This is a genomic window from Cupriavidus basilensis, assembly GCF_000876015.1.
GTDB lineage: Bacteria > Pseudomonadota > Gammaproteobacteria > Burkholderiales > Burkholderiaceae > Cupriavidus > Cupriavidus basilensis_B.
Genome location: NZ_BBQM01000025.1, coordinates 53149 through 167831, shown reverse-complemented (window position 1 = coordinate 167831; position 114683 = coordinate 53149). Strand labels below are relative to the sequence as shown.

The following is a 114683-nucleotide window of genomic DNA, read 5'->3' as shown; positions in this document are numbered from 1 at the left end:
GCTCGCGCAAATACTTGATCTCCAGTTCGAGTTCAGTTTTCTGTGCCAATCCGTTGGAGAGTTGTTCCTTCGCGCTCTCCAAGGCCGCCATCAACGTGTTGACCTCATCAGAGGCTGCGCGATACCTCTCGATGAACGGGAGGATCTCGTCGCGAGAGAAGGATTCGTGGCGCTTCTTCGCATTGACCAGTAGCTGGACCTCCTCCTCCGAGATGTCGGATCGTTTCAGGATCGTGAGTTCGCCCAGGTTCAGAAACTCGATCGCCTCGTTGCTGTTCACGAATCGCTGGTACACCTGGAGATATTGAATCGCGGTGTGTTTGCTGATCTGCAGGCTTCGGGAGGCGTAATCGTTCAGCAGGCGACTCGCCTGCGCCCGCGCTTTGGTCGGGTTATCGAGGCGTTTGTTTATGGCGATGTAGAGCGTCTGGTGGATGTCGGCCAGGTGAGACCCGATAATCATGTACTCGGTACGGATTCGATCTCGCGCCTGGGAAATCTGCTCGGCAGCATGAACGATGCGGCCGATTGATGCGGAGTCCACCTCGGAACCAAGCAGAAGCCGCGTGAGTTCGAGGATCGAGATTTCTCGGCGAGGCTCCGACTGTGCGAGGATATGGCTGTTGCTCATCGGGATGCGCGGGAAACCCCGTCCTTCAGGACGGGGATGGATAGCGCGGCGTGCTTAGCACGCCCTTCTCCCGTCTCTCCTTGTGAATAGCTATCTTTAGTTTGATAGTGGTAGCCGTCACCACGTTGAATGATCCGGCAATACTTGTGGCTGATGCCTTGGACTACCGCGCCGTCGGTCTGGATGTTGAACGATCCGCTGGCGCGCACTGCAACCCGCCCGGTATGAACACCAGCCTTCTTCCCGGAAGGGACGTTGGCGCAGACCCGGTCGCCCGTTTGAAACCCTTTGACTTGTTTCCTGCGCATCAGGTAACCGCGAGGGAACCCGTGCGCAGTGAGCCGAGTACGTTGATAGCTTCCGCGGCCCATGGCCTTGATCTGCAAGGTCGGCCGCCGCCAACCCGACACGTCGCAAACGTCACCGACGCACATTGCGTCAAGCGCGTGCGTTTTCGGCACGCCGAGGGTCACGCGGTTATATTTCGTCCGCCCGCCGGAGGCAAGTTCGACAGCCAAGCCCGTCGACTTCAGAGCGTTAGCTAACGCCCAACGCGTCGCATTGACGGCGGCAGCATCCTTCAGTGGACGCGATGCGGCCGCAAGTATGCGGGCCAGACGTTTCGGGTCGTCGACGTACTCGCGTACGTCATTTGCACCCTTGTCCTGGTTGCAGGGGCCGCAAGCCAGTCCAAGGTTACCGATGCGGTTCGTGCCGCCTTTTGCTCTCGCAGTCAAGTGCTCGATCTGAAGCGGGCGGTCCGTCGCGTCGCAATAGATGCATGTGCGCCCCCATTTTTTGAGCAGGTATTCGCGCACCTCGTAACCGGCGAGCGTACCCTGTTGGTACTCGACGCCAGAAATTTCCGGATTTTCCATTGCCTGCATGTCAAAGCGCACCAGCTCAGACGAGACGCCGTTGACGGGAGCCCAACGGCGGATGCGCTGAACCCATGCCATCGTCGTGTCCACGCGATGCTGGAGCGATGGCGCGAGCCAGCCAGCAGGGCGCGTACGATTCAGGAAGCGCGGAGCCCGATAACGCAGGTTCGCGCCGCGGCGACGCCGGCGCATGGAACGGCGAGCCGTCAGGGACTCGCTGATTTGACGGCCACGATGCACGAGTTCGAACAGGTTCAACACTGCCGCACCACGTCGGATCTCCCCGGATACGGAGCAAGCCAGCTCCGTATCGCGCACTAGCGCCCCCCCGGTCATCTTGCTGCCTGGGTCCAACTTGATACGCAGGGGCTGAAACTCGCAGTCATCGACCGTGCGGTCAACCAGACGGATAACGGCCGGCACAACGCGATGCACGCGCGCCCGGCGACGCTCAAGCAGTAATCGAGCGCGCTTCTCGGTGCATGGCATGAGCGGCTTGCCATGCTTGTCCAGAACAAAAACCGACATGATCGGCTCCTATGTATGTGCCCTTACGGGCCTTGTAACGCCTTCCTCATGGAAGGTCTCCCCTCGGGCAAGTTGTGCAGCAGATTGGGATGACTCCCGGCGATAGCCCGTTTCGTGCCTACCCGTGGCTTGTCTGCTGCCATCGCTTCCAGAGCGCCGAACTGAGGAAGCATTCGGCGGTGGGTCTGCGCACTTCTGCACAACGTAGCGGGCTGGTTACCGCTTGCCCTGGTCAATCTCGGGCTCTCAGGATTGCTCCCTCAAGCCCCTCCCTTCGGGGAGGGGTTATTGACGCTTCTTGTTCCTATGTGTTGATGGTGAACTTCGCTTTCCCGTCCAATCGTTTAAGGCTACAGCCGGCCTTGCAAAGTCAAGGGCAAAGAAAGGGCTGGCGAATCGGTGTCATCCGCACCGAATGCGTCAATAAGGGGGCGAAGTGCTACAGGGTGGCCTGCAGTCGGTGTGTAGATCCGTGTTTCGGAACCCTTCGAGTCCAATGTCAAGGGCAGCGGCAATGGGCGAGAACTCGGCGCGCTGGCACGCCTCCGAGGGAGATTAGTCCCGGTCGCGATCGTCATTAGTTGTGAAAGCTCGCTAGTTCGACCTAGTTTTTGAAGGTGGCCGTCAAATGATCACCTCAAGGACCTAGTTATCGACGCGAAGGGAGCGTGGCTACAGACCTCCCATAGGAGGGATGTCATGTATATACAAGTCGCGATGTTGCTGGGACCCGCTGCTGGGCCGCGGAGCAGCGGCACCGTTCTCAGCCGCCAGCACCGTCCATTTCCCAATATCATGATCTTGGGTTGATCCCGGAAAGAGGCACTATTTATGCCGTCTTTCAGCGGCAAATATGAGGACCGCGGGGGTGAGGGGATGGCGTTGCGCGCGCATTAGAAGTGGTGTAGATTCTGATCTGCGTGCTCACGCATCGACCTCGGCGAATGTTTTAGTCTCTCTTCTCGCCCATTCAATTTCCCGATCACATAGCGTTCTTGCGCAATGCTCCGGCATGCCGCAAGCGCGTTGTCGTGCCCGCTTCGAAGGATTCCTTGCTCATCGAGCATCGAATAATCGCCTGGCAGTTCAGCCAGGAAATCCAACTGCTTCGTTTTCTAGAGAGAAAGCCATGGAATCCTTCGCCAACAACGCGATCAAGCGTCCGTTCAAGCTGTTCATGTTCTGCATGGTGCTGTACCTGGCCGCGCAATCAATCGTCGTCGGCGCCTTTCTGGCCATCGTCGGCACATCGTGGCTGTATCACCGCTTCATCGCGTTCGCGAGCAAGACTCCGGCAGCGCCGAAGGTGTCCACGCCCGAGCCCGCCAAGCGGGACAAGCCGCCGCAGGCCGTCGTCGAGTCGGCCGAAAAGCAGTACGAGCACTCGGCCGTCGTGATGTCGATTCGCAGAACGGGAACGGACCGCCGTTCTTGATTCCTCGCCGCCCCCTTCCTGGGGGCGGCAGTCCCACCTGTCGCGGGTATTCGATGCCCGCCGACAAGGCGGGTAGATCGGGTCCCGTATCGGAGACCTTCATGGATCAAACTCCGTCGGGATGGCAGTTGGACTTCTTCGGTGAAGCTACCGCCATCCTTGTTTCCCCTCCCAAGGTTGATCCCCTCCCGGATCCTTCGCTATGGAGCGAGGCTGTCCGAGAGCAAATGATCGACGCACTCATCAGCCTGGCGTGCGATAGCCGCAGAGGCGACAACACGCCGGAGTCACTAGTTGACTGTGCGGAGATGCTTCGAGATCGTATCAAGCGAAAGCCGCTCGACCTCGGGGATTACTCGATGACGCTCGGTTGGATCTTCGGATACTGGGATGGTGCGTTGCCCTATGCCTACGTCTGCGCAGTGAGCGGCGTGGATCCCGAGATGATGCAAGACGTCATCCTGAACAATGCCCTGCTCAGCCAAGACCTCAATGAGGTTCGCCGGATGTGCTGTGGCTCACTCCTTTGAAACATCATGGCCCTTCTGAACGCGATAAAGCGTCTGGGCGCTCAATTGCTTGGGGGCGCACCGGAAGGCCAGAGGCCGACCGATTCTGCAGTCGGGCAGGGCGCCCCGAACGAAACCCAGATCACGATAGCTGATCTCCCGCATCTGTTTCGTGATGAGGGAGACAGCATCGTGCATTTCGTTGCAACCTTCGAGCATCGTGTGACGGAGACCCGATTCGGACAAAAGCTCTTGCCAGAAGTGGTGCCGCGCTGGAATAAGCACGCGGTCCTCCACGGCTGTACGGTGGAGCAGGCGATAGCCAAGACGCTCTCTCAGGTGCGCTCCTTGTCTTCCGGCGCGACGCCTCCTGCTCCGGCATCACCGGCAACGCGGGTGAGAGAACGAGTCGCCCGGGTCGCTCATGACGACGATGCGAGGCAGCCAGGGAAGCCACAGTTTTCCGAGGCTACTGCAGCGCAGCCCGTGCTTGGCAGCAGGTCATCGACCGTTGGCCGGCTTGCGTTTTGGGGCGAGATGAAATTCCCCAAACGTGGCGTTACCCCACCCAAGTTCTACACCTCGTTCGCGATCCGGGTCGACACCGGTGTCGCGGCCGAAGTGACGCTTCAAGGCGAGGGTCTCAAGGACGCCATCGCGGAAGCGAAATGCGTGATTGGCGACCACGTGAGGGTGACCCGGCTCGAAAAGGTAAAGGTGCCGGCGTTCCACGAACGTACCGGCAAGCCCTTGCTCGACAACGAAGGCAATCAGAAGCTATGGGACAAATGGCTCTGGCGCATCGACAAAATTCATTAACCAGGAATCAACATGGCATCTATCAACAAAGTCATTCTCGTTGGGAACCTCGGAGCGGATCCCGAAACCCGTTACATGCCCAGCGGCGACGCCGTGACGAACATTCGCCTGGCGACCACCGACCGCTACAAGGACAAGCAGAGCGGCGAGACGAAGGAAGCCACCGAGTGGCACCGCATCGCCTTCTTCGGCAAGCTGGCGGAGATCGCGGGCCAGTATCTGAAGAAAGGCTCGTCGGTATATATCGAGGGCCGCATCCGGACACGCAAGTGGACGGACCAGTCGGGTGCAGAGAAGTACAGCACCGAAATCATCGCAGACCAAATGCAGATGCTCGGCTCGCGCCAGGGTATGGGCGGAGGCGATGGTGATGACAACGGCGGCAGTCGTCAATCGGGCGTTGGCGGCTACGGCTCGCGCAGTGGCCAGGGCAGCGGCCAGGGCAGCGGCCAGGGCAGAGGCCAGGGTGGCGGTGGCCAGCAGGACGGCGGCGCAGCGCGCCGTCCGCAGCCGGCACCGTCGAATGGCTTCGAGGACATGGACGACGATATTCCGTTCTAGCCCGGAACAGACTTAGGTCTTAACGATTCACTTCTTGATCACTGCTGCGCCGGGTTTCCCGGCGCAGCAGTGCATTCTTCTCGGCCGCTCGGCCAATCTCTCCTTCGCCTCCCACGCCATGCTGAAACGACCTTCTGGCCATCGCCGGGATGTGGTTTGAGCAAGCGTTTCCTCGCCTGTCTCAGGCATCGACCAACCTCTCCAATCGGAGTGCAGCCCATGAAGAAACTGAGTGACATCTTGAAGACTTGGACGCCCGCTCAATGGGACGCCCTGTTGCAGCAATACTTGCCAGCAGCCGTCCTGACGGACAGCTTCTGGCTAGGCCGTCCTGGTCCGTGCCCCATGTGCGGAGGCCACGATCGCTTCACGTTCGACAATAAGAACGGCCGGGGCGATTGGGTGTGCCGTAAGTGCAATAACGGATCTCCGATGGCTGGAGACGGGATTCAGCTCGTGTGCAATGTGAATCGCCTGACGTTCCAAGAGCTGGCTTCCCAGCTTCTTGGCAATGCCATGCCAATGCCTGCCCAGGCGCGTCCGGTGCTGGCTTCTCGCCAGAGGAGTGGCATGACACCGGAGGCGAAGCGCAAGCGGATTGATCGCCAGTGGACCAAAGCGAAGCCGCTCGCGCAAGGTGATCATGCGATGAAGTATCTCGCATCGCGGGTGCCGGGGCTGAGGGCGCCTCGCCCGATCGCTCTGCGGTTGTCAACGCAGGAATACTGGCACGAAGGAACACTGATTGGCCAGTTCCCAACGATCGTCGCGCAGTTCACGCTGCCTGATGGTCGAATGGCCACGGTGCACCGCACTGCGTTGGACTCAGTCACTCCGGCGAAGGCGACCGTGATGACGGCCGACGGCGAGATCCTGGACGCTAAGCGAAATGATGTGTCTGCGCTTCCCCTGGCGGGCGGCGCCGTGCGTCTGATGCCTCCGCGTGACGGTGTGCTCGGGGTGGCAGAAGGCCTCGAGACTGCATATGCCGCGCACATGCTCTTCGGCGTGCCGACATGGTATTGCTTGAACCGAGTTCTGCTGAGCCAGTTCGTCGTGCCGGAAGGTCTCGGCATACACACCGTGCACATCTTCGCGGACTTCGATCAGATCGATCCGAAGACGGGAAAGTCGCCGGGCATGGCCGACGCACTTGCGCTCGAGAAACGCTTGCGCGTGGGGGGCCTGAAGGTGGTCATTCATCGTCCCAAGCTCCGTGGCACGGACTTCTGCGACGAGTGGAAGACCAGCCGGCAACTGAGCACGATGGCGCCGGCAACCATGCCCGCCTGATTTTCGACCGCCCGATAGGGCGATGTCTCAACCGCTGCCCCGTGGGTCCATCCCACGGGGGCGGACACCTGCGGCAGGTTTCTCGAAGGAGAAATGCAATGCTGAAGGGATTTGTTGTGTTCGTCGGTCACATGGAGATTCGTGCGATGCGCAGCACGCCGGCCGGCATGGTGCAGGCGTGCCAGTCGGAAGCCGACTCCTACCAGGTGTTTCAGCGCCATGCTGATCGGGAAGCCGAACTGCGTCGCACCGAAGCGAATTTCGATACCGCTTTTTCCTATGCCGTTCGCCGTGCGATTTTGCACTGAGTGGTCAACCCGTAACGACAAAGCCCGGCAGATGCCGGGCTTTTTTTTCGTTTCGGAGACGAGCGACCTAGGGTTGGCGGCGAGACCGCAGGCCGCGGTAGATGACAAGGGCTGCCTCCCACACACACCAGCCGATAAGGGTAGTAAAGACGAAGACGTTGATGTCGTGGTTGGTGGACAAATATTCGAACATCGGTAGCTCCAAGATTCTTGTTTTCGATCAGTCTAGCATGCCATAAAGCGCCAACTCGTCAAGCCGCGACTAGACGAATCTGGCCATCGCGTCATTGAGTGCGCCGAGGTCCAGGGCATCAATTGACAATGCTGGCGACAAGTCAGCAGCGGCTTCGTCGACGCCAGACGGGGCGAGCGGTGGCGCTTGCTGCGACCCCGCCAGGTCATGCGCCGGCACTGCCTGCGCGGGTGGTGGCGCGCTAACCTGAAAGGCATCGCGCTCGCCGGCGGGGCTCGGTTCGGGTCTGGCCGACTGGCTGATCAAACGGGCAGTTGGCAAGAGCGTGACGGGGCTTGCCCCAGCCATGACCTCGAGTCCGCGCTGTGCCAAGAGCCTGAACACGAACGTACGCTCGCGCGCGCTAGTAAACTGTCTGAGATACTTGATCAGATCGGGGCAAGCGTCCGCTGAAAGCGTGACGGTGATCTGCAATTTCTCCGTCATGTGTTCACCTTACGCCGCGGATCGTGCAGACTGCCGAGCCGCACCGATGGTGTAAAAGCCCCGGACGTTTGCGAAGCAGGGGGCATCCATCACGTGGATGGTGTTGCGAGGGAATGCCGCCCGGATAGTCGGGGCATACAGGGACGCGCCACCACCCGTCAGAATAATCGCGCGGATGTCTTCCGAGCGACCGACACGAGTTTGAACTTCCTTGATGGGTTGCTGGGTTACAGCCATCGCCTCCGCGAGGTAGTCGCGGATATCCAGATCCTCGCCATAGAAGAGCAGCGGCTTGGCGTCACGGATCGCCTTATCGATCCGCTCGATGCTGTCCATCGATTCGCCCTTGGCTGCAGAGATCAGGCTGGCCACCTGTTGATAGACGCGAGCTGCCCCACACGGAAAACCACCGCTTCGTGTGTCGTCCATCGCGTAGCCGCGTGCGACGACCCAGTCCGTGGTGAAGTATCCGACGTCGATGACCAGATAGGCATTGTCGGGATCGTACTTATTGCCACTTTGTTGGATGAACGTCACGAGCGTCCCGAGTGGCTGAGGAAGAGGAAGGACGCTGGCAATCTGGATGGCGCCCCAGCCGAAATCGTGCGTTCCGGTGAAGCGGTCCTTGAGGAAGGCTGCGTACTTCTGAGTATTGTGCACGGGCAGGCCGAGGACAAGGCGCTCGATCTGCGAGGCCTTCGCGTAGTTCAGAGAGCCGGCCAGGAGCGCAGCATAGTTTGCCGTGGTGACGAAGTCCTCCGACAGCGCGCGGCCCGTGTTGCCGTAGGCCGCAGTGAGCGAGACCTCCGGGCCTACCTCGTAGGTGGCGCCGTCGACCTCCACCTTCACGACGTTACGCGCCCGGAGCACAGAACCTCCGTGCGGGGTGAGTGAAGACGTGGCGGACAGAGGTGCGAGAGAGGGAAACATGCTCGTGGCGACGTCCGAACCCAGCGGAAAAGCGGACTTCGTATTACCGTACCCGACATCGACAGCGACTGTTGCGACTTTCATTTCTTGCTCCAAGACATTTGAAAAGAGAAAAAAGACATGGCGGGTATGGAACTGTCTCGCCGGCCGTCAGCGACCGGGAATGCCCCACGTAGATCGTCGTCGTGGCACATGGGCGGCCATCATGGGACCTAGTGCCACGAAATCCGCTGCGTTGGATCGTGACTAGCCCTCTATGGCCTGCCAAGTGCCACGACGCCCACTCAAGTGCCACATCGTTGAATCCAATCTACCGGGGAAATGGCGAAGTCAAGGCCGCAAAAGCTCGCGATTTCGCAGGCTCAAGCGTTGCCATCGTCGAACGTTGTGCTTTATCCTGTGCGTACCCATCGCGTCCCCGACGCATCGATCCCGCCGCCATTGCGCGGCACACTCAGGCAAGCGAGGCCCTCAAGTTGGGCCGGCGACCGCCAGATGTTCACGCCGGAAACTGAACCGGCTTTTTTTTCAATCAAATCAAGTGGACCGTGTCGGATAGTGAGGACACCGGACACCGCGATACCAAGCCGATAGCGGTCTGTTTGTGAAAATAGACCGAAGTGCGGACGAATCCGAAGCCGGACACCGGACAGGTGTACCGAGAAACTTCCGCAAGTAGACAACGCTCTTTCAGCCGGGTGGCTGGGCGCGGATCACGAAGCCCGACACACTGCGGCGGGGATGATCCGGCTTTGGGGCGGGGAGCTGACTGCGCACCGGAAAGGTGAACGCGGGCTTCTGAGCAATATCGACCCGGGAGGCGCTACCGGTACCAGAACGGCGCAACAGGAATCACCCACCGCGGACGGGCGCATGCGCGAGGACAAGAATCCTCGTGGATGCGCCCGGCATCGCAGATGCAGCCGGGTGGATGGCCGCAGGGGCGTGCCAGGCGAGAGCCTGCGCGCATAGCGGACAGTCACGACGCATTGCTTCCATGCTCAGGGCTGATCGGTTTGGCATCGCTAAAGGACAGGAAGGTAGGGGCATCCGGCAGGTGGCCGGTTAGCTGGGCGTGGTGGCTCGGTACACCAAGATGGCGGACACGGTTCGGGGCCGTGATTCGCCAGACGAAAGAGAAACTCGCTGTCACGGCCATCAAGTCGGGTAAGGTCAATTTGGCATCGGGCTTTGATGAGAGGATCCCCATGAGCAAATCAATCAACCTGCTCCCACTGCTGGAGCAGTACAGTCTTCCCGAGCGCTTCAAAGCCGAATTCGCGGTATTGGCCACTTCGCACCTGCATCAACCGCATAGCGGGACGCGCGTGAGCGGTCGATCCCTGTCGCAGATGTCTCAGCGGCAGCGGGTGCAGGCCCTGTTGGCGATGTTCGTGGAGCTTCGCACGGCGGGGCGCATGGCCGTGACATCGCCATACAGCATCCGCCAGAAGCACATCGCCTGGCTCGTGCAACACTGGGTACTTGAGCGAAGTCTCAATGTCGGCACGGTCGAGCTTCGTCTGACGCATTTGCGCGCGTTCATGAGCTGGATGGGGAAGCCGAAGGTGGTTGGCCGCATCGATGAGTACGTCAAGCGGCCGGAGGGTTACGTGCGGAGGTACGTAGCGCAGGAGGACCGTTCCTGGGAGGGCAACGGCGTGGATGCGATCACTAAAGTCGCGCAGATCGAGGTTAGCGATCCGCACGTTGCGCTGCAACTGAAGCTCGAGGCGGCGTTCGGTCTGCGCGCGAAGGAGAGCTGGCGATTGAAACCTGCGTTCGATGTTCTGCCGTCAGGGCAGCTGCACGTGCATGACGGCACGAAGGGGGGTAGGCCGCGACGGGTCGCGATCGAGTTCGACTGGCAGTACGAGGTTCTGGCGGCGGCGGCGAAGCTCGCGGCAGCAACGAATCCAGAGCGCGGCACGCTAATCCCTGCTCGCTACACCCAGGCAAGATGGCGGCGGCGCTTCTATACCGTGCTCGAGAAGCACGGGATTACGAAGAATGGTGATGGGGTGACCGCGCACGGGCTGCGGCATCAGTTCCTGCAGCAGATGTACCACCGTGAGGCCGGTCAGCCTGCGGCCGTGAAGGGGGCGGGCAAGGTGCGCGATGTCGCTGCGCACCGGGAAGCCATGCGCAAGGTGGTTGAAGCGGCGGGGCATAGCCGGGCGACGAAGGCGAACGCGTACCTGTCGACATACTCCACGCAGATGTCGTCGAAGCGGCCGGACCCGACTCTGGCAGAAGTGAAGGCCGCCATTGTCGCCCGTGATGGCAACAGGTCCGCGGCCGCCCGAGACCTAGGTATCTCCCGCACCAAGCTCTACAGGCTGCTCGGGCAAGGGGAAAGCTGATGGGACTGATCGTCATGCCGGATCCGGACCTGTACCTTACGCCCAGAGTGTCGACGAATGCTACTGGATCGTTCGCGTGGGGACGCAAACACGAAGAAGCGCTCTCGATGGTGGACCTCCAGGCGATCCTGAGCTATTGCTGGGACGAGGGGTATCGGCATGGACGGATTTGCGCGGTACGCAGCCGAGCGGAGGATGACATTGCATGTGCAAACTTCTTTCACCGATCGCTGTTGGACGGGCTGCCGCATGCTGTGTTCGAGCGCAGCTTTCGGCGAGGTGCCAATGATCAGATTGCATGTGTGGGAATCCACGTGGAAGACGAGGCGTCAGGCTGGTGGGACGGGCAATAAACAGATGTCTCGCGAATGCTGGCCGTTTCTGCCAACTTTTTGACGCCATCCCGGGGCATATGCGTGGATATAGTGGGTTAGTCGCCGATTCCCGGCGCAAACGGAGAAATAAATGAACAAAGCGGAACTGGTTGACGCGATTGCGCGAGGCGTGGATGGCTTGTCGAAGGCAAAGGCTGAAGAAGCGCTCAACGCGACGTTGAACGCCATCATGGGCGCGGTGGCAGGCGGTGACACCGTGAGTCTGGTCGGCTTCGGGTCTCTCGGCAGGGGTGATCGGCTGGCGCGCGTCGCCCGAAATCCCCGGACCGGCGAAGAGATCGCCGTGCCGGCGGCGAAGACCGTCAAGTTCAAGGTCGGACAGCGGTTCAAGGACGCTGTGAACGGGGTGCCTCAGTGACCTCGGCCGGGGACCCGTCGTATTGCACAGTAGCCGAGCTGCTATCGGGCGCTGCCGCCATCCCATCCGAGATAGACCGGATCGAGCTCGAGTATGAAGGGGTAAGGTGCCACGTGTACGGCGTGCTCCATGGCCTGACGGGTGGTACGAATCTCGAGTACAAGGGCCACGTGGAGCGGGCCATCGCGAGTGCGCCCGGCCTTATCTTCGGCGAGATGCGGTTTATCCAGATGTACTGTGGTATTGAGGTCGATATGGACGACTGGACCGAGATTCCGCTTGCGGACGCATTCCGCATGCAGCTGAAGGCCACAATCTCGCCGCTTCGACTTTGGCGCGTGCAACGCACCAGGCGGGCCGAGAGAAAGACGGTGACGGACCGCTTCGGAGCCGATGGCGTGCGCCGGTTGCAGGATATCGGCGGCTCGATGGCGTTTCACGCGCTGCACCCCACCGAGCGGCGCCAGATCGCCGGTTTCCTGTCACCAGGAGACTACCTGGTGGAGAACTGCTTGCGGCGTAGAGGGCTCGGGCGCACCGAGCCACCGGCATTCCCCGATGGGGACTGGCACTGGATGCAGATGGTCGAGCCGCAACTGAACATTCCACTGCGTAGCGTCTTCATGCTCGAGTTCGCCGTGGAGCGGGCGAGGGCGATCGGCGTGGAGGAAATCTCTATCTTCGTCGGCGAGATCCACAATTCTGACATGCAGTGGCTTGCGACGTGGGATGCTGGCACTGCCGAGGATACCGTGCGGGTCACAGTTGATGGGGTCCGGCGTCGTGCGCGTGCCTTGGCTCGCACGACCAGGCGGCCATCGCGAATCGGCTTCGTCTTGGCCTCGTTGGCGGGTACCATGCCTGCCTTGCTGGCCTATGCAGTCGTGGGCGCTTGGATTTTGCGTTGACGCCTGGCGCTGACGTCGGTGGCGGCTCCGCTCTCCTCGTGATCTACGTCGAAAGGTGGTGTCCAGACAGCACCTTTCGCGTTTTCTGGACGGAACATGTTCCTTCGTGGGCTGAAGCTGTAGACCTGCTCCGTTTGCCGAGCCGGAGCCTGCTAACGCGCGTATGCAAGCGCGAGAGACAGCAGCGTGCCCGCGCTCTGCACCAGATGCGAGGCCGACTGCGCCTTTGCAGCTTCGGCCGATGTCAGCCACGCCAGCGTGACGCGGCGTGCCGGCTTCTCGCCAGGATGAGGTGTCGGTGGGGGCAGGTCGATTGCTGTTCCGCGCTGCCCAGGTGGCAGGGACGGGAACGGGTCGACGCCGGTGAGATGAGCGAGCTCCGCGATACTGGCCTCGCTGTACGCAGGGGTTTCGTCGTTGCGCACGATGTAGGCGGCGGCGCCCTTGCCAGGCACGTAGATCGCCTTCCAGACAAAATCCGGGATTCGGATGCGGCCGCGAAGCATGCCGGCGTTGCGTATGAACGCCGGGCCGGTCACCACATAGGCGGCGCCGATTTGCCGCACCAGCTTGCGCGTAGAGGTTTCGATGTGACTCCAGGTTCGGCGGTTGCTCGTGGGGTTCTGGGGGATGACGTTGGCCAAGCTGAAACTCTCGGCTTGAGATGCCTTGTCGGCAAAATCGCCGCTTGGCGCCATGTGGCCGCGATCATAGCCGGCACCACGGCCGTAGTCGGCCAGTCGGGCACGTGCCTCAGCGGGGAGGGCGTCCTCTTCGAAGAAATCGCTGTCGCGCGGAACATCCCTCGCGGCGTTGACAGCATCGCGAGTGAGGAACTCGGCAGACCAGAGAGGCGTCCGGGTCAGTTCGGAGGTCAGTGTAGCGTAGGCCCGGTAGCAGAGCAGGTGGGCCTTGCCAGCCGGCTTCGCGATGACAGGCCGCCCGAGGCCGAACGAGCCGGCACAGGCAGACTGAGTCGGCTCTTTGGCGCTGGCGGTGGCTGCGGCCAGCGCGAGAAGGGCGGCGAGGAGAAATTTGCGTCGCATGGAGAGTCCTTCGAGGGAGGTGAATCCAGCTTGCCCGATGCCAGCCGATGTCAAGGGGTGGGCGCAGCAGCCCGGGCGGTGTCGTCGCGGTCGGGCTGCTCTAGATGGCAGATCGGAGAGTGGGGAAGACCTGCAATGGTGTCAATGCCGCCCACGCGGTTCCCCATCCCCAGGCTACTCCCGCGCCAGATCGAGATATCCCTCGGTGGTGCGGAGCACCTCGCGCTGTGTGGCCATCTGGAATGCCTGCAGCGCGTCCGCATGGTCTCGAAGCGCACGGCCGATCTGCCAGAATTCATTTAGCCAATGGCCGTCTTCGCCCATCGGCCCGGCATACATGCCGGTCTTGATTGCACCGCGGATGGCGAGAACGGTCTCCGGATCGGGATATTCGTGTTCGTTGGAGGGGTTGGCTTTGTGGCTCATCATGAAGAATCTTGCGTCTAAAGTATGGGGTCAAACAAAGCACATCCCGCTGTCACAATGGGCGAAGAGCACACCGTTACGCTCATCCAGGTCCGCTTGGTCGAGCGGAACGCAATCGTGGTGCAGAAAGGCATGCGGGTCCCGGCGGTGTAGGTCGCGCTCAAACTCGATCGCGGCGTGCCAGTCGGCGGGCTTGTTGTCGCGTATATCACGCCACTCTTGTGCCGTGTGGTTCGGGCACATGTAGCACGAGCTGCGCGGGGGATCCGGCCATCCCATCCGCCTCACCAGGGTGATGCAGTCACCGCGGTTCATGCCGCGCTCGATCAGTGGATAGCGCGTGTGCCATTTTTGGCCCCGGTGCTTCTGCATCCGTCCGATTTCATCGACACTGATTCCTAGCCACGTGTCGACCAGGTCAACGCCGTTCCGGTTGGCCCAGCGCTTGATGACCTCCCGCTTCCAATACGATGAGCACCAGTTGGACAGCTTACCCACTTCCCCGCCGCGCGTGGAGAATGCCGGCAGCAGCAGGGTATTGTTGTCTGCGCCCCCGTATAGGTCCCGCCCCTCGAACTGGTTCTTATAGATGCGATGCAGCGTCACGCCGACAGCGGACAGCGCCGGCACGATAATGGCATCCATATACGACCACGTCGTGGACTGCTCGCGTCCTGTGTCTACGATGGCGGCAAGATCCGGCTTGATCTCACCCATGGCGATCAGTGCGGCTATCGCGGCGGACTGGACGCCGCCGCCGGATGCCCAGAGTTGCGTGCGGATCATCGGTGGCTGCCTGTAGAAGAAAGGGCGGCAGTCAGGGTGGGGTTCAGCTCAAAGCCTGGCGCTGTCCTAAAGAGCTCAGCCGCGCCCCGGATGTACTGGTGGATCCATTCCGTAACCAGCCAGCGTCTACCAAGGCGCTCAGCCGCTAGCCCAGTGCGGATCGTTCCGCCAAACGGGTCCACGACCAGGTCACCCGGCTCCGTCAGAAAGCGGATGAAGAAGTCTGGGATAGCCGTGGGTTGCATGGCGCCATGTACTGGTAGCCCCAACGCCTTTGCCTGTTGGCGATAATGCCGGGTGTCTGCGCAGGCGTGGCCCCGTTCCAGGACGTTCCGGGCGAGGCGCCCAGCCGTTTCGGCCCTGAATGATCCCGGCCGAATGCGATATGCGCCATCTCCATAAATGGCCGTGCGGGACTCGCCGCCGGCGCGAACCAGACTACGATGGCGCGCAGTGTGCTCCTGCAGGATCCGGCGGTTATCTGAGCGAATGCGATGAGGGTCGTTGGTGAACCACAGAATGGGCTCGTAGCCGGTAGCGAGTTGCACCCGGTTGACGCAGGCCCACCAGGTGGGCGCCGGCGGCTTGCTGTAGTTCACCCATGGAATACGGTCCATCAGTGCCAGACCGAATCGATCGTGGAGGGCCAGAACGAGGCGTTCGACATACAGGGAGCGCGCGGGGCTACGGTCTTCGAAGATGTCGTTCGACACATTGAGGACGATGCTTCCGCCTGGGACCAGCCCGGCCGCGATGGGCTCGATGACACCGCAGATGAAGTCGACGAACTCAGCAGCTGGCGGATTACCATACGCCCGCGCGTGTCGCAGCGGATAGGGGATCGATGTGAAGCAGAGCGCGATCGGTTCGCCCAGGCTTGGAAACACGTCCTGCGACTTGCTCCAGATTGCGACGCCGAGATCTGTGCTGAATGCTAGCAGCTTCACACCGGACGTCGCGCGGTCAAGCTCCTTTCCTGCTGGCTCCGAAAGTCGCCAGAGTCCGCGTTGGTCGGGAATCCGTTCGATGATGCCGAGGCGCTTCAGGGTTTGCTGATGCCAGCGGACGGCGCGTTTGAACGGGCTGTGCAGCGCGCCTGAGGCGCCGATCGGTTGGCGGCGCAATGTCTCCGCCGGTTCAATATCGGCCGCCTTCGCCACCGTGCCATATAGCTCGGCGTTTGAAACAGGGCGGTCGGCCGCATCGGCAAAGGCCGCAGCCACGTGGGCGAACAAGTCCAGTTGAGCGGTCATCGGCTAGCCTCGCTCGCGCGAGGTATTGCCCGTCCGCATGCGGCAGACCCTGTATCGAACGGATTGGGGTATGCATCGTGCAGGACACCATCGAGGAGCCGCCCCGCAGCTTTCGTGCCGACCCGGTGCATCACCGTCACCGGGAAGCGGCCGTCGTCGCGTGCCCGCACGAAATCTTCGCCAGTCTTGAGCTGCAGGCCACACCTGTCCACGCAGATGCCATCACGGACCCAGCTCGATGCCTTGCTTACCCAATGCTCGAATGTCTCGAATGTGCGGAAGACAGCTTCGCCGGCGGTCAATGTTCGCGCGGCGGTATGCCATTCGCCCCAATGGGTGAAGAGGTACGGGACGCCGGCGGTTGCGCATTGATCGCGAAGGCTACGGAAAAAGGCGGGCAAGGTGTAGCGAGCGTCCGGTCCCAACTCGCCGCCGGCAATGATCCAGTCGATCGCGCTTGGCGCGTACACGTTGCCAGAGGCATGCAGCAGGTCGCCCGTCATGGTAGAGAACACGTCGATGGGGCCGAGTAGCGGTTCCAACGAGAGGAAGCGGAGCTTCGCAGGTGTCCGAAGAAGCTTCGGGATGTCGCGGTCCGCCTCGGCCTGGTTGACGACAGGCACACCGAGCCAGATGTCCGCCGGCGGATTACCGGCGATCCAAGTGGCAAGCCAGGGCACCAGCGGATTTTCCGCACAGTCTTTCCGAAGCACCAGTCTGTTGAACGCCTCCCCCAGTCGTTTCGAGACGTTGCCGATCCGCTTCGTCAGGACGAGCTTGTCGAGGTTAGGTGTCTCGCGCCAGAGCTCGAGCACGTCGATGAACCATTCGAGCGGTACCTCGCTATCGAATATGTCGGTCGGGCCCCCAAAGAACACGCGTTGCCGGCGGCCGTGGACAGATGCGAACGCGGCGTGAGCGGCGTTCCAGCGAAGCGGATTGCGCCGGTTGGCGAACGGTGTCCGGCGCCGTCGCACCCCCGGGCCCCAGTTCGGAGCGGTCCCACCGCCGAAGCGCGCGTTACGGCGCGCTGCGTAGCAGTCGTCGCGGCCAAGGCTGACATTCTGGCAGCCCTCCCAGGGCGAGAACGTATGGTCGCACCATTCGATGTTGGAGTTTTCGTTCACGATTTTGTCTTGGTTGGTTGTTCCAATGCGTGTGCTAGGTGCCGAGCGTATGTCGACACGGCGCGCCAGTAGGTCGCCATCGGCCCCTTGCGGCGGCGCCACGCGTCTTCAGCCTGGGTGTTGGCCTGGTCGCGAAGCTGGCGGAAGATCCGGGCAATCGCGCGGCGATCCTGCTCGGGTAGGTTCAGCAGGTCGGAGGCGGCCGGCAGGCTCAGAAGGGGGTTGATGTAGCCCATCATGCGCGCTCCGTGGGTGATTTCCCGCCGCCGGGTGTCACGTTCTTTCTCTGCCGCACCTCTTCGAGAGAGCGCCCGCAGAACGCGCATCGGCCGAGTCCCCAAGCTCCGCCATTCCAACGGTGTCGTTGGCCAACCCGCAAGCCCGTCTTGGGGCTGCGCCCGCCAAGCGCGCTGCGGGGGATGAGGTAGAGCAGGGTCATGCGTGCACCTGTCCGAGCGGGTGCATCGTGCGGATGTTGTTCGCAGATGCGGGATCGTGGGACCGGATATCGGCGATCGGCTGGCCAGCAGCGGCCGCGGGGACGAGGTCGACAGCGAGGTGCGCGGAGCAGGTGAGTCCGTCCACGAGCACGTGACTGGCCTGTGCGGTAAGCGTGCCGGTCCGGTCCGGACCGAAGTCCACCGGCAAGACCAGCTTCGCCAGTCGGGAAGCATCGGGTTCCGCTGGGGCCGCGCGGCAGACAACGGCATGACCCGCCGCGGGAGACGCGGGAGAAGTCTGGCGTTTATTCATGGGATCGGCGAAGTGAAAGTAGGTACAGGCCCAGCCTACCGATTCGCGATGGAAGTCAAGTTTCGCCGGTGAGTTCGGATTAGGCGGCGCGGCGGTGTGGGTCTTCCACGTCGAACTGCTCGGGGACGGTGAGGCCTGCAGCGATGGCGCTCGCACGGAGGCGAGCCGGATCGATGGAGTCGGTCTGCAGCGCGGTCAGCACGGCACCGGCGAAGGTGCGCAGGGCCCCAAGCTCATCGGCCAACTGCTCGGGCAGGTAGAGGAATAGGCCGCTGGCGAGTAGGGTGACCGCCGGTGTCTCCCGCGCGACCTGCACCAGGAGCGCTTCAGCGCGAGGACGGTCCACGCCCAGGCGGCGTTCGAGCAGCGCGACAGACGCAGCGCGATGGGCGTGGATCAATGCGAGCGCGGCATCGAACAGGGGATCGCGTTTCTCGGTCACAGGTCGAGCTCGGAGCGGCCATTGGCCGGAGGCAAGCGGAGGAGCCGCAGGTAATCGACGCGTGCATCCCACTCGATGTAGGGAGTGACCTCGTTCGCGTAGTGTCGGCGCTTCTCCTCCAACCGGGCATCGTAATTCGGATCCCCGGTCATACCGAGGACCTCGATCATCGTCTCGGGGTTGGTGTCGGTGAGCACGAAGTCGGGGTGCACCGCGGCGCGGCCGAGGTGCCGCACCGGTTTGCGGAAGGCACGCTGCATGGTGACCAGGTAGTCTGCCATGGCGATTTCGTGACTCGAATCGCAGGGAAGGAACTGCCGATTGGTGAGCATGGCCGCCGCGTCGACCACCGTGAGGTAGTTGGACTTCGATCGCTCGACCGCGAGGATTGCGACGCAGCGCCGATCCGGTTTGCCGATGCCGGCGAGGGGAAGAGCGTAGGATCGCTGGATGCGTTCGTATAGCCCGGGGGACGCGAAATATGCTTGCTTGCTTTGGCGCAGAATCAGCATGCCGCCGTACTGGGTCGGCTTGTGAGTTTCGATCTCTCCGATGACCAGGCCGCGCTGGTTGGCGTCACCCATGGGTTTGAGGCGTTCCCGGAACGCCTCGAGTTCTGCGAGGATCGCGGTCTTGCGAGACGGGTCCCACCGTTCCATGACGTGTAGCAAGGCGTCACCGGGCTTCCCGTTGATCCTGCACTCGGCAAGCTCGGTTGTCAGTTGCGACCAGCAAATATTCCAGCCGCGCCCGCCGTGGCCAGGCCAGACATTGAGGCCCGCCGCCTCCCACGCATATTCGAGGAACGCGAGCAGGCCGGCTGTGCGTCGTTGAGGCCGAGCCCCCGCCGAAGGTGTCTTGGCCGTCGACGACTTTGTCGGCGATCGTGTGCTCACTGACAAGGAGAGATCGAGCCGAACGTCATGATGCCCGTCGCGCTGGCGAAAAGCGTCGAGCTCGGTTCCCTTGCTCTCCGATCCTGCCGTCCGTTGATGGAACCGACAGAACGGGGAATGCAAATGAGCCTGTTCCGGCCAGCGGGCGAGCAGGAACGCGCCGCTGTAGCGTCGAATCACCAGCTTCGGCCGAGGGCTGTGCATGCTGCAACCACACTCCGCATAGCCCTGGATCGTCTTGGCTCGCTCCAGGACGCGGGCATACCTTGCCGGGTTTTCCTGAACGTCCTCGAGCGGGTATTCGGTGGCGCCGATGCGCACGGTGGTCATGGTTGAGTCCTCCTATACGCCGGCATCCCGGAACATGGTGTAGAGGTCGGTGCGGATCTCGGAAATGTCAAGCTCGCACTTTGCGCGGGTCATTGCGACGTAGAGCAGGCGCATTTCCTCGGGCACCATCGTCTTGTCGCCGTTGTCGTCCGTCTTGAACCTGAAGTCGCCGGCGAGCCTGACGCCATCCCATTCGAGGCCTTTGGCCCGGTGGACCGTTGAGACCACGTAGTCGGCCTCGGCCTCGGGAGACACGCGACTCAGGATCAGGCGCAGGTAATCCACTCCCTCGTTGTCGATCAGCTTGACCAGCGGCAGCAGGTCGCGGCCGGCGAACGACTCCGCATACTCCTGAACGTCTTCCCAGGTCTCGAAAAGTGCGAGGGTAGCTGGGAAGCCGATGCGTTCGCCACGCATCAATTGCTCGGCGCCGTTCGCGAATGCCTTGAGCTCCTCGATGTTCGCCCGGACCGCAACGCGTTCGCCGCGGCTGATGCCTTGCGCGAGGTGGGACAGTACCGTCGCGTTCTTGCGGCAGAGGACGGCGTTGACGCGGCGCTGGCTTGGTTCCGACTCGTGTAGCACACGTGAGGTGAGGTTGTCCTGGCCTCGCACCGGCGTCTCCTCGTCCATCAGGCGCAAGACCCGACTGGCCAATTGCGCAATGGCAGGCCCGAAGCGGAACGATTCCGTCAGTGCGCGCTCGGGCGCCTTGATGTGGTCCATGGCATTGACCGCGCCACGCCACTCGTAGATCTGTTGGTACGGGTCGCCAACATAGACAACTTGCGAACGCTGCCCACGCAAGACGGACAACATGAGTCCATCGGCATCCTGCGCTTCGTCGAACAGAATAAAGTCGGCGCCGATGGACGGGCGGCTGCGCTCCCAGAGCTTCAGGTACACATCATGAGAGATGGCCGAATGGGCCGCCGGATCGATACTTTCGGCCCACAGTCGGTTCACATAGGGCAGCAATTGCGTCTGTAGCGCGGCGGCCGCGGCCTCTGTAATGACCGGTTCAACAGGGATGTGCCATGCCTGCGGTTCGGCCTGGGCTGATCGGCAGAACCGTGCCACCCCGTCCTTGACTATGCGGGCCACCTTACTCGCCGATAGCTCCAGATCCTTGCCGATCGTCGTGGGCAGGCGCATTGCAGCCAGGCCATATCGCGTCGCAAGTTGAAACGGTGGTTCCACGGGGTTGCGAAGCTTCCGCGTGATCTCTTCCCGGGTTGCTCCGAAAGCCAGCGAGTGCACGGTGCGGCATCGCGTGTTCGACGGGAACTTCCGTGCGGCGTCCTGGGCAATCTCCTTGTTGAATGCGAGATACAGTCCGCGCGCCCGGCCACGTGCTTCGGCAGCCAAGCGCAGGGTGGAGGTCTTGCCCGCGCCGGCATAGGCCTTGACCTTCACGGGGGTGCCGGTCCTGACTGCCTCGACAACAGCATCTTGTTCGGCGGTGGGGCGCATCAAACCACCTCCAGCTCGATCTGTTCACCAATTGCGGCGCGAACCCGACGGCGGATTTCGGCAGTTTGCCTGGCGGCCTCGGCGCGGCGTCGCGCCTGCTCGCCGCTCAGCTCGTCGACCACCCACGCGAAGTAGGTGCATGTCGTCGGGCCGGTCCAGGTAGCCCACTTCGTCCGAATCTCGGCCTTGATTTCTTCGGGCTGTGCGAAAAATGCGGCCCGGGACTTGCGCCAGACCCGGGCGGAAAGGTCGCGCATGCGCTGCTCGTAGCGGTCGGACTGGCGCTGGCGTCGGGCGGCCTCCTCGCTCGGCGAATGCTGTTCCTGGGCTACCTGGTCCGGGAACAAGGGATAGCGATCGCGTTCTCGCTGCTGTTTGCGTGCAAAAGCGTTCCGCCTGCGCTCGTTGAAAATAAGCGGCTCGTAGCGTTCGGTTCGGGTGAATCTCATGATGGCGGCAATGTCGAGTGGTCTGAGACCACGATACCGGCTTCGCCAAGAAGTCAAGGCTGCCGGCGCGGAGATGGCCGGAAACCATTTTGAAGGGAAGGGCGGAGGTACGTTCTGTCGAAAGCTATATGATTTCGACCCTCTTTCGACGGGTTGGTGGCGCAGCCGATAGAACTGGTCTGTCTTGAGGAGGGGACATCCCCGCCCGGTGGCACCGTTTGTGATAGAGAGACGTCGCGTCGGCAGGCTGAGTTCTGGAGCAATAGAGTGCGCGCCTACCGGATCCAGTCAAAACGAAGCGCAGCGTCGGGACGGGACACGCCCGCCCGCGGCGGCGGCGGGTTGACCGTCAAGGCCGTGCTCGATGTCTTGATTGTTCACGTCGCATCGTTTTCGTTGCCGCGGGGCCTCGCATTTGCAGATCGCCCGGGCAGCGTTTGGGTGCCTGCTTGGTTTTCCAGGGTGCGGATGCGGCCGACCAAGGCAAGTAAGACTGCCGGTCGCACCGCCACTCGTCCGCCAGCTTGCTGACGCTGCAGGGCGACGCGCTCAATATGGTCAAGATCGATCTCAAGCTGCATTTTCAACTCCGGTGCTGAGGAGAGGTCACGATACTGAATCGAGTAGGAAGTCAAGATTTCCGATGGGAATTCGCTCGACACGCATTTCTCCGCGGAACTCGGTGTGCCGCACGGCGGGCAGCGGCAGAGGGCCGATCGCGCGCTTGTCGATGGCTGTGGCTTCGCGGTATTATCCTTTCCGCTTTCCCGCGCTATTGCGCATCGACTCCGCCGGCGTTCCGGCCATCTGCTTTTCCTACCCATTGGGGCTATGCTCCCGATGGGACATGGCTCCAATTTCTTGTGAGCCATCATGGAGCATTCCCACGCATCTGCCATTGCCGCTCTGGCCATGGTCACCAACCTCTTTGCTGCGCTGTTCTTCACCGTCACTACGGTGAACTTCGAACTTCTCTGCATTCAATTGGCAACCTGCGCAGCGATCGGCGGTCTGATCGTGATCGCTTGGCTCGCCATCGCGGTCTCTCGACCGCGCGTCGCGCCGGTGTCGCGCTGACTGTCTTGGTAGTTTCCGCGGCAAACCGACCGACCAGCCTTTTCTTGGTAGTAACCAATCCTCTTTCACCCCCACGGGAAACGTTCCCGTGGGGCGTTTCCCGCATTTGTCAGGAGACGTCATGTTCCACAAATTCATCTCTGTCGAGGTCGGTCCGGCACCCTTCGAGGAGAAATGCGCGCAAGTCGGAGACCCGGACTATAAGGTGCGCTCGCGCCGCGAGTCTGCTGCGTACATCCGGCAGTTGCTTCGCGTCTTCGGATCCCACGCACCGGCGGTCCTGTCGTTCATTCGTCGGGGCTTTGCTCACGACCTTGGCCGCTATCACGAAGTGGTGGCGTATATGAACCGCGAGGGCGAGCAGATATTCAGTGAGGATCGCTTGCCACCGATGTGGGATCACATCGCTCGCGCCGAGCTCATGTGGTGCGAGATCGCCGACAGCTATCGGCGACGCTACTGCGCCGGCGAGCTGGATCTTATGGCCATCCCTAGCTTCTTCCGCGGTCCGGTGCCGGCCTTTCCTGATCATCCCGTCGCATGGTGGATGGCAGTTGGTCTGGCCGCATTCCCAACGCGGGGCCGTTTGATCTTCCGCTAACGTACCCAGTTCTTCTTTCCCGGCGGGAGCCATCCCGCCGCGGGTGTCTCCCCGGATTTTATTGAGACACTCAACATGTATGACGATGTCCTGGCCTTGCCAGATGTGGCTGATTTGCAGTCGGTGGCGTACCCGTTTCTGCGTCGGGGGTGGGCATGAGTAAAGCCGCCAAGCGCCATCTGTATCAAGACGCGAGCGATCCACACAAGGAACTGCTCCGCATGTTCAACGTCGTCGGGCGCCGCCACGCCATGCACGAAGTGTTCTCCGATTTCGTCGAAATGTCGGCGTTGTCGATTAGCAATGCTGTCGACCGTCACCACTTCGACACCCGGGAGGAGCGGTATCTTGCGATTGTGAAGAAATACAGTCGTGACGAACTCACTCTCTTTTCCGAGATGCTTGGCGCACTGACGCTAGTGTTCGAGGAGCGGGTCCAGAAGCTGGTACCAGGCGGAGACGGCTTGGCGGACATCCTTGGTCAGACCTTCATGATGCTGGAACTGGGCAACAGCAGCACCGGGCAGTTTTTCACACCGTACTCGGTGTCTCGAGCGATGGCGTGCATGACGATCGGTGATGGGAGACCGCATATTGAACGTGACGGCTTCGTGACCGTCCTAGAGCCAGCGTGCGGTGCAGGTGGCATGGTCATCGCATGTGCTGACGCACTACACGACGCCGGGTGGAACTATCAGCATGCGATGCATGCGACATGCATCGATATCGATCCGCGGTGTGTACACATGACCTACCTGCAGATGGCACTGCTGCATATTCCGGGCATCGTCGTGCACGGAAACGGTTTGACTGGAGAGTCTTGGAGTAGCTGGTTCACACCTGCGCATGTTCTGAGCGGTTGGGGAAGAAAGCTGCGGCGACACCGCGACGATGGCGAAGACGTGAAGGATGTGGCGCCGGCACTGGATGTCGATGCAGAGCCCTGCCCGATGATCTCCGCTCCCTCGACCGTCATGAAGGTGTTCGTGCCGGACGATCAACTTGCGCTCTTCTGAGCGCTGGTGTTGAAAGCTGCTCGAAATCGGTCAGCTTTCAGCGCGCTATCGCGGGGCCGGCTGCACTACGATAGATCTCGGTAGCTTCCCCGCTACCGGGTCTCTCTCTCTCGATGATTCAGGCCCTCTAGCGAGGGCCATTTTTTTTGGAGAACCGATGGGCATGTGGTTCAAGAAAAACAAGCGTGTGGTGCACGTGTCGAGCTGCAGCGCCTTTCTAGGTGGCCCGGTTGCCGTCGGCGTGAGCTATGGCGGGAGGTGCCTTGGGTTGACCGACACCGTCGCTTTCGTGACGGGGTGCGCCGTAGGCCTGGCGGTCATGGTGCTGATGAACGTCATGGTCGTCCGGCAGTATCGAAAACGCGGCTACGAAGAGGCATAACGGGCATCAACTGCTGATGCCCTGGCCCGTCAACTCAACCTTTCGCGTGGAGACATCGGTGATGTACAGGATCTGGCTGGTTGAGGCGAACGGGGTCCGCACCCTTGTTCGCGGCGATGTTGCAGACATCGGATTGGCGCGTGCGCTGATCAAGGCGGGGAATCACGGCGCGGCAATCCGCCACATGCCGCACCACTACGAACTGTCCACCGACACGGTGGAAAGATACGGACGGGAGGTTCCTGAAGCGCCAATGCGCGCTCGGCCTGTGACCGCCGATACCGGCACAAAGGCCTGAAAAATGTCAGACGCCCGAAACCCCGCCGCAGATGCGGCCACCGCGCTGGCTCGCCGGTTTAATCTCTGCGGTCGAGGAAGTCTCGCGGTCATGGCAGCGTTCACCCGCGCCGACGTCGAATATTCTACGGCGCCTGCCGAGCTTCTGGCCACGCAGATGACGGACTGGTTGATCCACGAGCGCCTGTTGCCGCCCGCCGTTGCCGCGTTCGATTTTCGGGAGGCGGTTCGACTGCTCATGATCGATCAGCGGAAAGCCAGCGCGATCTAGCCGCCTGGCCTTGCCTTCCATGGCAGGGGCTTGCGATATAGCCGCATGATCAGCTTGGCACGTGGCGCGCGTTGGGTTAATCTACGCGCTCTTACCGCGTCTTAGACGCATCGACCCCGCACCTTCGGTGCCAGACTTTGCAGTACCACACCGCCAGCGTCGTTGAGCGGTGATGTCCTATCTTCATCCCATCGGGACCTGTTCCCGGTGCGGCAACGGGTTCCTCATTTTCTGGAGAACCCACCAAATGCAACAACCAACGGTAAAGCTCAGCAGGATCCGTCGCGGCAACAACCCAAGGAAGTTTTTCGATCCGGTGCAACTCGCGGAGAGAACTGCCTCCATTGCGGTTCATGGCGTCCTTCAGCCGGTTCTTGTGCGTCCCGTGGAAGGCGATCCCAACGCCGATTATGAACTCGTCGCAGGGGAGTATCGCTACCGCGGTGCCTGGGACGCTCACGGGCCTGAGTACGACATGCCGGTCACTATCAGGGTGCTGACCGACGAAGAGGCGGCAAATCTCGCTCTCATCGAGAACATCCAGCGTGCCGAGATGGCGCCTTCCGAGGAAGCCATCGCCGCTGCGACGGCTGTCGGAAAGCTCAAGGGCGACCGTGACGAAGCTGCTCGGATCTTGGGCTGGAGTCGCGCCACCCTGGACAAGCGCCTGGCCCTCATGAACTGCAGTACCGCAGTTCTGGAGGCACTGACTCCCAAGACGATCAATCTTGGGCACGCAGAGCTTCTGGCGACCTTGCCCAAGGACAAACAGGACCTGCTCTTGCCCGTGATCATCAGCGAAAAGAAGTCCGTCGCTGAGCTCAAAAAGACGATCGAGGCGGCTGCCTGCAACCTTGCCGCGGCGATATTCGACAAGGCCGATTGCGCGACGTGCTCCCACAATTCCTCGCTTCAATCGGAGATGTTCGCAGAGGCCATTGCAACCGGCAGTTGCACGAACCGCGGATGCTTCAACGAGAAGACGGAGAAACGACTTGATACTTTGGCCTATGGCCTCAAAGACGAGTATCCGGTGATCCGCATCATCCGTGCCGGCGACAACCACACCCGCGTCCAGTTGGTGGCGGACGGTCCGACGGGCGTTGGGGAGGCGCAGGCCAAGGCCTGCCATGCGTGCGAGAGCTTCGGCGTCGCTGTAAGCGGCCTGCCCGATAGCATCGGCAAGATATTCCGCGGCCAGTGCTTTGACCCTTCGTGCAACCAGAAGATGGTCGCCGCTCGGCTCAAGGCCGAGCGTGACGCGAAGTCGCCGGGGGGCAAATCCTCAGCGGGTGCCGGAACAACGCCAACGAGCAAGGGTGAGGGTAAGCCGGCCCACAAGGAGCCCGAAGCGACCAGGATCAGCGAGTCGGAGAGGGTGAAAGTCTATCGACACTCGCTCTGGCGTAAGGCCTTGCGGCGTGAGGTCGGTTCTAATCCCGAGGTAGCAAATCATTACCTGATCGCTGCTGCGATGACCGGTCTGGCCCGCAACATCACGGCTGACCACTTCGGGAAAATCTTCGAGAAGGTGCTGGATGAGAAGCCGGCGTCGGAATTGTCGAAGAACCTGGGTGCCGTAGCAGACGTTGCGCTGGATAAGCGCCAAATGCTCACCGTCGGCCTCGCGGTTGCGGCCATCGACGGCATGGAGACCGACAATCTCACGTGCCTGTGTAAGTTCCATCAGTTGGACCTCCGGCAGTACTGGAATCTGCAGAAATCAAAAGATTTCCTGGAGATGCTCACGAAGTCGGAAATGAAGGTGCTGGCAGATGAGCTGGGCATCCGAAAGGCGCTCGGTGACGGGTTTGCAAAGCTCTTCAACAAGTCCAAACCGGAAGTCATCGACGGCCTGCTGGCGGTCGAGGGTTTTGACTACCACGGCAAGATCCCCAAGGTCCTCTGCTTCTGATCCAACCGGGGCGCGTTCTGCACCCCGGCATTCCCTTTCTCATTTCCCCAAAAGGATTCACCTATGTTCCAAGAACTGGTTCCGCTCGTTCGCGCGTGCGACAAGTTGGTTCTCACGCTGACGATGGTTGGTGACGAGATGTCGGTCATCGTGGCACCTGTTGCAAAGAAGGCGCTAGACGGCGCACTTACCACGCCACTGGCGTTGAAGGCGACCCCAGCGGATCTCGACGAAGGCTTCGCAGCAGCCGTTCAGGCGGTGACCGAGTCGCACCGGTCGTTGGCTGAGCAAGCCGAGGCCACCAGCCTGATTCTCGATGCCGCCAAGGCCTCGCAGTCCTCCAAGGCGACCAAGTCGCTCTCAAGGCCCAAAGCATCCGCCAATGCTGACAAGTCGTCGGCGGCTGGTGACAGCGACGCCGGCGATGATGATTCGGATGCGGCCGAAGACCGTGACAGCGATGCTGCGGTGATGCCGGCCGGGGCCGAACCCCGCTCGTCAGGCACCGACCTGGCCAGTCTGCTGTAGGAGGTATGCCATGGCAATCGAAGTCAAGAAGCTCACGCGCGAGTTCGTCTACAACGGGGTGAAGCTGCCCGATCCCGGCGCGGATTTTAGTCCTGACCAGGTGCGCGACATGTACACGGCTCAGTACCCCGAGCTCAACACTGCCGCTGTCGAGGGCGTGGTCGTCGAAGGCGATGTCGGCCGTTACGAGTTCGTCCGCGCCGCCGGCGCAAAGGGGTGAGCATGCGTCACCGTGATCTGATGAAGGCATTGGCGGGTCCCGCCGATTCCATCATCAGCAATGAGCCGCCCGAAAGGGCGGTTTTTTCTTCCGACAAGGAGATGGAAGTATGCTGTTCGATCCTCGACCAGTTGATTCGGAATTCGCGACTCAAGGGGCAGGGTGGTCGTCACGCCGAACCTCTGTTCATGCCGAACGCCGCGCTGCCCATGCTGTTCTGACCCTGCCTTCGCTAGAAGGGTCAGTTCCATCTGCAGGAACCGTCTTATTTCCGGACGATGCTGACTACTCTGCGCTCGCGCGCCTGCATTTCGAGTCTGGCCCACTACGTGCGGCTGACGTCAAATGCGCGGGCAATGCAGGGGAAGCTCTTGCGCAGGCGCTCTTCGCATGGTTCAACCGACGCAAGCCGGCCTGCCGGCGAGTGACTTTCAACATCGATTTGTTCGATCGCAACAGCGCTAGCGACGCCCTTTCGTATCGGGATCAAGCGGACGATTTCACCGAAGCACTCTATCTCGCGATCGAGTTGCCGGAGGAGAACCATTTTGAGATCGGGAGGGAGCGATCTGAGGTCCTGCGCGCAGTGCACAAGGATCTCCTGCCGACCGCAATGTCAGCCATTGCAGAGGCTTCTGGGAAAACGCTCTATCTGCGCACGCCGGACGATCTCCTCGACATGTACGCACGTTGGTGGTGGGAGTATGACCCCACTGCCGACGATGAGACGGCGCGCGAGTACCTGGCATCCCACTATGGAGGAGATGATGGGGACACGATCGCTCGGCGCCTGCCGTCAGCGGTTAGAGCGAGCATGGCGCCGGATGAGGTGTTGCCACGCTGGCTTCGTCAGAAGCCGTCCAAGCGCTGGCGACCTCTGAGCGACGCGATGCTTCAATCCCTGGCTGCGACGTCCAAGGGCGAAGCGAAAAAGCTTTGCAATGCGATCGTCGCTCTCCGGGCGCAGATGCGCGGAACCCCGAAGGGCTGCTTGTTCGGTCCGGGCATCTGGGCGGATCCCGTCTATAGCGCCGCGACCATTGTCTACACCGGTGACGACGACTACGTGGGTGAGCTTCTGGACGACCACTTCGAGATGGCAGGTCAATCCGGAGAGGTCACCACCTACCAGGCCTATGTGCCTATCGCTACTACTGCGAAGGCGATCGATGCGCAGTACAGGCGTTGGTCGCAAGCGCTGGAGATCGTCGGAAAGCTGGACTGTTTGCTAACCCTGATATCTGATTAGGAGCGCTATCTTGAGCACCTTTGTTTCTGCATCACGAACCCACGAAGTGGCTCCGAAAGGAGCCATCGTGCTTTATGGGCCCCAGCAGGGGACCTTCACCTATGCGACGGCGCACGCCGTCAAGACGGATCCTGCAACGGGCCGGCCGATGCTGGATGTCGCGGTACCGCTCAACCGTCGTGCTTTGCTTCACGCCTTGAAGCAGGTTGCCGAAAACGCGTTGCCGAAGGGGGAGTTCCTGCCGCCGACAATTCTTTCCGTCAGCCAGGACGCTATCACCTGGTGGTGCGCGCCGGCGAACCGGCGGGTGTTCATGGATTGCGCGGAGTTGGGCAGGCGGACCGCGGTTGTCCCACATCCCGGGCTCGTTTTCCGCGCGGCGTCGAATGGCTTCTCCGTGTTCTCGGTGCTCGAGGAGACCCGGCCCAAACCGGAGACAGCGCTGTATGAGCCTCCGTATTTCAACACGTGGGACAACGGGAAGATCTGCATCGGAACTGCCCATGTACCGAAGCAGATCGATGTCGCGTCTGTCGAGGGATGGGAAGAGGCTTTTTTCAGATCAGCATTCACCCATCCCAACCACGGCCGCCAGCGCGTCACGTATGAGAACGGTGTCTATGCCTTCTGGCGGGACATGCTCGACGGCCGATTCCTGGCCTACCCGAAGGAAGTCCTCGTTTCAATGAACTGCACGCTGGGGCAACTGCTCACAGGTGCGACTGGAGATTGACATATGCATCCGATGGATCGCACCTTGCAGCAATCGCTGCCGACGGTAATGGCGCCGCGCTTTGGCAAGCTGGCACCACTGGAAACCAACGGTGAGCGGCTGATTGCCGCAACCAACGGCATGTTCCTGGAAGCACGTAGGCCGTGGATCCGGATTGTGCGGCGCATTGCGGAGTTTCGCGTGGCCACAGCGATCCCGTATGGCGCCGTCGCGGAGACGACAGACCTGCTTTGTGGGCGTATCCCGCCCGACCTGATAGGGGCATTCGCGAAGCTCGCTGCCCATTCAATGCGAATGAAGTGGGAGCATGGATCGTCTGGGACTGCGACAGCGCACAGTTTAGCCTGGCCCCGGTGAAGATACTGAGCCATGGTCCTGGGCACCTCGACTACGAACGGCCGAAGCTTGCTGTCACGGAATCGCTCGTGATGGACCTGCACTCGCACGGGCGTCTTCCGGCATTCTTCTCGGCCACGGACAATGCAGACGATCGGTTCGATGTGAAGTTCGCGCTCGTCGTCGGCAACTGCGGTGCAGCGACACCCTCGATGGTGCTGCGGCTGTGCGCCAAAGGCATTCTTGAGGACGTGGAACGGGTTCCGAGTGATTGGTATTGTGCGGTCCGCCGCGAGGAGTCACCAGTATGACGGTCACGCATACGATTCCGGAGGAGATGACGGTGCGCGCATGGAAGGTCGCCGTGGTCGGCGCGGGCGGGACGGGGAGTGCATTGCTGCCCAATCTCGCTCGGCTGCACCACGCGATGCTCGCGCTTGGCCATCCTGGGGGAATCGACTGCACGGTTTTCGATGATGATACGGTCAGCGAGACCAACATCGGTCGGCAAGCCTTCTATCCGTGCGATGTCGGGCAGTACAAGGCGACACTGCTGGTGAGCAGGCTCAACATGCTCATGGGAACGCGCTGGGAAGCGCAAACCTGTCGGGTCGATAGTCGCACCAGGTTCCAACACGATCTGGTGATCGGGTGCGTCGATACCCGTCGGGCGCGCAAAGCAATTCTCAGCGGCCTCGTGAACGGACGGAACGGCTATTTCCTCGACTGCGGGAATGAGACGGACCGCGGCCAGGTGCTGCTAGGGCAGGTTGGCAAGAAGATCGCCTTCCGGTTGCCGCACGTCGGCGATCTGTTTCCCGAACTGATCGACCCGGCCGGGGACAAAGCCGACACGGCACCATCCTGTTCGATGGCTGAGGCATTGGAGAAGCAATCGTTGGTGATCAATCAAGCGATCGCTGTTCAAGCCTACAACCTTCTTTGGACGCTCTTCCGCACGGGTACTCTCAGCTACTCTGGCGTGTTTGTGAACCTTCAGGCAGGTCGCACGAGTCCGCTCCCTATTGACCCTGCGGCATGGGCCCGATTTGGATATTTCCCGACAGGGCCTAAGAAGTCCAAAAAACAAGCCAAATCCGCATGAGCTTTCGGAAAGCGCCGTCCCCCATCAAGCGGGGGCGGCGCTATTTTTTGGGGAGGGGCAACCAGGTTCTTGGCACAGCTTGAAGCAGTGATATGTGCATTGCTAGAATGCGGGTACTTCTCGCGTCTACGACGCATCGACCACTGCGGCATCCCGCCGCGCAGCTTTTTTCACCCGTTGGGGCAATTCGCCCCGTCGGGTCGTTGCTCCAACTTTTCAATTTGGAGCATGGAATGCAGATTTCCTCTCTCATCGATCATACTGAATCAACCTACCGTCGCGTCAACGTGACAGGCGATTGGCTTCCGCAGGAGCTCGTCTTTGGGGCGTATTGGGATGGCAGCCGGTGGAACGGCTTTCCAGTCCCCATGTTCGCTCTCGAAGATGGGAAAGCGCTTTGTGCGGAGATGCCGGGTCTGACGTTTGTTGAGCACATGCAGGCGTTCTGCATCCAGGAGGGTGACGACGAAGTGTGGTGTCACTCGGTGCAGAGCATCGTCAATGGTCGTCCAATGGATTTGTATCTGATCGGCGATAGCTGGTGCTGGGAGCTTGCAGAGGAGTGCGAGATCTTGCCTGGTCAGGGCGGTCCGGACGTCGATGCGCTTGAACTGCGCCTCAGACCAGCAGCACTCATTTGGCTGCGGCGATCTGCGCGTGCTGCGGGTGTCCCGCTTGCGACGTTCGTGGAGTCCCTTGTCATGCGCCAGATCGAAGAGCGAATGGCGGGGCGAAGCTATCTGGATCTATCTGGGTTTGATGCGTTGCTTTGCATCGCAAAAAGCGCAGCTAGACACCCTCCCGGCAGCGGCATTGCGATCCTGCCAAAGGAATGGTTGCGGATCGTCGATGCGTTGCTCTTGGCGGGACAGGACGATACGCCGTTCCATCAACTGCATCAGCAGATCAAGAGGGAAATGTTCGTCGAGGTCTTGCTTGACCGCTTGGCTTGTGAACGCGGTCTAGTCTGACGTCGATTCTGTTTTCTTGAAAGGATCTGTGTCGAACTTCACACGATGGCTCCACAAATTGGACGCCGGATGCTAAGATTGCTGCATCTTCCGCGTCTTCGACGCATCGACCTCGCCGGTTTTTATCGGCACAGCTTTTCTCTCCCACCACGGGCCTTCCTGCCCGTGGGCATGTTGGCCCATTTTCATTTCGAGGCCATCATGTTCAAGCGTTTTTTCCTGATTTCCCTCTGCTTCTTTGTCTTTACCGGCTGCGCCGCTCAGCAGACGTCTCCGAATGTCTATCGCGGTAGTGAAGCGTTGCGCACTGGCTCCGCAGAGTCGGTCACTGTGCTCCGCGTTCGCAGCGTGACTATCACTGGCAATGACGGCTTCATGTCGGCAAGCTCCGGTCTTCCGGGGGCCGTCGGTGGGCTGATCGGGGCTGTGCTCGGCGCCGGCGCCATCGGTAGCGGCAACGGTCGCTATGTGGCCAGCGCCTTGTCCGGAACGGCCTCGGCCGCGATCGTGCAGGTGATCGCCGATCGCATGTCCCGTCGTGCGGGCGTGGAGGTCATTGTCCGCACGGACAGTGGTCGCCAGGTCGTCGTCACGCAAGATGCGGATCAGCAGTTCGTCCCTGGCGAGCAGTTGTTCCTCGTGTCTGGCAGCGGCGGCTATCGTCTCACGCGTTGATTGGGCCAGTCGGCCCCAATTCCCTTCACCTTTCCCCGCGCGGGTCCTCCGCGCGGGGGCTAGCGCCGGATGGAGTCCAACCATGGTTCTCGCCGTCGAGCGCTTGCCGATCTTAAGTCCCATCGAAACCGATACGCTGTCCATTGCCGACGTGTCCGACCAGATCAACGGCCGGCTGCGCGGCACCGAACTCGAGCCTGAGTACCTGGAGCCAGAGAACGGTCTGAATAACCCGAACGAGGCATATCTTGGCCCGATGAGCACCAGGGCATGGCCGACCGTCGGTACACGTGAGCGTCTGGCGGTGTCGGTGCACCGCGGCTGGTCGGAGGGCTGGCATGTCTACGTCGACTGGATCCATCACGTCGGCGAGGTGCGTAATTTCACCACCTGCGTCCAGAAGCTGCTGAGAGCCAAGACGCTCTCATCCAACCAGGCGTGGGAACTCGCTCGCGCAATCACAAAAATCCTCGATATCGCCTGATGCAAGGCCAACGCATGCAAGCCCAAGAGGGTTTGCCCAACCCCCGAGGGTTCGGCAAACGCTTTTGATCGCGTCCTAGACGCATCGAAATCCGGCTGGTCCGTATCAGCCACAACCCATCGCGGGACACTCGTCCCGTTGGGAAGGGGCGTCCCGATTCCCTCAGGACTTCCCATGAAACTTCCCAAATCCTTTATCCATCCGCTTCTTCCTACCAACCCTGCAGCCTGCCTGGCCCTGCGCAAGGATGCCTGTCGTATGCTGCGCCGTGTCGCCGGCGACCTGTCGTTGCGCCAGCGTGACTACACCATCCGAGCGCGCCGGCGGCCCCGCCATCAGGCGGAGGTCTTCACGCTCCATTCCGATTCGCTGTGCGTCCAGATCGAGCACTCCACCGCACGATCGACGGCGCTACTGTCGTTTCGCACCTGCCGCGGTCGCCAGGATCACGCTGGCGGTCGGGACAATGCCGTCAGCCTGGAAAGCATCACGTCGAAGGAGGGCTACTCGAGCTTGCTCGGGGCGCTCCGAGTCGTCGCCGGTCGTCGGAGTTGAGTGATGACGACCCTCATCAAAGTGGTTTTCAAGACAACCGGCGGTGAAGAAACAACCGCATTGGCGGCTCTGCTCAGGGACGGTGTTGTGGAGCTTCCGACGTCCCTGATGCAACGCATCCAGGTCGCCCTGGACGCTGGCGATGGCTACGCCCTTGCTGCACATCGGCGAGGCTATGCGTTCCCCTTGGCCCATCTGGACGGGGCACGATGCACCCTCGATGCTGAGCATGTGGCAAGCGAAAAGTGGTCGCGCCAGTTGGTGGATGCCTTTGTCCAGCCGAGCAAAGACCAGTTGCTTGCATCCGGCCGGTACTGTCACACACTATCGGCGGCGTGCACGGTTGGCCTGGTTGGGTACGTCGGTGGCCGCCCGGAATGGTCGATTACCAGTATCACGAACTGCGTGTGCCTTCTGATGGGTGCTGCGGTATTATTTGCCATCGGCGCCATCTATTCCAAAGGGGAAAAATGATGTTTGGGCCACTCGTATTAGTGCTTTCGTTGGGAATTGCAGGCTTTTCGCTGTGGGTTTTGCGCAACGCTGACCGCCAGCGTGCTTTGGAAGAGTGGGATCGTCTTTCCGTGACGAAGGGTCATAAATAAACAGCCACTTGGCCGCCCCTTCCTAAGGGAGAGCGGCTACGGTTGGATGCGTTGTTCTCATCGGTTCGCGTGTTCTTCCCGCCTACGTTCTGTGGATCAATGAACGCGGCCGGAACTATCACAAGGACTGACCATTCCTGATTCACCGCCGGCGTGCCTGCGCCGGCAGCATCCATGAACGCACCCCTCGGGGTGCGTTTTTTCGTTTCGACTTCCCATTCGGGCGCCGTCCCGATGGGGCGGCTCCCACCCAACAGGAGTTTCCCCATGAACATGATGGTCTACGGCGCTGGCCTGGCCAGCTACCCTGCCGGCGTGCATATGCACGTCGGCCTCTATCACTCGAACCTGCGCGCGGCGATCAACCTCACATGTGCGGACGATGGCATGCCCTACGGCTCGCTCACCGTGAACCTGCCGTCTGTGGACCTGGCTGATGACGAGATCCTGGTGACGGCCGACTGGAATCTGGCGCCGGACCTGAAACAGGCTTTCCTCAACACTGGCAAATTCGTCGAAACCGGCCGCTGGACGGAGGCCTGTCACGGCCGCGGTGCCCTGTGGCGCATCGCATGTCCGGATCTGCTGGCGTCGCTGTCTACCGCACGGTCGTTTGTGCCTCGGCGTCGCCAGCAACGTCAACCGGCCCACGCCTGATCTTTCTCCACCACCCATCCGGGGCACGTCCCCCGGTGGGGCGTGCTCCTATTTTGGAGCACCTGAATGTACCTCATCCATATCGGCGCTGAACGCGCCGACCCGTGCGCGACGCTCGCCGGCGTGCTCGAGTACCTCAACCGCGACCGCACACCGCGCGCGCCCATCAAACTTGACCAGGTCGCCGTGCGTCACATCGAGCGCGGCGATATCCCCGTGGTGCAGATCAACGGGGGACGGTTCGGTGTCCGGCCACCGGGCACCGCGAGATCGATTCTGAGCAAGATCATTGACGAGGTTGACCAGTTCATCATCCGCGTGAACGGCGGGATCCGCCGTCCTCACGAGATGAGCCGCGCATCATGGGGCGCCGTCGTCGCGGCCGGCCGTCTTGCCTACTTTCCCGAAGATGCAATCGACATGTCGCTGGGCGAGGCCGGCCCGCTGTTTCAGGCCGCCGATCTCTTCGAGGATCAGGCGCCGTTCGATATCAGTGCGTACGTGCAGGGCGAGTTTCGCAAGCGATTCGGCTATGGCACCAACGGGCCGGCATACTGCCGGAACCAAGCGCCAAATGCCAGACACGAGGTGCACGTCGCCTACGCGCTGTTGCGCGGTGACACCGTGCGAGAGTGCGTCATCAACATCTATCGCGATGACTCGTCCTTCAGCCGCTTCGGTTTGCAATGGATGCGAGCGCTTATCGATGTGCCCACCCTTCGAGGGGCGCTCCCCGAAGGCAAATTGAGGGAGCTCTGCAACGCGATGCACCGCGAGAAGTTGGCGATCACGGCAGCCAACGCCGGTCAGCTGGTCGGAATCATCCGGCGACTGCCGGACGACTGTACGTATGTCCACATCGACGATGCTCTGTTCGAGGCGAAGATCCTGCCACCACGCATGCCACCGCCGTTGCGCCTCCCGCAAGGCGAGTTTGCCAAGCCGGCGACCGGCCTGGCAGCACACATCCACCATACGACGACGCAGCACCGGTTCGAGGCCAGAATGTCGAAGGCGAGGGCGGAGCGTGAAGCGTTCAAGATCACGCAGCGTGAGTTCGACTATCAGGCGCGGGTAGCCGTCGTCGAGCGCGCAAGCGCTGGCTACGAATGGCCGAACCGGGTCGCACTGGCGGTTCTGCAGCGCAACGTCGCGGCCCTTCTCGAAATCCTCGATGGACCCAAGGACATGAACACCCTATCGAAGCGAGCGATTCGCGATGTGACGGGGGTTGACCTGCTGCATTGCGCGGCGACCATCCGCCGGCGCCGTATCTTCGCAATGTGCGACTTCTCCGAAGCGGAGCAGGCGCGGTGGGAAGATGAGGCGACCGCGGCCCGCGCGCAACGCCGCGCTGCGAGCGACTTCGACAGAGTTTGTGAGCGGGCCGAGGCTTCCCAGTGGCGGCTTGACGGCGGTCGGACCATGAACGGCCGAGAATACGTGGAGCTTTGCATCGCGGAGGGGTTCTCCGAGATCGTCGATCTTGCACGGGGAAGTGCCCGTGAATATCGATTCCACAACCCCGGCAAGCGCATCTCTCGCCGACTGCGTGCGAAGGACGGTACGCTGGCCTACGCTCGCGCACGGCTCGAGCAACTGGCGCAGACTGAATGCGTCGCAGCATGATCCTTGCCCCCCCAGCTCTACGGCTGGGGGTATTTCTTCGATACCCACACCGAAAACGCAAGCTTTCGCCGTGCATCAGCGCTCGCCAGGCGTTACGCTTCCTCTCTGAGATGTGTTTGCACTGAGCTGCCTCAATCCAAACACATTTTTACCCGCGTCCTCGACGCATCGACCTCGTGCCGGCACCCGTCGGCCATTTCTACATCCTCCCGCCAGGGTCTATCCCTGGTAGGGACGGCCTTCGTGGGCAAGCCATTCTCGTCCATGACCAACTTGTTCACCTAGTTCCCCCATCTCCCTTGTAGCTGGTCCTCCAGTGCTGCGGCATTGCGTCGCAGCACCTATCCGCAGACGTTCGCTCTGCGGCTGACATCCACACCAAGAGCTTTTCTTGCCCGCGACACCGGAGACGATCCGCGCCGCGCCTCTATTTTTCCCGAAGGAGAATCCTATGCATCTCGTTGAATCAATGGCTTACGTAAATGCCACCCCTTGGCACGGCCTCGGCCAACGCCTGGAGCCCAACCAACCGCTCGAAGTCTGGGCGGAGCATGCCGGTATGAACTGGCGCATCGAGGAGTCGAAGGTGCGCTTCCGTTCCGATATCGATGAACTCGATGCGCTGAAAGCGTTCGATCAGCAGAAGGTGCTGTATCGCTCCGATACGAAGGCGCCGCTGTCCGTGGTGTCCAAGCGCTACCAGGTGGTGCAGCCCGCCGAGATCCTGGAGTTCTACCGTGACCTCACTGAAGTGGGCGGTTATCAGCTCGAAACCGCGGGCGTGTTGAAGGAGGGGCGAAAACTCTGGGCGCTCGCGCGCACCGGCCAAAGTGCCGCACTCGCCGGCGGTGACGAGGTCAAGGGCTATCTGCTGCTCGCTACTGCGTGCGATGGGACGCTGGCCACGACTGCGCAATTCACGTCCGTTCGCGTGGTCTGCAACAACACCTTGCAGATTGCACTGGGCAACGGCCGCGGGGCGGTGAAGGTTCCTCACCGTAGCCAGTTCGACGCGCGCGCGGTGAAAAACCAGCTCGGCATTGCCACTTCCTCATGGGAGGCCTTCAAGGTTCGCATGGAAGCGCTGGCCGGCCGCAGGGTCAACAGTGCGGAAGTGGAGCGGTTCTTCCAGCGCGTCCTCAGCAATCCGACGCAGCAGTCGGCGGCCCACCGGCCGCCCGCGACCAACGATCGGGCCATGAAATCTGTTCTGGAGCTCTTCAACGGCGGTGGCAAGGGTTCGGCCATGCGCTCGGCGCAAGGCACCGCGTGGGGTTTGCTGAACAGCGTTACCGAGTACGTCGACCACCAACGCCGCGCTCGAACGCCAGGGCACCGGCTCGACGCCGCCTGGTTCGGCGTTGGCGCCTCACTGAAACAGTTGGCGTGGAACACCGCCATGGAGCTCGTGGACGCATGAACTAGTGCTCACCGTCAACTTCTTGGGCCTCTGAGCCCTTAAGTCTGATCGCCTCTCCGCCGTTTGCATAGGTGTGTTGAGGCGATCCGTATCTATCCCCGGCTAAGTCCGGGGTTTTTTTTTCCCGTTGCTATGACGACTAATCCCACTTTCATCGGCTGCCCAGCGTGGCTCTTTCATCAACTGCAGGTGCGCTTTCGCACGTCGCTGGAATACCGGAAGGCCAATGGGGATTTGGGGCATCTCGCCAGGCAGCGGGGAGCGGAGCGACTTATGTCCGATCGACCGATTGACCTGTATGGGTTTGCGAAGAACCGGTATTCCATGCTCTACTTGGCATGGCAGTCCGAGTTTCACTCCCATCCCGATGGGGCAATACCCCCAGCTTTCGACACTTGGATGGACTCCCGATTTCTTATCGGCCACCGAAGCTCAGAGATATTTCGTAATGGTGCCGCGGTCTTCGAGTTGCGCCACGGCTCGACCTACGAGATTCGCGATGCCGACGGCAAGCTGCGTGTATTCCGCTGCCAGCTCGATAACGGCTTCCCGCATATCTCCTTCATGGACCCGGACGCCGGGCAGGTATTCCCGTGGATCACGATGCCCGGCGTGTTCAGTCAAGCCGAGCTATTCTCTCTACGAGAGCTACCCTGAAAAAAAGCCCGACGTTCTGTCGGGCTTTTTTTATTCAAGCGCTCAAAGCTTGACCAGCTTCGGAGCGATTGCGGGGAGCGTGATAAGTCGCTCGACCGGTCACAGGGGCACCATCCATCCACGAAAGGCGATACCGAAATGCGAGTTTTCCGGGAGCAACCCGATATCGTGATATTGAGCTTCCGACCTTCTTCTATGTCTCGGTGGGTGCCGGTGTGGCCCCCGTGTACGCGACCGAAGGGACCCGGGAGATCGTTGCGCCTTCCAAGTCGGCCTCGAGCCCAAGGCGAATGGTGCCGCCATAGAAAATGCGCGCCATCGCACGTCCGTTTACCAGCAGCGATGTGCGAGCTTTGACGTCTCCCTCGACGACGCCATCGATAACGACGTGCTCTCCCTCGACGCTGCCGCGAACCACTGCGCCCCGAGCAATGTGAACAAGGCCACTCGAAGACGAAACGGCGCCATCGACGATACCCGCGCAGGTGATACCGTGGTCGCTCACGAGATCCCCGTGAATGCACATCCCGGCCTGGACCAGGCTGAAACTTGGTGTGTTGTTCATGAGGATATTCAGAATAGTCTGATGTCGGCCGGGTGCGTTCCGACCTTTTCCGGGGGCGAGGTGGGCTTGGCCGGACTGGACGGCGCGGGTGCCTTACCCTTTGTGGGCGTCATTGCAGACGGCTTGCCACCGGCGCCGACTTCGCTACCTGCCAGCGACGATGGGGACGCATGCGCTGTGTCGACCGACACCGCGGCCGGCTGGCTAGCTGCCGGCTCGGACCGCGCGGCTGGCCATTGCTCCGACGTAGCCAGCGCGGCTGCAGGTGTCTCCACTGCGGACGCACTCTGGGACGTCGCCGGCGCCGCGGCCGCGACAGATGCCGCGGTCGGCTTGGTGGCCATGGCGACCAAGCGACCACCGAGGAGGGCGATCCCGGCGCCGACTGCGAGAATCGCGGCCACGCGAACGGATTGCTCGAGTCTGCCCCTGGGGGGGCGCTCCTGATCGGCTTGGCGAGTGCCGTCGGGAACTGACCAAAGGCCTGCCGGTCCCTCAGCCGTGACATCGATCGTGATGGCAGGTCGCGCGTATTGCTGGTGCATTCGTTCAATATCGGTGAGGGTCATTCGGTCTTTTCCGTGGATCCGGGAATGGGCGAAGCCGGAAGGCGAGAGCCATCCGGCGCGTACTTGTCGTTATCGGGCATGCACAGGCGGTGAATTTGGGAGATCCGTCGAGCGGCCGCATTGAGAATTTGCTCACGCTCGCTGCCGGACACGGATCTGGCCGCGCTGCAAAAAAGAGAAACAGAGAACAATCTGTCGTATTGTCGAACCAATCGGAGAAGGCGCCCGGCGAGCGGATGTGTGATTTGCACCTGGATCTCGCGCGACGCGACGGCGAACTGGATTTGATTGCGTGCCTCCCAATCGGCGAGGCTTGCTTCGAACCAATCCTCTGCCTCCCGGAACGCGATGTCCAGTGCTTTCACCTTTCCGCCGCGGCCGACGCTGAACTTGGCCGAACAGAAGTAGAAGTTCGCGTCGAGGAAATCGCGCGCGAACGTCGAATAGTACGTCGCAATGGCACCAGTCGCGGTGTCGGGAACGATTCTCGCAATCCGATCATCGCTATTGAATCGTTCGATGGTTCGAAGGCCACCATCCTTTGGTGAACCGGCGCTCGCGCCCTGGCCTGATTCTCCTTCATCGACGTCGCGATTCCTCTCGGATTCCGATCTAACCGCTATTGGGTCTTCAAGCATGTTCAGGTTTCCGCGTTCTCTCTCGCGAGCAATTGTCGGACAAGAACGGACAGCATTTGCTAGCGAAAGCTATACGAAATTCGTGAGCTTTCGGCGATCCGCAGTGCGGATCGTGTGACAGAATTCACTCACACCCTGCGTCACCGACGCATCGACTCTGACTCCTGGCGAGTCCATCCCTTTGTACAAAGTCGTGCCTTGCGCATGCTCCGACCAGCTGGCTACTGGTGTGGAATTTTCTCTTGCTAAGTGTTTTCGCCAAGCATTTCCCATCGTCAGCTTGTAAAACGCGTCTGCGTCTGTGCCTCTTATGAGCGCACGCGGGACACCGTTCGAGCCTGGGACCATGTGGCGTCTCTCTCAAGGCCCCTCCTAGGCAGAACGGCCGTCGTTGGCTGATCCGTGAACCTGCGGCCGAACCTGTGGGTTCGCAAATGGGTTGTTGTGCAGCGTGAACATGCTGCACGGGGCGACTTTACGTCCCAAGCATGAGCAGTGCGCATTCGCGCGCCGCTCCCTGTAAGCCATGCCCCCGGAAGGGGCGTGGCTGCAGGTTTCTCGAACAAAGCTCGCTACCGGCATTTCCGGAGCGAGCTTTTTTTGTTTGTGAGAAACCTCGATTCGGGAGATGCCATGCAGGAACACGCCGAAATCTCCGCTGCGATCGCAGCAACGCTGATCCGCCGCCGGCCCGACTATGTCGAGATGCCCGTGGCGTGGCGAGATCTATGTGAGGCGGCACACGTCGCCAGTCTTCCGGAAGCCGCTCGCGCGGCGTTCCTTTCTCAAGTAACGACCCAGCGCGGGGCCGATGTAGCCCTGCGCCTTCGGGAGCAGGCTGCGTCGATCCGTGCGAACGTCATTCGATACCTCGACAGGAGAGCAGCATGCAAGCCCCTATCACCTACAACGACTTCGGCAGTGCCAGAAGCATCCTAGACGAGCGGCCCGCGCGGCCGCCGATCATCGGCAAGATCCGCCCTGGCATCAAGGTCCTGACACGCAAGGCCCGCGAAAACGCCAAGGCAGTTGCAATCCATGATGCGCTGCTCGCTCAGGGCAAGTCATTCGAGGCGATCGGGATCGAGATCGAACGGGTGACTTCGATCAAGAACCCCTTGGTCCCGAAGAACACGCCGTACTTCACGTGCCGTGGCTCGGATTTCTCCAACCCTGACGTCGCCGACGAGATCCTCAAGCTGTACGGCGAGGATAAAGGCGACGGGCGGCGGCTCTGGCGCTTTCCCGTCATCTTCGCGTTCGACGACTGGCTCCAGAACATGCCGAACCAGTTGGTCGCGTGGGGCGCGGCGGGTCGGAAGTACTTTTCCGAATACGGCTCCGATGGCGTTCGCTACTGCAAGACGTATGCGCCCGCGCAGAAGAGCGAGCGAGCCAGCCGCGCGAAGCGAAACTGGGGCGGGCGTCAGATCATCTTGCGGCAGGACAACGAGATCCAGGACGGCCGCTGCGATCCGCACGAGTGCCCGCAGTATCAGGCAGGTGCGTGCAGCCTTTCAGCGTCCTTCTTTTTTGCGGTCCTGAAGATCAAGGGCCTCGGCCTGATCGAGCTGCCCACGACCTCCATTTACGTGCTCCAGAAAGCCTACGCTGCCATGCAGACGGTCTCGCTCGCGCGCGGCCGTCTCGTCGGTGTGACGTTCTGGGTCTCGAAGATGGAAGTCGAGGTGAGCCGCATCGGCGAAGACGGCCAGCCCATGCGTCAAAAGCAGTGGTTGATCACGCTCGATGCCGATATCGATCTCGGCGCGTTGCTTGACGGCACCGACCGGCCCCAGATCTCGCACGTGGAGAAAGCGGACGAAGCTGTTGCCATGCTGGAAGCCACGGGTCCCGATCGAGCGGTCGAGACAACCATCGCTGACTCGCCCGCTGACCTGCACGACCGAGTCTCGGTGCACACCGACGTTGGGGCAGGCGAAGCCGACCACGTCGATGACCTCGAAAGTCAGTTCGATGATCTTCTCACGCGTGTTGGGTTGAATAACCCGGAAGGGCGCGAGCAGATGAAGCGCTTCGCCAACGCAAGCTTTGGCCACGGTTGGCCGAGGCGACCGAACGACATTCGCCGACTCCTCGACGACATGCGCGTTGCGCTGGCCAATCCGCTCGCTTTCCGCGAGCAGGTTGCCGCAGTCTCTCGCGAACTCGCTCATTGACCGCCGGCCACGTGCCGGAATTCGTGAAAGGAAGCCTTCGGGCTTCCTTTTTCTTTTCTCTCTCCGGCTCGCCCGGTATCCATGATGGAGGCTTTCATGAAGTTTCAGGAACGCGATCAGCTTCGCGTCGGACACTTCTCCGACTTGCATTACTCGCCCGGCAACCTGGTTGAAGCCGATCGTTGCTTTGGCTTTGCTGTCGACGACGCGATCGCTGCGGGCTGCGATGCCTATGTGATCTCGGGGGACTCGACGGACCACCGGCTCGATGCGCACTCGCCGGCGTTCTCCGGCCTGGCGCGTCGTGTGCACCGGCTGGCTTGCGCTGCGCCCGTGCTCATGCTGCAAGGCACCTTCAGCCACGAGCCGCCGGGCACGCTGGATGTGTTTCGCTTCGTTGGGGGAGAGGCCTGCCCTGTGTACGTGGCGGACCGCATCCACCAGGTCGCGCTAAGCCGGGGCGAGTTCATCGCCTCTCACGGTTCCGTGTTCACGATCGAAGAGCTCGAGGAGATCGCGGAAACCCATGGCGATCCCAAGGTGGTTTTCACCTGCGTGCCGACCGTGAACAAGGCGACACTTGCGGCCGCCGTAGGCGTGTCCAATGCAGCCACGGCTGTTGGTGATCATCTGGCGGCCTATCTCGCGGCGGCTGGGGCAATCAACCGGCTGCTACGTGAGCAGGGTATTCGTACCATTGGCGTGTCCCACGGCACGGTCAACGGCTGCCAGACAGAGCACGGTGTGCCGATGGCGGGGTTCGATCATGAGTTCACGATCGGCTCGCTGTTTGACGCCGATTGCGACGCGTTCATGCTTGGCCACATCCACCGCGCCCAGCAATGGGAGCGCGAGGGTAGGGTGGTGGCGTATCCCGGCTCCATCGGGCGCTTCCATTACGGTGAGATCGGAGCGAAGGGCTATCTGCGCTGGAATATCGAGCTGGGTCAAGTCACCGCCACGCAGATGGAGACGCCCGCGCGCGAGACAGTCTGCGTGGACTTCGACGGCCCGCCGGACATGGCTCGACTTGCCGAAGTTGCCGCCGGCGCTGCAGATAAGTTCGTTCGCATTCGCTGGTCGATCAACGAGGAGCACCGGCAGCTGGTCGACCGTGATGCCATTCAGGCCCTGTTCCGCAACAGCGCCGAGGTGAAAATCGAAGCGCGTATCTTGCCTGCGGTGCGTAGCCGCGCGGAAGGCATCAGCCGGGCCGCCAGTCTGCCTGAGAAGCTCGGGCGCTGGGGCGAGCTTGCCGGTGTCGATACTGGTCCGTTGGTCGATCGGCTGTCGCAGTTGCAGAACCTGGATGCACAGTCCATTGCCGACGGTGTGCTGGCCAACCTGGCCGATCTCGACATTCCACAACCGGTGCCGTCAGCAGCTGCGATGCAGTCGGCCCTGCCTGCCTCTGTTCCACCGGTCGCACCGGTGCAGAAGTCGGCTGCGTTGGATTGGCTGAACGATGACCTGTTCGCGGCCGAAGCCGCCTAACCCTAGAACGTGCGAAAGCCATGTTCCGACAGCCTTCGGGTTGTCGAAAATTGGTTTTACCCCGCGTCCCCGACGCATCGATCCGCAGTATCCATTTCTTTTCTTCTACCCTGACGGGTGCTTCCCGTCCGGGGTGCACTCTGTCGTTCTCAGGAGTGCATCATGATTCTGTATCACGCTGGCCCCGCGTGGGCTCGTACGTTTGAAGTCGAGATGCCCCAATCGGATCTCGCAAACCGCCTTTGTTCCGACCACGGCTTCTTGCGTGGCATGCTGTTTCAGCCGTTCGGCATGCACCGCGGTGCGGTGATCGCCACGCGCGAGCACATGCTGGTCATGGCGCTCGGCACTGACACGGGCGCGACCTGGTTCTCCGTGGCGCCCGCCAAAGAGATCCAGGATTTGCTTTGGTCGTTCTCGAACGGCTACGCCAGCCAGTGGAGTGCCCGGGAACTGAAGGCGCTCTCGGGCTGCGAAGACTGGCAGGCCCTGCAGTTGGCAGTCCGCGGGCAGTTTGTCGCGGCGGTCCGATCGGTTGAGCGGGCAATCGCCGGCAAGCCGGAGCACGATCCCGAGCCGATCAGCGAGATGCCGGACGACGATGTTTTCGAACTCCCGTCGGACTACCTGCAGGCCATGCCGATGGAGGATGCACCATGCGTCCACTGAAACTCACGCTCACAGGGTTCCGTGGCGTGCGGGACGGCATGCATCGCGACAGCGTCACCATCGATCTGACGGGCTTGCCCACGGGACTGATTGCCCTCGTCGGCCCTTGCGGCGCCGGCAAGACCACGATCATGGACAACGTGCAACCGTATGCGCTCATGCCGAGCCACGCGACCAAGATGACCCCGGACGGCTTCTCGTACTGGGACCATCTCTGTGCCCCGCGCGCGGAGAAGGATCTCGAATGGGAGCACGGTGGCAAGGTCTATCGGTCCGCATTCACTTTCCGCAATGCGGGCAAGAGCCGCAAGGCAGAGTACTACTTGTTCGAGATGGGTCGTGATGGCGCCTGGGAGCCTGCCGAACTGCCTGATGGTACGATCTCTGACGGCAAGGCGGAGACCTATGGCCGATGCGTGGAACCGATTCTTGGGTCTCCCGAAGTGTTCTTCACCAGCGTGTTCTCCGCACAGAACCGGCGGCCGCTTGCCAGCTATCAGGCGGGCGAGATCAAGAAGCTGCTCGCAGAGCTGCTCGGGATCGATCACCTGCGCGAGGTGTCCTCGAAGGCGAATGACGTGGCCAGGCTGTTGGGCCGCGCACTCGATGCCATGCAACGCGACGTGCTGATCCTCACCGGCAAGCGCGACGCGACGCAGGCGATGGCCAAGGAGATCGGTGAGATCGACGAGGCATTGACGGGCAAGCGCCGCGCGCGAACTGGGGCGCTTGAGGATGGAGCGAAGCTTCAACAAGAGCGTGCCACGCTCGCAGCGAAGCATGCCGCATCTGCTGCGACTGAGGCGCGGCTGCGCGAGCTGAAGCAACGTGAAGGCGAGCTGGTGGCGCAAGCTACCCGGTTGGTCGGTGATGAGAAGCTTGCGAAAGCCCGTGCCGATGCGCGCCTGAAGGAACTGGACAAGGCGACTGCTTCTGCGAACGCTACGCTCGATCAGTCGGCGGTGATTCTTGCCGCGGACGGGGAGCGTGATACCTTGCAGATGGCTATCGGCCAGAAGCAGGCGGCGTGGGAAGCCGGCCAGGTCGAGCTTGCAAAGCTGGAGGCCGTCCAGGTTCGCCGCGCCACACTCACGGCGGAGCTTCATGGCCTTGAGCAGCGTGGGTCGGTTGCCGCACAGCTCGCCAAGTCGTTGAAATCGCAGGCTGACGTGATCGAGACGGTTCCCTGTCACGACCATGCCATGCATGCGACGTGCCCGTTGCTTGCGCAAGCGCGCGACGCCCGGCTCAAACTCGGCGAGCAGACCGTGCAAGTGAGCGGCCTGCGGACTAGCTACCGGGAGAAGCAGGAGGCTCTCAAGGCAACGGACGCTACGGTTGTCGGTCTTCCGGCGGCCCGTGCAGCCCAAGCCACGCTGCAACAGAGCATTGCCCGTGATCAGCAGCAGATCCAACGGCTGACGGCCCTGGCCGCGAGGAAGCCATTGCTCGCGGCAGCGAACGACACCCTTGCCAATGCGAAGCGCGACATGGTGGCACTAGGCACCGAGGGTTCGGAGCGCCTAGCCCGCTATCAGCGCGATGTTGCGGACGTTGAGGTGCAGGTCACGGCGGTTCGCCGCGAGCTATCGGCGTTGGCGACAGAGGATGTCACTGGCATGCTTGCTGATCTCGACCGGCGCATCACTGCCGGCCGGGAGACTACTGTGGCGCTCGACGGTGCGATCGAAGCACTAATCCGCCGGCAGAGCACGTTGGCTGCGGACCGTGGTCGCATCGAGGCGGAGCTGGCCGGGCTGGCGGCATTGGAGGGTAGGGCTTCGGCCTTGTCCGACGAGATCGCGCAGTGGAAGCTGCTCGCCAAGGGCTTGGGCAACGATGGCGTGATCGCGTTGTCGATCGACGATGCTGGACCCGCGATCGCAAAGATCGTTAATGACCTGCTGCTTGCCTGCTACGGGCAGCGATTCACTATCGCGATCCAGACGCAGACCGAGCTGGCCAACGGGGAGAAGCGCGAAGGCTTTGAGATTCTCGTGTTCGATGCAGATAGCGGCACGGATAAGAACTTCGCGTTCATGTCCGGCGGTGAAAAGATCTGGGTCAACGAGTGTTTGACTCGCGGTATTGCGCTCTACCGGGCGCAGGATTCGGGGCAGTTGTTTCACACCGTGTTCACCGACGAGTCGGATGGTGCGCTTGACCCCGAGCGCAAACGGGCTTTCATGCGTATGAAGCGCGAAGTGCTCCGCCGCGGCGGGTATCAGCGTGAGTTCTTCATTTCGCACACCCCAGATTCAATCGACGAAGCCGATGCAGTAATTGACGTTGGAGCCCTGTCGGCCCGAGTGAGCCCTCCCGAACTGGCGTCTTGACTAACCCGATGGGGCATGCCCCATCGGGGCTGCTCCGTCTTCCTTCTTCGTGCCATGAAACTTCCTCTTATCCTGGTGCTCTTGCTACTCGTCCTGCTTGGAGCGGCGGAGCTTTACCCTTCGCCGAAACCGCAACCGAACAAGGTGCCTAAAGCGGCCCAGACGCGGCTGATCGTCGAATACCGCGCCAGCGCGCTGCCGAATACGGGCACGCTATAGCGCCCTCATCCTTAACCGTACGGCGCTCCCTAGGGAGCGCCGTTTTTCTTGCTATTCCGATGACCTGTCACCTAGTACAAACCGGCCCTGCACCGCGGTGCCGACGGCCTCTCCTCGCGGCGGTAACGTTGCCGGTTCTCGTGGCTGCGGCCGGGATGGATGACCTCGACGAAGCCCTGCGATTGCTCATGGGCGTTGCCGACATCGCTGCTGGCGACGTGGCCGGGGTTTTCTTCTCCGGCGAGCCGGATGGGCAGTGGCTTTCTTCGAGCCTAGCCAGCCGGATCGGCTGGCTCGTGCAGTGGCTCCTGGCTGAGGCTCGGGCGGCGAGCAGGTAACGTTCTCAAAGCCTGTCCGTCAGTGGCGTACGTCCTTTCGTTACTTCATCTCTTCAATTCCCCCGAGGGCGGTGTGGCCCACGGGGGCTGGCCGCCCATTCATTTTCAGGAAGCCAGCATGAGCCAGAACATTGAATTGTTTTCACAGGGCGCGTTCGAGCCTGTGGAGAAAAAGATCGCGCGCGCTGTAGGTGTCGTAGTTGATCTGTTCCGCGAGGGGCCCCGATGTTCCTCGCCTTCATCGGTGGCAACGAAAGCAGCGTCGTTGCGGCAAGCAGCCTTCACCTAATGCAGCTTTACGCCCATCTACAGTAGCGCCATCGTGCACAGCAGGAGCCAGGGCAACAGGGTAAGGGTCATCTCCTTTCCGCCCAAGGAATCAGGCAGTCCACTCGCACTGAACGAGCAGGTTAGGCCCGCCGGGAAGATCGCCATGTCGTTGATGTCTTGAGCGCGAGTCTTCTCAGCCGCAGTGTGGGTATAGGTCAGCAGCGTTGAGCTTCCAATGTGGAGGAAGTTCCAGCCGGTGCCGAGCAAGACCAGCGCCGTGGCGAAGAGCCGGAACCCGTGCCCGCCTTTGCATTGACAACAGCGCCGACTCGGCGGGCCAGCGGAGGCCTTCGCGCTAGAATCGTCTAAGAATCGTTGTAATTCGTCTAAACGAATTTATATTATCCGATTAATATGCAGAATGATTTTTTAATGCACGATCCGTGTCAAGCAGCTGAAAGTCAGGGCGTCTGCGAGAGCTAGGCATTGCGCCCTTTGAGCAAGAAGGACACCATGCCCGGAAATAGCAGGCACAACCGACATATCCCGAAGTCATGCGCCCATGCCGACGAGGCGGGAAAGGCCCAACGCGCCACTCGTTCTGGGACCTCCTGCGCCGCGGCCGGAGACGCAACATGACGCTGATCCTAGCTGCCGCGCTGGCGTTCGCGATTGCTGCCGTGACCGCTCCTGTGGGGGTGTCCGGCGCGGTGTTTCTGATGCCAGTGCAGCTCAGCGTGTTGCATACTCCGAGTCCGTCTGTCACGCCAACGAACCTGCTCTATAACCTGATGGCCCTTCCCGGCGGGCTGCTGCGCTACAAGCGGCGCGGCAAGATCCAGTGGTCCCTGACCCGCCTGCTGATCGTAGGCACGATCCCCGGCGCGATCGCGGGGGCCATCATCCGGGTCACCTGGCTGTCCGGGCCGCAGGCCTTCCTGCTGGTGGTCGCCGCCGTGCTGATTCCGCTGGGCGTCTGGCTGCTGTTCGGTAGAAGCACCCGTCAGCGCGACGGCACCGAGGTCCACGGCCACCACCGCACCCTGATCATCGCCCTGGCCTTGGCCGTGGGCGTCATCGGGGGAATCTACGGCATCGGCGGCGGATCGCTGTTGGCCCCGATCCTCGTCGGCATGGGCTTCGCCATCGGTCACGTCGCGTCCGCGGCGCTGGCTTCCACGTTCGTTACGTCGGTGGCTGGCCTGGTCACCTATGTCGTGCTCGGCTTGAAGTATGGGAGCGGCATTGCCCCGGACTGGGCGCTGGGCATCGCCCTGGGCATCGGTGGCTTCGCGGGCACCTACGCCGGCGCCGCCTTGCAGCCCTGGCTGCCGGAAAAGCTGCTGCGCCGCGTCCTCGGCGGAATCGGCATTCTTGTCGGCGCCCACTACGTCTGGCCTGTTCTCGCCTGATTCCGCAACCGGGCGCTGGACATCCCGGATGTCCAGATAACGATATGCGCACTCGATCTGCACGGCGAACTATTCTTGCAATCCAGATTCCATGAATCGGGTGAATGATCGCTAGTGAAGGAAGGTACATGGTACAGCTAGGACCAGGACAGGCCATCTACGAGAATCTAGCGGAGATCGCGCAGGCGATCGACCACGTTCATCGCATCGAGCTGCGGGAACTCCTCGCCCAGGGCGAGCACAGTGTCGAAGCCCTGGCCGAAGCCTGCAAGCTCACCTTCGGCAACACGTCGCGCCATCTCCAGATTTTGCAGTGGGCGCAACTGGTGACCGCCGAGCGCCAGGGTAAGCACATGCTTTACAGCCTTGCGGGACCGGAAGTGGTCGTCTGCCTGCTCAAGTCGCTGGGCTGCGTGGGCGAGCGCAACCGCGCTGAGGTGCGCCAGATCATGTCGGACTACTTCTCGGCGCGCGATGCGCTGGCGCCCGTGACCAGGGACGAACTGGTCGAGCGGCTGCGCGACGGACGGGTGACGCTGCTCGACGTCCGCCCGGAGCATGAATTCAGCCTGGGCCACCAGCCGGGCGCGTTGAACATCCCGCTGGAAGAACTGGAAACCCGGCTCGCCCGTCTGCCAAAGAGGTGGCAGATCGTCGCGTACTGCCGCGGGCCGTACTGCGTGCTGTTGTTCGAGGCGGTGGCCTTGCTGCGCGCGAAGGGGTATCGCGTGCGACGCCTGGAAGACGGCTTTCCGCAATGGCAGGCGGCAGGTCTGGAAGTGGAGACCGCCGAAGCCTGACAACGTCCCAAACCACACAGAACATCGTTCGCAACCATGAAGCCATCGACCTACACCGCCTCGCACTGGGGCATCTATGAAATACAACGCGACGCGCAGGGGGTGCCTTCCCTGGCGCCTTGGGCGCGGGACACCGACCCCTCGCCGATCGGCCTGCACGCGCTCGCGGCCAACAATGCGCCGCAGCGCATCCTGCGCCCGGCCATCCGAGCCGGCTGGCTGGATCGCCAGGGCGCCAGCCGCGAGGGGCGCGGCAAGGAGCCCTTCGTCGAGGTGCCTTGGGACGAGGCGCTGGACCTGCTTTCTGGCGAGCTGCGGCGCGTGATCGACACTCACGGCAATGCCGCCATCTACGGCGGCTCCTACGGCTGGGGCAGCGCCGGCCGCTTCCACGGCGCTGCGGCCCATCTTCATCGTTTTCTCAACGTGCAGGGCGGCTACGTGCGCAGCGTGGATTCGTACAGCCTCGGCGCGGGCAGCGTGGTGACGCCCCACGTCGTGGCATCCGTCGATGCCGTGCTGGCCGACAGCGACGACTGGGAGACGCTGGCGCAGCACACGCGGCTGCTGGTCTGCTTCGGCGGACTGCCGGCCAAGACGGCGCAAACCGACTTCGGCGGCGCGGGCCGCCACCGCCTGCGCGACGGACTGCGCCGCCTGGCCGCCAGCGGCGTGCGCATCGTCAACGTCGGACCGAGCCGCGAGGACATCGAGCCCGGCATCCCGGCCCAGTGGCTGCCGATCCGGCCCAACACCGACACGGCGCTGATGCTCGCGCTGGCCCACGGCGTGCTGGCCGAGGGCCGGCATGACCGCGCCTTTCTCGCGAGCCACAGCGTCGGCTGGGAGCGCTTCGAGGCCTATCTTCTGGGACACGCCGATGGCGTCGCCAAGGACGCCGCCTGGGCCGCCGGCATCACCGGGGCGCCGCGCGAGCAGATCGCGGAGTTGGCCGGCGCGCTGGGCCGCGAACGCACGCTGTTGACGGCGATGTGGTCCTTGCAGCGCGCCCACCATGGCGAGCAGCCGTTCTGGGCGCTGGTGGCCCTGGCCGCGGTGCTGGGGCAGATCGGCCTGCCCGGCGGCGGTTTCGCGTTCGGCTACGGCGCGGCGAACTCGGTCGGCCATCGCAGCGCGCGCTTTGCCGGCCCCACCTTCCCGCAGGGGCGCAATGCGGTGGATGCTTTCATTCCCGTGGCGCGCATTGCCGACATGCTGGCCCAGCCGGGCGGGAGTTTTGACTACAACGGCCGCACGCACCGCTATCCGGACATCCGGTTGGTCTACTGGGCCGGGGGCAACCCCTTCCACCACCACCAGGACCTGAACCGGCTTGCGGCGCTTTGGCGAGGGCCGGAGACCGTCGTCGCGCACGAGCAGTTCTGGAACGCGCACGCCAAGATGGCGGACATCGTGTTGCCGGCCACGACCTCTCTGGAACGTGACGACATCGGGTTCTCGGGGCGCGAGGCACACCTCGTGGCGATGCGGCAGGTGCTCGCTCCGGCGGGCGAGGCGCGCGACGACTTCGAGATTTTCCGGGGATTGGCGCAGCGGCTCGGCGTCTTGGCCGAGTACGCCGAGGGCCGCGATGCCGGCCAATGGCTGCGGGCGCTGTATGAGGAGGCGCTGCCGCGTGCCCATGCGGTCGGTGTGGAACTGCCCGCGTTCGACGTGTTCTGGGAGCAAGGGATCGTCGATTTCGAGGGGACGGCGCCACCCAGGAGCTTTCTGCAGCGTTTTCGTGAAGACCCTGCTGCGCATCCGCTGAAGACCCCTTCCGGGAAGATCGAGATCTGGTCCGAGGCCATTGCCTCGTTCGGCTACGACGACTGCCCTGGCCACCCGAGCTGGTTGGAGCCGGCCGAATGGCTCGGCGCCACCGATGCGCAGCAGTTGCACCTGGTGTCGGACCAGCCGGCGACGAAGTTGCACAGCCAGCTCGACCATTCGGCGCTCAGCCGGGGGGCGCGCGTCGACGAGCGTGAACCGCTGACGATCCACCCGGAGGATGCGCGTGAGCGGGGCATCCAGGACGGCCAGGCCGTGCGTGTCTGGAACACCCGGGGCGCGTGTGTGGCGGCGGCCCGACTGAGCGATGGTGTGCTGCGCGGGGTCGTCAGGCTTGCCACCGGCGCCTGGTTCGATCCGTCCGCGGAGGTGCCCGGACTCGACAAGCACGGCAATCCCAATGCGGTGACAAGTGACCTGCCGGCTTCGCGCTTGTCGCAGGGCTGCGCAGCGCAGACCTGTCTGGTGCAAGTCGAGCCATGGAGCGGGCCGCTTCCGGCTGTCTCTGCGTTCGAGTTGCCGCGCTTCGTCGCGCGCGGTGGCTAAGAACTCATTTCAAAATGAAGATTCGTCCCGCTGGAGGGTACGCCAGCAAATGAGGCAGCAGGCCAGCTTGAGTAAGCCTTCATGAATGTCCGCACGACGCTCGAAGCGGGTGCGCAGACGCCGGAATGCGTGCAACCAAGCGTTGAGTTCGCTCTACCACCCAGCGAACCTTACCCAGGCCGCTGCCGTGAGGTTCGCCGCGCCGGGCGATGGAGGTGGGGATGCCGGCAGCGTGAAGCGGCCTTCGATATTTGTCGTGGTCGTACGCGCGATCAGCGTAGATGCGCCCAGGCTTGCGCAAAGGCCGGCCTCGGCATCCTCGGATAGCCGGAATCGCTTCGATCAGAGGCAGAAGTTGGGTGATGTCGTTACGGTTTGCGCCGGTCAGGATGACCGCGATCGGCGTGCCGTTCGCATCGGTGGCGACGCGGTGCTTGGAACCTGGTCGCGCGCGATCGGTGGGGTTCGGTCCTGTTTTTGGCCCGCCTCAATCGCTCGAACTGAAGAGGAATCGATGACGACACGTGAGAAATCGATGCGGTCGACCGCGCGTAGCTTCGCCAGCAGGACTTCGTGCAACCGATCCCATACGCCGGCGCTTTGCCAATCGCGTAGCCGACGCCAGCAACTGACCCCGGAGCCGCAACCTATCTCGGCGGGTAGTTCGTTCCACCGAATGCCGCTCCTCAACACAAACAGGATGCCGGTCAGTGCTCCCCGATTTGACGCCGGCATGCGACCCGGATATCGGAATCGTCGCCGCTTGGCCGCGGGAAGAAGCGGTTCGATCAGTGCCCACAGTTCATCGTCAATGATTGGCTTGCCCATCCCCTCTGTCCTGTTGTCACAACGGATGAGGTTAACAGGATCGCCCTGAAGTACCCAGCAGCTCTTTTTGAAACAGGTTCTTAGGCGGTGTTGCTAGCGCCTGCGGGCGGAAGTGGACTCGAACTCGACCGGCCCCTGCACGCGGCCGCGAGCCCATCGCGGGCAATCATCGGCGCCGGCGAAGTGGAGGGATCGAGCATGTGTGTGCTGCTCTGGTGTGTGTGATTGCCGAGAGGTGAGGGCCAAAGTGATTCGCCTGCATGGCACCTCAGCTCGAGCCAGACACATTCAACGCTTATTCTGTTGGCAATGTGGCGGCAATTCGATCGGCCGTGCGGGTGCTGGCCAGCCCGAGCAGTTCGCTTACCTCGACGCGATCGCGCCCTGCAAGCAACTGCCGGCGACAGAAGGTATTGCGGAGGATTCGCGGACTCATGTCGTCTGCCTCAAAGTCGATGGCCACCAGTGCCGAACGGACGATCCGGCCTAGACCCATGTCCGCAATTGGCTTGCCGAGGTTCGTGAGCGAAAAAAGTAGGTCACTGGCAATTGGCAGCGTAGCCCGGCGGGCCGACCAGGCTGTAAGGACGGGCAGGGCAAACGGGGGGACCTGAACCGTCCTTGCGTCTCGCGCTCCATGGCCACGGACGTGCAAGTACGGCGGGCTTGCCGCGGTCTGGAGGTCCACTTGGGTGGCGCTGCGGCCCTCGGCCGCTGTGATGCCGGTGCCAAGAAACAATCCAACGATTGCTCGTGCCCGCAGATGGGCAAGATCGTCGTTAGGAGAGGGCTGTATCCAAGCCTGGAGGGATTCGTCTGCTTCCTGAGGCAAGTAGATGGGGGAGGGGTCTTCATCAGGCCATTGCGCCTGCCGTACGAGCTCCTCCGCCGGATTGCCGTCACGCACAGCAATGGATACTAGATGTCGACACAGCCGGTCCAGCAGTTTCAGATAGCGCATCCGTGTCGCAGCGCTGTATGTGGCTCCGGCCTTCGTTTGCCAGAGGGAGTGGATATGGTCGGCGCCGAAACTGGCCACGGTCACGCCGCAGTCGTGCAGATGTCGCTGAAAGTGCTCAAACATCGCTCGATGCTGAACCACGGACCGGGCCGAGAAGGGACGGCGGTCAGCACCAACGGCTTCGTGCGTTTGCCATTCACCGAACGCAGCGGTCGGTGCGGTGAGCCAAAGAGACCGTTCAGTCATCGGGATGCGCGGGAAACCCCGTCCTTCAGGACGGGGATGGATAGCGCGGCGTGCGCAGCACGCCCTTCTCCCGCTTCTCCTTTGTAGAGGCTATCTTTGGATCGAAAATGGTAGCCATATCCATCGGCTCGCTGCACCAGCGAGCAATGGCGATGGCTGATACCCTGTACGACACCGTTCGGCGTTTGGATGTTGAATGAACCTGATGCCCGTACTGCAACGCGGCCCGCATAGGTGCCGGCCTTCTTTCCGCTTGGCACGACAGCGTGCACCCGGTCGCCCGTCTGGAATCCCTTAACCTGCTTCCGGCGCATCAAGTAACCGCGCGGGAACCCCGAGGCAGTCAGCCGCGTGCGCTGATAGCTGCCACGCCCCGTCGCTTTCACTTCAAGAGTGGGTCGCTGCCAGCCGGTGATAGCGTTGACGTCGCCGACGCACGCCGCATCCAGTGCATGGGTCTTTGGAATGGTGTGCGCGGCCCGGTTGAACTTGGTTCGGCCTCCCGAGGCGAGTTCAAGTGGCAGGCCCGTGGCCCGCAAAGCGTTCGCCAATGCCCAGCGCGTCGCGTTGATGGCAGCGGCGTCCTTCAGCGGACGAGCTGCGGTTGTGAGGATGCGCGCGAGACGCGTCGGGTCCTTGACGAACTCTCGGACGTCGCGTGAGCCCTTCTTCTGGTTACAGCATTCGCAAGCCAACCCGAGATTGCCGACGCGGTTTGTCCCGCCCCTTGCCCTCGATGTCAAGTGCTCGACTTGAAGGGGGACGCCCTCGGCATCGCAGTAGATGCAGGCGCGGCCCCACCTTTCGAGCAGGTATTCGCGCACCTCGTAACCGGCGAGCGTACCCTGTTGGTACTCGACGCCAGAAATTTCCGGATTTTCCATTGCCTGCATGTCAAAGCGCACCAGCTCAGACGAGACGCCATTGACGGGAGCCCAACGGCGGATGCGCTGGACCCATGCCATCGTCGTGTCCACGCGATGCTGGAGCGATGGCGCGAGCCAGCCTGCCGGGCGCGTACGATTCAGGAAGCGCGGCGCCCGATAGCGCAGGTTCGCGCCGCGGCGACGCCGGCGCATGGAACGGCGAGCCGTCAGCCGTTCGCTGATCTGGCCGCCACGATGCACGAGTTCGAACAGGCTCAACACTGCCGCACCACGTTGGATCTCCCCGGATACGGAGCAAGCCAGCTCCGTATCGCGCACTAGCGCCCCCCCGGTCATCTTGCTGCCTGGGTCCAACTTGATACGCAGGGGCTGAAACTCGCAGTCATCGACCGTGCGGTCAACCAGACGGATAACGGCCGGCACAACGCGATGCACGCGCGCCCGGCGACGCTCAAGCAGTAATCGAGCGCGCTTCTCGGTGCATGGCATGAGCGGCTTGCCATGCTTGTCCAGAACAAAAACCGACATGATCGGCTCCTATGTATGTGCCCTTACGGGCCTTGTAACGCCTTCCTCACGGAAGGTCTCCCCTCGGGCAAGTTGTGCAGCAGCTTGGGATGACTCCCGGCGATAGCCCGTTTCGTGCCTGCCCGTGGCTTGTCTGCTGCCATCGCTTCCAGAGCGCCGAACTGAGGAAGCATTCGGCGGTGGGTCTGCGCACTTCTGCACAACGTAGCGGCCTGGTTACCGCTTGCCCTGGTCAATCTCGGGCTCTCGGGATTGCTCCCTCAAGCCCCTCCCTTCAGGGAGGGGTTATTGACTGGCACGTACCTCATCAAATAGAGTTATATACTGAATTTATCATCCCACATACCCATGCGCCGCTTCGCGGCGAAATAGCGACAGATAACTCGAGGTCAAGCGGGCTAGAGGTGGCGAAGACAGACCCAACGGCCGACAACTGTGATTCCACCACCCCGCGTCGGCTCCTCAACATCGGCTTCGGCTGTCAGGCCGCGGGGACCAGCGAAGATTCGGCGGATGGTTGCCGATTTATCCGGGACTCCGCGCAGATGCGAGTAGCTGAGCCGAACTCGGTCGCCAACAACGAACCTCCCGGCCCGCCGGTAGCAGGGTGTACCGTTGGGCAGCACCCCGATCCGCTCCGATGGCTCGAGGGCGATATACCTCAGGAACTTGCCGAGCTGGGAGCGTTGCTCGCCGATGCCGCCGCGGGTTTCAATGAGGCCCGCGGGCTGTTGCGCGCAGTTGCGGTTGGTGACTGCCGCTCGCATCACGCGGCGATATTGCTCGCCGCCCGCCAGGAAGACTTCCCCAAAGCGGGCCGGCCAGGTCGCGCCGGCCATCACGACGTGGAGGTCCTCCAGCAAGCGCGACCATGCGTCATTCTGAGGTCATAGGGTGCAATGTGGGCGTCCGCGTCGATAAAGCCATGCAGCGCAGACAAGATAATGACGTGCAACTGCGAGTCCGGGCGGCGGTGGGCCCGGAAAGTCTCGTACATCACGCCGCGATACAACTCGATCGCGGGAGCGGCCTGATCGAGCTTTGTCGCGGAACAAGCCAGCAACAGCAACGGGGGAGGGGAGGCCGGCACGTCCGGCTCGAGGAGGGGTAGTCGTCCTTTTCGTGCAAAATCTGGCGGCTTCGTTCGATTTGTCCTTTTAGATCAACAGTTTGGAGATTCATGAATTTCGTGAGCGCTCTCCTTTTTGTGCAAAACCTGGCGGTTTTTCTGGTCGACCCCGAGTCGTGTATCAATAGGACTTGCTGGCCTTCAAGGAGTGCGGTCAGCTTGGGCAGCCGGTTAGCCTTGTGCTGCGGTTTAGGTCGTAAATGCCTGCCCGAACTGCCGCGCGCGCTTGACGTCGTCGGTGTGCAAGTAGATCGACGTGGTTGAGATTGACGCGTGGCGCAGGTTATCGCGCACCGCGCTCAGCTCGACGCCCTTGGCGAGTGCATGGGTGGCGTGGGTGTGTCGCATCCAGTGGGGAGTCGCACGGCGGAGTTTTTCGGCCAGGTCCGGATGGTCGTCCCCAATGACGTGGACTGCGAGCCTGAAGAACCGGCGCATGATTTCCCATAGGCGCAGCGCTGTGATGCCGCCATCTGCGCCGTCCAGGCTACCGATCACAGGCGTGGCCGGCTCCCAGCGTGCACGGCTGACAAGAAGTCCGCGCGCCTGCAGGTAGCGATCCAGCGCGACACGCGCCAGCGGTGTCAGGGTGACCCTTCCCGGCTTGCCGCCCTTGCCCACCACATGCAGCCAGTGGTCCCCGGCGGCATCGATTTCAATGTTGCCCAACGTGGCGCTAGTCAACTCGCTGATCCGCAGGCCGGTCGCGTAGCCGAAATCCAGCAGGAAGCGCAGCCGCTGTGCCGCCAAAGGCTGCCAGCCGTAAGACCATTCAAGTCCGTTGGCGATAGCACGGGTCAGCAGCAACTCCCCTTCCGTGAAGGCGTGGGTGGTCTCCTCCGCCATGGCGCGTTGACTGCCGCGCACCTTAATGCCCGCAAAGGGATTTGCGACGACATAGCGCTGCTCGATCAGCCAGCGGAACATGGCGTTGAGGACAGCGAGCGCATGGGCGACTGAGCGTGGCGACAGGTTATCGACGAACGGCCGCCAGTCCGGGGATGTGCGCGAGCGCGGTGGACCAACCCATCGCTCGCGTGGCGTCGGTTTGCGCAGGAATGTCCGATAATCCGTGGCATCCTTGGTCGTGAGCGATGACAACGCCTTGCCACGCGCGGCAATGGCCCACAGGATCAGGCGCTCAGCTTCCTTGCGGTAAGCACGCAGGGTGGCCGGCGATTCGTGTAGCGCGAGCCAGGCCTGGATAGCCTCATAGTCGTTTTCCACGCCCAGAATGCAGCTCGACGCGAGTGCCCGAAAAGCCCCGGCCGAGCCGTCGACATCGTGAGGCAACCGCAACTGTTCCCAGGGCGTCACAATCGACGTTCGCTCCGCGGCGATCAGGGCGCGAGCGCGTTCAGTCAGCGCCGGGTGCGCGGCAAAGAAGGCTTCGATTTTGCGGGCGCTGGCAGGCCCAAGTCCCGGAATGGCCGTCCACCACTGTCGCCGGCGCGGGATCCGCACGGTGAGATCGGACAAGGTCTCGATTCCCGTGGCGTGTAAGGCATCGACTGCACGTGCCGGCAGCCAGCGCGCGATTTCGTCGCTAATCTGTGGCGTGGGGAGCTGCAGCATGCGCAGTTGCTCGAGCGCCTGCGTAGCTGCCTTCGCATGCCGTTGACGTTGATCGGCCGGGCATTCGAACACGCTCGCCAAGTCCAGACGATGGCGTTGGCGAGCGTACTGGACGAGCTGCCGACGGATTTGCCCGATGAGCCCGCGTGCGGACCTACCGGGCTCAAGGCACTCGGCAAGGAAATGCGCGACCGCCTGGCGAGAACTCGCGCCTTCGTACCAGGCGCGCAGCGCGGCCAGCGCAGCGGTCTCGGGGAAGCCATCTGGGCTGGGCAGGTGTCGGGGCATTTCAGTGAGAGCGTGTTTTGTACCAACTTGATAGCACAAGGATAATAACTCTTATCTCTATAGATCTATGGGACCACGAGGAATCGGGTGCGGCGGGCCCGCTATCCCGGGCGCAAACCGCTGGACGATTGGGCCATGCAGGGCTTCCCAGGCGGCTGTGTGCCAAAACGATGCACGAGCGAGCTGATCGCCAAGATTTTTGCAACAACGCTGGTGGCTCAATGGGGCGAAATGTCTAAGTCAACATTTGTGATTGCAGCGAAGGCATCGAGCGGTCGGGAAACCTCGACGACCGGAGATAAACTAGAGCGCCACAGATTCCAGCGAATCTCTGATCGTCAAGGCGTCTCGGCGGGCGCCCTCCGATCGATAGATGGAGTATGAAATGCCAATATCTTCCTGGACCAGGCTAGCCGCGTCGCTCGTGACCGTAGCGTTCTCTGTCACTGCGGCTGAGACCACGCAGTCTGACCAGCATCCCGAATCTTCAGTCGTCAAAGAAGACAAGCCTACCCAGAAGTACGAGGGGCGGAAGCGGGAGCGGCGAAAGGAGCGGGAGGAAGCAAGATCTCACGATGAGCGAGAGCGGCCGGCCGGTGCATCAGAACCAAAGGCTAAATGACTGTCGCCTACCGGCCGCTTGGTGTCGCGGTGCCGCTGTGGCGCAACCCGTTACGGCGGACCAAGTCCGTTGTTGAGGTTGCTGGACGGAACCTCCTTTGAAGACGGGAAACGCTCAATTGCCAGCGCACAATCCTGGATATTGACGTAGACGCGATCGCCGGGAACGATCTGGAGCGAGTCTGGCACCGGAACTATCGCATACCGCGGTGGGGTAGCCCCCGCGTGGGGATGTTTGCGTGCGGTCTGTCGGAAGTCAACCTGAATCTCCGCGAACCGGTGGTCGCGATTGCCGCCGTCTGGCATGTTCCGGCGGCAGTCGATGCCGGCGAACGCCAACTCTGCAGCCGATCCAACCTTTAGAACTTCGCCGATGCGCCAGCCTTGTCCGAACGCGTACCTCTCGTCAAAGAAGGAACATCCGCTAGCGAGTGCAAACCACGCCAGCAATACTGGCTGCAAAATTCTCCATAGCTGATGCTCTCGTAGCATAGCGCGCGGCAGCACCCGCTTATCAGCCGTTTGCCACATCCTTGCCTGCCTCTTTCCACCAATCGCCGCCTAGCGCTTGGATCAGCGCCACCGTATCCGCGTAGCGGTTCGCGCGCGCCTGCACCAGCGTGATTGACGCCTGCCGGTACGTCTGTTCGGCCAGCAGTACGGCTGGGTAGCCGATCTGTCCGGCCTTCCACTGCTGCTGCGCGATGTCAAAGCTTCGGTACGCGGCGCGCTCGGCATCGTATGCCATCCGCAGGCCTCTGGCATCGGCTTCGATCGCATGCAGCGAGTCCGCCACGTTCTGGTACGCCGTCAGTACGGTGCTGCGGTACTGAGCGGAGGCCTGCTTGTAGGCCTGCTCCGCGGCGCGCTGCTGATGCAGCAGCATGCCGCCCTTGAAGATCGGCTGCATCAGGCCCGCCGAAATCCCCCAGAAACCAGTGCCGGACGTAAAGAGATCGCTCAGCGATTGCGACGAACTGCCCAAGCTCGCGGTCAGCGTGATGTTGGGCAGGCGGGCCGCTGTGGCCACGCCGATCTGCGCGCTGGCCACATGCATCTGTGCCTCGGCCGCGCGAATGTCAGGGCGTTGGCCGACCAGCCGCGACGGCAGGCTCAGCGGCAGCGTCCCGGGCAGCGTGAGCGATTCGAACTCGAACTGCTGGGGAACGGCATCGCTCGGTAGTCGCCCTGTCAGCACCGCCAGCAGGTTGCGTTGCTGGGCGAGCTGCTTCTCAAGCGGCGGCAATGTAGCTTCGGCCTGGGCCAGCGTGGCCTCCTGCGCGGCCACTTCGGCGGCACCAACCTGGCCCGTGCGCTGTTGCTTGCGCACCGCCTCGAGCTGACGAGTGGACAGCGCGATGACGTCGTGCGTGGCGCGGATCTGGGAACGCAGCGACGCTTCCTGGATCGCCGCGTTCACGACATTCGACGTCAGCGTCAGATACGCCGCCTGCCACTGGAACCGCGCAACATCGGCCTGCGCCACGCCTGCCTCTACCTGCCTGCGCGTACCGCCAAACACATCGGGCACGTACGAGACACTGAGCTGCGCGGTGTGCAGCGTGAAGAGATCACTGTTATCGGAGAGTGGACTCGCAACGATCGTCGCGATCTTCTGGCGCGACGGCGTGTACTCCGCGTCGACGCTGGGGAAGAACGCGCCGCGCTGCGCCGCCAGGTTCTCGCGCGTCACGCGCAGCGCTGCCTCCATGGCCTGCAGATCCGGATTGGCTTGCAGCGCGGCTTCCACCAGCGAGTTCAGCTCGCTGGAGCCAAACATCGTCCACCATTGCGCCGGAACCTCCTGCCCCGGAGCGAACTGCTGCGCCTGCCCGCCGTCGGTGGCCGCCGACGCGGTCTCGGCCGGCATGGCGGTTGAGGTATAGCGGCCGGTGTCCGGCGCGAGTGGCCTCTGGAAGTCCGGGCCGACCGCGCACCCGGCGGTGCCGAACGCCAGTAGAGCAGCCAGGTAAACTGAAGTGATTCTTGCCATTACAGTTTCCCTTTACTGGCAGGGACATATCCGACGGGTTCTTCTGCCCGCGCCCGCTGCGCTGCGCGCGCTTCGATCAAGTAGTACAGCGCCGGCAACAGCACCAGTGTCAGCACAGTCGCCGTGATCAGTCCGCCCACCACCACCGTGGCCAGCGGGCGTTGCACATCGCTGCCGAGGCCGTGCGCAAGCGCGGCCGGAATCAGGCCGAGTGCCGCCACGGTTGCCGTCATCAGCACCGGCCGCATCCGTTCACCCGCGCCGCGGATGACGGCATCTTTCAGGCTCAACCCGGGCATATCGCGCCAGCGGTTCAGGTTGGCGATCATGATGATCGCGTTCAGTACCGCCACGCCGAATAGCGCGATAAAGCCCACGGCCGACGACACGTTGAGCGTCATGCCGCGCAGATGCAGCGCAACCAGACCGCCGAGCGTCGCCAGCGGCACCGCCATCAGGATTAGCGCGGGCTGGCGCAGGTTCTTGAATTCGCCGAACAGCAGCACAAACATCAGGGTCAGCACCATCGGCAGAATCACGGCAAGTCGTGCCTGCGCGCGCTGCTGATTTTCGAACTGACCGCCCCAGGCCACTCGGATATGGGTGCGGTCATACGGAACCTGCGTGTCGATGCGCTCCCTGGCGTCATCAAGGAACGAGGCGAGATCCCGTCCGCGCAAATTCAGACGCACGGTCAGGTGGCGCTTACTCATTTCGCGCGTGATGGTGGTTTCGCCTTCGGCAAGGCGGATGTGTGCCACCTGCGCCAGCGCCACGTGTGCGCCGCTTGCGGCAGTCAACGTCAAGTTGCCGATCGCTTCCGGATTGTTGCGCGCGCTGGTAACGAAGCGCGCCACCACGTCATAGCTGCGGTCCTCCACAAACACTTGCGTCACCGGGCTCCCGCCGATACCGCTCTGGATCAGTGCCATCACGTCGGCGATATTGATGCCGAGCCGCGCCGCGGCAGCCCGATCGACGTCGATGCGAACCTGCGGCAACGGCGGTTCCTGGTCGATGATCACGTCCTGTGCGCCTGGTACCTCCTTCAATACGCGGGTAATCGCGTCAGCAACCTGCCGGGTCTCGACGAAGTCATTGCCGTACACCTTCACGACGAGGTCGCTGTGCGCGCCGGCGAGCTTGTCCAGCACGCCGTCGATCATTGGCTGCGAGAAGCCGACCTGCGTGCCAGGCAATTCTTGGAGTCGTCGCGCCATGGCCTCGATGAGTTGCTGCTTGTCGCGGCCGGTGGTCCATGTGCTGTAGGGATGCAAGGTCACGGCCGTCTCGATGTGTGAGGGCGTGAATGGGTCCGTGCCCTCGTCGTTGCGGCCGACCTGTGTAACCACATGATCTACCTCGGCAAACTCCATGGTCGCTGCACGCAGGTTGTTCGCCATCTGGCCGGCCTTGTCGAGCGAGATTCCCGGCGGCAGCGTCACCTGCAGCCAGATTGAGCCTTCATCGAGATACGGCAGGAAATCGCGACCGATGGTCGCGCCCAAGACCATTACGCCTACCAGCGTGGCCGCGGCAATGCCAAGCGCCATCCGCGAACGCCCTACCAGGCGGTCAAGCACGGCCTCGTAGCGGGGTGCGAGCCAGGCCAGCACGGGGTTGTGAAAGACCTTGCGCGGCTTGCGATAGGCCCAGTAGGCCAATCCCGGTATCAGGAGCAGCGCCACCAGCAGTGCGCCGAACAGCGCAAAGCCTACGGCGAACGCCATCGGCGAGAACAGCTTGTACTCGATACGCTGGAAGGCGAACAGTGGCAGGTAAGCCGTGATGATCACGACCATGCCGAAGAAGATCGGACGTGCCACCTGCAACACCGAATGCATAATGTCACGGCCGTGCAGCTCGCTCTCCGCGTCTTCCTCGCGTCGGCGCAGGATGTTCTCCATCACCACGATCGCGCCGTCCACAATGATGCCGAAGTCGATCGCGCCAAGCGAGAGCAGATTGGCCGGAATTTTGAAGTGGTGCATCAAGATGAACGCCATCAGCAGCGACAGGGGAATTGTCACGGCCACGATGATCGCCGCACGCGGGCTGCCCAGGAACAGCAGCAGCACCAGCGACACCAGCAACATGCCTTCCAGCAGCGTCTTGCCCACCGTGTGCACCGTGGCATCGACGAGATTGCTGCGGTCGATATACGCCACCACCTTGACGTCCTTCGGCAGGATGTTCTCGTTCAGGTCGCGCACGGCCTCATGAACGCCTTCCATCACGACCGATGGATTTTCGTTCTTGAGCAGCAGCGTGATGCCCTGGATCGTGTCCGGGTTTTTGTCCATGCCCAGGATGCCGTGCCGTTCCGGATTGCCCAGCACAACGCGGCCGAGATCCTTGACCAGCACAGGCACCCCGTTCTTCTGCGTGACGACGATGTTGCCGAGGTCGTCCAGATTGCGGATCAGACCCACGCCGCGGACCACCATGCCCTGTTCGCCACGGTTGAGGATGCTCCCGCCGGCATTGGCGTTGTTCTGCGAGATCGCCTGCGTGATCTGGTTCAGCGAGATGTTGTACTTCGACAGCATCACCGGATCGAACTCGAGCATGAACTGCGTGGTCAGGCCGCCGAAGTTGGCTACATCCACCACGCCTGCTACCTGCTTCAGCCGGGGAATGACCTTCCAGAACTGGAGTTCCGACAGCTCGCGCAGATCGCGCGTCTTCGAGACCAGCGTATAGCGGTAGATCTCACCGATCGGTGAAGTCAGCGGATCGAGCGACGGCTGTGCGCCGTAGGGCAGCGACACGCCGCTGATGCGCTCCTGCAAGCGCTGGCGCGACCAGTAGTCTTCCGCGCCGTCCTTGAACACCACTGTGATCAGGGACAGGCCGAAGGTGCTCTTGGAGCGCATCACGTGCATGCCGGGCACGCCCATGATCTCGCGTTCGAGCGGGATCGTGATCTGCTGCTCCACCTCCTCGGCGGCCAGGCCGTTGACCTGCGTGACCACCTGCGACGTGGTATCGGCAATGTCCGGATACGCTTCCAGTGGCAGTTGCTTCCACGCATACAAGCCGTACAGCGCGACCATCGCGAACACCAGCACGACGATACCGCGCCGGTTGAAACAGAGGGTGACAAGACGCTCAATCATTCAGCAGCACCCCTTCCTTCACCACCACGCGATCACCCGCGGCCAGGCCAGACTTCACCTCCATGCGGCCGCCGACCTGCGCGCCAAGCTTGATCACGCGCGGCTCGAACTGCCATGGCGCCACTTCGACAAACGCGCGCGTGTAGAACCCGCTCTGGACGATGGCCGACATCGGCACCACGATGCCTTCGTGCGACTGCGCCAGGAACGTGGCCTGCGCGAACATGCCGGGCTTGAGCCTGGCGTCAGGGTTGTCGAACACCATGCGCACCTTGGTCGTGCGGGTATCGGCGTCGAGGATATCGCCTACGTAGCGCACCTTGCCTGGCTGCAGCTCGCCGTAGGCATCGAACCTGACAGTGGCCGACTGGCCGACGTACACGTGGCCAAGGTCCTTTTCCTGCGCATTCGCCGTCACGAAGACATGGGAAAGATCCGCCACGGTCATCAGTGATGCGGTGGCATCGTTCCAGTAACCGCCGGTGGCGGCGTTCAGTTCGACGACGCGGCCACTGATCGGCGAACGCACGGTCAGGATATGGCCGCCACCGGACACCTGCGCCGTGGCACCACCCTTGGCGCCGAGCTGGGCCAGGCGCGCGTTGGCCCGCTCGGATTCGCTCGCAGCCTGATCGTAGTCGCTCTGGGCCTGTTCAAAATCGCGCTTCGCGGCGATCTCCGATTTGTCGAGTTCGCGCTGGCGGTCCAGATTGCGCCGCGCCATCGTCAGCGCGGCGCGCGCCTTGGCGGCGTCGCTGTTCGCCTGCGCCAGGTCGGCCGAATCGATCGAAAACAGCACGTCACCGGCCTTCACCGAGTCGCCAAGCTGCTTGTTCAACGTGACGATACGTCCCGCCAGCGGCGGCAGTACCTTGACCAGCTTGGCCGGGTCCGCCTCGACGATGGCCGGCAGGTCGAATGGCGCTGCCACAGTTTCGCGGGTGACGGCAGCCACCACTAGAGTGCGGCGCAGCGGCGAGTCGGCGGGCACGACCAGGCGCTCACCTTCATGGCGCACGGCAACGGGAGGTTCAGCGCGCTTCTGTTCTTCCTTGACGCGTTGCGCCCAGATGCCTGCACCACCGAGACCCAGTACGATCAGTGCGGCAAGCCAGTAGGCAGCGCGCCCGGGAAGGGCTGGCCTGTTTTTCATTATTTACTCCGAAGCCGATGTGTAGAAAGATATGAAACCAACACATGCGGGAATTTTCCGCCATGGTACGCATGCCACTGGCGAGGTATCCTGAATTCTTCTTCAGGGAGAGCGGCACGCCCTTGCGGCCAACAGGTGCACTGCTAGAATCTGTCCCGACCTTGAAAGGCAGGCCCATGAGGATCCTATTAGTGGAAGACGACCAGAAGGCAGCACGCCTGCTGGCCCGCGGTCTGCAGGAAGAAGGCTACGTCGTCGAGATTGCGCATTCGGCCGAAGCTGCTGGCGCCTGCGACAGCGCGGCCTTCAACCTGGTGATCCTCGACTGGATGCTGCCGGGCAAGAGCGGCGTGGCGTATTGCCAGGAACTGCGCGAGCAGGGCGTGCGGACACCAATCCTGATGCTAACTGCGCGCGACGCGCTCACCGACCGCATCGCCGGCCTGGACACCGGCGCCGACGACTACCTGACCAAGCCCTTTGTATTCGAAGAGTTGCTCGCGCACGTGCGCGCATTGCTGCGCCGCATGAAACTGGCACAACCGGCGCTATTGTCGCAGGACGACCTTGTCATCGATCCACAGCGGCGGATTGTCACGCGCGCTGGCGTGCGGCTCGTGCTGACACCCAAGGAGTACGCAATCCTGGTGCTACTGATCGAACGCGCGGGCGCAGTCGTGAGCCGTGCCCAGCTCGCGGAGCACATCTGGCATGCGGACCTGATCGCTATCGATAACCTGATTGACGTACACATGAAGAATCTACGCCGTAAGCTCGACCCACCCGACATGCCGATGCTGATCCAGACGGTGCGGGGCCAGGGATTTCGGCTTGTGCCGGCGGGAGCCCCCTGACGTGCTGAACTTCCGGCAGCGGCTGGTCCTGACGCATTGGGCCGTCATCGTCGTGATCGTTGCTTGCGCGGCTTTCGCCGGGTGGTGGCAGCTTTCCCGTCTGGTACACGGACAACTCGATGCTGCGCTGCTGGCTCTGGCAGAAACCGAGGCCGGAATGCAGGCCGAAAGCAACCAAGGGGTGGTCCGGTTGCATGAGCGCCCGCGAGGGGAGACACCGCCATCGCTGATGCGCCTGGATCGTCTGGTGCAAATCGTCAACGTAAGGGGCGAGGTACTGGCGCGCAGCACCAACCTCGGCGATGCCAGCCTGCCCGTGCCACCCATCTTGCTAACAGAACTCGCATCAGGGGGACATGAGATATTCCAGACGCTGCCAAGCTTCGGTGAAGAGCCGATGCGTATGGTGTCTTTTCCCTCGGTGGCGAATGGCAAGCCCATCATTATCCAGGTGGCGGGCTCGCTGGATGACGTTCACAACGTGCTCGAATCGTCAGCAATCCTGTTCGGCATCATGGCGGCAGCACTACTGGCCGCCGTCGGAGCGGCCGGTGTTGTGCTGACGCGGCGCACGTTCAGCGGTATCAACGACGTTGTGAAGAAGGCCCGGCTTATTAGCGACACAAACCTAGGCGAGCGTCTGCCTCATCCGGGCACGACAGACGAGATCGGGCAGCTTGTCAACACACTGAACGCGATGCTTGATCGCCTGGAACACGCGTTCGACCAGCAACGGCGCTTCACCGCCGATGCGTCGCACGAGTTGCGCTCGCCGTTGTCACGGTTACGTACCGAGATCGAAGTGGCGCTGCGGCGCCGGCGCGAAAGCCAGGAGTACGTAGACACTCTACGTTCCTGCCTGGACGAAGTCGGTCGCCTGACACGTCTGATTGAGGAATTGCTGATGCTCGCGCGCTTCGACGCGGGCCAGGATCGCCCGACTGGCGAGGCGCTGGCGCTAGACGCGTTGATTGCGGAGACGCTGCTGCGTGCAGGCCCGGCCGCTCGCGAGCGGCAGGTCCATTTTGTGGTGCACATCGATGCAGCGGCCAGCACTAAGGTGGCACATGCATCGGTCAGCCTGGCCCTGGCCAACCTGGTGGACAACGCGCTGAAGTTCGCTCCGCCAGGCAGCAAGATCACGGTCGGCTGCACTGCCGACGCACAGGGCGCCCTGCTAGAGGTCGTTGACGAAGGGCCCGGCATTCCGCAAGACGAATTGCCGTACCTGTTCGACCGGTTTTTCCGTGGCGCAGGCGCGCGGGCATCGGAAAGCGAGGGGGTTGGCCTTGGCTTGGCCCTGTCGCAGTCCATCATTCACGCGCAGGGCGGGCATATCGAGGCGGCCAACGCACCTAGCGGCGGCGCGGTCTTCACGGTCAGGATCCCACTCGCGCATCAGGAGATCAAATCTTGATGAACCTGACGGAGAACTCAGTGTACTCGGCGGAACCAGCTTGGTAAGCTCCGTCCGTCACAGCGAACTTGGGGAGACCCTCAAATAGACAGTTGTTCTAGTGGATCTTCGAAGCAAAGTTAAGCAAGCCACCCGTATCCCTTTTGCCGCTGGCTTGCCGTCGAACCATCGCACATGCTGGGCAGATTCGCCTGCCGCGGGTGCCCGTGGACGGGGCCGCCGCGCGGTCGTGACCTTGCTGTTTCCGAAGTAGCGTGCCTCGCGACTAACCGCTCCTAACGGCCGTTCAGGATGGCAATGCGGCCTTCTCGGGTATCGGCCTGAGTGGCAAATACTGGCTGTGGATTCGGCCGGTCTCGGCCTACCGGATGACAGCAGTCTTGGCCTGACGGCTCTGACCGACCATTCTGCGACATTGAGGGCTGTAGTCATGAATGTCCGCTGCCGATGTGTATTCGGCCGATGGGCAAGTAACACTATGTAGGATGACTAAGGGATGTGACTCGCACCCGCAACGGTTCCTGCTGTTCGCTCGCACATGGGAGTTCATCCAGCTCGCTTGCGGCATAAGCAATAGACGAACTCCTGAGAACTGCCCCATGGCGTCAGATGGTGCTCGGACTTATGTTCCATAAGCTCGAAAGCATCGCCGAATTGGCTGTGCAGAGATTCTGCGGTGTAGCGTTGGACTGGCAATCCACTGCACTGTGTCGGGCCATTCGCACCAAAGGACCCGACAATCGCCCAGCCACCTTCCTTTAGCGCATGCATGACCTGCTCTACATACCTCGCACGTTGCGATGGCTCGGTGAGAAAATGGAATACAGCTCGGTCATGCCAGACGTCGAATTGGTTGACGGGCAGATCCATTTCCAGCACATCGCCTTCCAGCCAATGCACGCGGGATGCGCGCGAGCCCAATCGCTCTCGACAGACCGCGAGTGCTTTCTCAGAAATGTCATTGACGGCGATGCTGGCGTAGCCGCTGTCGAGCAAATCATCAACCAAAGTTGATTCACCGCCGCCGATGTCGAGGATGCTCGAAGTGGGAGAACTGCTCGCGGCCTGGATGTAGGCGAGGGACGTCTGAAGGTGTGGCGCATACCAACTAACCTGGTCTGCCGTTTTGTGCTGATAGACGTCTTCCCAATGCGATCTATTGGTCATGGTGTCCTCTTCGAAATGCTTGTCGTGTGGCGACGTCCTTGCTCAGACTGACTGCGTGCCCTGCCAGTTTTGCTCCTTGCGTCGCTGCGCCGAGAGCCAAAACAGTGCAAGCGCCGCCGCACCGAGCCATGGCAACAGTAGCAGATTCATCGTCTGCCAGCCGAATAACTTCAGTAGTCCACCCGCGCCAAACGAACACGAGAGTCCCACGGCAAAAATCGTCATGTCGTTGGTAGCCTGCGCCCGGCTCTTCTCGGTAACCGAATAGGTTTCAGTCAGCAGGCTCGTGCCACCGATGAACAGGAAATTCCATCCGACACCCAGCAATACGAGCGCGCTTGCGAACGACGCGAATCCCGTGCCGGACGAGGTGGCCAACACATGCGTCGCCAGCAGGCACACACCGCACAGCATGACGCGAATGGCACCAAACCGGCCGATTAACGTCCCGGTGAAAAAGGATGGCAGGAACATTCCTAGCACGTGAAACTGGATGACGGTTGCGGCGTCTGCGATGGCGTGATGGTGATGGACCATGGCGAGCGGTGTCGCCGTCATGGCCAGGATCATGACACCGTAGCCAGTCGTTGCACCAAACAGTGCCACCAAATAGGAAGGCTGGCACACAATGCGCAACCACGGACGTCCGCTGTCGGCCCCGGTCGCTCGCGTGGCCGCTTCGCGGGGAATGTGCAAGAAGCTCAGTACGCCAATGGCCAAGGTGGAAACAAGGGATAGCAGCAGGAATGAGCCGGCATACATCGCCGGCAGCATCGCACTACCGAATCTGGCGAGGGCCGGGCCCAGCAAGGCTGCGATCACGCCGCCTGCCATTACCAGCGAGATCGCCCGAGGGCGGAAGGCCTCGGTCGCTACCTCGCTCGCCGCGAAACGATAGAACTGCGCAAAGGCTTGGTAGACCCCGACCAAAAACGTGCCGAACGCCAACATTGCAAGCGATCCCGACATCACGCCATAGGCGGCCGCCATGCCGCCAGCCAAGCCGCTCGTAGCGCCTGCGACGAAGCCGGTGCGGCGCCCGGCCCGTGCCATCCATGCCGATGCCGGAAACATCATGGTGGCCGTACCGAGGAACATCGTCGCGATTGGCAGCGTCGCCAACGCAGGGACTGACGTCATCTGGCTACCCGCCAGCGCGCCGACAGTCATGACGAGGACCGACGCGGTCTGGAATAGGGCTTGCGCAATGGCCAGCAGGAAGACTTGTTGCCGCATAGAGCAGAAAATCCGGATCGGAATGCTGAGGCTGGCAGTATGCAGAGCATACGTTTATTATTCAAACGAATAAATTTACGAGGGAATCTCAAATTTTCTAATGGACCGCATCCCGATCGATATCCGTCACCTGCAGACGCTGGTTGCGCTGCGCGACAGCGGCAGTGTGTCGAAAGCGGCAACATGGCTGCGGCTTACGCAGGGTGCGTTATCGCATCACATCAAGAATCTGGAGGACTTTTACGGCGTGCCGCTGTTTGTGCGCAAGTCCACACCGGTGACCTTCACGCCCGCTGGACGGCGACTGCTGGAAACCGCGGACAAGGTCATTCCAATCTTGCACCAGACGACCCGCGATCTCGTCCGGCTGGCCAAGGGCACTACCGGCACGATGCGCATTGCCATTGAGTGCCATACCTGCTTTGACTGGCTGATGCCGGCAGTAGACGCTTTTCGCGCACGCTGGCCCGAAGTCGAGGTGGACCTGGTATCCGGCTATCAGTCTGACCCCGTCGGACTGCTGCATCGTGGCGATGCGGATCTGGCGATCGTATCGTGCAACGATGCCGAGGCAGGCGTCGACTATCGTCCGCTGTTCCGCTACCGGATGGTGGGACTGGTGGCCAACGATCATCCCCTGGCGGCCAAGGAATTCCTGGAGGCCGAGGATTTCAGGCACGAGACGCTGATTACATACCCTGTGGAAGAAGATGCACTGGACGTGGTGCATCAACTGCTGCGCCCTGCAGGGATTACGCCGACACGCCGCACCACCGAACTGACGGTCGCCATCCTGATGCTTGTGGCCACCCGACGCGGTATCGCTGTCTTGCCGCGATGGGCCGTACAGAACTACCTGCAGCGGCAGTACGTCACGGCTAAACCGCTGACCCGTGACGGACTGATGTCGGAAATCTGGGCGGCAACGTTACCGGCGGACGACAGCCGTCCTTACATTGCGGAATTTGTATCGCTGATTCGCGAGACAGGCGCGGCCGCATTGCCAGATATCGAACTGACGGGCTGATAACCCGTCGAGCTAGAGGACCTGCTTACCGCTCTATTTTGCGCGGCGCATCTTCACGCGTTCAACAATTTCGCGTGCGAGCGCTTCGATGTCTGGCTGCGAAAGGCCCTTGGCTGCGACGACAAACCTGTCTGGCCACGCGTGAAAATGCCTGCCCTGCGAGCGTGCGTAGGACGGGTCATAGTGGCGGGAAGTCAGTTGGGCGAATAGTTCCGGCAGCTTGCCCGCGCGAATCAGATCGTGCCAGACGGCGACGGTCGCCTTTCCGTGCAGTGGGGTGAGTCGTCCGACTTGTTCGGCAAGCCAGTCGGGCCGTTCGCCCAAATAGGCGTAGTCCTTTAGCAGGAACGCAATGCGAGCCGGTAGAGGCGCGTCAATTTCCAAACAAGAGCTCTCACGCATACGGGTAACCAACGGCACCGGGAGGTTGATCTGCCCGATACGCGGACTTTCACCTTCCACGTAGAGCGGACGGGACGTGTCGACACGTTCAAGAGCGTCAGCCAGCATGGTTTCGAAACCGGTCTGTGAAGGCTGCCGGATATCGGGAAGTGCCCCCAGAAGCGAACCCTTATGACGTGCCAGTGCCTCAAGGTCCAGTACCTGTTCGCCTAGCGCTGCGAGTGCCTGCAGCACACGTGTCTTGCCGCTGCCGGTGGCCCCGCAAATCACGACGAGCGGCAATGTAGGCGCTTGCAAGTCGATCGTGTCGATGACATGCCGGCGCCAGGCCTTGTAGCCGCCGGCAAGTTGCTGGGCGTCCCAGCCCACCATCCGCAGCCAGGTCGTCATGGAGCCGCTGCGCAACCCTCCGCGCCAGCAATACACCAGAGGACGCCAGCCCTCGGGACGATCGGCGAAGTGCGTGTGCAAATGCCGCGCCAAGTTCGCTGCCACCATGGCGCCGCCTACGCGCCTGGCTTCGAATGCGCCCACCTGCTTGTAGAGCGTGCCGACAATGTGTCGCTCCTCATTGTCGAGTACCGGGCAGTTGATCGCACCAGGGATATGGTCGAGCTCAAATTCCGCCGGCGAGCGTGCATCGATCAATGTATCGAACGTCCGGCGTTCGGGAATCCGTGCGACGGCTTTCATACGATTATCGTCAGGCCCGTAGGTCCGGCGCGCATCTGGCCCACGACGGCTGCTTCGGCAAAACTGTGTTCGCGAAAGACGGACAAGACCTTGTCCACCGCGGTCGGCGCGCAACTGACGAGCAGCCCGCCGCTCGTTTGTGGGTCGGTGAGCACCGCCTGGGCAATGCCGGGCAAGTCCGAAGGCAATTCGACTTCCGCGCCGTAGCCCTCCCAATTGCGGCGGGAGGCGCCGGTGATGCAGCCCTGTTCTACCAATGTCTGCACGCCAGGTAGCAACGGCAGGTTGGACCAGTCCAGCACTGCTCGCAATCCTGCCCCACGGGCGAGCTCGAGCGTGTGACCGGCAATGCCGAACCCGGTCACATCGGTCATCGCATGGACCCCGTCTATTTCCGCCAATGCGATGCCGGGCGTGTTCAGGCGCGTTGTTGTGTCGATCAGCCGTGCGTACCCATCCTGGTCCAGGTTGCCCTTCTTCAATGCCGCAGACATGACGCCGACACCCAGCGGCTTGCCGAGGATCAGGACATCGTCCGCACGTGCATCGCGATTGCGTCGGATACGGGAGGGGTGCGCCAACCCGATTGCCACCAGCCCGTAGATCGGCTCCACCGAATCGATGGTATGACCACCGGCGATCGGGATACCGGCGGCGCGGCAAATGGCCTGGCCGCCTTCAATAACCTTGCCGATGACTTCGAGCGGTAATTGGTTGATCGGCATGGCGACAAGCGCCAGCGCCATGATCGGACGACCGCCCATGGCATAGACATCGCTGATCGCGTTCGTGGCGGCGATCCGGCCGAAGTCGAATGGGTCATCGACGATCGGCATGAAGAAATCCGTGGTGGCAATGAGCGCTTGATCCGCATTCAGTTGGTACACCGCCGCGTCGTCGGCGGTCTCGATGCCAACCAGCAATTCCTTGGGTACAGGTAACGCGGCGCTGCCGCGCAGAATTTCGGAGAGTACGCCGGGGGCAATCTTGCAGCCGCAACCGCCGCCGTGTGAAAAGCTGGTCAGGCGCACGGAAGGCGTCTTAAGCGCGTCGGAATTGTTAATGGTCATTAGAAAACGATCCCCGGCGAGGCCGGAAAAAGCCGTACTTTACAGGAACCACTTTGGTTGCCCCCGCGATTGCTACACCTCCACGATTGTCGGCCTTGACCCTGTAGTGGCTACAGGTTTTATCGTCCTGGCATGCTATCGATGGCAAAGGCGAACCGCCCGTATTGTCGGAAGAGTGGCCGGTCGACGAAGCGCAAGACATCAAGCGGATGCTTCTGGCACGGTTGCCCTTGATTGCGCAGACAAAAGAGAGGGAGATTTTCTAGCTCTATCCGAGGGTATGCCTTCGCAAAGCCGTAGGAAGAGGTGTGGGATCACAACGGAGATTTGCGATGACAGGCCTCGACCACTGGTTGAGTGATGCACGAAAAGTGACGCTAAATGCATCTAAAGGACTTGATGCTCGCGGCATCAAGGATCGCATTGCTGCGGAGCCGACACAAGCCGCGCTGGTCGCGCGGCACGACGTTTGGCGTGCGCTTTGCTGTAGCGCCACCGCGGCGCTCATAGCATTTATCGCGCTAAACCAGGTCGGGTTGCGCGTGCTGGACAAACCGGGGCCCACCTGGGTCGCGACACCGTCGGCTGCGTCACCCTTTGCCCTCCTGATCGGGAAGTGATGAATTCTCGCACTCGACGGCTTTCCGTCTCAACGCTGATTGGAGCGCTTCTCGGTGTCGCCATTGCGGCGACATGGCTCTATATCTCGCACCGACACGACGCCGGGCACACCGACCTACATGAAATCCTGCATGAGGCGGTGCCGCTCGACGCCAATGAACGCGAGATTCTGCAGCTCAAGGAGGATGCTTTCGCACAGCGCAGGCGCGACATCGAGACGCGCTTGCGTGCGGCCAACGGCAAGCTAGCCGATGCCATTGCAAGGAACCCGAGCTGGACTCCTGAAGTGGAAGCGGCCACACAGGACGTGGAGCGTGCCGCTGGGGATTTGCAGCGGGCGACGCTTGTCCACGTCTTTGAGATGCGGGCCGGACTCAAGCCAGAGCACCGGCCCGCCTACGACCGGGCTCTGGTCGATGCGCTTCGCCGCGGGTCCCAGTGAGTCCAGCAGATGTCGACGGCATCCTTGTCGGACAGGCCGCGTCTGGCAACCAGCGTGCCTTTGGCGAGCTTGTCGAACGACATGGCGTGGCGCTGGCCCAGGCCGCCCGCAGCTTCGGTATTCCCGAGACGGATGTCGATGACGTTGTTCAGGACACATTCCTGGCGGCATGGCGCGCCTTGGACGATTACGACAGCGAGCGTCCGTTCCGCACCTGGCTGTTTCGAATCGGGCTGAACAAGATGCGCGACCTCTATCGTTTCCGGCGCGTCAGGCAGTTCCTCTTCGGTGCCGAGGATATCGGCGCGATCGAAGCCACTGGGGGAATGTCGGACGGTGAGCCTGGGCCGGAACGTCGGCTAGCGGCGCGTCGGGATCTTGCTCGCGTTGTGGAAATCCTGGGAAAGCTGGACGCCGCGTCGCGCGAAGCCATTGTCCTGACTTCCATCGTGGGCATGTCGCAACCGGAGGCCGCCGCCGTGCTTGGATTGAGTCCAAAGGCAGTGGAAAGTCGCATCGCTCGTGCCCGAATAAAGCTCTCGGCCCTGCTTGAGCGCGACGCAGGAAAATAGTTCGCCGGTTTGCGAGGGAATCTCCGGTCGCGCCGCGTATTGATAAAAGTAGCAGAGCTTACGACTCATCCAGATGACCCAGGTAACCTTGTTCACGCCGGCCAAAGTGCGCTACATCGGCGCCGTCTTGTGGCTCTTGGCTTCGCCGCGAGGGACCGCGGCGGAAGCTCCGCCTTATACCGTCCTGTTGCAGCAATCAATGGCAAGCGCCCCGGCGATGATGGCGCAGGCCGCCACCGTTCGCGCTGCCGATGCCGATGCCAATCAAGCACGCGCCTGGCTTAACCCACGGATCGATACGGTCCTGGAAAACCTCGGCGCACCGTCAAGCGACGGCACGAACCAGCGTCAGAACACCTACTCGATTACCCAGCCATTTGAGGTTGGTGGCAAGCGGGGCGCACGTATCGAAGCTGGGGACCGCAACTATGCCGCAGCGCAAGCGCGTGAGCGCCTGGCCCAAGTTGCTTACGCGGCGGAATTGGCGGTTGCCTACGCGGCTGCGGAGGCCATGGCCGGCCGGATGGCGCTGGCCACCGAAAACCTGGCACGTGCGAACGAGGAGTTCACCGCTGCGCGCGCGCTTGTGCAGGCCGGAAAGGAAGCAGCGCTGCGCAGCGCGCAAGCGCAGGCCAGTGTGGCGGCCGCTCAGGCGGCGCAGGCCGCCGCCGACAACGACGCCACGCAGGCGCTGGCGCGGCTGTCGGCCATGACTGGAGCTGCCGAACCGTACACCTCGGTGTCCAGTTCCCTGCTATTGACACAAGGCACCGTGCCGACCGCGGCACTCCCTGGACAGGAGGCCCCGACCGTCGCTGCGGCAGAGGCCGAGCGCAATGCGCTGGATGCGCAGGTCGGCGTGGAAAGAAAGCGCTGGATTCCGGATGTGGGTGTGAGTGCCGGCGTGCGTCGCTATGGATGGACGAATGCGAGTGGCTATGTCGTCGGGGTGACGGCATCGATTCCCCTGTTCGATCAAAACCGCAATGGCATCAATGCAGCCGTGGAACGCGTTGCGGCCGCGCAGGCCAGGCTCGACAACGTGCGACTGGAAGCCGCAGCGGCGCGACGATCCGCCATCTCGCAGGTCAGCGCAACGGATCGCCAGATCACCGCGGCCGAGGAGGGTGAAAGGGCGGCAGCGGAGGCCTATCGAATGGGCCGCATTGGTTATGACGCTGGCAAAACACCGCTGATGGAATTGCTTTCCGTCCGGCGCGCCTTGCTGGAGGCAAGGCAACTCACAATTGACGCGCGCCTGGCGCGCGTGCGCGCACTGGCGGCGCTTGCCCAGGCGGACGGTCGCCTGGCATTCGAGGACACCAAATGATGAAGAACAAGCGTCAGTCTGCAAACTGGCCGGTAATTGCAGGCGTGGCTGCGGTCGCAGCGTTGATGGGGTTCGGCGCCGCACGCGTGCTGCTGCCGGGGCATGGGCCCGGTCCCGACAAGGCTTCCGATGCGCAAGCCGCATCAGAAGCGGCGGCAGCCAAACCGGCAAGTCCGCGAGAGGTTCGGATTCCGATCCCCTATCTGGCGGCGGCAAACATCGTCGTGGAGCCGGTCGCCAGTGTGGCGGTGGGCTCGGAGATTCTGGCGCCCGCCTGGGTCGCGGCGGTACCGGGAGGCGAGGCTGTGATTGTGTCCCGCGCGGCAGGCACGGTGCTGCGGGTCCAACGTCGCCTTGGCGAGGGCGTGCGCGCCGGTGATGTGCTGGCCACCGTCGAAAGTCCGGAGGCTGCCGCGATGGCTTCGGAACGCCGGGTGGCACAGGCTAAGGCGGATCTCTCCCGCCGGACCTATGAGCGTGAAGCCAGTCTGTTTCATCAAGGCGTGACGCCGCGCCAGGAAATGGAATCCGCCAAAGCGGCACTGGAGGTCGCGCAGGCCGAGGCGCAGCGTGCCACAACGGTGGCCGAGGCTGCGCACCTGACAAGCGATGGCCGGGCGGTCGCGGTGGTCAGCCCCATCGCCGGCAAGATTACTGCCCAATCGGTGACGCTGGGCGCGTATGTTGCGCAGCAGACCGAGCTGTTCCGCGTGGCTGGTCTGGGCGCCGTGCAGGTCGAGGCCGCCGTCACTGCAGGGGATCTGGACCGTATTTCACCGGGTGGCCAAGCCGCGATCCTGCTTTCCAACGGATCGCCATTGGCGGCAAAGATCCAGGCCGTCACGCCAACCGTGTCGGGCAGTGCACGCGCGGCCACGGTCGTCGTGATTCCGGAGCAGCCTTCGGACCGCCTGGTGGTAGGCGAAGGTGTCCAGGTTCGCTTGCGCGCCAAGGCAAGCAACAATGGCGAGTTGTCCGTTCCCGACGATGCTGTACAGAACATTGATGGCGCCGATGCGCTATTCGTGCGCACGGAAAATGGATTCCGTGCGCAGCCCGTTCTGGTCGGTACGCGTAGTGGCGGCATGGCGCAGATTCTTTCCGGTGTGCGCGCCGGGGAGCAGGTGGCAACGCGCAATGCCTTCCTGGTGAAGGCGGAGATGAACAAGTCGAGCGGGGAAGACGAATGATTGGCAGCATCCTCAGCGGATCGGTTCGCTACCGATGGCTTGTCCTGTTCCTGACGATCGTCATCGCCGTGATCGGTGCCTGGCAGCTCAAACTGCTGCCGATCGATGTGACCCCCGATATCACGAACAAGCAGGTGCAGATCAACACGGTAGTGCCAACGCTGAGCCCCGTCGAGGTTGAGAAACGCGTGACCTATCCGATCGAGACCGCTATTGCGGGGTTGAACGGCGTCGAAAGCACACGGTCAATGTCCCGCAACGGGTTTAGCCAGGTCACTGTCATCTTCAAGGAAAGCGCGAACCTCTACTTCATGCGCCAGCAGGTATCGGAGCGACTGGTGCAGGCACGCCCCGGCCTGCCTGTAGGCGCCGAGCCGCAGATGGGTCCGGTTTCGACGGGTCTGGGCGAGGTATTCCACTACAGCGTGGAGTATCAATACCCTGACGGCCAGGGCGCACCGATCAATGACGGGGAGCCGGGCTGGCAAAGCGATGGAAATTTCTTGACCGAGCGCGGGGAACGGCTTGAAGACCGCGTGTCGAAGCTCGCATACCTGCGCACCGTGCAGGACTGGATCATTCGGCCGCAGTTGCGGACAACCGCTGGTGTGGCCGACGTGGATTCTTTGGGTGGCTATGTGAAGCAGTTCGTGGTGGAGCCTGACGCCGCAAAAATGGCCGCATATGGCATCTCATACGGCGATCTCGCCCAGGCGTTGGAGGACGCCAATCTTTCGGTGGGTGCGAACTTCATCCAGCGATCGGGTGAATCGTACCTGGTGCGTGCCGATGCGCGCATCAAGTCGGCGGACGAGATCTCGCGCGCCGTGATCGCCCATCGCCAGAACGTGCCGATCACAGTTGGGCAGGTGGCGTCCGTCAAAATTGGCGGAGAACTCCGCTCCGGTGCGGCCAGCCGCAATGGTCGGGAAACAGTGATAGGCAGCGCACTGATGCTGGTCGGCGCGAACAGCCGTACGGTGGCGCAGGATGTTGGCGACAAGCTGGAAAAAATCTCGAAGACGCTGCCACCTGGCGTAGTCATCGTTCCCACGCTTAACCGATCGCAATTGGTGACCGCCACGATCGAGACCGTCGCAAAGAATCTGGCGGAAGGCGCGTTGCTCGTGGTCTTGATCCTGTTCCTGTTGCTGGGCAACTGGCGTGCTGCCGTTATTGCTGCACTGGTGATCCCATTGTCGATGCTGGTCAGTGCTATCGGTATGAATCAGCTCGGCATCTCCGGCAACCTGATGAGCCTGGGCGCACTGGACTTCGGCTTGATTATCGATGGCGCCGTGATCGTGGTCGAGAACACGCTGCGACGCCTGGCGCAACGCCAGCATGAGGAGGGGCGACTGCTAACGCTAAGGGAGCGTTTGAACGAAGTCTTGCTGTCGTCACGGGAAATGCTCCGACCGACGATCTACGGGCAACTCGTGATTTTCCTGGTGTTCCTGCCATGCCTGACATTCCAGGGGGTGGAAGGAAAGATGTTCTCGCCGATGGTGTTGACGCTGATGCTGGCGCTGGCGTCCGCATTCGTGCTGTCACTGACGTTTGTGCCTGCCATGCTGGCCGTGCTGCTGTGCAAGGAAGTTTCCGAAAAGGAAGTGAGGGTGATCGTCGCCACCAAGCGGTGGTACCGCCCCTGGCTGGAGCGGGCGGTGGTGCGACCGATTCCGTTCGTCGGCGCTGGCTTGCTGGTGCTGGCACTGGCGGCGGTTGCGTTCGCCTTCGTCGGTCGCGAGTTCATGCCAACGCTTGACGAGCAGAACCTTAACCTGTCCTCCGTTCGCATTCCATCGACATCGATCGATCAGTCTGTGGCGATCGATCTGCCACTGGAGCGCGCCGTACTCTCGCTGCCTGAAGTCAAGACCGTGTACTCCAAGGCGGGTACCGCCAGCCTGGCAGCCGACCCCATGCCGCCCAACGCATCCGACAACTACATCATCCTCAAGCCGAAGAATGAATGGCCGGATGGGGTGACGACCAAGGAACAGGTGATCGAACGTATTCGGGAGAAGACGGCACCGATGGTGGGCAACAATTACGACGTCACCCAGCCCATTGAGATGCGCTTCAATGAACTGATCGGTGGCGTGCGCAGCGATGTCGCCGTGAAAATCTATGGCGAGAATCTCGACGACCTCGCTGCCACCGGTCAGCGCATCGCCGCCGTCTTGCGCAAGACACCGGGAGTCTCGGACGTACGCGTACCGCTGACCAGCGGGTTTCCCACCTTCGACATCGTCTTCGATCGCGCCGCCATTGCACGCTATGGGCTGACGGTGAAGGAAGTGGCCGATACCGTATCGGCAGCGATGGCGGGCAGGCCAGCAGGCCAGATATTTGATGGCGATCGGCGCTACGACATTGTCATCCGCCTGCCAGGCAACCAGCGGGAGAACCTCGATGTGCTTGGAGCGCTTCCCGTGATGCTGCCGGCTGTCACGGACCAAGCGCACGCTTCCGTACCGTTGCGGCAGCTTGTCGAGTTTCGATTTACGCAGGGCCTGAACGAAGTGAGCCGCGACAACGGAAAGCGTCGCGTGTATGTGGAAGCCAATGTGGCGGGGCGTGACCTTGGCAGCTTTGTCGATGACGCGGCTGCGCGGATCGCGCGCGACGTCAAGTTGCCGCCTGGCATGTACATCGAATGGGGTGGCCAGTTCCAGAACCTGCAAGCCGCAACCAAGCGACTAGCCATGATCGTGCCCGCGTGCTTCTTGCTGATTGCCGTGGCACTGTATATGGCGATTGGCAGCGCGATGTTGACCGCGACCGTTCTGACCGCCGTGCCGCTGGCATTGGCTGGAGGCGTGTTCGCGTTAATGCTGCGCGGTATCCCATTCTCCATTTCCGCAGCGGTGGGTTTCATCGCTGTATCCGGCGTCGCCGTCCTGAACGGTCTCGTCCTGATCTCTGCCATTCGCAAACGGCTGGAAGATCAGGCGACGCCCGACGCGGCCGTGATCGACGGCGCGATGGAGCGGGTACGACCGGTGCTCATGACTGCATTGGTGGCATCGCTGGGCTTTGTGCCCATGGCTATCGCGACGGGAACGGGTGCGGAGGTGCAGAAGCCACTGGCAACGGTCGTGATCGGTGGCTTGATCACGGCCACCGTGCTTACGCTCTTCGTCTTGCCCGCGATCTGCGGCATGGTACTGCGCCGACAGGGAGTGGCGAGTGCGGGGCGCGACGAACTAGCCGAAGCTTAGGAGGTTGCATGCTGGATGTATTGCGGAACCGAACCTATCGGCACCTGTTCGGTGCGCAGGTGATCGCGCTGATTGGCACCGGACTTGCGACGGTCGCGCTGGGTCTGCTCGCCTATGACCTGGCCGGTGCGAACGCGGGTAGCGTTCTGGGAACCGCGCTGGCGATCAAGATGGTTGCCTATGTGGGTATTGCCCCGGTAGTGGGTGCGTTCGCCAACCGGCTTCCGCGTCGCGCATTCCTCGTTGCGATGGACCTCGTGCGGGCGCTGGTGGCGATTTCTCTGCCGTTCGTGACGCAGATCTGGCAGATCTACGTCCTGATTTCTCTGTTGCAGTCTGCCTCGGCGGCATTCACGCCCACCTTTCAGGCGACCATCCCGGACGTCCTTCCTGAAGAGACTGCCTATACGAATGCCTTATCCCTGTCCCGCCTGGCGTATGACATGGAAAGTCTGGTGAGTCCGATGCTGGCCGCCGCGTTGCTCTCGGTCATCAGCTTCCACTGGCTGTTTGGCGGCACCGTCGTGGGGTTTTTGGTGTCGGCCTTGCTCGTCGTTTCTGTGCGGTTGCCGCAATCCAAGGCGATAGAACGCACGGGGAGTGTGTATACGAAGACATTCCGGGGCATGTCGATCTACCTTCGGACGCCTCGCTTGCGTGGGCTCCTGGCCTTGAACCTGGCCGCGGCCGCCGCCAGCGCGATGGTCATCGTGAACACTGTCGTCTATGTGCAAAGCAAGCTGCAGCGTCCGGCATCGGATGTCCCGTTCGCTCTGGCGGCATTTGGCTGCGGATCTATGCTTGTGGCCTTGCTGTTGCCGAGGATGCTGGCGGATCGACCTGATCGTCCAACCATGCTTGGCGGCGCCATACTCATGTCAGCCGGTCTTGCATTCGGCATCGCGCTGACCACGTTCGGACGATTCATCGAATGGCCAATGTTTCTGCTGACATGGTTTGCCATCGGCATTGGGTACTCGATGACGTTGACGCCGAGCGGTCGTCTGCTGAAGCGATCGGCTACTTCAGCCGATCGACCTGCAGTGTTCGCTGCGCAATTCTCCCTCTCGCATGCATGCTGGCTGATTGCCTATCCGCTCGCAGGGCAGATCGGGGCAAGATACGGGATGCGTGCTGCGTTTGTGGTGCTTGCGTGCGTTTCGGTTGTCGGATTTCTCGCCGCCTGGCGCGTGTGGCCTGCCGAAGACCGCGAAGCACTGGATCACGAACATCCAGAGGGCGCGCGCTTTGACGAACACCTGAGAGAGGGAGAGGCCACGGGGCCACGTCGTCATCGTCACGCATTTACCATTGACGACTATCATCCCGAATGGCCGGGCCGTTGAGGCCAACTCCCATACACGTTGCGACCAAGAAGAAGTGCAAACACTACGCGAGCGCCTGGAAGCCCACCAGGTGGTCATCTATTTTGTGACCGTCGTCATGGCGGCTGTCATGGCATCCGCCATCACCGGTCTGGAGAGCTTGGACGCAGCGATCAATCCCGCGCTGGCCTTCATGCTGTTCGTAACCTTCTTGCAGGTCCCGCTGGCTGATCTCGGGCGCGCATTCACACGCTTGCGGTTTCTCGGAGCGCTGTTGACGGCCAACTTCCTGGCAATTCCCTTGCTGGCCGCTGCCCTGCTGCAATGCCTGCCGGCGGGCCCCCTGATCCGGTTCGGCTTTCTGTTGGTCTTGCTGACTCCATGTATTGACTATGTGGTGACGTTTTCTCAGATCGGCCGCGCCGACTCTCGCTTGCTGCTGGCCGCAACGCCGGTGTTACTCATCTTCCAGATGTTGCTGCTGCCGGTGTACTTGAGCGTCTTTCTTGGATCCCATGCCCAAGCGTTGATCGATATTGGCCCATTTGTGCACGCTTTTGTCTGGCTGATCGCCGTACCTCTTGTACTTGCCGGCGTCATGCAGATAACAGCCAGATATACGCAAGCGGGGCAGCGGATAGCCGATGGGCTTGGCCTTTGTCCAGTTCCGGCCACCGCTCTGGTCCTGTTCATTGTCGTGGGTGCAGTTGTGCCACAACTCCACGCTGCTATCGGCGCGGCAGCTCGAGTTCTCCCACTCTATATCGTGTTCGCTTGCGTTGCGCCGCTGCTCGGATGGCTAGTCAGCGGCTGGTTTGGCTTGGAAGCATCTGCGAGACGCGCGGTGGCGTTCAGTACCAGCACGCGCAACTCGTTGGTCGTGTTGCCGCTCGGTCTCGCGGTACCGGGCGCGATTCCGATACTGCCAGCCATTATTGCGACCCAGACCCTGGTCGAACTCCTGAGCGAGCTCGTCTACATGCGTGTCATGCCGAAACTCTGCGGGCAGGAGAATAAGGTGTGAGACTACGATGTACGCAATCCGTCTGGTTCGATGCGAGGGGCAGGGCCGTGTGATGACCTTGCTCCCCCCAAACTGTCGTAGTGAGCGGTCTAGTCGTCGACATAGCAGATCGTCGGTCCCTTGCCACGACGTCGAGGCCGTTATCTCGCAGTGCCTCAGAATTCGGTGCAATTCAACAAACTGACGTCTTAGTGCAACAGCGCCTGTCCAATTCCGACAAGCGCGCACACGGCAACGATGACAAGCGGAGGGATCTTCCAGCGTACTAGCAGCAAGAAGCAGATCGTCGCAATCGCGAAATCCAGTTGAGACAATATGGCACTGGTCCAAACTGGTGAATAAAGGGCCGCCGCGAGCAGACCGACCACCGCTGCATTGACGCCGCTCAGCAATGCAACCATCGAGGGGCGCGCCCGAATTGCCTGCCAATACGGTAGCGCTGCAATGACGAGTAGTAGTCCTGGCAAAAAGATCCCTAGCGTTGCCAATACCGCACCCTCCCAATGATTGGGCCCCATCGTCAGCATCCAGCCAAGGAAGGCGGCGAACGTAAAGAGAGGCCCGGGAACGGCTTGAGCAGCGCCATACCCGGCAAGAAAGTCATTCGGAGAAACCCAGCCGGTCGCGACCGTTTGCTGTTGCAGCAGCGGCAGGACTACATGGCCACCTCCGAACACCAGTGCACCGGAACGATAGAACGCATCAAAGACTTGAACCGCGCCACCTTCCTTTCCGGCTAGCGCTGGCAACCCGATCAGAAGGATGCAAAATAGGACCATCGCCACTGCGCCTGTGGCACGCGAGATGCGGAACTCTCTGCCGTGCGCCTGCGGGCGGAGTGCCTCGCCTATCCCGTTGGGTTGGCACAGCAAAAGCCCGAGTATTGCTCCCAGCACGATGACGAGAAGTTGGGCATAGACAGTCGTCAAGAGACTAAGCATCGCGAGCGACACGAGCGCGATAGCGGCGCGCCGGTAGTCTGGGCATAGCCGTCTCGCCATATCCCACACAGCTTGTGCTACGACAGCAACAGCGACTAGCTTTAGACCATGTATCAGACCGGTACCCACCGGGCCGCCAAGGCTCGGCGCCATGACTGCAAAGGCGAGCAGCAACAGGATGGAGGGCAGGGTGAATCCACACCAGGCAGCAACGCCGCCGAGCCACCCGGCCCGGAGTAGCCCAATGGAGAAACCAACCTGGCTGCTTGCCGGCCCTGGCAGAAACTGGCAAAGACCGACCAGATCCGAGAAGGCCGCGTCATCAAGCCAGCGGCGGCGTTCAACGAACTCGCGCCGGAAGTATCCAATGTGTGCAATTGGGCCGCCGAATGATGTCAGCCCCAGCTTAAGAAAGACGGCAAGCACTTCACCGGCCGCACCAGGGGATACGCTGGTTGTTGTCACTTTCGATTCCATGGGAGGGGACTTTGATGTGAGTGGGCATCCGCCCATATTCCAGTTCGTTGTCCTCGAACAGCTCGCCGATTCAACAGCTATCGCGATGGTTCACGTCGGGTGCGGTGCGCATGTCACCATGCAATAGGAAAAGCGTCAAGATCGAGGCGATTCCAAGGGACGACGATATCCAGAGCGCTGTTGAGCCCAGAGAATCAAGCAGCATGCCCGCGATTGCTTGGGCAACGCGAGCAGGGACCATCAGTATGCCCTGACGATGGCCGTATCCGCCCGGTCCAAAGATGACCAGCGGCAGCGTGCCCTTGGCAATGGTGAGAATGCCGTTTCCCGCACCGTGCAGGACGCCAAACAAGACTGCCGCAGGTGCGCCTATTAGGCCAAATGCCAGCGCGCCAGTGGGGTGCAGCGTGGCGGCGATACGCGCGGACAGCAGGGGGTGAACCTTGCGCAGCAGACCGAACTCAAGCATCCGGGCGCCGACTTGCGCCGGGCCGAGCAGCGCTCCGACCATCACGGCCGTGGCCAGCGACGCGCCCCCCGCCTGCAGCAGGCGGGGCAGGTGAGCTGTCATGGCCGTGCTGATGAACCATGTCGCCGCGAAAACGAAAGCCAGTGCATAAGATGCCCTTCGTTGCGAATGCTCATCGGCTGGGTGCGTCAGATCGGCTCCCGTGAGCGACGTAGCCTTGCTGGATGCAGTTGCCTTGGCAGCCACCTGTGGCATGCTCAGGTTCAGGGCCAGCCCTAGTGTGAGATGCAGCGCCGCCCAGGACAGGCAGGCGCCACGCCACCCGATGTGCGCCTCCATGAAGGTGGAGAGGGGCCAGCCGACCGTGCTGGCAAAACCGGCGATCAAGGTGATCCCGGTGATCGCGCCACGCGAACGGTTGCCGTACAGCGCGACCAGCGTGGCGAACGCGGCTTCGTAGAGCCCCGCGCCCATGCCGATGCCGAGAATCACCCAGGCCGCGAAGAGGCCCACGGCTCCCTGCGCCAGGCCAAGCCCGGCGAGTCCGATGGCGAACACCAGGCTCGTGGCCACGAGCACCGATCGGCCGCCGGTCCGGTCGAGGCCGCCGGTCCGGTCGATCAGCCGGCCAGCCGTGGGGCCCAGCAATGCCGACACCACCAGGGCAACGCTGAATGCGGCAAAGATCGTTGGCGTCGACACGCCGAGATCCTTTGCCATCGGTGTTGCCAGCATGGCCGGCAGATAGTACGTCGAACCCCACGCCACCGTCTGGGCGACTCCCAGCCTGGCGATCACGCTGTTGCTTGGCTCCATGGCCGGTCCGTTCCCTGTTATTCCACTTCGCCGCTATCGGTGTCGCTGGTCTGCGCGTCGTTCTCGTGATGCATGGCTGCCGCCGCGAGCGTCGTCGCGTGGGCGGGCGCGGCTTCCTTGCGCTCGCTGTAGCGGTCGGTCAGGTAGTCGCTGCGGTCGCGCACCAGCAGGGTGAACTTGTAGAGTTCTTCCATGACGTCGACGACGCGATCGTAGTAGGACGACGGCTTCATGCGGCCGTTGGCATCGAACTCCTGATATGCCTTGGCCACTGACGACTGGTTCGGAATGGTGACCATGCGCATCCAGCGCCCCAGCACGCGCAGCGCGTTGACGGCGTTGAACGACTGCGAGCCGCCGCACACCTGCATCACAGCCAGCGTGCGACCCTGCGTCGGGCGAATGCCGCCCATCTCCAGCGGCAGCCAGTCGATCTGGTTCTTGAAGACGGCTGTCAGCGTGCCGTGACGCTCGGGGCTGCACCAGACCTGGCCTTCCGACCACTCGGAGAGCTTGCGCAACTCGACCACCTTCGGATAATCCGCAGGGACGCTGTCCGCCATCGGCAGGTCGCGCGGATCGAACACGCGGGTCTCCGCGCCGAAGTGCTGCAGAATCCGTTCGGCTTCCTGCGCCAGCAACCGGCTGTAGGAGATCTCGCGCAGTGAGCCGTACAGCAGCAGGATGCGTGGCGGGTGGGTGCTGACGCGAGCGGGCTCGAGCTTGTAGAGGTCGGGCGTATCGAGCACCACGGGGACGATGTTGGGCAGATCCGTGGTCACGGGATCCTCCGGCCTTGCGCGTCGATCACGGCCTCGCCGTCTTCCTTGGTGAACGCGCCTTGCTGCGGCGCCGGCAGGATATCCAGGACGACTTCCGACGGCCTGCACAACCGCACGCCCAACTTGGTGACGACGAAGGGGCGGTTGATCAGGATCGGGTGGGTCAGCATTGCGTCCAGCAACTGGTCATCGGTCAGTGCTGGATCGCCCAGGCCAAGCTCGGCGTAGGGCGTGTCCTTCTCCCGAATCGCTTCCCGCACGGTGAGCCTGGCGTCGCGGATCATTGCCTGCAAGGTCTGCCGGTCGGGTGGCGTGTTCAGGTACTCGACAACGGTCGGCTCGATCCCCGCATTGCGAATTATGGCCAGCGTGTTGCGCGACGTGCCGCAAGCGGGGTTGTGATAGATGGTGACGGTCATGGGGGTGCCTCAGTGCGATTCGTACCAGTGCTGCGAACGGTTGACCACGCCAACGACGAACAGCATCACGGGGACTTCGATCAGCACGCCGACGACGGTGGCCAATGCCGCGCCGGACTGAAAGCCGAACAGGCTGATGGCGGTGGCCACGGCCAGTTCGAAGAAGTTGCTCGCGCCAATGAGCGCCGAGGGCCCGGCCACGCAGTGGGCGACGCCGAGCTTGCGGTTGAGCAGGTAGGCCAGGCCGGAGTTCAGCAGGACCTGGATCAGGATCGGCACGGCCAAGAGCAGGATGATCAGCGGCTGCTGCACGATGGCGTTGCCCTGGAAGCCGAACAGCAGCACGAGCGTTGCAAGCAATGCGGTGATCGAGTAGGGGCCGAGGGCATCGACGACGCGTTTGTAGGTGGCTTCGCCGCGTGCCAGCAATGCCCTGCGGATACCCTGCGCGATCAGCACGGGCACGATGATGTAGAGCGCGACTGACGTGATGAGCGTGTCCCATGGAACGGTGATCGACGACAGGCCCAGCAGCAGCGCGACGACCGGCGCAAAGGCCACGATCATGATGGCGTCGTTGAGCGCCACCTGCGACAGCGTGAAATACGGATCGCCTTTGCAGAGCTGCGACCAGACGAAGACCATCGCCGTACAAGGCGCCGCCGCCAGCAGGATCAGGCCGGCGATATAGCTATCGAGTTGATCTGCTGGCAGCCACCCCGCGAACAGATGGCGCACGAAGATCCAGCCCAGCAGCGCCATCGAGAACGGTTTGACCAGCCAGTTCACGAAGAGCGTGACGCCGATGCCGCGCCAGTGTCCCGCGACTTGGCCCATGGAGCCGAAATCGATCTTGATCAGCATCGGAATGATCATGACCCAGATCAGCACGCCGACGGGCAGGTTCACCTGCGCGAATTCCATCGCACCAATGGCATGAAAGACCGGTGGCAGCCATTGGCCGAGCAGGATGCCGGCCACGATGCACAGCGTCACCCAGACAGTCAGATAGCGCTCGAAGAAGCCAATGGCGCTGGGCTGTGCCGCTGCGGCGGACTGTTGCGCCGTGCTCACTGCCCGGCCTCCAAAGGCTGTTCGCCGATGGCGCGCATCTCCTTCTGAATGGCATTGCGGTCCAGGATGTGCGGCGGCAGGTTCACGAACTGGCTCACGCGATTCAGGATCTGACGGAAGACCTGGTCGAACACCTTGCGCTTCTCATCGTCGGATCCCTGGATGGCGGCCGGGTCCATGAAGCCCCAGTGTGCCGTGATGGGCGTGCCTGGCCAGATCGGGCAGACCTCGCCTGCGGCCTGGTCGCAGACCGTAATGACGAAGTCCATGTTGGGCGCTCCGGGCAGGGCGAACTCGTCCCAGCTCTTGCTGCGCAGGCCTGAGGTGTCGTAGCCAATCGACTGGCAGCGCTCGATGGCGAAGGGGTTCACCGTACCGGACGGATGGCTGCCGGCGCTGTAGGCGTGGAAGCGTCTCTTGCCGAGTACATTGAACAACGCCTCGGCCATCACGCTGCGGGCGGAGTTACCAGTGCACAGCACCAGCACATTGAAAGTCTTGTCGGACATGATCGTAGGGGCGAACGAGTGCCTCCTCGTGCGAGGATTCGTAGAGGAGGCGTCTTAGGGAAAGTTCAGCAGCAGCCGGAGTCCGGCGTGCAGCGGGCGGTCTTGGCAGGTTGCGTCGGCGCGGCGTTCAATTGGACAGGCACGCAGCACGCAGCGGCTTCAGCGCGACGATCGCGCGATTCGCCATAGGTTGGCGCGTTGCCAAGCGTGTGGAACGATTCCCAGGCGATACCCGTCGGATCCACAGACCAATGCTTGTTCGAGGTCGCGTAGCAGCAGTTCGTCGCGGACTGGGACTGCATCGGCAAGTCGGCGTTGGCCAGTCGAGCCTGAATCTCGGCAAGCTCCCCATCCGTCTCCGCCTGGATGCCCAGATGGTCGACGCCCAGCTTCTCCGTGCGATTGGAGATGGCGAAGTTCACGCGCGGATCGTCCAGCGACCACTTGGCATAATCGTCCCGGACGACGGTCGGCTCTGCAGCGAAGAGGGCCGAGTAGTAGCGGATGCTGGCCGACAGGTCGGCCACGCTGACGTGGACGTGGACGTGGACGTGGAAGCGCTTCATGATCACGACTCCGTGGTGACGGAACAGCGGGAAACCGGCGAGCACGGATTGCCGCCGCAGCAGTTCTCCGTGAGATAGCCCAGCAGGTCATTCATGGTCTGGAAGCGGGCCATGTAGATAATCGACCGGCCTTCCTGGCAGCTGGCCAGCAGGCCGGCGCGATGCAGTTCCTTGAGGTGGAACGACAGTGAGGACGCCGGCATCTCCATCAGTTCGGCAATGCGGCCAGCCGGCAGGCCTTCGAGGCCGGCCTGCACGAGCAGGCGGAAGACGGCCAGGCGGACGGCGTGGGCCAGCGCGGCAAGCGCTTCGAGGGCGTTATCTGTTTCCATGATTCGAATATAGTCGAAATATGGAATTTGCGCAACGGGCCCTGGAAAATTTATATCCGACACCGTTCGTGGTCGGGTCGAACGACTGGAGTCAGAAGCTAATCGGCCATTGGACCAAGGGGGAAAGACCGGCAGCTAATGGCCGGCAAGCGCCTGATCGACACGGAGCTCCGCTACGCTTCGCCAACGGGCAGGAGCCGCCTGCCGCCTATTGCGGCGTGGCGGTACCGAAACCAAGTTTCGCTGACCAATATCGGGCTAATTGTCATGCGCCACTCTCACGCTGCTGGGGCACCGCCTCCAGTAGCGAATCCTGGTACAGATGGATTGGGAAACTCAAGATACCTCGGAAGTTCACGTGTGCGAAGTGTGCTGGCCCCATGCGACGCAGCCAGTCATCGTCGACGCGTTGCCCCTTGCGGCGCCAGGTGTTGACCGCGGCTTGCATGCGCTGGGTATTCCAGGCAATCACCAGATTTGTCAGCAGCGTCAGTGATCCGGAAATTGCGATCATTTCATCTTGCCGGCGCCCGCGATCATGCGCCACCTTACCGGAATAGATGGCTCGCTGGAGTTGATGGACCGACTCACCTCGGTTGAGCAGTGTGCGCAGCTCCCGCCGAAACACGGCATTGCTGAAGAAGTCGCACAAGAATAGCGTGCGCAGCATCTTGCCCAAATGATCGCCGGCCCGATGGATGGGGTCGCCGTGGGCAGCGCTGCCGAACCGCTGCAGCGCGACGACGGCACTAACCCGGCCCGAATAGATCGAAGCCACCAGGCGGAGAAGCCCATCCCAGCCATCACGAATCGCCTTGAGCGAGATCTCGTGAGACACGGCGGCCGACAGTCCATCAGCCACCTTCAGGCCGCGTGATAAATACAGCTTGCGCTCTGACAGGTTGCGCAGCCAGGGGCATAGGTCAAAGCCCAGCAGCTTGGCCACTGTCATTCCCACATTTGTATATCCGTGGGTGTCGACCGCGAGCCTGAGCAACCCGCCGTCGGCGCGGGTTTCGTTATGGCGTATGACGCCTTCGATCGCCACTCCGGTCTGGCGCTCGTTGAGCACCATGGGCTGACTGTAGGCTATGCCGTGCTGTCCAATACGTGTGTATAGATTCCGACGGCATGGGTGCGCCGACGAGGATCGGCACGCACATAGAACAGGTGCGGGGAGGTATCCAGGCTCATTGAATCGCTTGACGCCTGTCGACCTGTTCCCCACAGCTCAGTGATCGGGTGCGCGCGCTGGAATTCCACCACACGTTCATTTGCTCTACGCAGCCGCCCAGGCATCTCAAGCGCGCGCATTGCCGTTGAGACATGGGCCGCGTCGAGTTGCGGAATCATGGCCGCGATACCCTTGGCATCCAGTTCGGTGCCGTGGGCAATCAGCGCGGCATAGAGCGAAATCAGCTCGTGCGCGTCCCTGGCCTTGCGCGCCAGCAGCACTTCACTGAAATTGGTAAGGGCATCCATCTCAAGAATCATGTCGGCAAACTGTGCGTTTCCAATGTCCTTGAATAGCAGATCTCGGGGATGTGTAGGTCTGCCGTCGGTCTCCGTTGCTTCGAGCGGCGACAGATGTAGAACACCATTTGTGTCGATCATGAAATGACCGGCCTCACGAGCCTCATCCAATGCCGCGAGGCCTGCCTTCAGATGATCCGTGAGACGGTTGAGGGAGATGTCAGCCTGGGTCGGCAAGTCGAGCGAAGACAAATATCGGTCCCGCTCGGATTCCCACTGTGTCGGCGGGATCAGCAGTTGATCGCGCTCCCGAAACGACAGGCTGTGGCTGATCCACACCGTGCCGCGGCGCAGGCCTTTGCGCAAGCCCGTAATCGCGCAGGCTTCCATTGCGCGCAACGCGCGCTTGCGGTCTTTGCCGTCGACCAGGTCGCGCCAACTCGCGCTCACCGGCACATTGCAATCGGGCGGCAGTTCCATTGCGCCTTGGTCGTGCAGGCTGCTGATGAGCTCAAGCTGCCTGATGGCCGGATTGTTGCTCGTGCTGGCAATCTCCAATTCCAGCAGCGGCGCCAAGAGGTTGCGGATACGGTGGTGGTCATCCGTAAGCGCTTCGCGCACGCCGGCAGCATGGCTCGCCGGGGGCTTGGGCGGCAAGTCTACTAGCAGGTTGCCGATGTCTGCCAGTCGCTCCTCGGCCGTGCGACTGGTATCGTCAACCAGTCCCTTGATCTCAACCAGTTGCTGCCGGTATTCGACCGCCGAACGGGCTTGTTTCGTTGTGGTCTTGTTATAAGCCTGCCGGACAAAATCGGACACGCGTCGCCCGGTCTGGTAGAGCATCGCGTCCGTCAGTTCAAGCAGAGTGAAGCGTAGAAAGAAGACCAGCTCGATCGTGCGCGTGGGTGTCTTCAGTTCGCGGACTTTTGCGGGACGGCGAGCCTGGATACGCTGACCATAGGCACGTTGTTTCTCGATCGGAATAGCATCGAACGCCCAGGTATGCGCTCCGAGATCCTTCAGGAAGCGGATCTTGGCCAGCGTCTCGCTCATGGTCGATGGGCTGTGTCGCGCCGGCGGGGTCTTAAGCCACTCCAGTGCGTACACTCCCGATGTCGCATGCGGGGCGAACACGGCAGATTCGGCTCGTGCTAACTGCGCCATTGGGACGACCCTCTCAATCGTGGCCAGCAAGTCACGCTCGATGCCAGCCCAGATTGAACGCGCTAGGCCCTGCAGCGCCCGCATTGACGGGATCAGAATCCGTCGCTCGTACAGCCAGAAATGGGCGTGCTGAAGCAACTCGTCAAGCGACAGGGATTCGGCGGCATCCTGTCGCATCCAGGCGGCGAGGCCACTCCACTGATCCTCATCGAGTCGCGTCAGCCCCAGATATCCACATGCCCAGACTTGATGCTCGTGGAGCGTCTTGTAGCGGTGATAGATCGTGCGCAGCGAAGCAATGGTTGGGGTCGCCACACCGAGCTTCTCGCCGACGTGGCGCAGCAACTGTCGGGGAATTGTGTTGAGCTGGTCGAGGGTGTGGCCACTTGCACGCAGAAAGACCAGTTGGATGGCGGCGCCGGCGCGCCCGTCAGGTCAAAATTTCTGGTTGATCGCAGCGAGGTCACTGGCGGTCAGCGCAAAATAGTGCTCGACGTCAAACTCCGACAAGCGTGTGGGCAAGCTGCTCTTTCCCACATAGCGAAATTCCAAGCCCGGCATCTTCCGCCCCCATGCAGGTGACGCGATCCGAAATCGCGGGCGAACATGGTACTCCCAAAGTCACCCGAGGGCAGCAGACAATTGTCGCGAGCGACCGGGGCACCTTATAAACAAAGGCCTTGCGCGGAAACCGCCAGATTTTGCACAGAAAGTACGATTACCCCGAGGAGGGAGGGCTGCGGAACTCGCATGGGCGGGCACTGGAGATGGAAGGTGAGCTTCCAATCTACAGACCTCGCCCGCGAGTCAAGGGCGCAGGGCGGCCGCCCGGCGCCAGTCAGTCCTTGTTTGCCTATTTTTTCCCGCGGGCCCGAGTCGGGGCGGTGGCATCGGCCGTTTCCTCGCTTCGGCCCGATTCGCCGACCGCGGGATCTTTCCGTGGTTTGACTGCTTCACGGAGCGCTTTCAGCTCTGCTTGGGCTGCAGCCGCGCTACCCACAGCGGAGGTCAGTTGTTCCCGAGTGGCCTGGTGCGCCGTGTGCGCGGCCACCAAATCCGAATGGGCCTGCTCTTCCCGCTTTTCAACGGTGGCCAGCCTGGCCTCAGCCTGGGTCTGCGCCGCAACCGCGGCCGCGCGCTGGGCCTCCGCGACCGCAGCCGCCTGCAGCGCGTCCGCAACGGCAGTCGCGGCCGTCTTGTCCGCCTCCACGCGCGCGGTTTGTTCGGCTGCCAGCAAGGCGCGAACCTCCAAGATCTCGGCTTCGAGACGAGGCACTGCCTCAACGCGAAGTTCGGCCTGCACGAGGTGCCGTCGGACGGATGCGAGCTCATTCCGCTCCCGCTCAAGCTCTTGGTTCAGCCGCGCCATCTCCGCCAACTGCTCCTCGCCCTTGCCAGCGAGGACATCGCGCTCTTTGGCCACCTGCAACAGTTGCTCAGCCAGGGCGTCGCGCTCGGCTTCCAAGGCCTCGCCGTTGGCGCTGAAGACCGCCAACTCCTTCATGGCCTGAGCCAGGTTCGCTTCTGCCTCGCTCGCAGCTTCTTCCGCGGCTTTCGATAGCTCTGTACCCAAAGCCTGCAGCAACCTGGTATTCGGTTCGTTGATTTTTCGGGGTGCCGGCTTGTGCTGACCGCTCCAAAGCGTCCAGTGCCGATGGATGGTGTTCATGCTGCCGGTGTTGCCCAGCCGCTCTCGCACCGCACTCAAGGTTGGCTTCTGCCCTTCAGCGACGAGAGCATCTGCGGCCACCGCCACACTCTCATAGGAAACACCCGTTCTGGCCATGTTGGCTCCAATCGTATCGTATGATAATACTACGATACGGTAACCCTAACCGCAAGACTTCCGAGCGGTTAAACACATCTCCCACCGGGAAAGAGAAGAGAACTGTGCCTTGCGTCTTTCGAATATCCATAGATATGAACACATCACATATCAGTTGTAAATAAAACGATACATTAACGATATAGGGATCCGTACACTCTAGTCGGTCGGCGAAACAAAGGAGGGCACGGGTGAGACTATGGAGTGAGCCATGCGAGCTCATCGATCGACCAAATGCAACCAACAGATCGCCGCACTAGTGAGCCTTTCCGCTGTATTTTGACGCTCGTACGAGACCCCTCGACGAAGGGCCTCTTCCTCACCCTGCTCTTGATGTTGTTTCACGCTCGCCTGGTACAGGTGGAACTTTATGCTTGGACGACCCAGGTGCCGACATAAGCGGACCATTTTCTTCTGAACAAGCGCTGTGTGATGTTCGTGTGACGTTTTTTCTGCCCCATACATAGGGAATTTTAAACTCAGATCTGGTCCCGATGGTTTCTTCAGCAGTCCTTGCATAATGCAAAGTACTTGGTAGCAACCATCATACGCTAAATATGGTTTAGCGAGCCCTATATGCACGGGTCCGTCACTTTAGATGATGAATAATATGAGGAAAGAAATTGAAACGAATAAAGGAATGGGCCGGTTGGTGCAATCGAGGCACTCCCAATTTGTTTCCGGAGACAACGAATTTAGCTCTTTCCAGGTTGTTCATCCGTTTCTTGGCGATAGCATCTATACTGACTCCGCTAGCAGTGCTCGCTGAGATTCCAGTTACATCATATCGCGTTACCACCTATGACGTTTGGCAACCCAGCCAGGATCTCGCATGCCTAGCCTATTTAGCGCGAGCAGATCGTGGCCAAGGCATGTACCATTTCGTCGGCGCTACCCCTACTTGTCAATATGAGTATGGACCAAATCCTCGGTTTGTACACTCCGATACTTACGTCGTAGGGACCAATTGTATTGACGGGTCTACACCGAATCTTGCCAAGCCACTTGGTCAGCAGTGTGGAGGAGCTGAATACTGGTCGACCGGTATAGCGCGTGACCAAATTATCGAGAAATCTTGTCCGGTCGGGAATCCTATCTATCCGGGCACGAGCATAAAAGCGCAAATTGAGGTGGATTTCCAAGGGGCAGGTCTCAATGCTCTCACGCTCAGCCGGGTCTATCGATCAAGCTACTTTTCTGGCCCCTATGACGGTTTCTCGCAGCTCTGGATGCATCAATGGCAAAGACGACTAGTTGTCCCGTTTGATAAGGGTAATGGGGCTCGCCTTTTTGTCATTAGAGCAGATGGCGCATTCAAGCAGTTTATTGCCACGGGCGGAAACACGTGGACTGCGGCAGATGGAAATCATGATGCACTTAAGGTCGCGCTCGATAACACAAACTTAATTTCCGGGTGGACATATGTGGAGGCTGCTACCGATACCATCGAGTCATATGACAGTACGGGCAAACTCTTGACTGTCCGTGAGCGAAATGGCTGGACGACAACGCTAACTTACAGCGACACCAACACGCCGGCTGGGGTAACTCCGCGGACCGGCCTGCTTATTAATGTCAAGAACCAATTTAACCAGATCCTGAGTTTTGGCTACGATGCGCAAGCCCGCATTACGTCGGTTACAACGCCTGATGGCAAAGTCATCCAATATAGCTACGATTCAGCCGGAGTTCTAGCTAGCGTCACTTGGCCGGATGGAAATTCTCGCCATTATCACTATGAGGATACACGCTTCACCACAGCGCTAACGGGTATCACCGATGAAGCCGGAGCACGTTTTGCTTCCTACGCATACGATGAGCAGGGACGCGCAATCAGTTCGGAGCATGCTGGCGGTGCCGATAAAGTCCAGGTGCAATACTTGAGTCAGAGTCAAAGCGTCGTGACATCCGCGGACGGCAGCAACCGGACCTATACATTCGATCTGCAAAACAATGTATTGCGGCCGACGAACGTGTCGGCACCGTGTGTCGAGTGTGGTGACGTTGCGAAAACCAGCACTTATGACACAAGCGGCAACCTGTCGAGCACGGTCGATTTTGCCGACAAGGAAATCCGTTACACCTATGATGCGCTCGGGCGTGAGACTCAACGCATCGAAGGTTACGGAACGGCTGGCGCGAAGACAACGACCACCGAGTGGCATCCGACCTACAACTTACCGCTAAGGGTTGCGTCTCCAAATCGGGTAGATGGATTTACTTACGATGCAAAGGGGCAGACTACGAGCTATGTCACCTATGCAACGAGCGATCAGAACGGATCGCTGGGCTTCGGAGCGATCCAACTCGGTCAAAGCACCGGTCTGCGATGGGAGTACGATGCAAATGGCCTTGTCATCGCGGCGATGGATACCATTGACAATATAGAGAGTGCAAGATGGACCTACTCCTACGATACGTCAGGCAATCTTGCCATCTTGACGAATCCTCAGGGGCAAATCGGCCGAGCGCTGACCTATGATAGCGCGGGAAGACTTCTTACCGCCATCGACACGTCTGGTAGGCAAATTGAGATCCGGTACAACAATCGGGGTAACATGACGCTGTACCAGCGCGGAACAGACACCGTCGTATACGGGTACAACCAAGCGGGTTTTCTCACAACGGTGTCCGGACCGGGTTCATTCCGATATGAATTGGAATACGACAATGCACACCGATTGGTCGCATATTGGTTGCCTGCAGAGCTGACTACGCAGAGCTTGACTTCATTATCCGAAAATCCTTTTGGTCAAGCGGCCAGATCCGCCATCAGCGTTCCGCCAACAAGCGAAAACGCTAGTTGGCTAACGTCGATGTGGAATACGATCAAAGGTTGGTTCGGATGGTTGTTCACAAATGCTCATGCGCAGGCTAGCCCGACACAACTGATACGAATTCCGGTAAATCCCAGGAATGGACAATCAGGACCTGGGATGGCTCCAATGCCGGTGCCAGCTGACGTGCTAGAGCCGGGCAATGGGGAGAAGCATAGTCCGGATACATTACTGACGCGCCTAGGTGCAGAACTGGGCTCTGCAGGCATCCGCATGGTCAGACATGTCAGTGGAACAGTCATTGGTGCGGCTCGCTTGCTTTCTTGTGACATGAGTGGAGGCGATGATGATGATTGTGAACGCCAACGAGACCAAGATGAGGGAAATTGCCAATCCACTGTGAAAGCTCGCTACGGCTCAGCCGGCGCGGCAATTTGCATGAGATCGGCAATGACCCGATATGCCGAATGCCTCCGTTTTGGAACAGGTGGGATTCGTACACCACTATCTGGCTTTGAGACACCACTATGAACTCCAAAGGTATCCAGTTCGAATATGACGCCGAGAAAGAATGCTTGCTCGTGAAATATCCTGACAAGCCAATGCTGCGTCCCTACGAGATCAAGAATCTGACGTTGAAGAACATGACGTTCGCAGAAGCCGCAGCGTTCATCGGCGAAAAAGTCCTGCTAATGCATCCCGTCTACAAAGAAATGTTCAAGGATTATTTGTGGTCAGACGATGGGACTGTTCCGCCGGCGAAACCATAAGTGAATCATGGGACGGATCCGGACCGGGAAATATAGCGTGCCCCGGATCCAGCCGATTGATCAAGCGCAGGCGTTTCGTGTTCTGAGCGAGGTGCGCCTGGCGCGGCGGCTCGCGCAATAGCGTGCGTGCGAGGTAGATCTGGTGCTGATCATCCCACAATGCCTGGACCTTTGCCGCAATGGTCGGCACATGCTCCGGCCGCTTGTGCTCCACGAGCATGCCCTAATCGATCTCGGCCAGCCGATCATAGGTAGTGTAGGGGAGAGCGATACCATATCAGGCGGTGCAGATTACGTGGGTGGGTAGCTTTTAGGGCTTGGGAAAGTCCACCGCGGACAAGGCGGGTTGCATCTTTGGTTCCGGATAGAGCAGACGCGAGATATCTACTCTCGTTGACCCCAAATTTGCAAAGCAGGAATTCTTCGTTGGGAACAGGGGGCACCACACATATGATCGACTGCTTCGATCGGGATGATGATCCTGCTTCTCGGAAGGCTGCTGCTGCAAGGTGCTGTCACGTTGCTCCTCGTCACGTTGCTGATCTTTGCCGGCACTGAAGTCTTGCCGAGAGACGTAGCGATTGCCACGCCAGGCCAATCCGCCCTCAGCGAAACGCTCGCCGCCGCGCACGAATCACTAGGCCTCGAGAAGCCGGCGGCCGTCCGTTACTGGCAATGGCTGCGCGGCATGGCCACCGGCAATCCCAGGCAATCGCTGGCCAATCGCATCGATATCGGCCCGGAGATCGCGAGCCGGCTCATCAACACGCTGTGGCTGGCGGGATCGGCGTTGATCGACACTCGTGGAAAACAAGGTTAGCGGCATTGTGGAAAGCGAGGGCCACAGCCTTTCGCGACGAAGCACAATTTTTCTCTTACGTATGCGAGCGGCGCGATTAATCGCCTTCTCGCCATGCACCGGAAGAGGCCTTATCCGGACAAAGGCGGGTTGGCAATAATGGCAGAAGAATCGGAACGCTTTCCAGCCGATGCGTCGGCTACCCTTGACCTGATCTTGCTGCGCGCATTTGTTGAGGTGGAGCGCCAGGGGACTTTCCACGCCGCCGCCTCCGCACTCCACTGCACGCAATCAGCGATTTCGCAGCGCATGCAGAAGCTCGAACAACTGATTGGGCAACCGCTGTTCCTGCGTACGGGCCGTAGCAAGGTGTTGACGGATACGGGCCGACATCTGCTCCGATACGGGCAGGAAATGCTCGCGCTCCACGACGATGCGATGGCCTTCCTGCAGGCGCGAAGTCCGCGCGGCTCGCTGCGCCTCGGTTCATCGCATGATGCGGCGGAAGCCTTGCTGCCAATGATACTCGCCCAGCTCTCCCGGCTCATGCCCCACCTCAGCTACGAGGTGACGATCGGCCGCAGTCCGGAATTGCTCAAGAATCTGCATGATGCGGGGCTAGATCTGGCGCTCGCGACCCGGCGCGACGATGCGCTGGAATCGTTCGTCGTCCGCAGTGCGCCCGTTCTCTGGCTTTGTTCCGCCAATTTCAAGTTCGCGCGCGGCGAACCTTTGCCGCTGGTGCTTGGCGACGAGCCCAGCGTGTTTCGTCGCTTTGCGCTGGAGGCCTTGGCACGACATGGCCAGCCGTGGCGCCAGATCTATACGTCGTCGAGTCCGGTCGGCGTGCGCGCCGCGGTGCGGGCGGGGCTAGGCATCACGCCGCGCACCGTCGAGATGCTGACGCCGGATATGCGCATCCTTGGCGATCGCGAAGGGTTGCCGCAAATGCCGGACGTGAGCTACTACCTCTACTGTCGACAGAATTCGGTGAACCCGGTGGTGTCCCAGGCGTTCCAGATGCTCCGGTTGTTCTTTCGTCATCAGGATGCCGGTGCTATTGCGTGAGCGGCGAGCCCGTCTGAAACATCAGCAACAGCACCGAAATGATCACCGCTACTGATCGCGGGCGTGATGATGGCGGCTGCAAGCGCCGTTGGATATCCGCCAAAACCCTTCTGAATCAGGTGCTTAGCCACCCTTGGAAATCTGTGGCGGCTCAGTTGCGACAAGCAATATATAAGCAAAGTCGCGATGGGCATTTTGAATACACCACGGCGCCCCAGACAATGACCTGACCCCACGGGATGCCGCTACTTGCGGCGGCCACTCAGTGGACGTGGAAATTGTTCTGGAGTGTGTGATGTTTGTTTCTTTCCGCCCATCGACCTCGCTCATGCCGCGACGCATAGTGAGCCTGCTGTCGATGGCATCTCTGGCGTTGGCCGGTGTTTTCGTTACCCCTGCGGCACAGGCGCAGTGGCCCGAGCAATCCATTCGTCTGGTGGTGCCGTTTCCGCCGGGCGGCCTTGCCGATCTGGTAGCCCGACCACTGGCGGAGAAGCTGAGCATCGCGTTAAAGCAGCCCGTGGTCGTCGAGAACCGTGGCGGCGCCTCGGGTACTTTGGGAACTGCACACGTCGCGGCGTCCAAGCCTGACGGCTACACGCTCCTGTTCGCCACCGCCAACGAGATCGCGGTCAGTCCAATCTTGTATCCGAACCTGCGCTACACGCCGTTCGACTCCTTCACGCCCATTGCCTCTGTCGTGGACTTTCCGTCCGTGCTCGTGACCGCGCCCAACAAGCCGGCGACCTATCAAGCCCTAGTCGCCGACGTCAAAGCGCATCCTGGCTGCGTGTCGTTTGCGTCTTCCGGTGCGGGCACGACCAATCATCTGATGGCCGAGCTCTTTCGCGAGGCCGAGAACACCCAGGTCCTGCATGTGCACTACAAGGGCGGCGGCCCCGCGATGGCAGATGTGGCGGCCGGCCATGTCGATGCCATGTTCGCGACCCTGCCATCCGCACTGGGCCAGATCCGCGGCGGCAGCTTCCAGGCGATCGCGGTCAGCAGCCCCAAGCGCTCCGCGGCGCTCCCCGATGTTCCCAGCCTGGTGGAACTGGGCCGTCCCGAGCTGGCCGTCACCATTTGGGCCGGCGTCCTGGCGCCGGCAGACCTACCCTCCGAGATTACGCGGCGCCTGAACAAGGAGATCGGCCGCATTGCGCAGGACCCACAGTTCAAGCGGTTTCTCGAACAGCACGGCGCCACGTTGCGCTTCAGTTCTCCGGAGGGCTTGAAGCAGAGCATTGCCGAGCACTACCAGCGTTGGTCTAAGACCATCCAGTCGGCTGGCATCGCCTTGAACTGATGCACATCGACCATCCTCCATTGCTGCTGCCCCGCATCGCCGGCGACGCACAGCGCAAATTCGACCAGTTGCTGGGCGCCGACGGCTTGCCGCCCGAGGTGCTGCACGCCGCCCGAAACTCGTTGCTGGACTGGCTTGGCGTATGTCTGGGCGCGCGACGGGATCCGCAGGCCGTCGTCATCACGAATACCGCACGCCTGTGGTCCAGCCACGGAGCCGCATGGTGGCTGTCCGGCGGGCGCTCGGCGGCGCCGGTGGCCGCCTGGGTCAACGGCTCGTTGTCCCATGTGCTGGACTATGACGACACTCATGTCGACGCCATTCTCCATGGCAGCGGGCCCCTTTGGGCGACGTTGCTCGCGCTTGGCCAACAATACCGGCTGCCGGAGAACCGCCTCATCGCTGCCTTCGCCGTGGGGCTGCAGACAGGCGCCAGGCTGGGCATGCAGGGGCGTGGTGAAAGGCTGACGGCGCATGGTTGGCACGTGACGCCCGTGCTCGGGCGCATCGCGGCAGCGCTGGCCGGCGCGCTCGCGCTGCGGCTGGATGCGTCGAAGGCCAGCCACGCCGTCGCATTGGCCGCGACTCAGGCCGGTGGTCTCGCGGCGTCCTTTGGTACGCCGGCGAAGCCACTGCACGCGGGCTATGCGGCGCTCGATGCCGTCATGTCCGTCGAGCTGGCCAGCCAGGGCTGCGAAGGCGCACCCGGCGTGCTGGACGGCCCGCGTGGCTTGCTGCAAAGCCTGCTCCAGGACGAAGCGCTGGCCATCGACGTCGACCTGGATGGCGCCTGGGAGATCTCACGCATCAGCTTCAAGCCTTATGCCTCGTGCCAGTTGACCCATGCAGCCATCGACGCCGCGCGGGCATTGCATGCGTCGCTGGACACGGACGGTGTCGAGCAGGTGATCGCGTATGTGCACCCGCTGGCCATTCGCATCGCGGGTAGCGCCGACGCCCATACAGCCACGCAGGCGAAATTCAGCCTTCCCTATTGCATCGCGCTTGGGCTGGCCGGCCATACGGGCAGGGCCAGCGACTTCGAACGGACGCGACTTGGCGATCCTACCGTGCAGGCGCTGAGCCAACGCGTGGCGCTCGTCCCGGACCCGGCGGCGACACGTTCCTCGGCTCGCCTTGAACTGCATGCGGCCAGTGGGCGGACGCTGGAACATGCCGTCACCGCTGGCTATGGCAGCGTGGCGTGGCCAATGCGGTGGAACGATCTTCGCGCCAAGTTCCTCGACCTGGCCGAGCCGGTGCTGGGAGCGCATGCGGCATCGCTGGCCGATGCGGTAGCCGGTTTTGGCCGGGCTAGCAGCCTGGATGCCATCACTAGCTTGATCGGACAGGGAGACATGGCGTGACGCAAGCAGAGATCGGGCAGCCGGTGCCACGCATCGATGTCGAGGCACTCATCGCGCGGCTTTGCGACCCGCGGACGGAACTGGCGCTGCTCGACGTGCGCGAGGAGGGACAGTTCGGCATGGGACATATGCTGTGGGCAGTGAATGCACCCTATAGCCGGCTGGAGGCGGTGGTGCCATCGCTGGTGCCCCGGCACGCAAGCATGATCGTCCTGGTGGATGCCGGTGACAATGTCGCGCAGCGCGCGGCATCGCGCTTGCGATCGCTCGGCTACCTGCAGGTGTTCGCGCTGGACGGCGGCATCCACGCATGGGAGGCTGCGGGGCATCCGGTATTCCAGGGCGTTTATGTCCCAGGCAAAGTATTGGGCGAATGGGCCGAAGAACACCTGGAGACACCGTCCATTGATGCCGTTACGCTCGACCGACTTCAGGCGGAAGGAGCACCGCTCGTCGTGCTCGACCCGCGTAGCGAGGCCGAACATGCCGCACGCCATATCCCTGGCGCGCTGTCCTGTCCGAATGGCGAGATCCTGCTGCGTTTCGAGGCCCTGGCGCCGTCGTACGACACGCTGATCGTGGTGGCTTGTGGCGGACGCACGCGGGGCATCGTGGGCGCACAGACCTTGATTGATGCCGGCGTCGGCCACCGTGTCGTTGCCCTGGCAGATGGCAACCACGGCTGGCAACTGGCCGGACTGAATCTGGAGACGGGCCTGAGGCACAAGGCGCCCGCTCCGGACTTTGCCCAGGAAGAGAAGGCGCGCAAGCGCAGCCTTGGCATCGCCCAAGCTCAGGACGTGCCCGCCATCGATGCAGCCCAGTTGGCTCGCTGGCGCACCGAGGACCACCGGACGACCTACGTGCTCGACGTCCGCACGCCCGCGGAATTCGCCCAGGGCCATCTGGAGGGCGCACACAACGCGCCTGGCGGCCAACTGGTCCAGGCCAGCGACCGCTGGCTTGGGACGTTGCACGCGCGGGTCGTGCTGGTGGATGACGACGGCGTCAGGGCCATCCAGTCGGCGCTCTGGTTGCGCCGGCTGGGTTGGGATGCCTACGCCCTGGCACTCCATGGCAGCAGGGCGCCGCGGGCTGAACCGGTGGCGCGCGCGGGCAAGGAGGGCGTGTCGGCGGACCAGGCGGCACGTATCGATCCCCCCTGGAGCGACGTTCTCAGGCTTGCCCCTGAATTGGACGTCGACCAAGCCCGAGCGCGGATTGGGCAGGGCGGTTCCGCGTGGTGCGTGGGCAGCAGCGAGGCTTACCTGCTGGCGCACCCGCCCGGCGCGGCGTGGGCAACCAGGGCGCGCCTGGACGGCCCCATCGCGGCAGCGGCATCTGGGCAGGACGTCATCCTGTTCTCCGAGGACGACCGCCTGGCGCATCTTGCCGCGGCAGACCTGTTGGATTCCGTCCAGCATGCCAGTGTCTTCGTGGTACGCGGCGGGCAAGCGAGCTGGGAAGCCGCCGGCGAGCCGGTCGAGGCTCCCCCGGCGGATGCGTTGACGCGTGAGCAACGCATCGATTTCCTGTTCTGGGCTCACGACCGCCGAAGCGGTAATGCCGCATCGATGCGTGCCTATCTCGACTGGGAAAAACAGCTGACCGCGCAAGCACAGCGCGAGCCAGCGGGATTTCCGCTGGCTCGCGTGCATCGGTCCCTCGAATCCACCCAACCACAATGACAATGCCTGCTCGAACCCTCTCCATCCCCGTCGACGATGGCGCCATTCGCGCCTGGTTCGTCGAACCCATCATCCAACCCGACACGCCGCTGCCGGCTGTGATTCTTCTGCCGGAGATCTACAACATCAACAGCTGGATTCGCGAGGTTGCCGAACGTTACGCCGCGCTGGGCTATGTCGCCCTCGTGCCCGACCTGTTCTGGCGCCAGGAGCCTGGTGTCGACCTTGAATACAACCCGCAGGATCAACAGCGCGGGCGTGCGCTCAGCGCAGGCCTGGACAGGACGCTGGCCGTCCAGGACCTGGCAGCGACCGCCGCGTGGCTGCGCTCGCGCCATGGTGCCGGCGCGGTGGCATCCGTGGGTTTCTGCCTTGGCGGCGAATTGGCCTACCTGGGTGCGGCGCAGGGCGTGCTTGATGCCGCCGTGGCATATTACCCGACGCGCATGGGCGATCATGGGGGCGCTGGAAAGACCATAGACGTGCCCACCCTGGTCCATATCGGGCATCTCGACTTCCGCACGCCTCCCGAACTTGTCGACGGCCTGCGCAAGGATCTCGCAGGGAAGCCACACGCCGAGGTTCATGTCTATGCCGAGGCCGATCACGGCTTCGGACGCTTCGGCCATCCGCCCTTTCATCCGGCATCGGCTGCCTTGGCGGAGCAGCGCACGCATGCGCTGCTCGGGCGCTTGGTTAACGGGACATTGACATCCGGCGATATCGCCGTTCATCAACGTAGCACAGGAGAACCCGCATGAGTCATTCCCCCGCCTGGAAGCCCCTCGTGGCCGCGGCCGTCAAGCGGATCAAGCGCATCCATGCGGAAAGCGCGGAGCACAAGCTGGAGCGCACGGCGCAGGTGCTAGAGGAACTTGCCGCCCGCCGCGAGTGGTTCTCTTTCGCCAACTTTCCGCTGCCGGCGCCCGGTGGGTCTGGATCACAGCGTTACGTACTGCACGCTGATCCGGATCAAGGCTTTGCACTCTACGTCAACGCGCTGCACCCTGGGAAGACCAGCGTGCCGCACAACCATGGCACCTGGGCCATCATCGTGGGGATCGAGGGGGAAGAGACCAACCGGGTCTATCGGATCACTGCCGACGACGGGCCGGCCGCCGTGGTGGTCGACAGGGAGTTCAAGGTCGAGCCTGGTCACCCTGCGCTCTACCAGCCCGATGATGTGCATAGTATCCATGTGCTGAACGGCCAGCCGGCGCTGCTTTTTCACCTGTATGGCAAGGCGCTGGAAACACTGACGGACAGAGTGGCTTTCGACCTGGAGTCCGGAAAACGCTATCCCTACAACGAAAAGCATTTTCGTCCGAGCGTCTCGACCATTTGACGGGCGAAAACGACCAGCAATGCTCACCGCGCAACTCCGGATCGTGATAATTAGCGAAGCCAGAATGCTTGAGCGCGGACATTGCGCTAATTTGTTGCGGGCTCGAGCGCGAGCCGAACGTCATAAGGCTCAACCTCGAGATCCGGGCCAATAAATCCGTGCAGGGCGGAGAGGATCATCACTTTCGGCACCGCGCCTGCGAGCGTGACCGCACGATAGGTCTGGTTTATGACACCTCGGTAAAGCTGCAACGCCGGTGCGCGCTGCTCGTCCTTTGGACCAGAGCAAGCCATCAGCACCAATCGAAAAGTGGGTGGGGGCAGGGAGCTGTCTATGGGTGCTCGAGGGATGCAGGCCCGAATTGCAGCGCATCTGTTTTGAAGGACATGTCGCGATACCGAGGGGGACATAGGCCCCAAGGTACACCGCGCAATCCATTGTCAATGCTTGGGAAGGCTCTTGTCGTCGTCGCATCAACCACCCTCGGATGCTGGCGGCGGCGGGGGCACCATGCCAAACGTTGCATGCCCTAGACCAAGAGCTATTGCGAGAGGTGTTCAACGCGTTAACGGTCTCGTCGTTCAGAGAGTTCCAACAAGCCACACTTAAGAGGATCCTGGGGGAGGCAAGCAGCGTGCTAACTCAGGCTCTTGTGGCCCGACGGCCGGCTAAATAGTCCGCGGAGGCCAGCGCGAGGCGGTGGTGATTTTTCCCCGTCGCCATAGGCGCTCTCTGCACGCTAACGCGCCGTGCTTCGGCGGGAACGCGTCGCATTTCACGAGACAGGGAAGCGAATGGCGGGAAGACTAGCGCGATTGCGAGGTAGACTGCCGAAAAACTAGGTTGGCGTGGATCGGCCTTTAGCGAAAGCTGTACGGATTCAATCTGCACCATGGCCCGCACGATTAAAGCCCGTCAATACACTTGCCGCGTGGTTAGGGTGATGGTGTCCGGTGTCATGGCAGCCTCCAGCAGACTGGAAACCGCTCAGGTTACGCCCGACAAACTCGGACATTTGAACTTGGCTATAGCGGACATTACAACTTAGCCCTGACAAAGCTTAAATTCATAATGATAATTATGTCAAATTATGAAGAAATATCCGGGGACTACAAACGCCGCAGCGAGGTTGTAGAACCGCGATTGATTTGAAAAATCTTCCCAATTGAATTGAAACGAGGGAATGCGAGCCGGCGGCACAGCGCCGGCCCTGGTTAATCGGTCAGAACTGGGACTGCGCGGCCCCGATGAAGCCCAAGACTGCCTCGCCTGCCTTGGCGATCTCGGCAACCGCAGGAAGACCCTTCAGAAGCGCGCCAACGATGGCACGGGACGGTTTGGGGCTTTCACATTGTGCGGTCACACCTTCCACAATCTCCAGGGCGTCGCGCCGACCGTCTGCGGTAAGGCCAGCACGCTCAATCGCGGAAACGAGGTGCTGCAACGCGGCCTGAAGCGTGGGATCGATGCCGGCGACGTTGGTTGAGTTATCCACGGACTGGACATTGACTCGGGAATTCGCCCCGTGAAAGTTGTAGGTCGTGTTCCCCGGCGCTCCCGGTTTGGGCAGCACTCCCAGCTTCTGCACGCTCATCTGGTAGCCGGCCGGGATGCCGTGGAAGTCTTCATGAAAACCAGGGTCCAGGACACGGTAGGACTCCTCAGAACCGTTGGATCGAGCGCAGACGATCATGTCACCAGGCTCAACCAAGGGCTTACTGCCCGTCATGAAGATTTTGCTGCCCTGAACACTCGCTTTCAGCCCGTCAAAACGCTGCCCATCAGCCTTGACAATCGAAATACGGTCAGTTTCAAGATCAGAGAATGGCATGAGGTTTCCAGAGGTTAAAACGTTAACCATTCTGCCATCTCCGCACTTTTCCCGAGTCGCGGCGTGGGGTTTTCGTTACGAGTAACGAAAACTCCTACAGGAGCGCGGATTGGAGGGCTCCAGGGCTCTTGCGATATAGTCAAGGGGCCGCCGTGACGACAGAAAGTCGCCGGGCTGTTCGCGGGGGCCGCGCCTGTCTCAGACGCGGTCGCTACATGAGGGACACCGGATAAGGTTTTGCGTTGTGTAACAGTACGCAAGATCGGCAAGCTCCGGAATGGCGCCCCTCCACGGCGGCACCCTTTTAACCTGCCAAGTTCGCGCCAAATACCCTTCGGAACGCTTCTTTGCTGCGTGGACTCTCCGCGCCAGCATGTGCGCCCTTTTCCACTGCATCCAGCGCAGGTACGAATCCGAACAACGCGGCCACCTCACTGCCTTTTCCTGCTTCAACGGCGCTTCCAGTGAAAGCGCGACATGCTCTTCGTTATCTGATGGATTCCTTCGTAGGCGCAGCGGGGGGCAACTACTGTTCCGGGTTGTGGACCGCCGCGTAGTCCATCGGCAGCCCGCCTCGCTGTCGAGCCGCGCAGGTGCTCACGACGCTACGATTTCATGGGGGAAACCAAGAGCCTTAAGCCACTCGCGCGCAATCGCTGGGTCGATGAATTTTCGCTCTTCGAAGTCCATGTAGAACCGAGCACAGCCCCCCACGACATCGCCGCTCCAGATTCCATATTGCTTATTGCCCCGCCCAACGAGGTTTCGCAAGACACCGATCCAATCTTGCGCAAGTGCCTGGCCTACGTCATGGCGATTACCCTTCGCGACGTAGTCGTCGATATCGACCTCGATGGGAAGGTCGATTGCGTGGAGGACGCCGCTCGAATGGATGACCGTTGCGAATCTGATGTACTCGATTCGAACGCCCTGTAGATCCGTCTCCAGAATGCGATTGAGTACGAGATTCCGCCCTTCATCGGTGTTCCACAGGCTAGTGCCCATATGGGCGTCTTTGTCGCTCTGTACGACGACGATCTGTGCAATGCGTGTGCCGCTCTCTTTGATATGGAGAACGCCATAGCGCGCCTGGCAGGGCTGGCGCGTGTTGCCCGGAAAGATGATGCTTTGCATAACTCTCACTGAAGTGCCGGCGGCCGGCCGGTGCGGTAGAGACTTGCGATCTCCAGCGGCTATTGGAGCGCAACGCTCGAGGAAAAGGACCAATCTGCGCGCCAGCCGCTATATCAAGGCTGGTCGTAGACCCACACCGAGCCGTCCGCGAGGCGCGCGGCGATGCGCAGCTTGCCGTTAGCGTCGACAGCGCCCGCGAAATCCAGCCCGAATGCATTGCCGGGCAGCGCGAGCATCGTCGGCGTGGTGCCGTCCGTATTGGCGACGACGAGAGCGGACCAGGACGCTGGGAGGCCGATCACGAAATGCGGGATGGCACTCAGCTTGATCAGGGGCGGCGCCGAGGGCACGAAGGTGACATAAGGCAGGGACGAACCGGGGCTGACAACGATTCCGTTTCCGCCCACATAACCGTAGAGCGGCGCATTTTCATCGATAGCGCCGGAGGAGACAGCGCCCCAGGCAAGGGGAGCCTGGACGCTGCCATCCCAGATCTGGGAGCCATCCGACTGCATTACGTAGCGTGACCCATCTGCCTCGATCGCCAAGCCACCACCGCCAGGAAATGGACGCCCTTCGAGGATCGGCACCGCCCTGATGAAATTGTTCACGGTCGCTCCTCCGCCCACAGGCTGCCACCACCACGCCCCGGAAGTGACACACCAGCCCGCCGAGACAATGCCGGTGCCACCAGTTGCCTTCACAAAGGCACGCCCCGCGGTCGGGCTGGCCGCATACTGCGCGCATCCCGTCAACGTGAAATCCGCGCGCGGATTGGCGAAGGCCGCGTCGAAGCTGCCGAACGGCACGCTCGCGCCATCGGCGCCCAGTTGCACCACCACCGCCGAATTCGCCGGGTCCGTATCCGCCGCCAGCCACATGCCTTGCGCCGCCGCCGGCAATGCCGCGGCGGGCTCGGCGGGTCCGTCGCCGGCCACGCCGAAGCGCTCCAGCCGCGCCGGCTGGCTGCCGTCGGCGGTCAGCCGCCACACGCGCGTGCCGTCGATCGCCAGGCTGACGAGCGACGGGCTGGCGATCGGCGCATCCGGCAGGCGGCTCCACGCACCCGTGGACGTCAGCGGCAGCGTGCTGCTGTTGGTGCGGCCGTCCGGGTAGGTCGCGGTCAGCGTCAGCGTCGCGGCATAGTTGCCGGTCTGCGCGGCGTCGAGACCGATCATCACGCCGGTGCTGGTGGGCATGCTGACGATGGAAGCGGCCGTACCGCTTTGCTGAATCGACCAGGCCAGCGTGGCCCGGCTGGCCAGGTCGGCGCCCGGCCCGTCGGTCAGCGTCGCCGTCACGGTGCCGGTACGGCCCGGCTTCACGTTCAGCGAGGGCACCGAGAACGCGATCGACGGCAGTGCCACCAGCGGCCGCGCCAGCGCCGCGTTGGCGCACAGCCGGTCGCCCGCCGGCGTGCTGGCGCACGCGGTGAGCTGGCCCGTGCCGGCCAGCGTGCCCGTGGTGGAAACCTGCGCCGAGTGGCTGTCCGCCGCCGGCACGGCGGCGAAGGTGGCGTTGTCCACGTTCCACGACCAGTTCGTCAGGTCCGCCGCACCATCCACGCCGTCCGAGCGCCGCACCACCGCCGTGACGACCTGCGCCGCCGCGCCATAGTTGACCGTCAGCGTGGACGGCGACAGCGCCAGCGCATAGGTCTTCGCCGCCGGCGCCTGCACCGCCAGGTGCGTGGTGCTGGTGGCCTGGCTGCCGTCGGGCAGCGTCGCCGTGGCGACGATGTCGACCTCGCCCGGCGCCAGCATGCGCACCGACGCATAGGTGCCGACCGGCTGCATCATGCTGGCCGCCGCCGGCGCCTGGTCGGAAGCCGAAATGACGACTGCGACCGCTTCGTTGGACGACGACCACGCGAATTTCGCGCCCTTGACCTCCTGGCCATCGGCGCCGAGCAGCGTGGCTTTCAGCGTCAGCGTGCCGCCCTGCGCGGGCGCGGCCGTGCCGGTGTCGACCACCAGCCGGCTGGCGGGCGCCTGGGCGGCGGGGGGAGATGGGGATTCGTCGCTGCCGCAGGCGGACAGCAGGCCCGCGGCAAGCGCGAGCGTGAACAGGCCGGCCGCGCGAGAGCGCGCGCCGGCACGAAGACCGTGGAACATGTGACCTGACCCGTTTTTATTTGTTGGCGAGCGCACGCCGGCGGCGTGCCGGGGCCCTGTTCCGACTGAGGATACGGCCCGAGCGCGAGGAGTGTGCGCGGGCGACTGTAGCAGCGGGCCTTTCCCCGCTCCATCCCCCTTCAGGACTATCAAGTTTGATGAAATGCTGTCTTCGTCACCAAACGAACTGGCAATATGGTGCTTAGGGCATCTTTCTGCTTTTGAGTGACCACTGTATAAATATACAGTAGACTGGTTTACAGATTGCTCCGAAACCAGCCATGCCCATTCCTCTCCCCGAGTCCATTCACCCTGCCCTTTGGCGTGCGTCCCAGCTCGCCCGGGCAGTTGGCCGTACCGTGCCCACGGGCTACCAGGAACTGGTCGGTGAACTCCCCGGCGGCGGCTGGCCAGCCAGCACACTGGTGGAAATGCTGGTCCAGCAGCCCGGCGTCGGCGAGCTGCGCCTGCTACGACCGGCCCTGATGGCAAGTACGCGCCCCGTCGCGCTGATACAGCCCCCGCATTCGCCTCAGGCGCTGGCCTTCGCCAATTGGGGTCTGCCCCCTCGGCAATTGCTTTGGGTGCGCGCTGAACGTACCGCCGATGCCCTCTGGGCCACGGAGCAGATGCTGCGCGCTGGCACCTGCGGCGCGGTGTTGCTGTGGCAGCAGCACATGCGCAACGATGCCCTGCGCCGGCTACACCTGGCCGCGCAGTCGGGCGAAGCGCTGTTCTACCTCATACGCCCTCTCGCCTGCGCGCGAGACGCGTCACCGGCGCCGCTACGGGTCGGCATCGTCCCAGCAGCTGGTGGCGCCGATCTTACCTTCTTCAAGCGCCGCGGCCCGCAGCAGGACAAGCCCGTCTTTGTTCCGCTGGCGCCCTCGCCCATCCTGCTTCGCCGTCATGCATCGCCTGTGGATCTGCCTGCGCCTGCCGCGCCTATGCCTCGAAGTGTTCCGGCCTCGTTGGTCCACTGAGCTGGCCGTGGCAGTCCTCGACAAGGACCGTGTACACCACGCCTCGCCGCTGGCCAGCGCCGCCGGCGTGCGGCCGCATATGCGCCGCGGCGGCGTGCAGACGATCGCGCCGCAAACCGTGCTCATCGAGCGCGACCCGGCGCGAGAGGCGGAGGGCCTGCGTGCGCTGGCCCTCGCCCTCCTGCAGTTTTCACCGTGTGTCGTGGGCGCCGAGGAAGACGCCGTGCTGGTCGACGTCTCCGCGAGCCTGCGGCTCTTCGGTGGTGCCCGTCGGCTACGCGCGCGCATGCGTGCGACCGCCGACGCGCTGGGCTATACCGTGGTGACCGGGTGCGCGTCCACAGCGCAGGCCGCATGGCTCCTCGCGCGCGCTGGCGGCGGCGTGTCGCTCAAGACAACCCGCCTCGGCCGTCGGCTGGGCGCCCTCCCCGCTGCAACCCTGCCGGCCGCACGTATCCATGCCGAGTGGTTGGACGGCCTGGGTTGCCGCACTCTGGGCGACTTGCGCCGCCTGCCGCGGGCCGGCCTGCAGCGGCGCTGCGGCGCCGCCATCAACGAAGCGCTCGACCGCGCACTGGGCGAGGCAGCGGAAGTGTTCGACTGGCTGGAGGCGCCGCCGGAGTTTTCCGCGAGGGTGGACCTGCCCGACCGTATCGAGCATGTGGAGGCCACCCTGGCCTATGCCTCCGGGTTGATCGAGCAGCTGATCGGCTGGCTCACGGCGCGGCACCTGGCCATCACGCGCTTTGCCGTGTCCCTGCATCATGAGCGGGGTCGGGAGGCGATCCCGCCGACGGTCGTGGAGATCGCCTTGGCCGAGCCGAACTGGCATGCCGATCACCTGGTCCGCCTGCTGCGCGAGCGGCTGGCACGGCTGAGCGTCGACGCGCCCATGATCGCCGTGCAATTGGCCGCCATCGATACCCAGCCGCTGGCCCCGCCGAGCCAAAGCCTGTTCCCTGAACCGAGCGGCACGCCGGAGGACCACACCCGGCTGCTGGAGCTGCTCGTCGCGCGACTGGGCGCGGATCGCGTCCTGCAGCCGGCGCTGCAGCCCGACTACCGGCCCGCCGTCGCGAACGCCTGGGTGCCCGTGACGGACAAGATCCCGGCCGGAGCCGCCGCGCCGGCTTTGCCTCGGCCGGTCTGGCTGCTGGACCAGCCGATCCCCCTGCTCGAGCGCGAGCATCGCCCCTACTATGGGTCCCCGCTGCGCATGGTGTCCCCGCCAGAGCGCATCGAGGCAGGATGGTGGGCAGGCGAGGTGGTCACGCGTGACTACTATGTGGCCGAGGGCCGCGACCATGCCTGCTACTGGATCTTTCAGGAGCGCATGGGCAGTCGCGAAGGCGACGCCGCACGCTGGTACCTGCACGGGCTGTTCGGGTGATCGAGCCATGTTGCCCACTTCTTCCGGCGGCGGGCTTCCCGACTACGCCGAGTTGCACTGCCTTTCGAATTTCTCTTTCCTGCAGGGCGCCTCCCGCGCCGAGGAGCTGGCCGAGCGCGCGGTACAACTGGGCTACCACGCGCTGGCGATCACCGACGAATGCTCTCTGGCCGGCATCGTGCGCGCGCACACCGTTGCCAAGCAGCACGGCCTGAGACTCCTCGTCGGCGCCTCCTTCCGTCTCGTCAATGCCGATGGCGGCACGGCCTTATCCTTCGTTGCGCTGGCCCGCAACCGTGCAGGCTACGGCAATCTGTGCGAGCTGATCACGCTCGGCCGCATGCGTGCGGCGAAAGGTAGCTACCAGCTAACCCTGCGGGATCTGGCCTCCCCCGAACCACCCTACTCCCATCTGCGCGGCCTGCCTGACTGTCTGATCGTTTTCACACCGGAGTACTGCGCGCCGGCGGAGAAACTCGGCAGCCAGGCCGCGTGGATCTCTACCACCTTCGCCGGCCGGGCCTGGATGGCGCTCAACCTGCTCTACCGGCCGATGGACGACATCCACCGCGCCGGCGTCGAACAGACTGCGGCGGATCACCACCTGCGGCTGGTGGCCACGGGCAACGTCCTCATGCACGTGCGTTCGCGCAAGCCATTGCTGGACCTGCTGACCGCCATCCGCCTGGGCAAGCCCGTGGCTCAGTGTGGCTACGATCTCACGCCGAACGCGGAACAGCATCTGCGCTCGCAACTGCGGTTGGCCAACGTCTATCCACACCGGCTGCTCACCGAGTCCGTACACATCGCGAACCTCTGCCGGTTCTCGTTGGATGAACTGCGGTATGAGTATCCGGATGAGCTGGTACCCGACGGCCGGCCTCCGACCGAGTACCTGCGCGAGGAGGCCTACATCGGCGCGAACCGCCGCTTCCCCAAGGGCATCCCGCTCGCGGTCCAGACGCAGTTGGAGCACGAGTTGGCCCTGATCGCGGAGATGCACTACGAGCCCTACTTCCTGACCGTCTACGACATCGTGCGCTTCGCCCGATCGAACGGCATCCTGTGCCAGGGGCGCGGCTCGGCCGCGAACTCGGCAGTCTGCTATTGCCTCGGCATCACCGAGGTCGACCCCGCGCGCGGCAATCTGCTGTTCGAGCGATTCATCTCGAAGGAGCGCGGCGAACCGCCCGATATCGACGTGGACTTCGAGCACCAGCGGCGTGAGGAAGTCATCCAGTACCTATACCGCAAGTACGGGCGCAACCGCGCCGCCCTGGCCGCGGCGGTGGCCACCTATCGCCCCCGTGGCGCCCTGCGGGAGGCCGGCAAGGCGCTGGGCGTCGATCCGGCCATCGTTGACATGGTTGCCAAGGCACATCACTGGTTCGATGGAAAGGCCGACCTGCTGCTGCGCTTCGCAGAATGCGGGCTGGACACCGACGCCGAACTCACCCAGCGCTGGGCCAGTATGGCAACGCAGTTGCTTGGCTTCCCGCGTCACCTGTCGCAGCACTCGGGCGGCTTCGTGTTCGCCAAGGACAAGCTGT

At 62.1% G+C, this 114683-nt stretch carries 111 protein-coding genes and 2 pseudogenes (2 of these 113 only partly in view); 67 read left to right on the top strand and 46 right to left on the bottom strand.

The annotated features are described in order from the left end of the window. Both KF708C_RS28080 and iscB (KF708C_RS35070) read right to left on the bottom strand, forming a co-directional pair. Positions 1-631: the 5' portion of a hypothetical protein gene (locus KF708C_RS28080; RefSeq protein WP_059414487.1), read on the bottom strand. The gene continues 527 nt to the left of window position 1, outside the view; only the first 631 of its 1158 coding nucleotides appear in the window; it begins with the start codon at positions 629-631; its stop codon lies beyond the left edge, outside the window. Continuing rightward, complete coding sequence (gene iscB / locus KF708C_RS35070) at positions 628-2040, bottom strand: RNA-guided endonuclease IscB (RefSeq protein WP_082080005.1); 1413 nt, start codon at positions 2038-2040, stop codon at positions 628-630. Before iscB (KF708C_RS35070) ends, KF708C_RS28080 begins: the two co-directional genes overlap by 4 nt. Positions 2041-3169: 1129 nt before the next feature. Here iscB (KF708C_RS35070) and KF708C_RS28075 point away from each other — a divergent pair. The 6 genes from KF708C_RS28075 to KF708C_RS28050 all read left to right on the top strand — a co-directional run bounded on the left by KF708C_RS28075 (position 3170) and on the right by KF708C_RS28050 (position 6965). Then, positions 3170-3475, top strand: a complete 306-nt coding sequence (locus KF708C_RS28075) for a hypothetical protein (protein ID WP_059414485.1) — start codon at positions 3170-3172, stop codon at positions 3473-3475. Between the two features lie 101 nt (positions 3476-3576). Continuing rightward, positions 3577-4005 carry a hypothetical protein gene (locus KF708C_RS28070; RefSeq protein ID WP_059414483.1) on the top strand — a complete coding sequence of 143 codons (429 nt, stop codon included), beginning with the start codon at positions 3577-3579 and terminating at the stop codon, positions 4003-4005. Positions 4006-4011: 6 nt separating this feature from the next. Continuing rightward, the gene (locus tag KF708C_RS36110) at positions 4012-4803 is read left to right on the top strand and encodes a hypothetical protein (RefSeq protein WP_063923076.1); all 792 of its coding nucleotides are present in this window, start codon (positions 4012-4014) and stop codon (positions 4801-4803) included. A 12-nt stretch (positions 4804-4815) separates the two neighbouring features. Continuing rightward, on the top strand, positions 4816-5364 hold the full coding sequence (locus KF708C_RS28060; RefSeq protein ID WP_059414479.1) for a single-stranded DNA-binding protein: 549 nt from the start codon (positions 4816-4818) through the stop codon (positions 5362-5364). Between the two features lie 219 nt (positions 5365-5583). Then, positions 5584-6657 (top strand): primase-helicase zinc-binding domain-containing protein, encoded by a 1074-nt coding sequence (locus KF708C_RS28055; RefSeq protein ID WP_059414477.1) that lies wholly within the window; start codon positions 5584-5586, stop codon positions 6655-6657. Between the two features lie 98 nt (positions 6658-6755). Then, positions 6756-6965, top strand: coding sequence for a hypothetical protein (locus KF708C_RS28050; RefSeq protein WP_059414475.1), 210 nt, complete (start codon positions 6756-6758; stop codon positions 6963-6965). A 262-nt stretch (positions 6966-7227) separates the two neighbouring features. Here the strand turns inward: KF708C_RS28050 and KF708C_RS28045 are convergent, their stop codons facing one another. Then, on the bottom strand, positions 7228-7644 hold the full coding sequence (locus KF708C_RS28045) for a hypothetical protein (protein WP_059414473.1): 417 nt from the start codon (positions 7642-7644) through the stop codon (positions 7228-7230). 9 nt (positions 7645-7653) lie between these two features. Further along, on the bottom strand, positions 7654-8658 hold the full coding sequence (locus tag KF708C_RS28040; RefSeq protein WP_059414470.1) for a PRTRC system protein D: 1005 nt from the start codon (positions 8656-8658) through the stop codon (positions 7654-7656). 1124 nt (positions 8659-9782) lie between these two features. Between KF708C_RS28040 and KF708C_RS28035 the strand changes: the two genes are divergently transcribed. From KF708C_RS28035 to KF708C_RS28025, 4 genes are all read left to right on the top strand, one after another. Beyond that, entirely contained in the window at positions 9783-10937 is a 1155-nt protein-coding gene (locus KF708C_RS28035) for an integrase domain-containing protein (RefSeq protein ID WP_059414468.1), read from the top strand. Continuing rightward, the gene (locus KF708C_RS36105; protein ID WP_156174000.1) at positions 10937-11290 is read left to right on the top strand and encodes a hypothetical protein; all 354 of its coding nucleotides are present in this window, start codon (positions 10937-10939) and stop codon (positions 11288-11290) included. Before KF708C_RS28035 ends, KF708C_RS36105 begins: the two co-directional genes overlap by 1 nt. A 112-nt stretch (positions 11291-11402) precedes the next feature. Beyond that, positions 11403-11690: an HU family DNA-binding protein gene (locus KF708C_RS28030; protein ID WP_059414466.1), complete on the top strand. Its 288-nt coding sequence runs from the start codon at positions 11403-11405 to the stop codon at positions 11688-11690. A gap of 113 nt (positions 11691-11803) precedes the next feature. Then, positions 11804-12598, top strand: a complete 795-nt coding sequence (locus KF708C_RS28025; RefSeq protein WP_231586616.1) for a hypothetical protein — start codon at positions 11804-11806, stop codon at positions 12596-12598. Between the two features lie 152 nt (positions 12599-12750). Here KF708C_RS28025 and KF708C_RS28020 read toward each other — a convergent pair whose 3' ends face one another. From KF708C_RS28020 to KF708C_RS36100, 12 genes are all read right to left on the bottom strand, one after another. Continuing rightward, positions 12751-13644 carry a DNA/RNA non-specific endonuclease gene (locus KF708C_RS28020; RefSeq protein WP_059414464.1) on the bottom strand — a complete coding sequence of 298 codons (894 nt, stop codon included), beginning with the start codon at positions 13642-13644 and terminating at the stop codon, positions 12751-12753. 174 nt (positions 13645-13818) lie between these two features. Next, positions 13819-14073, bottom strand: a complete 255-nt coding sequence (locus KF708C_RS28015; protein WP_059414463.1) for a hypothetical protein — start codon at positions 14071-14073, stop codon at positions 13819-13821. 27 nt (positions 14074-14100) lie between these two features. Further along, a complete protein-coding gene (locus KF708C_RS28010; RefSeq protein ID WP_059414461.1) occupies positions 14101-14856 on the bottom strand; it encodes a hypothetical protein in 756 nt (251 codons plus the stop codon). Beyond that, positions 14853-16109, bottom strand: a complete 1257-nt coding sequence (locus tag KF708C_RS28005; RefSeq protein ID WP_059414459.1) for a site-specific DNA-methyltransferase — start codon at positions 16107-16109, stop codon at positions 14853-14855. The genes KF708C_RS28010 and KF708C_RS28005 overlap by 4 nt, the downstream gene beginning before the upstream one ends. Then, on the bottom strand, positions 16106-17236 hold the full coding sequence (locus KF708C_RS28000; protein WP_059414457.1) for a DUF5131 family protein: 1131 nt from the start codon (positions 17234-17236) through the stop codon (positions 16106-16108). Before KF708C_RS28000 ends, KF708C_RS28005 begins: the two co-directional genes overlap by 4 nt. Continuing rightward, positions 17233-17475 (bottom strand): hypothetical protein, encoded by a 243-nt coding sequence (locus KF708C_RS27995; RefSeq protein ID WP_231586615.1) that lies wholly within the window; start codon positions 17473-17475, stop codon positions 17233-17235. Before KF708C_RS27995 ends, KF708C_RS28000 begins: the two co-directional genes overlap by 4 nt. 196 nt (positions 17476-17671) lie before the next feature. Further along, positions 17672-17989, bottom strand: a complete 318-nt coding sequence (locus tag KF708C_RS27990) for a hypothetical protein (RefSeq protein WP_156173999.1) — start codon at positions 17987-17989, stop codon at positions 17672-17674. A 79-nt stretch (positions 17990-18068) separates the two neighbouring features. Then, positions 18069-18431, bottom strand: coding sequence for a hypothetical protein (locus KF708C_RS27985; protein ID WP_059414453.1), 363 nt, complete (start codon positions 18429-18431; stop codon positions 18069-18071). After that, positions 18428-19657, bottom strand: coding sequence for a DUF1173 family protein (locus KF708C_RS27980; protein ID WP_059414451.1), 1230 nt, complete (start codon positions 19655-19657; stop codon positions 18428-18430). Before KF708C_RS27980 ends, KF708C_RS27985 begins: the two co-directional genes overlap by 4 nt. Positions 19658-19669: 12 nt before the next feature. Then, positions 19670-21130, bottom strand: a complete 1461-nt coding sequence (locus tag KF708C_RS27975) for a 3'-5' exonuclease (protein WP_059414450.1) — start codon at positions 21128-21130, stop codon at positions 19670-19672. Then, positions 21130-21579, bottom strand: coding sequence for a hypothetical protein (locus tag KF708C_RS27970; protein ID WP_059414448.1), 450 nt, complete (start codon positions 21577-21579; stop codon positions 21130-21132). The genes KF708C_RS27975 and KF708C_RS27970 overlap by 1 nt, the downstream gene beginning before the upstream one ends. Before the next feature lie 377 nt (positions 21580-21956). Next, a complete protein-coding gene (locus KF708C_RS36100) occupies positions 21957-22241 on the bottom strand; it encodes a hypothetical protein (protein ID WP_156173998.1) in 285 nt (94 codons plus the stop codon). A gap of 211 nt (positions 22242-22452) precedes the next feature. Between KF708C_RS36100 and KF708C_RS27965 the strand changes: the two genes are divergently transcribed. The 24 genes from KF708C_RS27965 (at position 22453) to KF708C_RS27860 (ending at position 38962) form a co-directional block, all read left to right on the top strand. Beyond that, positions 22453-22656, top strand: a complete 204-nt coding sequence (locus KF708C_RS27965) for a hypothetical protein (protein WP_059414446.1) — start codon at positions 22453-22455, stop codon at positions 22654-22656. 121 nt (positions 22657-22777) lie between these two features. Continuing rightward, positions 22778-23257, top strand: coding sequence for a hypothetical protein (locus KF708C_RS27960; RefSeq protein WP_059414444.1), 480 nt, complete (start codon positions 22778-22780; stop codon positions 23255-23257). A 155-nt stretch (positions 23258-23412) separates the two neighbouring features. Then, positions 23413-24273: an N-6 DNA methylase gene (locus tag KF708C_RS27955; RefSeq protein ID WP_059414442.1), complete on the top strand. Its 861-nt coding sequence runs from the start codon at positions 23413-23415 to the stop codon at positions 24271-24273. A 163-nt stretch (positions 24274-24436) separates the two neighbouring features. After that, on the top strand, positions 24437-24655 hold the full coding sequence (locus tag KF708C_RS27950) for a hypothetical protein (protein ID WP_156173997.1): 219 nt from the start codon (positions 24437-24439) through the stop codon (positions 24653-24655). A gap of 61 nt (positions 24656-24716) precedes the next feature. Next, the gene (locus KF708C_RS27945; RefSeq protein ID WP_059414438.1) at positions 24717-24953 is read left to right on the top strand and encodes a hypothetical protein; all 237 of its coding nucleotides are present in this window, start codon (positions 24717-24719) and stop codon (positions 24951-24953) included. A gap of 90 nt (positions 24954-25043) precedes the next feature. Then, complete coding sequence (locus KF708C_RS27940; RefSeq protein WP_059414436.1) at positions 25044-25223, top strand: hypothetical protein; 180 nt, start codon at positions 25044-25046, stop codon at positions 25221-25223. A 247-nt stretch (positions 25224-25470) separates the two neighbouring features. Next, the gene (locus tag KF708C_RS27935; protein ID WP_059414433.1) at positions 25471-27138 is read left to right on the top strand and encodes a PRTRC system ParB family protein; all 1668 of its coding nucleotides are present in this window, start codon (positions 25471-25473) and stop codon (positions 27136-27138) included. A 63-nt stretch (positions 27139-27201) separates the two neighbouring features. Beyond that, positions 27202-27666, top strand: coding sequence for a PRTRC system protein E (locus tag KF708C_RS27930; RefSeq protein ID WP_059414431.1), 465 nt, complete (start codon positions 27202-27204; stop codon positions 27664-27666). Between the two features lie 10 nt (positions 27667-27676). Beyond that, positions 27677-27886, top strand: a complete 210-nt coding sequence (locus tag KF708C_RS27925) for a PRTRC system protein C (protein ID WP_059414430.1) — start codon at positions 27677-27679, stop codon at positions 27884-27886. A 2-nt stretch (positions 27887-27888) separates the two neighbouring features. Continuing rightward, on the top strand, positions 27889-28107 hold the full coding sequence (locus KF708C_RS36790) for a hypothetical protein (protein ID WP_059414428.1): 219 nt from the start codon (positions 27889-27891) through the stop codon (positions 28105-28107). Next, complete coding sequence (locus KF708C_RS27915) at positions 28104-29135, top strand: PRTRC system protein F (protein ID WP_231586621.1); 1032 nt, start codon at positions 28104-28106, stop codon at positions 29133-29135. Before KF708C_RS36790 ends, KF708C_RS27915 begins: the two co-directional genes overlap by 4 nt. Before the next feature lie 10 nt (positions 29136-29145). Beyond that, entirely contained in the window at positions 29146-29868 is a 723-nt protein-coding gene (locus KF708C_RS27910; RefSeq protein ID WP_059414424.1) for a PRTRC system protein B, read from the top strand. A 3-nt stretch (positions 29869-29871) separates the two neighbouring features. Then, the gene (locus KF708C_RS37105) at positions 29872-30225 is read left to right on the top strand and encodes a DUF2016 domain-containing protein (protein ID WP_370552868.1); all 354 of its coding nucleotides are present in this window, start codon (positions 29872-29874) and stop codon (positions 30223-30225) included. Next, on the top strand, positions 30168-30515 hold the full coding sequence (locus KF708C_RS37100; RefSeq protein ID WP_370552867.1) for a PRTRC system protein A: 348 nt from the start codon (positions 30168-30170) through the stop codon (positions 30513-30515). Before KF708C_RS37105 ends, KF708C_RS37100 begins: the two co-directional genes overlap by 58 nt. Continuing rightward, the gene (locus tag KF708C_RS27905) at positions 30512-31309 is read left to right on the top strand and encodes a PRTRC system ThiF family protein (protein WP_059414422.1); all 798 of its coding nucleotides are present in this window, start codon (positions 30512-30514) and stop codon (positions 31307-31309) included. The genes KF708C_RS37100 and KF708C_RS27905 overlap by 4 nt, the downstream gene beginning before the upstream one ends. Before the next feature lie 233 nt (positions 31310-31542). Further along, on the top strand, positions 31543-32280 hold the full coding sequence (locus KF708C_RS27900; protein WP_059414420.1) for a hypothetical protein: 738 nt from the start codon (positions 31543-31545) through the stop codon (positions 32278-32280). 45 nt (positions 32281-32325) lie between these two features. Then, positions 32326-32955, top strand: coding sequence for a hypothetical protein (locus KF708C_RS27895; protein ID WP_231586614.1), 630 nt, complete (start codon positions 32326-32328; stop codon positions 32953-32955). Between the two features lie 82 nt (positions 32956-33037). Beyond that, positions 33038-33439 carry a hypothetical protein gene (locus tag KF708C_RS27890; RefSeq protein WP_059414418.1) on the top strand — a complete coding sequence of 134 codons (402 nt, stop codon included), beginning with the start codon at positions 33038-33040 and terminating at the stop codon, positions 33437-33439. Between the two features lie 174 nt (positions 33440-33613). Next, positions 33614-33994, top strand: a complete 381-nt coding sequence (locus tag KF708C_RS27885) for a hypothetical protein (protein WP_059414416.1) — start codon at positions 33614-33616, stop codon at positions 33992-33994. A gap of 3 nt (positions 33995-33997) precedes the next feature. Further along, on the top strand, positions 33998-34468 hold the full coding sequence (locus KF708C_RS27880) for a hypothetical protein (RefSeq protein ID WP_059414414.1): 471 nt from the start codon (positions 33998-34000) through the stop codon (positions 34466-34468). Positions 34469-34866: 398 nt separating this feature from the next. Further along, positions 34867-35256 carry a hypothetical protein gene (locus tag KF708C_RS27875; protein ID WP_059414412.1) on the top strand — a complete coding sequence of 130 codons (390 nt, stop codon included), beginning with the start codon at positions 34867-34869 and terminating at the stop codon, positions 35254-35256. Between the two features lie 66 nt (positions 35257-35322). Further along, entirely contained in the window at positions 35323-36885 is a 1563-nt protein-coding gene (locus KF708C_RS27870; protein ID WP_059414410.1) for a hypothetical protein, read from the top strand. Positions 36886-37336: 451 nt separating this feature from the next. Further along, positions 37337-38305, top strand: a complete 969-nt coding sequence (locus tag KF708C_RS27865) for a DUF932 domain-containing protein (protein WP_059414408.1) — start codon at positions 37337-37339, stop codon at positions 38303-38305. A 132-nt stretch (positions 38306-38437) separates the two neighbouring features. Next, positions 38438-38962, top strand: coding sequence for a hypothetical protein (locus KF708C_RS27860; protein WP_156173996.1), 525 nt, complete (start codon positions 38438-38440; stop codon positions 38960-38962). Between the two features lie 193 nt (positions 38963-39155). Here the strand turns inward: KF708C_RS27860 and KF708C_RS27855 are convergent, their stop codons facing one another. From KF708C_RS27855 to KF708C_RS35055, 3 genes are read right to left on the bottom strand one after another with little or no spacing between them, the layout of a single operon-like run. Continuing rightward, entirely contained in the window at positions 39156-39527 is a 372-nt protein-coding gene (locus tag KF708C_RS27855; RefSeq protein WP_059414404.1) for a bactofilin family protein, read from the bottom strand. A gap of 8 nt (positions 39528-39535) precedes the next feature. Continuing rightward, a complete protein-coding gene (locus KF708C_RS36095; protein WP_156173995.1) occupies positions 39536-40096 on the bottom strand; it encodes a hypothetical protein in 561 nt (186 codons plus the stop codon). Then, positions 40093-40734, bottom strand: a complete 642-nt coding sequence (locus KF708C_RS35055; protein WP_231586613.1) for a hypothetical protein — start codon at positions 40732-40734, stop codon at positions 40093-40095. Before KF708C_RS35055 ends, KF708C_RS36095 begins: the two co-directional genes overlap by 4 nt. A 633-nt stretch (positions 40735-41367) precedes the next feature. Here KF708C_RS35055 and KF708C_RS37125 point away from each other — a divergent pair. The 10 genes from KF708C_RS37125 to KF708C_RS27810 all read left to right on the top strand — a co-directional run bounded on the left by KF708C_RS37125 (position 41368) and on the right by KF708C_RS27810 (position 52789). Continuing rightward, the gene (locus tag KF708C_RS37125) at positions 41368-41673 is read left to right on the top strand and encodes a DUF7696 family protein (RefSeq protein WP_082079998.1); all 306 of its coding nucleotides are present in this window, start codon (positions 41368-41370) and stop codon (positions 41671-41673) included. Beyond that, on the top strand, positions 41622-42914 hold the full coding sequence (locus KF708C_RS27850) for a recombination directionality factor (RefSeq protein ID WP_059414402.1): 1293 nt from the start codon (positions 41622-41624) through the stop codon (positions 42912-42914). Before KF708C_RS37125 ends, KF708C_RS27850 begins: the two co-directional genes overlap by 52 nt. A 96-nt stretch (positions 42915-43010) precedes the next feature. After that, positions 43011-44408 carry a metallophosphoesterase family protein gene (locus tag KF708C_RS27845; RefSeq protein WP_059414630.1) on the top strand — a complete coding sequence of 466 codons (1398 nt, stop codon included), beginning with the start codon at positions 43011-43013 and terminating at the stop codon, positions 44406-44408. 162 nt (positions 44409-44570) lie between these two features. After that, a complete protein-coding gene (locus tag KF708C_RS27840) occupies positions 44571-45077 on the top strand; it encodes a hypothetical protein (RefSeq protein WP_059414399.1) in 507 nt (168 codons plus the stop codon). After that, positions 45065-47413, top strand: a complete 2349-nt coding sequence (locus KF708C_RS27835; RefSeq protein WP_059414397.1) for an AAA family ATPase — start codon at positions 45065-45067, stop codon at positions 47411-47413. The genes KF708C_RS27840 and KF708C_RS27835 overlap by 13 nt, the downstream gene beginning before the upstream one ends. Before the next feature lie 374 nt (positions 47414-47787). Next, positions 47788-47970: a hypothetical protein gene (locus KF708C_RS27830; RefSeq protein ID WP_156173994.1), complete on the top strand. Its 183-nt coding sequence runs from the start codon at positions 47788-47790 to the stop codon at positions 47968-47970. 118 nt (positions 47971-48088) lie between these two features. Continuing rightward, positions 48089-48259: a hypothetical protein gene (locus KF708C_RS36090; RefSeq protein ID WP_156173993.1), complete on the top strand. Its 171-nt coding sequence runs from the start codon at positions 48089-48091 to the stop codon at positions 48257-48259. 616 nt (positions 48260-48875) lie between these two features. After that, positions 48876-49652 carry a sulfite exporter TauE/SafE family protein gene (locus KF708C_RS27820; protein WP_059414391.1) on the top strand — a complete coding sequence of 259 codons (777 nt, stop codon included), beginning with the start codon at positions 48876-48878 and terminating at the stop codon, positions 49650-49652. Between the two features lie 128 nt (positions 49653-49780). Then, the gene (locus KF708C_RS27815; RefSeq protein ID WP_059414628.1) at positions 49781-50452 is read left to right on the top strand and encodes an ArsR/SmtB family transcription factor; all 672 of its coding nucleotides are present in this window, start codon (positions 49781-49783) and stop codon (positions 50450-50452) included. 36 nt (positions 50453-50488) lie between these two features. Next, positions 50489-52789, top strand: coding sequence for a molybdopterin-dependent oxidoreductase (locus KF708C_RS27810; RefSeq protein WP_059414390.1), 2301 nt, complete (start codon positions 50489-50491; stop codon positions 52787-52789). A 9-nt stretch (positions 52790-52798) separates the two neighbouring features. On the opposite strand, the pseudogene KF708C_RS35045 reads toward KF708C_RS27810, so the two are convergent. The 9 genes and pseudogenes from KF708C_RS35045 to zneB form a co-directional block, all read right to left on the bottom strand. Continuing rightward, positions 52799-53617, bottom strand: a pseudogene (locus tag KF708C_RS35045) (IS5 family transposase). A gap of 295 nt (positions 53618-53912) precedes the next feature. Then, a complete protein-coding gene (locus KF708C_RS27805; protein WP_231586612.1) occupies positions 53913-54701 on the bottom strand; it encodes a tyrosine-type recombinase/integrase in 789 nt (262 codons plus the stop codon). A gap of 119 nt (positions 54702-54820) precedes the next feature. Beyond that, positions 54821-56239: an RNA-guided endonuclease IscB gene (iscB, locus tag KF708C_RS35040; RefSeq protein WP_082079995.1), complete on the bottom strand. Its 1419-nt coding sequence runs from the start codon at positions 56237-56239 to the stop codon at positions 54821-54823. A 398-nt stretch (positions 56240-56637) separates the two neighbouring features. After that, positions 56638-57102, bottom strand: coding sequence for a hypothetical protein (locus KF708C_RS27800; RefSeq protein ID WP_059414386.1), 465 nt, complete (start codon positions 57100-57102; stop codon positions 56638-56640). Beyond that, positions 57078-57329, bottom strand: coding sequence for a peroxide stress protein YaaA (yaaA, locus tag KF708C_RS37095; protein ID WP_370552864.1), 252 nt, complete (start codon positions 57327-57329; stop codon positions 57078-57080). Before yaaA ends, KF708C_RS27800 begins: the two co-directional genes overlap by 25 nt. A gap of 228 nt (positions 57330-57557) precedes the next feature. Next, complete coding sequence (locus KF708C_RS27790; protein ID WP_059414381.1) at positions 57558-59231, bottom strand: site-specific integrase; 1674 nt, start codon at positions 59229-59231, stop codon at positions 57558-57560. A 1135-nt stretch (positions 59232-60366) separates the two neighbouring features. After that, on the bottom strand, positions 60367-61845 hold the full coding sequence (locus KF708C_RS27785; protein WP_059414379.1) for an efflux transporter outer membrane subunit: 1479 nt from the start codon (positions 61843-61845) through the stop codon (positions 60367-60369). Next, on the bottom strand, positions 61845-64964 hold the full coding sequence (locus tag KF708C_RS27780; protein ID WP_059414377.1) for an efflux RND transporter permease subunit: 3120 nt from the start codon (positions 64962-64964) through the stop codon (positions 61845-61847). The genes KF708C_RS27785 and KF708C_RS27780 overlap by 1 nt, the downstream gene beginning before the upstream one ends. Then, a complete protein-coding gene (gene zneB / locus KF708C_RS27775) occupies positions 64957-66117 on the bottom strand; it encodes a zinc efflux RND transporter periplasmic adaptor subunit ZneB (protein ID WP_059414375.1) in 1161 nt (386 codons plus the stop codon). Before zneB ends, KF708C_RS27780 begins: the two co-directional genes overlap by 8 nt. Before the next feature lie 176 nt (positions 66118-66293). Between zneB and KF708C_RS27770 the strand changes: the two genes are divergently transcribed. Together KF708C_RS27770 and KF708C_RS27765 are read left to right on the top strand one after the other, a co-directional pair. Then, complete coding sequence (locus KF708C_RS27770) at positions 66294-66971, top strand: response regulator transcription factor (RefSeq protein WP_059414373.1); 678 nt, start codon at positions 66294-66296, stop codon at positions 66969-66971. 1 nt (position 66972) lies between these two features. Beyond that, positions 66973-68388, top strand: coding sequence for a sensor histidine kinase (locus tag KF708C_RS27765; RefSeq protein WP_059414626.1), 1416 nt, complete (start codon positions 66973-66975; stop codon positions 68386-68388). Positions 68389-68934: 546 nt separating this feature from the next. Here the strand turns inward: KF708C_RS27765 and KF708C_RS35035 are convergent. After that, entirely contained in the window at positions 68935-69555 is a 621-nt protein-coding gene (locus KF708C_RS35035) for a class I SAM-dependent methyltransferase (RefSeq protein WP_082079993.1), read from the bottom strand. A gap of 42 nt (positions 69556-69597) precedes the next feature. Beyond that, the gene (locus tag KF708C_RS27755) at positions 69598-70791 is read right to left on the bottom strand and encodes an MFS transporter (protein WP_059414369.1); all 1194 of its coding nucleotides are present in this window, start codon (positions 70789-70791) and stop codon (positions 69598-69600) included. Positions 70792-70891: 100 nt separating this feature from the next. On the opposite strand from KF708C_RS27755, the gene KF708C_RS27750 reads away from it, so the two are divergent. Beyond that, positions 70892-71818, top strand: coding sequence for a LysR family transcriptional regulator (locus tag KF708C_RS27750; protein ID WP_059414367.1), 927 nt, complete (start codon positions 70892-70894; stop codon positions 71816-71818). Between the two features lie 33 nt (positions 71819-71851). On the opposite strand, the gene mnmH is transcribed toward KF708C_RS27750, so the two are convergent. Then, positions 71852-72913: a tRNA 2-selenouridine(34) synthase MnmH gene (gene mnmH / locus KF708C_RS27745; RefSeq protein ID WP_059414364.1), complete on the bottom strand. Its 1062-nt coding sequence runs from the start codon at positions 72911-72913 to the stop codon at positions 71852-71854. Then, positions 72910-73983, bottom strand: coding sequence for a selenide, water dikinase SelD (selD, locus tag KF708C_RS27740; RefSeq protein WP_059414363.1), 1074 nt, complete (start codon positions 73981-73983; stop codon positions 72910-72912). Before selD ends, mnmH begins: the two co-directional genes overlap by 4 nt. A 332-nt stretch (positions 73984-74315) precedes the next feature. Between selD and KF708C_RS35030 the strand changes: the two genes are divergently transcribed. The 8 genes from KF708C_RS35030 to KF708C_RS27705 all read left to right on the top strand — a co-directional run bounded on the left by KF708C_RS35030 (position 74316) and on the right by KF708C_RS27705 (position 83714). After that, positions 74316-74603, top strand: a complete 288-nt coding sequence (locus KF708C_RS35030) for a CnrY/NccY family anti-sigma factor (protein ID WP_082079991.1) — start codon at positions 74316-74318, stop codon at positions 74601-74603. Beyond that, positions 74600-75046 carry a periplasmic heavy metal sensor gene (locus KF708C_RS27735; RefSeq protein WP_059414361.1) on the top strand — a complete coding sequence of 149 codons (447 nt, stop codon included), beginning with the start codon at positions 74600-74602 and terminating at the stop codon, positions 75044-75046. The genes KF708C_RS35030 and KF708C_RS27735 overlap by 4 nt, the downstream gene beginning before the upstream one ends. Beyond that, positions 75043-75618: an RNA polymerase sigma factor gene (locus tag KF708C_RS27730; protein WP_059414359.1), complete on the top strand. Its 576-nt coding sequence runs from the start codon at positions 75043-75045 to the stop codon at positions 75616-75618. The genes KF708C_RS27735 and KF708C_RS27730 overlap by 4 nt, the downstream gene beginning before the upstream one ends. A 73-nt stretch (positions 75619-75691) precedes the next feature. Beyond that, entirely contained in the window at positions 75692-76948 is a 1257-nt protein-coding gene (locus KF708C_RS27725) for a TolC family protein (protein WP_059414357.1), read from the top strand. After that, a complete protein-coding gene (locus KF708C_RS27720; protein ID WP_082079988.1) occupies positions 76945-78138 on the top strand; it encodes an efflux RND transporter periplasmic adaptor subunit in 1194 nt (397 codons plus the stop codon). The genes KF708C_RS27725 and KF708C_RS27720 overlap by 4 nt, the downstream gene beginning before the upstream one ends. Beyond that, the gene (locus KF708C_RS27715) at positions 78135-81365 is read left to right on the top strand and encodes a CusA/CzcA family heavy metal efflux RND transporter (RefSeq protein ID WP_059414355.1); all 3231 of its coding nucleotides are present in this window, start codon (positions 78135-78137) and stop codon (positions 81363-81365) included. Before KF708C_RS27720 ends, KF708C_RS27715 begins: the two co-directional genes overlap by 4 nt. An 8-nt stretch (positions 81366-81373) precedes the next feature. Then, positions 81374-82711, top strand: a complete 1338-nt coding sequence (locus KF708C_RS27710; RefSeq protein ID WP_059414353.1) for an MFS transporter — start codon at positions 81374-81376, stop codon at positions 82709-82711. A gap of 34 nt (positions 82712-82745) precedes the next feature. Next, entirely contained in the window at positions 82746-83714 is a 969-nt protein-coding gene (locus KF708C_RS27705; RefSeq protein WP_059414352.1) for an arsenic resistance protein, read from the top strand. Positions 83715-83902: 188 nt separating this feature from the next. Here KF708C_RS27705 and chrA read toward each other — a convergent pair whose 3' ends face one another. From chrA to KF708C_RS27655, 10 genes and pseudogenes are all read right to left on the bottom strand, one after another. Next, positions 83903-85132: a chromate efflux transporter gene (chrA, locus tag KF708C_RS27700; RefSeq protein ID WP_059414350.1), complete on the bottom strand. Its 1230-nt coding sequence runs from the start codon at positions 85130-85132 to the stop codon at positions 83903-83905. 70 nt (positions 85133-85202) lie between these two features. Further along, a complete protein-coding gene (locus KF708C_RS27695; RefSeq protein ID WP_059414348.1) occupies positions 85203-86417 on the bottom strand; it encodes an MFS transporter in 1215 nt (404 codons plus the stop codon). A 17-nt stretch (positions 86418-86434) separates the two neighbouring features. Beyond that, a complete protein-coding gene (gene arsH / locus KF708C_RS27690; protein WP_059414346.1) occupies positions 86435-87199 on the bottom strand; it encodes an arsenical resistance protein ArsH in 765 nt (254 codons plus the stop codon). Beyond that, positions 87196-87618, bottom strand: coding sequence for an arsenate reductase (glutaredoxin) (arsC, locus tag KF708C_RS27685; RefSeq protein WP_059414344.1), 423 nt, complete (start codon positions 87616-87618; stop codon positions 87196-87198). The genes arsH and arsC overlap by 4 nt, the downstream gene beginning before the upstream one ends. A gap of 9 nt (positions 87619-87627) precedes the next feature. Further along, the gene (gene arsB, locus KF708C_RS27680; RefSeq protein ID WP_059414342.1) at positions 87628-88692 is read right to left on the bottom strand and encodes an ACR3 family arsenite efflux transporter; all 1065 of its coding nucleotides are present in this window, start codon (positions 88690-88692) and stop codon (positions 87628-87630) included. Then, positions 88689-89201 carry an arsenate reductase ArsC gene (locus KF708C_RS27675; RefSeq protein WP_059414340.1) on the bottom strand — a complete coding sequence of 171 codons (513 nt, stop codon included), beginning with the start codon at positions 89199-89201 and terminating at the stop codon, positions 88689-88691. The genes arsB and KF708C_RS27675 overlap by 4 nt, the downstream gene beginning before the upstream one ends. Before the next feature lie 65 nt (positions 89202-89266). Next, entirely contained in the window at positions 89267-89767 is a 501-nt protein-coding gene (locus KF708C_RS27670) for an ArsI/CadI family heavy metal resistance metalloenzyme (protein ID WP_059414338.1), read from the bottom strand. A gap of 2 nt (positions 89768-89769) precedes the next feature. Beyond that, the gene (locus KF708C_RS27665; RefSeq protein WP_059414336.1) at positions 89770-90099 is read right to left on the bottom strand and encodes an ArsR/SmtB family transcription factor; all 330 of its coding nucleotides are present in this window, start codon (positions 90097-90099) and stop codon (positions 89770-89772) included. A gap of 265 nt (positions 90100-90364) precedes the next feature. Continuing rightward, positions 90365-93297, bottom strand: a pseudogene (locus KF708C_RS27660) (Tn3 family transposase). Between the two features lie 292 nt (positions 93298-93589). After that, on the bottom strand, positions 93590-94522 hold the full coding sequence (locus KF708C_RS27655; protein WP_059414333.1) for a DNA-binding protein: 933 nt from the start codon (positions 94520-94522) through the stop codon (positions 93590-93592). 911 nt (positions 94523-95433) lie between these two features. Between KF708C_RS27655 and KF708C_RS36085 the strand changes: the two genes are divergently transcribed. The 9 genes from KF708C_RS36085 (at position 95434) to KF708C_RS27615 (ending at position 105681) form a co-directional block, all read left to right on the top strand. Beyond that, the gene (locus KF708C_RS36085) at positions 95434-97869 is read left to right on the top strand and encodes a DUF6531 domain-containing protein (RefSeq protein WP_156173992.1); all 2436 of its coding nucleotides are present in this window, start codon (positions 95434-95436) and stop codon (positions 97867-97869) included. Further along, entirely contained in the window at positions 97866-98108 is a 243-nt protein-coding gene (locus KF708C_RS27650; protein ID WP_059414330.1) for a hypothetical protein, read from the top strand. Before KF708C_RS36085 ends, KF708C_RS27650 begins: the two co-directional genes overlap by 4 nt. Before the next feature lie 472 nt (positions 98109-98580). Beyond that, positions 98581-98928: a hypothetical protein gene (locus KF708C_RS27645; protein WP_059414328.1), complete on the top strand. Its 348-nt coding sequence runs from the start codon at positions 98581-98583 to the stop codon at positions 98926-98928. Positions 98929-99066: 138 nt separating this feature from the next. Next, positions 99067-99975, top strand: a complete 909-nt coding sequence (locus KF708C_RS27640) for a LysR substrate-binding domain-containing protein (protein WP_059414326.1) — start codon at positions 99067-99069, stop codon at positions 99973-99975. A 295-nt stretch (positions 99976-100270) separates the two neighbouring features. After that, positions 100271-101281 carry a Bug family tripartite tricarboxylate transporter substrate binding protein gene (locus KF708C_RS27635; RefSeq protein ID WP_059414324.1) on the top strand — a complete coding sequence of 337 codons (1011 nt, stop codon included), beginning with the start codon at positions 100271-100273 and terminating at the stop codon, positions 101279-101281. Next, positions 101281-102648 carry an MmgE/PrpD family protein gene (locus KF708C_RS27630; RefSeq protein WP_059414322.1) on the top strand — a complete coding sequence of 456 codons (1368 nt, stop codon included), beginning with the start codon at positions 101281-101283 and terminating at the stop codon, positions 102646-102648. Before KF708C_RS27635 ends, KF708C_RS27630 begins: the two co-directional genes overlap by 1 nt. Further along, complete coding sequence (locus KF708C_RS27625) at positions 102645-104336, top strand: rhodanese-like domain-containing protein (protein WP_059414320.1); 1692 nt, start codon at positions 102645-102647, stop codon at positions 104334-104336. The genes KF708C_RS27630 and KF708C_RS27625 overlap by 4 nt, the downstream gene beginning before the upstream one ends. Before the next feature lie 2 nt (positions 104337-104338). Further along, the gene (locus KF708C_RS27620; protein ID WP_059414318.1) at positions 104339-105097 is read left to right on the top strand and encodes a dienelactone hydrolase family protein; all 759 of its coding nucleotides are present in this window, start codon (positions 104339-104341) and stop codon (positions 105095-105097) included. Further along, positions 105094-105681, top strand: coding sequence for a hypothetical protein (locus KF708C_RS27615; protein WP_059414316.1), 588 nt, complete (start codon positions 105094-105096; stop codon positions 105679-105681). The genes KF708C_RS27620 and KF708C_RS27615 overlap by 4 nt, the downstream gene beginning before the upstream one ends. 86 nt (positions 105682-105767) lie before the next feature. Here the strand turns inward: KF708C_RS27615 and KF708C_RS37090 are convergent, their stop codons facing one another. The 4 genes from KF708C_RS37090 to KF708C_RS36780 form a co-directional block, all read right to left on the bottom strand. Continuing rightward, complete coding sequence (locus KF708C_RS37090; protein WP_370552872.1) at positions 105768-105974, bottom strand: DUF6884 domain-containing protein; 207 nt, start codon at positions 105972-105974, stop codon at positions 105768-105770. A gap of 929 nt (positions 105975-106903) precedes the next feature. After that, positions 106904-107512: a hypothetical protein gene (locus KF708C_RS27610; RefSeq protein ID WP_059414314.1), complete on the bottom strand. Its 609-nt coding sequence runs from the start codon at positions 107510-107512 to the stop codon at positions 106904-106906. A gap of 597 nt (positions 107513-108109) precedes the next feature. After that, entirely contained in the window at positions 108110-108646 is a 537-nt protein-coding gene (locus KF708C_RS27605) for a hypothetical protein (protein ID WP_059414312.1), read from the bottom strand. Between the two features lie 113 nt (positions 108647-108759). After that, positions 108760-110760, bottom strand: a complete 2001-nt coding sequence (locus tag KF708C_RS36780) for a hypothetical protein (protein ID WP_059414310.1) — start codon at positions 110758-110760, stop codon at positions 108760-108762. A gap of 281 nt (positions 110761-111041) precedes the next feature. Between KF708C_RS36780 and imuA the strand changes: the two genes are divergently transcribed. The 3 genes in view from imuA to KF708C_RS27585 are tightly spaced (at most 7 nt apart) and all read left to right on the top strand, a layout consistent with a single transcriptional unit that may run on beyond the window. Continuing rightward, positions 111042-111743, top strand: coding sequence for a translesion DNA synthesis-associated protein ImuA (gene imuA / locus KF708C_RS27595; protein WP_059414308.1), 702 nt, complete (start codon positions 111042-111044; stop codon positions 111741-111743). Continuing rightward, positions 111670-113133 (top strand): Y-family DNA polymerase, encoded by a 1464-nt coding sequence (locus tag KF708C_RS27590; protein ID WP_059414306.1) that lies wholly within the window; start codon positions 111670-111672, stop codon positions 113131-113133. The genes imuA and KF708C_RS27590 overlap by 74 nt, the downstream gene beginning before the upstream one ends. A gap of 7 nt (positions 113134-113140) precedes the next feature. Beyond that, positions 113141-114683, top strand: partial view of an error-prone DNA polymerase gene (locus KF708C_RS27585; RefSeq protein WP_059414304.1) — the 5' end (the start) only. It continues 1613 nt past the right edge of the window; the window shows 1543 of its 3156 coding nt (coding positions 1-1543); the start codon lies at positions 113141-113143; its stop codon lies beyond the right edge, outside the window.

Bases quoted from the DNA above. Each gene is read 5' to 3' on its own strand.
- KF708C_RS27665 (WP_059414336.1), bottom strand. From the start codon at position 90,099: ATGGAAACAGATAACGCCCTCGAAGCGCTTGCCGCGCTGGCCCACGCC.
- KF708C_RS27755 (WP_059414369.1), bottom strand. From the start codon at position 70,791: ATGCGGCAACAAGTCTTCCTGCTGGCCATTGCGCAAGCCCTATTCCAG.
- iscB (WP_082080005.1), bottom strand. From the start codon at position 2,040: ATGTCGGTTTTTGTTCTGGACAAGCATGGCAAGCCGCTCATGCCATGC.
- zneB (WP_059414375.1), bottom strand. From the start codon at position 66,117: ATGAAAAACAGGCCAGCCCTTCCCGGGCGCGCTGCCTACTGGCTTGCC.
- KF708C_RS27995 (WP_231586615.1), bottom strand. From the start codon at position 17,475: ATGATGGGCTACATCAACCCCCTTCTGAGCCTGCCGGCCGCCTCCGAC.
- KF708C_RS27780 (WP_059414377.1), bottom strand. From the start codon at position 64,964: ATGATTGAGCGTCTTGTCACCCTCTGTTTCAACCGGCGCGGTATCGTC.
- mnmH (WP_059414364.1), bottom strand. From the start codon at position 72,913: ATGAAAGCCGTCGCACGGATTCCCGAACGCCGGACGTTCGATACATTG.
- KF708C_RS27805 (WP_231586612.1), bottom strand. From the start codon at position 54,701: ATGTTTGAGCACTTTCAGCGACATCTGCACGACTGCGGCGTGACCGTG.
- KF708C_RS27925 (WP_059414430.1), top strand. From the start codon at position 27,677: ATGGCAATCGAAGTCAAGAAGCTCACGCGCGAGTTCGTCTACAACGGG.
- KF708C_RS27810 (WP_059414390.1), top strand. From the start codon at position 50,489: ATGAAGCCATCGACCTACACCGCCTCGCACTGGGGCATCTATGAAATA.
- KF708C_RS27990 (WP_156173999.1), bottom strand. From the start codon at position 17,989: ATGAATAAACGCCAGACTTCTCCCGCGTCTCCCGCGGCGGGTCATGCC.
- KF708C_RS27815 (WP_059414628.1), top strand. From the start codon at position 49,781: ATGGTACAGCTAGGACCAGGACAGGCCATCTACGAGAATCTAGCGGAG.
- KF708C_RS36790 (WP_059414428.1), top strand. From the start codon at position 27,889: ATGCGTCACCGTGATCTGATGAAGGCATTGGCGGGTCCCGCCGATTCC.
- KF708C_RS28060 (WP_059414479.1), top strand. From the start codon at position 4,816: ATGGCATCTATCAACAAAGTCATTCTCGTTGGGAACCTCGGAGCGGAT.
- KF708C_RS27950 (WP_156173997.1), top strand. From the start codon at position 24,437: ATGTGGTTCAAGAAAAACAAGCGTGTGGTGCACGTGTCGAGCTGCAGC.
- imuA (WP_059414308.1), top strand. From the start codon at position 111,042: ATGCCCATTCCTCTCCCCGAGTCCATTCACCCTGCCCTTTGGCGTGCG.
- KF708C_RS27650 (WP_059414330.1), top strand. From the start codon at position 97,866: ATGAACTCCAAAGGTATCCAGTTCGAATATGACGCCGAGAAAGAATGC.
- KF708C_RS27895 (WP_231586614.1), top strand. From the start codon at position 32,326: ATGGCTCCACAAATTGGACGCCGGATGCTAAGATTGCTGCATCTTCCG.
- KF708C_RS27875 (WP_059414412.1), top strand. From the start codon at position 34,867: ATGAACATGATGGTCTACGGCGCTGGCCTGGCCAGCTACCCTGCCGGC.
- KF708C_RS27785 (WP_059414379.1), bottom strand. From the start codon at position 61,845: ATGGCAAGAATCACTTCAGTTTACCTGGCTGCTCTACTGGCGTTCGGC.
- KF708C_RS27630 (WP_059414322.1), top strand. From the start codon at position 101,281: ATGCACATCGACCATCCTCCATTGCTGCTGCCCCGCATCGCCGGCGAC.
- KF708C_RS27720 (WP_082079988.1), top strand. From the start codon at position 76,945: ATGATGAAGAACAAGCGTCAGTCTGCAAACTGGCCGGTAATTGCAGGC.
- KF708C_RS36105 (WP_156174000.1), top strand. From the start codon at position 10,937: ATGGGACTGATCGTCATGCCGGATCCGGACCTGTACCTTACGCCCAGA.
- KF708C_RS27590 (WP_059414306.1), top strand. From the start codon at position 111,670: ATGCATCGCCTGTGGATCTGCCTGCGCCTGCCGCGCCTATGCCTCGAA.
- KF708C_RS36095 (WP_156173995.1), bottom strand. From the start codon at position 40,096: ATGACCCTCACCGATATTGAACGAATGCACCAGCAATACGCGCGACCT.
- KF708C_RS37105 (WP_370552868.1), top strand. From the start codon at position 29,872: ATGCATCCGATGGATCGCACCTTGCAGCAATCGCTGCCGACGGTAATG.
- KF708C_RS27845 (WP_059414630.1), top strand. From the start codon at position 43,011: ATGAAGTTTCAGGAACGCGATCAGCTTCGCGTCGGACACTTCTCCGAC.
- KF708C_RS28045 (WP_059414473.1), bottom strand. From the start codon at position 7,644: ATGACGGAGAAATTGCAGATCACCGTCACGCTTTCAGCGGACGCTTGC.
- KF708C_RS27655 (WP_059414333.1), bottom strand. From the start codon at position 94,522: ATGGCCAGAACGGGTGTTTCCTATGAGAGTGTGGCGGTGGCCGCAGAT.
- KF708C_RS37090 (WP_370552872.1), bottom strand. From the start codon at position 105,974: ATGGCTTGCTCTGGTCCAAAGGACGAGCAGCGCGCACCGGCGTTGCAG.
- KF708C_RS27855 (WP_059414404.1), bottom strand. From the start codon at position 39,527: ATGAACAACACACCAAGTTTCAGCCTGGTCCAGGCCGGGATGTGCATT.
- KF708C_RS28015 (WP_059414463.1), bottom strand. From the start codon at position 14,073: ATGATGAGCCACAAAGCCAACCCCTCCAACGAACACGAATATCCCGAT.
- selD (WP_059414363.1), bottom strand. From the start codon at position 73,983: ATGACCATTAACAATTCCGACGCGCTTAAGACGCCTTCCGTGCGCCTG.
- KF708C_RS27850 (WP_059414402.1), top strand. From the start codon at position 41,622: ATGCAAGCCCCTATCACCTACAACGACTTCGGCAGTGCCAGAAGCATC.
- KF708C_RS36780 (WP_059414310.1), bottom strand. From the start codon at position 110,760: ATGTTCCACGGTCTTCGTGCCGGCGCGCGCTCTCGCGCGGCCGGCCTG.
- KF708C_RS28070 (WP_059414483.1), top strand. From the start codon at position 3,577: ATGGATCAAACTCCGTCGGGATGGCAGTTGGACTTCTTCGGTGAAGCT.
- KF708C_RS27960 (WP_059414444.1), top strand. From the start codon at position 22,778: ATGTTCCACAAATTCATCTCTGTCGAGGTCGGTCCGGCACCCTTCGAG.
- KF708C_RS27890 (WP_059414418.1), top strand. From the start codon at position 33,038: ATGGTTCTCGCCGTCGAGCGCTTGCCGATCTTAAGTCCCATCGAAACC.
- KF708C_RS27615 (WP_059414316.1), top strand. From the start codon at position 105,094: ATGAGTCATTCCCCCGCCTGGAAGCCCCTCGTGGCCGCGGCCGTCAAG.
- KF708C_RS27975 (WP_059414450.1), bottom strand. From the start codon at position 21,130: ATGCGCCCCACCGCCGAACAAGATGCTGTTGTCGAGGCAGTCAGGACC.
- chrA (WP_059414350.1), bottom strand. From the start codon at position 85,132: ATGGAATCGAAAGTGACAACAACCAGCGTATCCCCTGGTGCGGCCGGT.
- KF708C_RS28005 (WP_059414459.1), bottom strand. From the start codon at position 16,109: ATGACCGCTCAACTGGACTTGTTCGCCCACGTGGCTGCGGCCTTTGCC.
- KF708C_RS27980 (WP_059414451.1), bottom strand. From the start codon at position 19,657: ATGACCACCGTGCGCATCGGCGCCACCGAATACCCGCTCGAGGACGTT.
- KF708C_RS28050 (WP_059414475.1), top strand. From the start codon at position 6,756: ATGCTGAAGGGATTTGTTGTGTTCGTCGGTCACATGGAGATTCGTGCG.
- KF708C_RS28020 (WP_059414464.1), bottom strand. From the start codon at position 13,644: ATGCGACGCAAATTTCTCCTCGCCGCCCTTCTCGCGCTGGCCGCAGCC.
- KF708C_RS27790 (WP_059414381.1), bottom strand. From the start codon at position 59,231: ATGCCCCGACACCTGCCCAGCCCAGATGGCTTCCCCGAGACCGCTGCG.
- KF708C_RS27635 (WP_059414324.1), top strand. From the start codon at position 100,271: ATGTTTGTTTCTTTCCGCCCATCGACCTCGCTCATGCCGCGACGCATA.
- KF708C_RS27710 (WP_059414353.1), top strand. From the start codon at position 81,374: ATGCTGGATGTATTGCGGAACCGAACCTATCGGCACCTGTTCGGTGCG.
- KF708C_RS27885 (WP_059414416.1), top strand. From the start codon at position 33,614: ATGAAACTTCCCAAATCCTTTATCCATCCGCTTCTTCCTACCAACCCT.
- KF708C_RS36085 (WP_156173992.1), top strand. From the start codon at position 95,434: ATGTACCATTTCGTCGGCGCTACCCCTACTTGTCAATATGAGTATGGA.
- KF708C_RS27865 (WP_059414408.1), top strand. From the start codon at position 37,337: ATGCATCTCGTTGAATCAATGGCTTACGTAAATGCCACCCCTTGGCAC.
- KF708C_RS28010 (WP_059414461.1), bottom strand. From the start codon at position 14,856: ATGATCCGCACGCAACTCTGGGCATCCGGCGGCGGCGTCCAGTCCGCC.
- KF708C_RS27870 (WP_059414410.1), top strand. From the start codon at position 35,323: ATGTACCTCATCCATATCGGCGCTGAACGCGCCGACCCGTGCGCGACG.
- KF708C_RS27900 (WP_059414420.1), top strand. From the start codon at position 31,543: ATGCAGATTTCCTCTCTCATCGATCATACTGAATCAACCTACCGTCGC.
- KF708C_RS27670 (WP_059414338.1), bottom strand. From the start codon at position 89,767: ATGAAGCGCTTCCACGTCCACGTCCACGTCCACGTCAGCGTGGCCGAC.
- KF708C_RS27965 (WP_059414446.1), top strand. From the start codon at position 22,453: ATGGAGCATTCCCACGCATCTGCCATTGCCGCTCTGGCCATGGTCACC.
- KF708C_RS27880 (WP_059414414.1), top strand. From the start codon at position 33,998: ATGACGACCCTCATCAAAGTGGTTTTCAAGACAACCGGCGGTGAAGAA.
- KF708C_RS27695 (WP_059414348.1), bottom strand. From the start codon at position 86,417: ATGGAGCCAAGCAACAGCGTGATCGCCAGGCTGGGAGTCGCCCAGACG.
- KF708C_RS35055 (WP_231586613.1), bottom strand. From the start codon at position 40,734: ATGCTTGAAGACCCAATAGCGGTTAGATCGGAATCCGAGAGGAATCGC.
- arsC (WP_059414344.1), bottom strand. From the start codon at position 87,618: ATGACCGTCACCATCTATCACAACCCCGCTTGCGGCACGTCGCGCAAC.
- KF708C_RS35030 (WP_082079991.1), top strand. From the start codon at position 74,316: ATGACAGGCCTCGACCACTGGTTGAGTGATGCACGAAAAGTGACGCTA.
- KF708C_RS28055 (WP_059414477.1), top strand. From the start codon at position 5,584: ATGAAGAAACTGAGTGACATCTTGAAGACTTGGACGCCCGCTCAATGG.
- KF708C_RS27610 (WP_059414314.1), bottom strand. From the start codon at position 107,512: ATGCCATTCTCTGATCTTGAAACTGACCGTATTTCGATTGTCAAGGCT.
- KF708C_RS35035 (WP_082079993.1), bottom strand. From the start codon at position 69,555: ATGACCAATAGATCGCATTGGGAAGACGTCTATCAGCACAAAACGGCA.
- KF708C_RS27830 (WP_156173994.1), top strand. From the start codon at position 47,788: ATGGATGACCTCGACGAAGCCCTGCGATTGCTCATGGGCGTTGCCGAC.
- KF708C_RS27605 (WP_059414312.1), bottom strand. From the start codon at position 108,646: ATGCAAAGCATCATCTTTCCGGGCAACACGCGCCAGCCCTGCCAGGCG.
- KF708C_RS27715 (WP_059414355.1), top strand. From the start codon at position 78,135: ATGATTGGCAGCATCCTCAGCGGATCGGTTCGCTACCGATGGCTTGTC.
- KF708C_RS27770 (WP_059414373.1), top strand. From the start codon at position 66,294: ATGAGGATCCTATTAGTGGAAGACGACCAGAAGGCAGCACGCCTGCTG.
- KF708C_RS27970 (WP_059414448.1), bottom strand. From the start codon at position 21,579: ATGAGATTCACCCGAACCGAACGCTACGAGCCGCTTATTTTCAACGAG.
- KF708C_RS37125 (WP_082079998.1), top strand. From the start codon at position 41,368: ATGCAGGAACACGCCGAAATCTCCGCTGCGATCGCAGCAACGCTGATC.
- KF708C_RS27820 (WP_059414391.1), top strand. From the start codon at position 48,876: ATGACGCTGATCCTAGCTGCCGCGCTGGCGTTCGCGATTGCTGCCGTG.
- KF708C_RS28035 (WP_059414468.1), top strand. From the start codon at position 9,783: ATGAGCAAATCAATCAACCTGCTCCCACTGCTGGAGCAGTACAGTCTT.
- KF708C_RS27640 (WP_059414326.1), top strand. From the start codon at position 99,067: ATGGCAGAAGAATCGGAACGCTTTCCAGCCGATGCGTCGGCTACCCTT.
- KF708C_RS27935 (WP_059414433.1), top strand. From the start codon at position 25,471: ATGCAACAACCAACGGTAAAGCTCAGCAGGATCCGTCGCGGCAACAAC.
- KF708C_RS27620 (WP_059414318.1), top strand. From the start codon at position 104,339: ATGCCTGCTCGAACCCTCTCCATCCCCGTCGACGATGGCGCCATTCGC.
- KF708C_RS27725 (WP_059414357.1), top strand. From the start codon at position 75,692: ATGACCCAGGTAACCTTGTTCACGCCGGCCAAAGTGCGCTACATCGGC.
- KF708C_RS28075 (WP_059414485.1), top strand. From the start codon at position 3,170: ATGGAATCCTTCGCCAACAACGCGATCAAGCGTCCGTTCAAGCTGTTC.
- KF708C_RS27675 (WP_059414340.1), bottom strand. From the start codon at position 89,201: ATGTCCGACAAGACTTTCAATGTGCTGGTGCTGTGCACTGGTAACTCC.
- KF708C_RS28030 (WP_059414466.1), top strand. From the start codon at position 11,403: ATGAACAAAGCGGAACTGGTTGACGCGATTGCGCGAGGCGTGGATGGC.
- KF708C_RS27940 (WP_059414436.1), top strand. From the start codon at position 25,044: ATGGCAGCGTTCACCCGCGCCGACGTCGAATATTCTACGGCGCCTGCC.
- KF708C_RS27860 (WP_156173996.1), top strand. From the start codon at position 38,438: ATGACGACTAATCCCACTTTCATCGGCTGCCCAGCGTGGCTCTTTCAT.
- KF708C_RS27750 (WP_059414367.1), top strand. From the start codon at position 70,892: ATGGACCGCATCCCGATCGATATCCGTCACCTGCAGACGCTGGTTGCG.
- KF708C_RS27930 (WP_059414431.1), top strand. From the start codon at position 27,202: ATGTTCCAAGAACTGGTTCCGCTCGTTCGCGCGTGCGACAAGTTGGTT.
- KF708C_RS27945 (WP_059414438.1), top strand. From the start codon at position 24,717: ATGTACAGGATCTGGCTGGTTGAGGCGAACGGGGTCCGCACCCTTGTT.
- KF708C_RS27835 (WP_059414397.1), top strand. From the start codon at position 45,065: ATGCGTCCACTGAAACTCACGCTCACAGGGTTCCGTGGCGTGCGGGAC.
- iscB (WP_082079995.1), bottom strand. From the start codon at position 56,239: ATGTCGGTTTTTGTTCTGGACAAGCATGGCAAGCCGCTCATGCCATGC.
- KF708C_RS27840 (WP_059414399.1), top strand. From the start codon at position 44,571: ATGATTCTGTATCACGCTGGCCCCGCGTGGGCTCGTACGTTTGAAGTC.
- KF708C_RS36090 (WP_156173993.1), top strand. From the start codon at position 48,089: ATGAGCCAGAACATTGAATTGTTTTCACAGGGCGCGTTCGAGCCTGTG.
- KF708C_RS27955 (WP_059414442.1), top strand. From the start codon at position 23,413: ATGAGTAAAGCCGCCAAGCGCCATCTGTATCAAGACGCGAGCGATCCA.
- KF708C_RS28040 (WP_059414470.1), bottom strand. From the start codon at position 8,658: ATGAAAGTCGCAACAGTCGCTGTCGATGTCGGGTACGGTAATACGAAG.
- KF708C_RS27905 (WP_059414422.1), top strand. From the start codon at position 30,512: ATGACGGTCACGCATACGATTCCGGAGGAGATGACGGTGCGCGCATGG.
- KF708C_RS36110 (WP_063923076.1), top strand. From the start codon at position 4,012: ATGGCCCTTCTGAACGCGATAAAGCGTCTGGGCGCTCAATTGCTTGGG.
- KF708C_RS27645 (WP_059414328.1), top strand. From the start codon at position 98,581: ATGATGATCCTGCTTCTCGGAAGGCTGCTGCTGCAAGGTGCTGTCACG.